This window comes from Bacillus sp. UNC437CL72CviS29, from assembly GCF_000482345.1.
Lineage (GTDB): Bacteria > Bacillota > Bacilli > Bacillales > Bacillaceae_G > Bacillus_A > Bacillus_A arachidis.
In genome coordinates this window covers 1-96,000 of the sequence record NZ_AXVB01000016.1, presented here as the reverse complement: position 1 = coordinate 96,000, position 96,000 = coordinate 1, and the positions used below count along the sequence as shown (strand labels likewise).

Sequence of the window (96,000 nt, the reverse complement as noted above, 5' to 3'; positions counted from 1 at the left end):
CTTGTACTTTCTACATTAGAACAGTTAGAAGGAATCAAGCGTACTACTAAAACCCTTCTACATTCTGATCAAGGATTTCAATATACATCAAAAAGTTACGCAAAACAGTTAGAACAATTAAAGATAAAAGGAAGTCATTCTAGACGAGGGAACTGTTTTGACAATGCATGTATTGAATCGTTCTTCTCTCATTTAAAAACAGAGAAGTTGTATTTAGTGCGTCCAAAAACATATGAAACAACTTATCGAGCAATCCAAGAATATATCACATTTTACAATCAAGAGCGATTCCAAAAAAAACTTCACGGCCTTTCCCCGATAGAATATCGGGAAAAGGCCGTGGCATAAAACTCTTTTTATTATTGTCTACTTGACGGGGATATGACCAAAGGCACTCTCTTTTTTCAATTAGATAGTTTCTCCATGATCTAAACAAAGTAGATTAGCTTTAGCTGATGGCTCTTCAATAGATTGATTAGCAACACCAACAGATAAAATCCCCGTAAAAATCATTACAGTTAAAATTAGTTTTTTCATTATTTTTATGCTCCCTTCTCTAAATCTTTTTTGTCAGCATCTAGGGCGATGTGAAAGAATCTACTAGCTTTTTCATAATTGTTTATGTCATAGAGTTTGTTTCCGAGAATTGAAGCATATTCTTTTACATGACCCCATAGATTTTCTTTCTTGAAATAATATATTCCCGTCATAATAACTTTCTCTAGTTCCCCAATCTCTGCCCCCTTATTGAGTTCTCTTAATATAGCGAAATGGCACTTATATTCTTTAAGTTTTGTAAGGTTATATCCTACCTCAATTAGATCTGCAGCAAGAAGATTTTCTCCTAACTTATAATATTCCCTAGCTAATAAGAACATAGTTCTAGGGTTATTTTTTAAAGAATCCTTTAAATATTTAATCGCTAACTCTGAAAGGTTTTGATCAGCATATAATAATCCTAAATTATGTTTCACTTTACCTATTAGTTGTTCTTCGCCATATTTTTCAAATATTCTAAGAGCCGAAATGAAATTTTCCTCCGCAATTTCAAACAGTCTAAGTTTCGTACAAGCAAGTCCTATGGTATTTTGACAGGAAGCAACTTTCATTTCATATCCTGTATGCTTCGAAAATACCTCTTTTGCCTTATTAGCATATTTTGCAGCCAACAACGGGTTTAAGGATTGATAATGGAATACTGCAAACATGTAATCAAATTCAGCCTTTTCTAATTCATCTGGAATCGTTGCTAAGAGTTTTTCAGCCTTCTCATATTGTTCTTTTGCTTCATTATGATTTCCAACCGAAATTGCATAAATAGCTTTGAAGAAATGATAATAATATTTCAAAAATGTTTCGGTTTGCTCTGGAAATGGAGCAATCTTTTCTAGACAATCTTTAGAACCATCTGTATCACAAACCAGTAAATTATATCTAAAGTTAAGTAGAGAATAATAGATAGAGATATTAGAGTCTTCCTCCATACTATGAATATTTCTATCAATCTCTTCCTTTAAGTGCTTAGCTTTTATTATATGTTGAGAAATAATTGCATTATACCAACCGCTTAATAATGTTATTATTTCTTCTTTTGCTATTATATGTGTATCCATAATATTCCTCATCCTATTATAGTAATATCATCATAAAAAACAAATTTTCCGACATCTAACTTTCCATAGTCGAAACAATGGCAGAACATGTCCAATCCCTTGCTTATGCAGCCATTATGTGCTGAGTCCATCAATACGGATAAGAGCTATATTTCTCGCTTACTTAATTTTTGCTGCATCAAACGCTTTTTGAACTGCTTGAACTTCAGCTGAGTTAGCCCCATATTTATTTGTTGCAACTCGAATACAACCCGCTCTCAATTCAGAGAAATCAGAAGCCATGTTTAATTCATCAGTGTTTGCATAATGGAAGATATCAAACATTTTGTCCTCACCAATACCTTTTACAATTACACCGTTATGAGTGCCACCTTTCGCAATTAAATACGCAACTTTATTGATAATACTAGAGTTGAAATGAACGCCACCATTATCCCATCCATTAAAATCGTTAAATTCACTATAATCATCTGGATAAGGTACTCCAGCTGAAGATTTAATTGAAGATGGATTTGCCATATCACGGAACACCGCTCCCGTTTGCTCTCCCATTGTCCAGTTAAATGCTCCATTATTTACGTATTTCTCAATAGCTGTTCCCATAATATCAGATAACGCCTCGTTAATCGCACCAGATTCTCCGGAATATTCCAAATCGGATTCACTAGATGTAACCGCATGTGTAAATTCATGTCCCGCTACGTCAAACGCCTTTACAATAGGATCTCCGTATACAAGCATGCTACCATTATTATAGCTTGCTGCATTCTGCCAATTTTTCGGATCATTTGTATCTGCAGAATCCCAAGCATGTATAACTGATACTACTTTTTGTCCCTTATTATCAAAACTATTACGCTTATATTTATCCTTATAAAAATCATATACTTTTGTTGCTAAGTAATGAGCGCTTACCGCCTTTGGATCATTAAATGTTGTTGAAGTGCTAGTTGCTAGAGTACCAGGATAATATCTTTCTTCTTTAGTAATATCCCTATAATTTACATCATACGTTTCAATTCCTTGCCCTCTAGTGTAATCAGCAAGCGCATATTTTCCATTACTTTGTTTAGAGATACCAAATGTACGAGAGATACCTAAATCATCTTTTCCTGTTCCAGTTAATGATGTAAGATTGCTTTTTCTACTTTCCTTTAAGGCCCCAACAAGCTTTTCACTAGCTTTTAAGTTAGATTCCTGCACCATATTTTTCAACATATCCCCATTATGTGCATTCACTAAATATGTTCCAGATACATATTTTGGTGTTGCAGCAGCAAATGTAACTTGGTATGCATTGCTGGCTTGTCCATTATTTTCATCAACAAAAATAACTTCCTTTACTTCTGGTTCAGAAATAAAATTGATATCATTCCCGTATTTCGTATAAATATATTGTTTCGCTTCTTCTTGTGATAGATTAATAGGCTTCTTTAAATCTTCTTGCTTTAAATTTTGCGCGCTATCCCCTGAAACACTTTTAAGAACACCCTTTTTATCTACGTGTGCAGTCAATTGATGGCCATATACTTCTTTTCCTTCGTATGTTTGTTGCATACGCACAAGTGTCGTCCCATCATAAGAAGCTCGCTTTTGAAGAACTTTATAATCTACTCCTGTTTCTCCATTCACTTGTTTTGGAGACAACGCTTGCTCTGTTTTCTCTTTAAGAGCATCTTTTACTACATTCTCTGGCTCCTTTTGTGATGGTTGTGTAAGTTCACCTGTACGAAACGAATCCTCTTGAATTTGAACTTGTAGTTGATCTGTTTCCTCTGCATGACCTACTCCATATGGTGCTACGGCAGTTAAAGCTAATCCTGTTGTTAACGCGACTGTAGCTAATGTTTTTTTATTCTTCATCATATTCACCTCGTATAATTTTCTGAAATATTGAACTTGTAAAAAAAGTATACTGTCTATTCTTGTCAAAAAAAAGAGAAAACGCAGAATTTATGTAACATTATGCAAAATTTCATATTTTAATGTTGATAATTAGTTATTTACATTCAATTATTCTAGAAAAAATTAATGTTTATATGGATCTAACTAATCCTTATTTAAGAACAAACATTAAAAACTTCATTTTGAAAAAATTTGATCAAAATGAAGCTATGTCTTCAAAATAAGTATGTGATTTTGATAATAAAGTTTAAATAGAAATAAAACCTCAGCATGGATTGAATTTGTTTTCAAATTCTGTTTTAGCAATTTTAATATATTTATTAACAAACTCTGTTTGTACTTCCATGTTTCTGTCTTGGTCATATTCATACGTATCTATTAAACTCCTTTTTAATTTAAAGCAAAAGTAATACAAGAAATAGATACTATTCATAGTTTATATAAACAAAAACGAAGTCTTGTGGAGGACTTCGTTTTTTACAGTGCATAATGAATTACAGGAATTATTAACACTTTTATATTATTCAACAATTCTGAATGCGGTTCTTTTCGTTTAAAAACTATGCTACAAATCCGAAATATTCTCTTTTTGATGTAGTTGGAAATTCTCTTATTTTCGTTAGTTTGATAGCACTAGGAATATACCCTATTAATGTTCAAATGGTAGATCAGACATAACCTTCTCTTCTTCCTCTTCATGACTTTCACCACATAATGCCACTGTTGGTATAATTAATCCCGTTGCCAATGCAAACGTTATTATTTCTTCTTTACTTTGCATGTTTTCACCTCACATAATTTATATAGTACCATATTAAGATTAAATATTTTATATGTCGCATCAAAATAATAGTGAAATGCATTTTCTATAAAATTTTAATGAACAGTCTATTGCTTGTTATTTACGACAGGTGATGTGTGTCATTGATGAACTAGAAGAGTTTTTCAAAAAAGAAGCAACCGTGTTTACTGACGTTTGTTTCTGTTACATTCGTGCTCAAATGGTAAATTAAAATCAGCTATACAATTTCCTTTTTGTGGTATTTTTCATATTGTTCCATAACTAATAAAACTAATTCTGCTGTTAACAAAACATTATATACAAATTTCCCCTATTTATGTTTTTCACCACACTTGATTTCTCGATTTACCAATCTTAAATACATTATAATTGTCTAATAGTGTCGAAAAAAAGAGGAATTGAAATTTATATTTTTTAATATTCAGAATTCAGACATTAACGCTAATGCTCCATCTACGATTTTTAAAGCTTCCATTACCCATTCCCATATTATGCGTAACAACACATACCTATCAAGTTAACATGATAGGTTTCCACAAAAACGATACAAATAAGAAACTGTTAACCTCAGCGCGGTGCTACCTTATTAAAGTGTTCTATTTCATGGTTATTGTGTAATTTCTATGTAACAAAGAAAAAAGCACCCTATTTGGATGCTTATCGTATGAATATCTATTGAGATCAAAGCTTATTCATAAATTACATACAAGCAAAAAGATATGTACTACGACGTACTATAACCTTTTATGTCTTCAAGTGAAATTAATGAGTGAATCTACCGCCAAGCTGTTGTTCAGCCATAGCTACTAAACGTTTTGTAATCTCACCACCAACTGAACCATTTGCACGAGATGTTGTGTCTGGACCAAGCTGTACGCCAAATTCTTGTGCAATCTCATACTTCATTTGATTAATTGCGTTCTCAGCACCTTGAATCACTACATTATTATTTCTGTTATTTTTATTTGCCATATGTATCACCTCCTACGTTTTTAACATGCTACGAATCACGGAAAAATATTTATTCCTTTTTATGGTAATTGATATTTAAAAGTTTCCGTTCATGTTCAATCAGAAAACAAAAAGAACTTGTAGCAATCACTACAAGTTCTTTTTAAGGTAAGGTGATAAAAAGGAACACAAACTATCTTAACAGGCATATTAGAAAAACATAGGGATGATGCTTGATAGGTTTATTATATAACAAATATTAACATTTGGAGACTGTATTTTTGAAAATTATGTGAATTAAGAAAACCTAACCATTTATTTCATTTTTATTCTGTTTAAAGAACCACTGTAGTTAAATGATTTTTCCATATATCCCTTGTATATTAATTGATCTTAAGATGTAAAATATCCATTAATAACTACATTGTATGTAAATTCAAACCACAGAAGGAGCTATATATCATGGATAAAAAAGATTTACGAAATCATCAAATCAACAACATGCCTTTAGATGCACTGAATACTCCGAGTAAGGATCAAGAACAAATGCAAGAATCAGATCAAAGGCTTTCTAACAGAAATGAAGATAGACTCATCAAAAGACAAAACAACAAGCTTTAGTTAAGAACGAATAGGGAATTTTGTTGCATAAAAAACTACCTTTATTACCGCTATGCAGCTACATCTATTTTATTTTTTACTTCGAGAAGGTATTATATCTATAAATCTAGAAGGTAAAACAACATACTTTTTTTCCTGGAGTGATTCCGTATGAAAATACTAGAACACGAAACGTAACAACCGTATATCTCAATTAGAGGCCCTCCTCCTCTGTTTATTCACTTTATTTTTCTTATAATAAACAGGAGGATCGAACATGAAAAATGATAAATTATTTTTAACACTTTTAGAAAATGCAAATACGAGCTTTAGTGGATGGGATTTCTCTTTTATTACAGAAACTGGTCGCATGAAAAGTGAATTACTTTCTTGGTCATATGGCAGCATGGCCTTTCAGCTTATACAAAACGCTCATGCTATGCTTGATATGGGAACAGGTGGCGGTGAATTTTTATCCCTGTTAAGACCTTTCCCTTCAACTATTTATGCGACTGAAGGTTATACACCCAATATCCCTATAGCAAAAAAGAAATTAGAACCTTTAGGTGTAAAAGTAGTAAAAGTAACGGATGACAACACCTTACCGTTTGATGACAGGCAATTCGATTTAATTTTAAATCAACATGAATCATACTCTGCTTCTGAAGTAAAAAGAATCCTTTCTCCAGATGGCATCTTCCTTACGCAGCAAGTAGGTGGCTTAGATTGTGCGGAAATCAATGAAACACTCGGCGTACCACCCAATCTAGAATTTACAAATTGGCAGTTAGAAACAGCTCTAGAGGAAATACAACAAAGTGGTTATAAAGTTTTACAATATAAAGAAGAATTTCCCGTTCAAAGATTTTATGATATCGGTGCTTTCGTCTATTATTTAAAAGCCATTCCTTGGCAAGTACCTAACTTCAAAACTGAAACATATATAAATGAGCTATACAAAATACACCAAATTATTCTACAAAAAGGGTATTTCGATGTGAAACAACATCGTTTTATGATTAAAGCTCAAAATCTTTAATCAGTGGACGTTTCTTCTTGTTAAATGAATCAGGCTGTTACTGCGGGCTAATTCGAAAAGAGACCTAAAAGGTATGCCTCATTACCTTTTAGGTCTCTTTTTTGAATACATTATTTATTCTATCCTTAAAAATCATTTTACTGCGGTTTATTCGGCTGTTCTACAGGAACTGGATTTCCACCCACTCGTTTCGCTTTCAATTCAAAATAGGCATCTAAAACTTCTCTTCCAATTTTAGAATTAATCCCTGATTTATCATCGTTTACCCATGGTACAACTACAGAAAATGCAACTTCCGGTTCCGCGTCATAAGGGGCATAGCCAGCTAAGGTTAAATTATAACATTTTTTTCTATCTCCATTTTCGTCTTTACCTGTATCGCTATCACCACCATATATCGCTTCTGCTGTTCCTGTTTTTCCAGCAGGCTTATAAGGAAGATTTTGAAAGTGGGCTACACCAGTTCCGTCAGTTTCTTGAAATACCTTTCTAAGCCCCTCTTTCACTTGATTTATATACGAAATATCCATATCTACACGATTTAAAATGACTGGTTCCATTGATTGAACAACCTTACCAATATCCTCTGCTTTATCTGGTTGCTCTCTAATCTCTTGTACAATTTGTGGTTTCATACGATAACCACCATTCGCAATCGTTGAAATATATTGCACAAGCTGAAGCGGTGTATACGTATCATATTGACCGATTGAATAATCAAGTAAGAATCCCGGTGTATTATCTTTTCTTCCCCGTTGTCCCGCAGTCTCATTGGGTAACTCAATCCCCGTTGGAACGCCTAAACCAAATTGCCCAAAATGATAGCGCATTTTATCAAATACTTCTTGTTTTATATTTAACGGACTATTCGGTACATAATCAATTCCAGCAATCTTTAAAGCGGTATGAAACATATATACGTTAGAAGATACTTGTAAAGCTCTTACATCATCAACATCACCAAAATCTTTCCATGATCTCTTTTCTTTTGTTGTTCCTTTAAATGTCATCGGCGCATCGACAAAATGAGTAAATGGCTTAATAGCACCCGTTTGATAACCCGTTAGTAAAGTTGCTCCCTTTACTGTTGAACCTAATTCATAAGAGCTCGTCATTGTACCAAGTGCAAAATCTTCTACTTGCATATTTCCATCTTTATTTACTAGTTTTTTTCCTGAGATTGATAACAGCTGTCCATTTTTAGGGTTCATCATTACCACAAAGGCCCGATCAAGCAACGGTTCTATGCCTTTGAATGCCATTAAATTTCTTTCAATGCTTTCCTCAACTTGCTTTTGTAATTCCATATCAATCGTTAACATTAAATTATTTCCACTTTTTCCTTTTTTAATTTGTTCGGTTCGAAGTATCTTTCCCTCCTTATCTGTAATGTTTTTTGATTGCGCTTTCGTACCATGTAACGCATCTTCATATTGCTTTTCAATATAACTCTTTCCAACACGATCATTACGGTTATACTCTCGAACTAAATAATAGTCTAGTTGTTCCTTTGGAAGTCCTTCATCAGCGCTTGAAACGTTACCAAGTATAGAACGAAGTATCTTATCATATGGATATATACGTTCCCAATCTACAGTTGTATCTACACCTGGAAGATCCGCTAACTTTTCACTAACCACGGCATATTCGTCTTGTTTTACATCCTTCTTAATAATTTGAGGAATCATTTTATAACCAGCGCTCATTTTACTTTTAATTGCTAATACTTCTATATCTTGGACAGTCAGTTCCTTTAATTCCTCCGCTGTAATCCGCTCACGTCTCAATTCTTCCATCTTTTTATCTAATTCTTTTCCCTCTATTTTTTTTGCTCTTAGTTTCTTTTCATCCTCCTTTGTCACCTTTTCTGCTGCACGCTTCTTATGTAATTGCATCCAAAAATCTTTCTTATCTACCTCTGTTAATTTATCCATAGCTTCCTGCGGCATTTCAATGATTTTCGCAAGTAGTTTTGCCGTATTTAACATTTCTTCTGAATTAACGCCTGTCATTTTTGTATATGTAATAGTCCGTAATGGTTTATTATCAACAATCGAATGGCCTTCTCGGTCAAAAATTTTACCACGCGGAACAGGAGTACTAACCGTTAGATCCTCCTTCTTTTCCACCTTATTTGTATACGTCTTGCCATCTATAATTTGGACCTTACCTAATTGAATAATAACAGTTGAAAACATAAGAAATACAAAGAAAAACAGCACATTTAACCGAAAAGGAATGTGGTTTTTCTTTTTCCGTTTCGTTTTCTCTTTCTTCTTTTCCATTATGCTCTCCTCTCTCTATAGTTTAAAGTCCCTTTCCCTCACACAATTCGCAAAATAAGTAACCAAAAACAAAACCATACATACTCATCCTGATATAAAAATTTTCTCTATTAATAATATTAAAGCACATAGATAATATAATTTATAGTATTCTATGGAAAATTAAGAAAATTTAAACTCGAGAAAACCGAGATAAATACCTCTTATCTCGGTTCTCCTACACCATTTAAAATTGATCTACAAACTGCCCAATCTTCTGCTGAAATACATAATCAAAATGATTCTCTTGCCCCGTTAATTCTTCATTTACTAAAATTGTTGTTGCCCCTACTTCTCTTTTTGCAATTTGCGGGAATGATGCAACCGGCTGCACTTTTAACGACGTTCCCATCACGAGTAATACATCCGTTTCATATAAACGCTGCATTGCATTTTGATATTGCGGCAATGTATCACCGTATAAAACGACATCTGGATTTAAGATGAAATTACATATTTCACATCGTGGCAGTTCATGATCTATCATATATTGCAAATCATATTTCGTTTTACATTTTGGACAGTGAGCTGTTTGGAGTGTGCCATGTAAATCAATAACGTGCTTACTACCACCTAATTGATGTAAACCATCGATATTTTGTGTTAATACTGTGATATCTTTTCCTTTTCTTTCTAAATCAGCTAAAAATTCATGCCCTCGGTTCGGTTTATATTGATGAAACGTATTAATTTGAAATATTTCTTTATAATGTTTCCAAAAGTCTTTTGGGTTACGGTTATAATACCCTCTCGATAAGTACATTTCTACTTTTGCATCTGCATATAAACCATTCGCTGATCGAAAATCCGGAATACCACTTTCAGTACTCGCACCAGCACCCGTTAATACCGTAATCTTATTTGCTTTTTCTATAATAGAACATACTTCTTCATATTGCTGCATGACTCTCACCTCTATGTATACTTCTTCCTATTATTATAACATTTGTCCATAGTAGGCGTTGCATTTTTGCTTAGTGTGTTGCCCCGCCGCATTCTACAATATCTGTTTCTACCTCTAATGCGACCTGTATTAACAATTCAATTCCTTTTGTAATAACAGGCAGTGACATACTTGATTGCCCAGGATGATTACTTGCTTGCTTTGGCAAAAACGGAATATGTATAAAACCACCTCGGATCCTATTTCCATTCTTACCTAACATATGCATAAGTCCATAAAAGAGATGATTACAAACAAATGTACCTGCAGTTTGCGAAACAGAAGCTGGTATTCCTTCTTCACGAAGTTTCTTTACAATCGCTTTCATTGGAAGCGTAGACCAATATGCGACGGGTCCTTCTTCTATAATAGGTACATCAACCGGCTGATTCCCCTCATTATCAGGAATCCTTGCATCATCAACATTAATTGCAATTCGTTCCACTGTAATATCTGGGCGTCCTCCTGCTTGTCCTATACATATAACAAGCTCTGGTTCTATTTCCTCCATATAAGTCTGTAACACTTGTAGTGACTTATGAAATACAGTCGGAACTTGCTTACTAATAATCTTGTAATCTCCCATCACTTGGCCATCTAGTTCCTTTGCAACTTCCCAGGCAGGATTCATTTCTTCTCCACCAAAAGGCTCAAACCCTGTTAACAATACTGTCTTCATCATCCCCACTCCCTTCTAAAACCTGTACACAAGTCCATACATGATGAACATATTAATCACAAAAATAGTAATTGCAATTGGTGCTTGAGCCTTTATTACCGCGTTTTTATCTTTTAATTCTAATAGCATCGCTGGTACAATATTAAAGTTTGCTGCCATCGGCGTTATCAATGTACCACAGTACCCTGCAAACATTCCAAGCGCAGCCATGATCGCTGGGTTACCTCCATGCATTTGAACGATAAGCGGTAGACCAATTCCTCCTGTAATAACAGCAAATGCGGCAAAGGCATTCCCCATTACAACTGTAAACAACATCATCCCTAAACAATATGCCATAACAGCGACAAATGGATATTCTGTCGGCAATACTTGTCCTACTAAATCTGAGACAACTTGACCCACACCAGATTTTGCAAAAATACCACCAAGCGCTGCTAACATTTGTGGTAAAATAACGGCCCATCCGACAGCTTGTAATAATCTGCTTCCCTCTTGTACAGGGGCTGTTATTTTTGCCTTTGTGATTCCCATTGCCGCTACGAAAGCAAGCAATGCCCCAAGAGCTAATGCGATTAATGTGACCTTCTCAGGATCAACGAGAAATACATTTCCAAACTTTAGCTTTCCTAACGTTAACGTACCAATGATTGTAAAAATGGGAATTAAAATAGCGGGCATAAAAATTTTATTTCTCAATTTTTCTGCATGTTTCACTCGCTCTTCTGTAGGTGCTTCTTTTTCATTGGACTTCGTTACTTTATTTAATGATGCTAAAACGACCATTGCTAATACAATACAACCGATATAAAATGACGGAATCATATTCCCAAATAAAAATGTAATAGAAAATAATGCCCAAAATAAACTAGAACCAAGGCGATTTGGATGCTGACGATCAAAAGCAATACGGATCGCGACAAAGGCAACAATAATACCTAATAAATAATAGATTGTATCAAGTGTAATAATATTCATCTTATATCGCCTCCTTTTGTTTGCTTTCTTCTTTTTTCATCGTTTTTTCAATATACTTATCGAATCGTTTAAAACGAATCCAACTGACAATAAAAGATGAGATTGCCGTAGGAATTCCCCAAAGCGCCATATCCCACACACCAACATGCATTCCTACCGAATCAAAAAATCCCTTCATTAATAGAATTGCTCCTGTTGCGATAAAAATATCTTCCCCAAAAAACCATGCTGTATTTTCAGCTGCCGCTGCATTCGCTTTAATCTTTTCTTTCAGTTTTTCTGGAAGTTTTCCGTAACGCCCTTGTGCTGCCCCTTCTGCCATTGGTGCAACTAATGGTCTTACTGTTTGAGCATGCCCACCAATATTAAGTCCTACTGCAGCTGATCCTTCGCGAATCGCAAAATATGACATGAGTACTCTTCCTGTTGTAGCTCCTTTAGATTTCGTTATTAATGCTTCTGCTCTTTCTTTTAGTCCATATCTTTCTAGTATCCCAATGACAGGGAGTGTTAATAAAATTGGCATCGACATATATCTGTTTTCTATGAAAAACTTTCCAAACATACTAATCACATCATAAAAACTCATCCCTGAAATCATACCCGTTGCAATTCCTGCAACCATTACAACTAATAACGTATTAAGACGAAATAAAAATCCAACAGCTACAAGCAATATTCCAATTAATTTCAGCATTTATGTATCTCCCCCTTATTCTACTTTGGTGCACAAATAGAAATATCGTTTAATCGAAATGTTCTGTATATTTTTTCTACAAATTGAACTGCGTGCTCACCATCACCATGTATGCAAATTGTTTGCGCATCAATATTGATTATCTTTCCACCGACTGTTTTTACATTTCCTTCCTTAACCATCTGCACTACTTGTTCAATTGCTATATCTTCATTTTTTATAATTGCATTTTCTTCTGTTCGGCTTGTTAATGTTCCATCTAATTGATACGTACGATCGGCAAACGCCTCTTGCACAAGCCTCAGTTCATATTTTTCGGCTGCTTGTATAAATTTACTATTTGCTAATCCATACAGGAATAACTCTGGATTTATTTGATAGATTGCTTTTGCAATCGCATCCCCAATTTCTTGATCAGTAGCTGCCATATTATAAAGTGCACCGTGTGGTTTTACATGATGCATCCTCCCTCCTGCCGCTCTTATAAATCCATCTAATGCTCCGATTTGATATAAAACATAATCATATACTTCATCTGGAGAAACGCGCATCATCCTTCTCCCAAACCCAATTAAATCTGGAAAACCTGGATGCGCACCTATTTCCACATTATTTCTTAGCGATTTTTCAACAGTCTGACGCATAACAGTTGGATCACCAGCATGAAAACCACATGCAATATTTACTGACGAAACAAACGGAAGAATTTTATCGTCGTTTCCTATTTGATATGCACCAAATCCTTCTCCTAAATCACAATTCAAATCAATCGTAACCATATTCTATTCCCCCCCTACTTTAAGCTTGTAAAGCGATAAATTTCTTTAATAAATTCATATTTTGTTCTTGCTCTATGTAAAGTTCTGTCGCTTCTGTTATAGAAGTCTTTGCAAACGTAACATAATCACCTGGTTTCAATTGTGCAAGGATAGGTAAATCAACTGATATGACATTACCAATTCGCGGATATCCACCTGTCGTTTGTCTATCTGCCATTAAGATAATTGGATTGCCACCAGGCGGCACCTGAATTGTTCCAAAGGTAACTGCACTTGATAAAATCTCAGATTGTTCTATTCTTTTTAGTTCTTCACCTTCAAACCGATATCCCATACGATCAGCATAATTAGATACTTTATATTCTTTTGTAAAAAACGCATCTAAACTTTCATTCTTAAATTGATCCCATTCAAAATCTGGAATGACACGAATAATTGGGCTACGACTATATTTAGGTAAAACATGACTACATATCCCCCAACTTGTTGCCATTCTTTCTTCATCCATCAAGTTCTTTATCAAGCAAGTAGCAAATTTTGACGGTGTACCAATTTGAAAAAGATCTCCCTTTTTCAATGCCCGTCCTTCCATTCCACCTATACTCGCTCTTACATATGTACTTTTACTTCCCATACTACTTGCAACATCAATTCCACCTGCAAAGGTCACATATGTTCTACACCCAAATTGCACCTTCCCGAAACAAAGCATGCTCCCTTCTTTCGCCAGAACTGGTCGCCATAATGGAATTGGCTCCCCGTTTAACAGAGGCTCCGTATTCGCACCACCAATTGCCAGCAATGTTGTTTTCTTTATAAGTAGTTTCGGTCCCATCATTGTAATTTCTAATCCAGCTTCATTCTCTTCATTTCCTACTAACATATTTATCATTCTTAATGCTGCCTGGTCCATAGCACCGCCAACAGGTACACCATATTGTTGATAATGATATCTTCCTAAATCTTGAACCGTTGTAAACATCCCCGCATGTAAAATCTCAACATTCATTTCTTAGCTCCCTCCATAACCAGAAACTCTTCCTCTGTTATTGGGATAAAACGTAAATACATTCCGCTTTGGACATATGTAGGCTTTTCTTCATCTGGCTGAAACAATGCAATAGGTGTCCGGCCAATAATATTCCAGCCACCTGGTGTTTCTAATGGATATATTCCTGTTTGACTTCCGCCAATTCCAACTGAACCAGGTGCTATTTGTAAACGCGGTGTTTGTTTTCTAGGTGTTTCGAGCTCTTTGGGCATCCCACCTAAATACGGGAAACCTGGTGTAAACCCTAACATGTAAACAAAATACGTCGCTTCACTATGAAGACGAATTACATCACTTGCACATAACTCATGGTATGCTGCAACTTCTTCTAAATCAGGTCCATATTTACCGCCGTAGCAAACTGGAATTGAAATACAATCATATTGTTTTTGCGTTTTATTTTGAGTATGACTAAGCAATCGATTTACGTATTCACATACAAAATCATAAGGCACTATCTTTCCTTCATTTTTCTCCCATAATTTATATACATCATAGTATACTGTTAAAGAAGCAAATGAAGGTACACACTCAATCATTCCATGAAAAGGATTTTGCTTTAATAGACTGCATAAATTTTGCACATTTTCATATATACCCAAATCAATTTTTTCTCCAAATGTAACAACAACTGCTTGATCCCCTAGTGCTGAAAATTTCATCATATCCCTTCCTTTTCACCCATCCAGCCAAGTTCTTTCGAAATTTGATGCGCCGTTTCTTTCACTTTTTTAATAAAGGTTGGAATTGTCGATTCATTATACTCAATTTCTAATCCTGAAATACTAATACCAGCTATTACATGACCATCGCTTGCAAAAATAGGTGCTGCAATGGCAGCTGTATGGTTCTCAAGTTCCGAATAACTTATCGTATACCCTTCTCTTTTTGCCTTACGTAACTGGTTTTGTAACTCTTCTTTATCCACTATCGTTCCATCCGCAAATCGTTGTAATTGTACTTTCTCTACATACCGCATTTGATCGGCTTCTCCAAAATACGAAAGCAAAATACGCGGACATGCTCCTGCATATAAAGGTGCTCGTCTTCCAATCTCTGTGTATACTCTTACTGGTTGATCTCCATCCATTTTTTCAATATAAATTGCCTCATTATCATCTTGAATAATTAAATTGACAGCTTGACCAAGAGAATCTCTAAGCTTTTTCATATATGGTTTTGCAATATTTCGTACCGATAATCGCTTCGAAACAAGCTGACCAAATCCTAAAAATATTAATCCCAGTCTATAGGCTCCCTTTGTTGTCTTTTGTAAAAAACCCATTTCTTCAAGTGAACCAATTAAACGGTATACAGATGTTTTAGGCATCCCCGTGTGATGAACCATTTCCGTTAACGTTAACTCTTCATGTTCATAAAATAGTTCTAAAATATCCATCGTCTTTACAGCTGTTTTATTTATACTCATCCTAGCTCCCCTAAGTTCCGTAATTCGGAACAACAATTCCGTTTTTCGAAACAAATATATAATTTAAAATTATAAAATATTCTTTCTCTTTAGACAATATTTTTCTAAAATAAAAAAAGCATTGAAATGAACATTCAATGCTTTTTAACACATATATCAAAATCTTATCTTTAATGCAACGCTCTTACTTGTTGCAACGGCCAAAATACTACTTCACCTTTTCCGACAATTTGATCTTCAGAAACAAATCCAAACATGCGGCTATCTTTTGAAACTTGACGATTATCTCCCAGTACAAATACTTGTCCTTCTGGAACTTTTTCTTTTCCAGTTTTTTGCTCTAACGTGAAATCAGGAGTTAGCTTCCCTTTACCTACCTGTTCCTTATACTCTGCTAGATATGGTTCATCTACCGCTTTTCCATTCACATATAATACGTCGTTTTTATACTCAATCGTATCCCCTGGTAAGCCAATTACTCGCTTCACTAAATCATATCCTTCTTTCCCATGAAACACGATAATATCAAAGCGATTTAAACCTTGTATATTATAACCAATTTTATTGACAAGGACACGCTCATTATTTTCTAAAGTAGGCATCATAGACTCACCTTGTACGAGAGAAGGAGTAAATAAAATACCACGTACAATTAAAGCGATTCCTATTGTAATTCCTATTGTTTTAATCCATGAAATAATTTCTTTTTTCTTGCTTTTCTCCATCTTTTCCCCTCTTCTCTAGCATTATAATGATTTTGTCAATCCCACTAGATCTTGTACAGATTTTTGATTTATTTCAGCAAAACAAGATTTACCTTCTCGGACTGCAGTACCAATATGCGCTTCTGAAATTCCTGTTTCATTCAATACTCGTTGTATATTTTCCTTTGTCACACCACTTCCAGCAATGAGCTGTACATCACCTTGACTTACTCTTTGCATTTCATGGAGTACAGGAATATTTTCCACTATGCCTCCTTGTCCACCAGAAGTTAAAATATGAGTGATCTTTTCAAAATTACGCAATGTTTGAACTGCACCAACAAGATCAACCATTTCATCTATTGCACGATGAAATGTGACATTCATTCCATCTACAACAGATAATAAATCAGCTAATTTTTCTTCATCAATTTGATTTTGTTCATTCAATACACCTAATACAACACCGGCTGCACCAAGTTCTTGCGCGACTCGAATATCTTCTTTCATCATTTCGATTTCTTCTGCTGTATATATAAATGACTTAGCATGAGGACGAATCATAACATGAATAGGTATGTTTACAGCTTTCACCGCTTTTTTTATAAAAGCATAACTTGGTGTTAATCCACCTTCTGTGTATGCTGAAATGAGTTCAATTCGATTTCCACCAGCTTTTTCAATTTGCTTCACATCTTCTAAACAAGTTGCAATAACCTCTAGCATGAAACTTACCTCTTTTCGTACTTTTTCCACATTATTATACCGTAGTATAAATCCGAAACATAGGTTTCTCATATAAAACTTGAAAAAAGCAAAGAAAATGAAAGATTTTTCAAACTCCTGTAAAGTTTAGAAAAACAAGTTCATTAACCTAAAGTTGCGTACTTGAGAAACAACTGAATTCTCTTTCTTTATTTCCATAATTACTATATTTCTGTTATTCTTTTAATATATTTCTAAATTTTGTCACAAACAATACAAGGAGGCTCATTATACGATGAATATGAAAGCTACAACATTGACAGCAACAACTATTGCAATCGCTTCTCTTTTACCATCCACTACTGAAGCAGATACGCAAACAACAGCTGTACAACCAAAGAGCAACGCAGGAATCGGATACGTAAAACTTGATAACGTTCAACTCTATCAAGAAAGCACAACAAATAGTGATTCCCTCGGAAGTATTTCATATAACACACCTGTGATTATTCTCGAAACTACACGTAACTGGTATAAAGTAAACTCCCAAAACAAAATTGGCTACATCCAAAAGTCCAATTTATCTTTGAAAAAGCTACATCCACAACAAACCCAACACATCGTAACTGCAGACGCCTTAAATGTTCGTTCAAAACCAAGTATACAATCATCCATTATTGACGTATTACCAAACGGAGCATTTATCTCTGTCCAAGAAACACATCACGACTGGTATCTCATCTCTCACAATGGACAAAAAGGATACGTAAAAAAAGAATTTGTATCCAATCGTTCACACTCATTCGTTAACGGGATTACAATACAAAACAATGCTTACTACGTTGCAACACCTAACTTAAAAGTACGCAGCGGTGCAGGGACAAACACTGCTGTTATTGGCTCTTTACAAAACGGAACGCAACTTCAAGTCGTTGATACTGTAGGTACATGGTATAAAATTCGTTTTGGCTCTGGATATGGGTATGTTGCAAAACATTATGTATTACAAAATAAACCGCAAGAGAAATCTACATCACCTTCCATACCTGCTGTTTTTAAATTTCCAACACAAGGACAAGTTAGCTCACCATTTGAAGTGAGATGGGGACAAATGCATTATGGTGTTGACTTTGTGGCAACTGGAGATATTTCTATCCATGCTGCAGCTGCTGGGAAAGTTATCAAATCCTACTATTCTAGTAGCTATGGTAATGTTGTATTTGTCACTCATTACATAAAAGGAAAATTATATACGACTGTTTATGCACATATGAAAAACAGATTTGTACAAGCCGGAGATCGCGTTCAAGTTGGTCAAGAGTTAGGGCAGATGGGGAGCACTGGACATTCAACAGGACAACATCTTCACTTTGAATTACATAATGGGGAATGGAATTTCGAGAAAACAAATGCCGTTGATCCACTTCCTTACTTAGTACGGTAACATCTTATGCTACGTAATATTCCGTTACTTATTGAGTATCTAGCTTTCTTCGGTCTAATCTGTTGTTTTGTTATTTATGATACAAATATATATTTTTTAAGCATACTCATCTTATTTGTATGCTGTGAAATATTGCGAGAATTATATAAAATACGATTAAAAAAACACATTTCTCATCTATTTACATCACTCATTATTATCGTTTGTTTAATCACTAATTTTATGATGGATGGTCTATTTCTATCGAGTATGTTCCCTGTATTTTTTATAAGCGTTCTTCTTATTGTATCACAATATATCTACGTGCCTGAACATCACAAAAAAGAAGATAGAGAAGAAAAGATTGTATAGTCTTTTCTGACATATACGTCCATACAAAAAAACCACTCTTGAAATAACAATTCAAAAGTGGTTTTTTCTGCACAAAACACTTTGTTTTTATAACTCCATACGGTTTAAAATATCTTTTAATGTTTTTAACTCTTCGATTGTCAATGTGATACCTTTTCCCATTTTATCATGTTCCGGTGCCCAATCACGCAAATCATACTTTGGCTCTTTGCCGTTCCAGCTAATTAGATTGAGTTCTTTGTTCCAGCCTTTAGGTGACTGTGATATAACTCCAAAAGTTTCTTTAATATCAAATTTGATTTCTGCCACTGTTTTTCCCCCTTTCACATATATATTCCCTTATCTTCTCTCCTACATTCTCTCATATGTTATATCGATAGTGCTAATTTTCCGCACGTCGATCATTGAACACCTTTCATTGTTCATCCCCTACAATAAAAAGAACTTTGGTGCATACCAAAGTTCTTTTTATCATTATCTTTTATCAAGTTTCGCCGCAATTCTATTTCCAATAAATTGTACAGATTGAACGAGAATCACAAGCATAAGTACCGTAACAACCATAACATCTGTTTGGAAACGATAATAACCGAAACGAATGGCTAAGTCACCGACACCACCACCGCCGACAACACCTGCCATAGCTGAGTAGGAAATAAAGCTTACTGTTAAAACTGTTAAGCTTAATACAAGACCTGAACGCGCCTCAACAAGCAGTACTTTCCAAACAATTTGCAGTGGCGACGCTCCCATTGCCTCAGCAGCTTCAATTACCCCTTTTGGAACTTCGCGCAGCGCTTGCTCTACAAGTCTTGCAAAATAAGGAATGGCTGCTACTGATAAAGGAATCGTTGCAGCGATTGGACCAATTGTAGTTCCTAATAAGGTTCTTGTAAATGGTACAAGAGCTACTAACAAAATGATAAATGGAAATGAGCGAATAATATTTACGATGCCGTTTAATGTACGATGGACAATATTTTGTTCCAAAATTTGTCCTTTGCTAGTAAAATATAAAATTACACCTAAAGGAATTCCTAAAATAATTGCCGCTCCAACTGAAAGTCCAACCATTAAAAATGTTTGCAAAAGCGATGTCCAAATTTCTGGAAGCAGTGGAATAACATTATTGAACATGTGCAATGCCCCTCTCTCCTTCAACACCTAATAGAAGTTTTGCGATTTCTGTTGTTGGTTTTAGATGTTGGTCACGTAAATGGAAGGATTCAACAACTTCTCCTTCTTCCATCACTGCTACTTTATTACAAATTTGTTTAATGACATTCATTTCATGCGTTACAATTACGATTGTAACCCCTAGCTCTTTATTTATCTTTTGTAAAAATTGTAAAATAGATCGTGTCGTTTTCGGATCGAGTGCCGATGTCGGCTCGTCACAAAGTAATACTTTGGGATCATTTGCTAATGCACGTGCAATCGCAACACGTTGTTTTTGCCCACCGCTTAGTTGTGAAGGAAAATGATATGCTTTATCGCTTAAGCCAACAATTTCTAAGCATTCTCGCACTCGTTTTTCTTTTTCTTCTTTTGAAACTGACTTCAATTCTAACGGCAAAGCAATATTATCCGATACATTTTTATTATGAAGAAGATGAAAGTGTTGAAAAATCATACCAATCGACTGTCTTGCCGTTCGTAAATCTTTCTTCGATAACATTGTTAAATCTTCTCCATTTACAATCACCACACCTGAATCCGGCTTTTCTAGTAAATTCATTGTACGTAATAACGTAGACTTTCCTGCACCGCTCAATCCAGCAATTCCGAATATATCATGTTCTTCAATTTGTAAAGAGACTGATTTTACACCATGAAATAAACCTTCTTTCGTCTGGAATGTTTTATTGATATCGCGTAACGTTATCATTTTCATTCACTCCTTTTCATTTGATTTAAAAACATCGTCTGCTATTAGCGAGAGTGTTACATCATCCATTGGCGGATTGTGTAAACCAGCTCGAATATTTAAATAATAACGGTGTAGTGGATTTTTTTCAGATAAGCTTTTCGCTCCAACAATTCGCATTGCTTTATCTACAACCGATATGGCTACATTCGTCGCAATATATTTTGCAGCTGCTAATTCGGCTTGCAAAGATTGTTTATCTTCTGCCTCATCATATTTTTTTGCAACTTGATATAAAAACGTGCGTGCCTGCATAAGTTCTAGCTCTAATTCACCTACTAATCTTCTAATATTCGGCAGTAAACTGATTGGATGATTTAAACTATTCGGTTGATATGACTTGGCAAAATCAATCGCATAATTTCTTGCAGCCTGCGCAATCCCTAAATAACATGCTGGTATATGCAGTAACCATCCAATTCCTTTTGGTTTCACCTGTGCACCTTTTACATCTGTAAAAAATTTATTTTGGATTTCAACATTCTGTAATACAAGATCATGGCTAGCCGTTCCACGCATCGCAACACTATCCCATGTCTCCTCTATATAGACACCTTTTTCGTGCCTTGGAATCACAAATTCTCCTATCTCTTCTCGTCCTTCAATACTCGCTGAGATGATGAAATAATCAAGTACAGGTGCCATCGTTGTAAAAGTCTTTCTGCCGTTTATAACCCATTTATCACCTTTTTTCACAGCTAATGTTTCTGGTTTCCCGCCCCTTGTTGGACTCCCTGTCTTCGGTTCTGTTGCTGCTCGGTTAAAAAGAGCACCTTTTTTTACTTCTTCACAAAACCAAGAAAACATATCAGGTTTCCATGAGCGATTTTCAGCAAGTTCTTTCACAATTCCAAGGTGCCAACCAATTGATAAAGCGGTTGCTCCATCTCCCTCTGCAATTTTTTCTTGAAATAAAACAAAATCATACAATGAAATGGCCTTTCCACCGACATCTTTTGGTAATGTTAGCTTCGTATAACCAATATTTTGTAAATCTTTAATATTTTCAAAAGGAAAAGATCCGAGTTCACTCAGTTGATGTTCCCTTTCTGCAAATCGCGGAATGAATTCTTTTATTTTCTCCAATACGAGAACTTGTTCTTCTGTTTCTATAAATGATAATGTCATATCAAGATCTCCTTTACTTTAAGTAATCAGGGAGCACAAACCCCTCAAATTGTTCTTCAGATTGAATCATCTTTTTAAACTCTGGTGAATGATATGCTTCAATTAAATCTTTCACAAATGGTTTTTCTTTATCTTCATCGCGAACAGTAACAATAATTCTATGTTGTGATGGTGTTTTTTCTAATTCCAGCGCTTCTTTTAACTTATGTCCAGATGAAATAACAAGGTTTCCGTTAATAATACCGTAATCTAAATCTTTCATAGCTCTTGGAATTTGTGGTGATTCAAGCGGTACCAATTTGAAATCTTTCTTTTTAAACGTTATATCTTTTTCAGAGATTGTTAAAATATTTACATTGTCTTTTAATTTCACCCAGCCAATCTCTTCTAAAATACGTAATGCACGTTCTAAATTAACTGGATCATTTGGTACCCCAATCTTCATTCCATCCTTCAAATCATCTAATGACTTATGTTTTTCAGAGTATACACCTTGAGGTGCTGATGGAACCTGAATAATGCTCAAAATTTTCGCATTATTTTCTTTTGCGTACGATTCCATAAAAGCAGTACTTTGAAATATATTTGCATCAATATCCTTATTTGTTAGGGCTGGATTTGTTTCGTTTGGTGAATTAAACTCAACAATTTTAATTTTATAGCCCTTTTTCTCTAAATATGGTTGAACTGCCTTTTTCACTTGATCACTGTATGGTCCTGGGGTAAACCCTAAACGAATTTCTTTTTGGTCACCTGCAGATGATTTTGCGCAACCAGAAATTACAAATAAACTGCATACGATGCTTACTAGTGTAAAAAATAAACGCTTCATCTTTTCTCTCCTCCTACTAAAAAAACAACCTTACATATAAGAAGGTTGTCATTTCTTTTCCTTCTTATCTACTCGGAATTAGCACCTTTTTATCACATGATAGGTTGCTGAAGTTTCATTGGGCCGTTCCCTCCACTTCTCTCGATAAGATTATATTTGATTATGCATTTTATTGTGTCACTATTCCGATAAAAATACAAGGTTTTTATCGGAATTTTTTTCTATAATTTGTAAAGTTATAGAAAAAAAGACAGACTCAGCAGAACTATTCTACCTTTGTCTATCCTTTTTCTTACTTTCTTAATCACCTTTCAAAGTACGTATAGGTAACGATGCAACATACCCAATATAAGAGCACAATTCTTTAAAAAAGAACGGAATTTCTGTATCTAATGTTTTATATGCTGATGTGGGAGTCGGCGATGCGTATGCATCCATCCCAATATGCTTCGCTATTCTCATCGCTCGCTTCATATGAAGAGGATCGCTTACGATTGTATAAGTATGTAAGCCATTGTCAATTCCAACTTGCTTAGCATTCTTCAAATTATCTTCTGTAAAACGTGACTGTGTTTCAATTAATATATCTTCATCCTTTACGTCATGCTTTAATGCATACGCTTTCGCAGTCCGTGCTTCTTCCAGCTCTGATTCAAATTTAGTACCACCTGTAAAAATAATCTTCTTAATACTTCCATTTTTATACAAGGAGATTGCATGATTGATTCGTTCGCGGAATACAGGAGACGGTTTTCCATTCCAAGAAGCCGCTCCTAGTACAACAGCAGCATCTGTAGGTACCTCATCTGTTTTAAAGCGATTACTCCAAATATCGTAAGCTGCATAACTAATAAATAGAATTATAGAACTAATCATAAGCAAGAACACTTGCAAAACTCGTCTTTTCTTACTTTTCTTATTTTGTTTCATTTGTACTAGCCTCCGCGCATCATCCATACTTCTATTAATTTAAAATGACCTTTTTCGAATCATTAAATTTGAGTTTATTTAAAAGAAGGAACTTTTCTAAACAATCAATTCGTATTATAAAGGATTTTCATTCAAATAGAGGATTTTTAATTTACTATTTCATACTATATGAGTTTGATTTATGTACGAATTTCCTCATACAACTCCATTGTAACGAATTTTTTCACGGAAGGGAATGATGAAACAAAAGTATATAAAAGAAGTAATCATTTTGTAAGAAAAAAAGGTATATTTTCCTCTCTTAAGAGCATATACCTCTTCCGTTTCACTTTACAATCCAATATTTCATATGTTGTTCCTCAAGTACACATGTAAAGCCTATCTTTTCTAACACTCTACTCGACGCGGCATTACTCGTTAAACAATCTGCCTTAATCGTTTGCACTTCTTCATTCTGCTCCAGCCACTTAACGAAGGACTTTGCCATTTCAGTCGCATAGCCTTTCCCTTGATATTCTGGTACAATGCTATATCCAATCTCTACTGTACCAGTTGAATCAGGAGCACCTTTACAACCCATATCACCAATAATAACATTATCTTCCTTATGAATAATAAGTCCGCTCCATTTACTTTGTTTCGGGCTTTTTCGTAAACTTTCAGCAATCCACGGCAAAATATCTTTATAATCTGGCATTGGCCATTCTAAAGATATTTTATACGATGTGATTTCCTGTAGCTCTTCTCTCCCTTTTATCATTGCCTCGACAAGTTCTAATGTAAAGGGGATCATCTTGAGTCTCTTTGTTTCTAAATTTGTCATATTTGCCTCCTATTTATACATGTCCATTTTGTGTAGTAATCGATCTTTCACGATTGGCCACTCGCTTGCAATGATGCTATATACTACCGCATCTCTTACATAACCGCTTGGTAACCTTCTCTCATTTCGTAATATCCCTTCTTTTACTGCGCCTAGTCGTTCAATCGCTCGTTGTGCTTTTTCATTTCGCAAGTCTGTTTTTATTTGTACACGCAGCATGTGTAATTCTTCAAACGCATATTGCAATAACATGTACTTACATTCCGTATTCACACTTGTTCGTTGTACACTCGGATGATACCATGTTTGGCCAAGTTCAACCGTTTTGTTATCATTTGAAATACTATACAAACGTGTACTGCCTACAACTTCATTCGTTTTTTGATCTATAACAACAAATGGTAAATCCGTTCCCTTCTCATATCGTTTTACTGCCGTTTCAACATATCGCTCCATATCTTGATAACTTTCCATTTTAGCTATTAAATACGTCCAAACTTCTTTATTCCCTTCCACAATTGCAAATAATTTTTCTACATCATTTGCATCCATTAATCGCAACATCGCTCTTTTGTTTACTATTTCCATAAACACATCCCCTTTTCTATGTATCTAGCTATATTATAGTTTGCCACATAACACATATCAAAATATTCGAAATTTCATTTTCTATCGATTAAAATCTAATAATACGAAAAAAAGACTCACTTTAATAACATAAGTGTGTCTTTTCATCTCTTACAGTAAAGCATATGCAATTGGCCCACTAATCACCAATGTTAAAATCGTTCTTTCAATATACAAAATTAATAAGTTATGAAACTTTTCATGGTATATCCATAGATAAAATACATGGGATAGACGTCGAAAAAAGCAAAACAAATGATACGGATACAACCGCAATCACAAACTTAGTTACAAGCGGCGCACTAATGACAAGTAATGAAAACTATTTCTTTATCCTTTTTCAATATTTATTATGACCATCTGCCACGCCAAAATACTCAAAGCCATTGTTTTTATAGAATTTGTTTAGTTTAGTATTATTTGCAACACAATCTAACTTTAAGAACTTTTTGTCAGTTTGCATATTATCTTGAATCCACATCAAAATCCTTTCACCTATTCTCCTTTTCATATACTTAGGGATAATCGCCAGTCTATGTAAATATAGTGAATCAAAAAAAACATCTTCACCAAAAATATGGCGATCCCATTTACTTTGTATGGAAGACACTGTAAAAGTGCCTATCATTTCATTCTCTTTTAAAATGATGTAAGTGTTGTTGTTCGTTACAGCTTGTGTTATCTCTTCGTCATCTCTACCTTCTAAGAGGTACTGCCACTGATTGATTTCTTTATCTTTTAACCATTGAGCGATTTCTTTTAGCATATTAATAATAAGAGTACTTTCATTATTATGTGCAGTTCTAATTTGATAGCCTTTAAGAGTATTCCGATTCACTTTTCCTCCTCCTTTTTAATACTTCAGCTATTTATCTTGCTATTTGTGGGTAGTAATCTCTCTTTTTATTACCTTTTATAACCCAAAAAGGCTTAGAGATTTCTCCAAACCTTTTTCATCCAAATAAAATTTTAGAAAACCACTTCTCGAGTACTTATCACATTATTGATTTCGCTGCGCCCCTCTAAACTCCTCCTTAATTTGATTAAGCGTTCCTTCTTCTGTAATTAATCGGTATGCTGCATACGCTAATGCTTTTGCGGATGTAACTAAGGCTTTATCGCCAAGTTCCGAACAAGCTGCTTCTCTAAATTCATTCGTATGCGCAATTAAATGCTCTGGACCAATTTTGATATAAGGATGAATCGTTGGTACAACTTGACTCACATTTCCCGCATCTGTTGAACCGATTCCAAGTCTCTCTTTACGATTTACTTCTTCACCAAGGTTTTCTAATTCCTCAGCAATCACTTCATTAAATGTTTTTGTCACTAATAATTCATCAATTTCATTCTGAAACTGATTGATTTTTACTGTTGTTCCTGTTGCCAGTGCTGCACCTTGCGCAATGTTTCGTACTTTTTCTGTTACTTCCGCACATCTCTTACGTGTTGCTGCGCGAATAAAGAAACGGGCTGATGCGTAATCTGGAATAATATTCGGCGCCTTTCCACCTTCAGTAATGACACCATGAATTTTCACATCTGACGGTAGCTGTTGACGCAGTGCATTAATCCCATTGTAAAGTTGAATAACCGCATCTAATGCATTAATTCCTTCTTCTGGTGACGCTGCTGCATGAGCTGATTTTCCATAGAAATGAAAATCAAGTGGATCAACTGCCAGTGACGGACTTGTTGTTGCTGTTTTTCCACTAGGGTGAATCATAAGTGCTGCATCTATCTTGTTAAACAATCCTGCTTTCACATAACTTGCTTTTGCACTTCCATTTGGACCACCTTCTTCTGCTGGTGTTCCAAATACAACGATTTCACCGCCGATTTCTTCAATTGTTTCCGATAATGCAATCGCTGCTGCAACGCTAATTGTACCAATTAAATTATGACCACACGCATGACCTAATCCAGGCAAAGCATCATACTCTGCTAAAAAAGCAATTGTAGGTCCTTGTTTTCCTGAGCTTTTCCGTGCGATAAAACCTGTTTCATGTCCTGCTATATTATGCTGCAATTGAAATCCTGCACTCCCTAAAAGTAAACTTAATGTTCTGGATGCAAAGAATTCTTGATTACCGATTTCAGGATTCGCATGTATATCATGACTTGTTTTTATGTATTTTTCTTTATTTCCTTCTATACTTTCCGTAATAATATTTCGGTGTGACGTTACTTGTTTTATTGTCATTTTCTCCATTCCTCCTTTAAATTTACACATAAAAAAGCCTCTTTCTAAAAGATAGAAAGAGGCTTGAAAATACAAATTCAAAATAGCCTTCTTTCTTATCTTTCAAGTCTTTCACTTGCTGGAATTGGCACAGTATTCATATTGAATCCGCTGCCGAGGTTTCATAGGGCCAGTCCCTCCACCTCTCGTGATAAGAAAATTGTTTTTATTTTCATAAAATTATATTAAATTATTTTCATTCTAGTGTTATTCCGAGTAAATGTCAAGGAATTCCGATCTAATTTTAACGAATATCTAAAAACCCTTTTAAAACGCCAATCGTTTCAGGTGCATGTAATCTTGCACATATATAAGGGAATTCTGGACTTCCTTCAAACGTCATGTGAGATGTTAAAGGCGCTCCTGCCCAAAAGATTTCATCATCAATTAATAAAAATGGGAGTGACTTATTTTGTCTTTGTATTCTCACGTTTTTTAATGGAATTGGTCCATCACTATATATCGTGACCTGCGCTGCTGTACGCATTAATGCCTGCCATACTCTTTTGTCTACCTGTCTTGTACTTGGAAGCGAAATAATAATTTTTTGTTTTGCCGATAGAATATCTTTTAATAATCCTTTCGGTTCTTCCAAATTCATTTGCATAAACCATCTCAAACGTTTTGTAATTTTTCGTTCTAGCAATGGGCGCGAAGTAGTACGATCATATACATTTCCGTGTCTTTCTATGTGAGAAGTTAAGTGAGATAACGCTTGTTTTCGAGAAAGGTTTTTCCGCATATACTTACAGTCCGATAACTGAATAAACTTCCCTCTTGCTCTCGTTATCGCAACGTTTACTAAACGATGATTTTTATGATCAAAAAATAATACGCCGGGTCTCTCCTGCGGATAACTATCTACTGTATCAAATATCATCATATCTCGTTCAGACCCTTGAAATTTATGAACTGTTGCCGCTAATATAGGCGTATTTCGATACTTTGTTTTTTGCAAAATCTCCCTTATACCCGTTGATAAGAAACGGGACTGCGCGCGATATGGCGTGACAACTCCAATTGATTGAACACCATCTAATAATCCAATTAAAATCAGCTGCATCGCAACGAAACCGGACATAATATTAAAACGTGAACCAGAGGCTGCATCTTTTAAAGAATAAGCGCCCATCAAACTTGTATCAAACAGAGCTAGCGCTTCATTTGCAAATGGCTGTAATTTCGCTAATTCTTGTCTTGCCGAAACAGAAGGATGATCGAACACTCTATTCTTATAAATAAATGAGTTTGTAAACTTAGATATATCCGCATGCATTCGTCTTTGTTCCTCTAGCATAAATAAATTTGGATGCGTTTCATAACTATTTACAGATTGGACAATGCCAGCATGATAAAACATATCTTCCCCTAGCCACTTTCTAACGAGCTCATGATTTGCCATCGCAATTGGTGGTAACTGTAAAAAATCACCACAAACGACAATTCTTTTTCCAAGAGAAGCTGCTAAAGCAATTTGTGGTACATAAGCCATACTTACTTCGTCCACGACAATTAAGTCAAATGTTCGTTCGTAAATAAGAGAATCAATTGCACACTTAGATAGCGTTGCACCAATTACTTTTGCATTTTCAATATATTCTCTTTCTACTTCTTTAATTTTCGCTCTTTGTTTTCTAAGATCTCCTTCAATTTCTTGCATCCGCTTCTTATCAGAAGCAGTTGCTTTATACGATAAGATTTTTTGGCGAAGATCTTGGCGCATTTCCTCTAAATAAAGCTTTTCTTCTCCCCATGATCCATTCGTTGTTTCGACTAATCTAGAAGCAAGCAACGTTTCATGATTACGTATATGTTCATGTTGACTAAATCCATATCGGACGATTTCTCCTGGTGTCCATTTTTCTTTCTTCTCTATTTGCTTTGTGACTTCACTCATTAATACATCCACTGCTGCATTACTATGAGCAAGTACAAGTACTGACTTTCCTTTTTGATAATGCGCCGAAATAATGCGTGATAAGTTATAAGACTTTCCTGTTCCAGGTGGTCCCCACACATATGTCGCCCTATTATAAAAAGAACGATATGCAAGTTCATTCTTCGGATTTTTCATCTTTTCTATATGCTTTGGCGTACTCTTTCCATCTAAAAGACGCTTTACCCGCTGACGCTTTTGTTTATCTTTTCGTATTTCTTTCAACCGCTCTTGCAGTTGTTCTAACAACTGCCATGGTTCACTGTATAAACTAGCTTCTCTTATTTCACCTTGTATATAATCATTCAATTTCAGCTCGATTTCTAATCCATGTACGGATAATACTTCTCCTGTTGTTTCCTCACCATCAAATTCAATTCGAATGGGTGTACCCTCTGGTAAGCTTACTTCCGAGATAAGCTGAAATACATAAACTGTACTTTCATAATCTGTATATAAAAAACGACCATTTATAATCGATAGCTTACTACCGCCTATCGTTTTCCAATGTTTAATTTCATATGCTAATGCTTGATGCCACTCTTTCATCGTTTCCGTTAATGAAGGAGTTTGTAAAGTTGTGTTCATTGCGTTGTCTCCTTCCTTCTTTCCAAACATACTTTCTCACTATATCATAGAACATCATAAAATTTGTAAGGTTTTTATCTTGCATATTTTCTCAATTTTCAATATTATGATACATATTAAAATTACGGAAAGAAGGAATCGATATGCCGGTACGAAGAATCGAACATGTTGGAATCATGGTTGCAAACTTAGAAACATCGATCTCATTTTATGAAGAAGTGGTTGGGTTAAAACTTATCAAACGTATGGGACATCCAGATCCAAACTTAAAACTCGCTTTTTTAGGTGTAGATGGCGCCCAAGAAACCATTGTTGAATTCATTGAAGGTTATAATTCTTCTCTGCCAACAGAAGGTAAAATACATCATATTTGCTTCAAAGTAGATTCATTAGAAGATGAAATGGAAAGGCTGAAAAAATTAGGGATCACTTTTTTATTAAGTGAAGAAATTGAAACGCTACCAGATGGAACACGTTATTTTTTCTTCTCTGGTCCTGATGGAGAGTGGATCGAGTTTTTTGAGACAGAGAGATAAAGTGAAACTTTCATGTGCAGGTGATTCATCAGCTCCTTATAAAGCTAGACGGTGAATCACTTTTTACGTTACATTCAATGCTTTTCGAGTCGATTTTAATACACCCTACTTCTCACTAACACTTTAGAAATTTAATAGACTAAAAGAAGAAATAAACAAATTTGTATTATGTTATATACCCTAAGTTTAAAAGATATAAATTACAGTACCATAGACTGTTCACATTCTCTGCAAAAGGAGGTATATGTTCGCGCAACCAAAAATCTACACTTGGGAAAGTTATGCATTTATAACTTTTAGTGTATTAAGTACTGCAGAAATATTTTTGATTTATCCCATGGTACATTGGTTTGGCCCCAACACAGTTACTCCTATGTCCTATTCTATATCCATCGCAACTATTTTATCCATTTCCCCCTTTCCTTATTTTAATTTGTGGTTAATTGTTGTGTGTAAGTAAAGAAGATACAGTGTCTGTAGTCGATGATAGTTGCACCGGTTATAACTTAATAAAAAAAGATGGTGTAGTCAGCTTGGTAGTAAAAGATATTTTTCGTTAAAATAATAATGGACTTTTTAAAAGCTCGTTCAAAAAAAGAAGATAGCCATCTCATATATAGGTGGCTACCTTCTTTTTTTCGTATATTAGCTGGTCTTCCGTCAGTGGGGATGAAAAAATCACTAATAGAAGTTTCACTTTATAAGAAAGGAATATTCTTACTCTTAAATGGATAGTCGTATGTGCGATTTCTATTTCAATTTCTGTTCAATCTTATCATGTATTAATTCGATTTTTTCAGGCAGTACAAATAAATATTCGATCAGGACTTCCAATAATTCTGTTAATAAAACAATGGTTTCATCGTCAATTTCTTGCTTTAGTTCAAGCATTTCATAAAAAAGACTGTCCGGATGAACAAGGTGGCCAATATTTTGAATCGGTTTCGTTAAATCAACATGTTTTGGAAATTGCTCGAATTGCTGGGAAAGAGACTGCCCATTCGTTTTCTCCCCAAGGAAATGTTTGAGGACACCTTCAAGAACTCGTTTTGACATTACTGCCGTAGCAGAATGATCTTTTGACTGACTGATATTTAAAGTAGAGCGATATGATCTGAGAAGGTCTATAGGAATTTTTTTGTTGTGTTCGAGTTGATGTAAAGGATCTTTTGAAGCTGAAGGATTATACATATAGATGTCTACTCCATTGATTTGATCTGAACAATTATGAAACATAATGACAAACTCTGATGGTTTTTTACATTCAGAACAAAGCCCTTCTACGAATAATCCGCCTTTTTTCACTTGATAAAAATTTGCTTTCAATGTAAATTCACTTGATTTACCGCAATTCGGACATTGGCTTTTAATATTTTTTGGTACTTTTAAATATCCATACTGGGTATAAGATAAAATGGCTCCCGGCAATATTCTTTTCATTTAAACCTCCTATGAAACGCAATCCTAATTTGTAGCTTATATAAATATTCCTGATAACTACTCAGTCACCCTATGAAAATATAAGATAATTGGAGAATTTTAATAAAAAAATATGTTTATCTGTTTTATCACAAGATGTAGTAGTATTGCACATGTCTTTGTTGCAGCAAAAAAAAACAGACCGAATTTTAGCCTGTCAAACTCCTAAGTCAAGGGTATAGCCGAATTTTATGATTGGTGATACAAATTTCTTCGTTGATATAAAAAGTATAACTTTTAAAAAAATGTTTGCAAGTTGTAATATATGGAACAGAAGTTATTGGTAATTCGCGTATGTAAGGTAAACAAATGGGTACGTTTGTTGAATAGGTTTTATTGAAATGATCAATCTTTATTCAAAATGTTTTTGGGGATTAGCCCGTTTTGAGCAAATATCTCAACAGTTTGCAATGCCTGTCGTTGGCTAGTCTCAACAAGTAGATGGCTATCGGGTGCCAGCCAGAGTGATGCCTCAGCAGCTATCCGTCGCTGGACATCTAGTCCTTCCGCTCCACCGTCGACTGCCGCCCTTGCCTCATATTTCCGGGCACAGCTTAATTGCCTCTGTAGGTACGTAGGGTGCGTTTGCGACCAAAATATGGACGCACCCACGCAGTTTAGTTGGAAGTGGATGGTAGAGATCACCTTCGTACACATTACCGTTTACCCAATTAATATTGTTACAAGCACATCTCACTGAGGCTGAATCTATGTCGACTGCATACAACTCAACCTCACCTAAAACTGTAGCCAGTGCAGCGCCCACCGCACCCGTGCCGAAGCATAAATCAACTATGATAACTCCTGGCATAGCAAGGTAAGCTGCCTGTTGGACAAGAAACTCGGTACGGCGACGAGGTACGAAAACGCCTGGTTCCACAGCTATCCGAGTACCACAGAAATCTACCCAACCAATGATGTGTTCCAGGGGAAAACCAGCTACTCGTCGTTCTACCATGTCGACGAGTATTTCCTGTGTTTGTGCCTCTGAGATAAGCAATTGTGCCTCATCTTCTGCAAAAACACAACCGACAGTCCGAAACCCGGTTATTATACATTTTTCTGTTTCCGCGTTTATATAAAAATCGAATTTCTTTCCCATTCATTCACCACTCTTGATACCTTTTTAAGTTTATTATTAATAATTCTTTAAAAATTGGAGAACCCCTGTTTCAAATGCCTTGTATTTAATAAAGAGGACGTATACCGTATACATATGAAGTTTACATAACATACCTTATAGTTAGCAAGGATTCTTGTAAATCTTTGCTAACTATAAGTGGAATTAAGGAGAAATGTTTAATGGGAGTTTTTACAGCATTGTTAGTAACTAGCTCTATTTTATTATTAGCTTGGGTTATAGGTGAAAGGAATGCTGTTTTTCTACCCAAAACACAAAAACAGCCTCCCTTTATTTGGAAAGACTGTATGAAACGTTATAATATAATGTTTATAACTTATAAAATTTTTGTAATAGTATTGTTAGCAGTCTGTGATTTTCTGTAGTATATATTTAACAAGGAATATTATTTTCAATTTCCTCAGCTGTAAAAACCGCGTCCAAAACCATTTCATTATTATTGTTACCCAGAGTTGTAGTAAGGACTCTTCCTTCTAAAACATAAGTGAAAAATCCCACACCTGGTCTATCTATCGCGGTGAATGTAGTTGTTACAATATCAATATTCGTATCTTGAACATTAATAATCACCGCTTCTGGTGCAATTCGTCTAATTCGGTATGTGATTAACTGTGCGCGTTGAGTTGCGACACTGGAACCCAGATTATTTGCTTCAATTGTTGCCAAAAATCTTACTGTGTCTAGAGGATCATCAATAGCGATGGTTAATGTTGAAATGGTAGAAAATGCTGATGTTGGGGATAATGGTAATTCAGGAAGTGGATTCGCATTAGTACCTACTACAAACTGGTGTAATAATCCAGACTGACATGGTCCCGTTGGCCCTGTTGGTCCTTTCTTATGATCACAACAATTTACATTTATTTTAATAGAATGATCGTCGCATTCATTTTTGCAATGCTTGTTGTAGTACTTATCATTGTAGTAATCATCGTACTTACCTCTGCAGTGACCGTCGTATCTATTTTGGTTATGCTTGCAGTATTTATCATAGTGGTCTCCCATATTCTATCTCCTTTTCAATATTATAATAAATACTATTAAGATTTTAATAGTTGTGCTTGTATGCTTGTCCAGCATTTCCTACAAAACTTCAAAATATATTATCAGTTTCTGTTTTATAGGTTATCAATATTTATCTGATAATTCAAAATTAAATATTTTTTACAATTAAATCAGTAATAAGGGTACAGCCATATGCCCATCAACTTAAGAAATTTGTAGTTCCCCAAAACGAAGAAAATTTTCGTTTTGAGGACACTTCAAAATATTAGCTTGAGGGGCAATGGGCTGAACCCCTAACAGCAAATTTGAGCAATATAACTTGATTATGAAATGTGCTATAATAACTGTGGTTATATTGAGCTAATCTCTTCTTGGGATTAGTTCTTTTTTGATATTCAGCCAAGATAGATTGACCAAGAATGGGTCACCTTATATCTCTTTTTCTTGAAGTGTTACAAAGAAAATTTTACATATTTCTGTATTATGTTTTTCTTAGCTTGATGGCGATGGGGTAACTTGTTTTCTTAAGTTGATGGACATGGGGTATTAACTTATTTTAGCTTGATAGCTATGGGGTGGTATCCCTACCATAAAAAATAAGCATTGGATCATACAATGCTTATTTTTATACACTTATGCAAAAAGAGATGTATTCGCATATAACGCCGGTGAACCACCTGAATGTACAAATAGAATGTTATCTTCTTTCTTAAATGCACCTTTTCGAATTAGATCGATCAGTCCAGCTACTGCTTTCCCTGTATATACTGGATCCAATAAAATCCCTTCTGTTTTTGCTAAAAGCTGAACAGCTTCGACCATCTCAGGTGTGGGTAAAGCGTATCCTGGCCCAACGTACTCATCGAAACATGTCACTGCCTCATGCGGAATAAAATTTGAAATCCCAACGTGTGCTGAAGTTTCTTGCACCAGCTTAAATACTTTTTCTTCTTGTTCAGCTTTTCCGCGACTAACATTAATTCCAATTACCGGTACCCCTGTTTGATTTCCATAAAATCCAGTAATCAAACCCGAATGCATGCCCCCGCTACCACTTACACAAACAACTGCATTGAAATCAATTCCTTGTTCAAATGATTGGGTCATAATTTCCTGTGCACAAGCAATGTATCCCATCGCACCGGTAGGGTTAGACCCTCCAACTGGAATGATGTAAGGGGTATGTCCTTTTTCCGTTACCTCTTTCGCTACTTTTTGCATCTCATCCATAAGATCCGTCCCGTTCGGCACAACAATTACGTTCTCAGCACCTAGTAAGTGGTATAAAAAGTAGTTACCATTGAAATCCGGTTTAGAATCTTCTTCAAGCCCCTCTTCTAACACAAGGATACACTTCATTTTCTCTTTTACCGCAGCTGCTAATGTTAAACGACAATGATTAGATTGAATACCTCCGCATGTAATTAACGTATCCGCACCTTTCGCTTGTGCAGCCGCTACAAGGAACTCTAATTTTCTCGTTTTATTTCCGCCAGCTGTTAAACCAAGTAAATCATCTCGTTTAAAATAAATAGAAGACCCACCAAGCACTTCAGAAAAATGATCTAATTTTTCAATTGGCGTATATGATTCTGTGTATTTCCTTCTAGGGAATTTTGCTAAATTCATGCTCATTCATTCTCCTTCTGTATCCCCATTCAAGCTTTATACATGTAATTAACGTAGCCTAACATGCTTTGCTTACTGAATATAACCCTTACACTTTCAATTAAAGAAACTATATGTAGTAAAAACAACTTCAATGTTTTTTCGAAATAGATTATTTTCAGGAAACATTTTTCAGTATACTTGATTCATCGCAGTAAAGCGACTTTAAGGATTTAAAAACATGATTTCTCCTAACATTTCAGTCATTTTTTAAAGTTCATACATCCCCTACTTCCTTTTATAACTTTTGGATATGAGTATCTTTAAAATCCGTTTGATATTTAAGACCATATCCGAACAGACGATCCATCCCGATATGAGCTGTCCAAATTAAACCAATCATAAGGAGAACATCTAATTTTAGAAATATCCCTATCAAAATAAGTAATATGGATATTATGTAAGTATGAAATAGGTTATAAATCTGCGCACCAATACGATTATTGATAAGATATGCTAGCATTGAAACATCAGGCGCTAAAAGCAGTAAGAAAAATATAAACCAACTAAAATCACATAATGAATACATATATATGCTTGCGACTAAAACAATAAGCCCTTCCATATGTATGATTTTCTTCTCCACAGTTCACCCTCCCTCCTCTAAAATTAACAGAGTAATGATACTATTGTAACATTTAAACCTGAAACTAAACGCAACGAATTATCATACACAAAAAAAGCACAAGAATTCCTCCTGCGCTTTTTCTTATCATACCTATACTAACTTTCCATCACGTAATGTTAAAACACGATCACATACATCAAGTATTCTCTCATCATGCGTAATCATAACCGCTGCTTTTTGACTTTCTTTCACTTCCCGCTTCATCATTTCGACAACTTCACGTCCACGTTTTGAATCGAGGCTTGCAGTTGGTTCATCAGCTAAGATTAAATCCGGATTATTCATAAAAGCACGAGCAATCGCAACCCTTTGTTTTTCTCCACCAGATAATTGATTTGGGTAATGTTTTTTTCTTTGAGATAGTCCAAATGCAGCTAGCAAATGATCCACACGCTTTTCAGAATCTTTCTGGTCTTCTTTCTTCAATTTTGCAATATAGAGTAATTGTTCTTTTACATTTAAATATGGAACAAGATTTGCGAATTGAAAAATGAACCCGATCTTTCTTAAACGAATATCTGTCATTTCCTTTTCTGATAAACGAGTAATATTTTGTTCACGAATGTAAATATTCCCCTTTGATGGTGATAATAACGCACCGGCGATCGATAATAAAGTACTTTTCCCTGATCCAGAGGGACCAACAATACCGATAAATTCTCCAGCTTTTACATCAAGTGAAATCGGATGAAGGGCGGTTACTTCTGTATTTCCCTCACCATATACTTTACTTACTTCTTCTAATTTTAATAAGGAAGTCATTACATACCACCTCCAATTGCTTCTAATGCATCAACCTTTAATACTTGATATAAGGAAATAAGCGTTCCAAGAATACTAATTACAATAAAGATTCCCGCATATTGACCAATCATTGCCGTCGTTAATAAGAACGGCATACTTTCTGGCAAAATCTTTTGCAATCCTTCTACCAATACAATACTTATCCCCATTGCCACAACAGATAAGAATAACGCTTGCACAACTAAACTATTTGCTAAATACGAATTTTTTGTTCCGATTGCTTTTAATACACCTAATTGCTGCGTTTTTTGTAGTGTAATGACATAGAAGAACACACCGATTAATAAAGCTGCGATCACAAGCAAGAAGGCAATAATCATTGTTAATGTTCCTTGTTCTTCTTTATATCCTGGAATACTTTGAAGAACTTCTTTTTTCTCAATTACATGTGCATTTTTCACTTCTTTATCCGTACGAAGTGCAATTGCACTATAGTCCTTTTGGTTTGGCTGAGCAATTTTTCCCCATACATCTTGATTCACATACACAACAGGTGTGTGACTAAACATCTGATCTTTCGTAAAGCCAACGATTTTGAATTCTTTTTTAGAAACCGGATCGATAATTGTATCACCAATCTCTACACCTTTTTCTTTAATTGATTCGTCAGCAACCATTTCATCTTGTGCTGTTCCTAATGCATTCCCTTGCACAATCTTTGGTTCCAAGAACGTGTCACGTTCGCTTGCAAAAATCGCAATATCAACCTTTTTTGAACTATCCTTTTTTTCATACGTAGAAATTTTCACATGAAATGGTACAGCATCGTTTGCATCTACTTGCCCTACTACATCATCCACATCTTCTTTTTTAATTTGTGAACGGAGCAATTTATTTTCCGCATCATCTGCTAATACAAATTTTGTTGCATCCATATTTTGAATCGATGATGCATTATCATAGGATAAACCATTTGCTAATCCAGAAATCACAAGGACTAAAAATGATAATAAAATCATTATAAGCCCAATTAATCCATATCTTAATTTTGATTGTTTTAATTCACGTAGAGCTAAAAACATTTCACTCGCTCCTTCCTCTTTCTTTCCATGTATTCATCTTAAAAAAGAAATATGAACGGAATATGAACAAAAGATTACAGAAAAATGTGCCAAATAAACAAAAGCTTTACCTTTTCTATAACATTTCAATTGTATTTTAAAGAGGGATACAAAAAGGAGAAACAGCTCTATAACAATTGTCCATGAACAATTTAATAAAAAGAAGGCCCCTTTGTTTTATTACAGGTACGAAATAAATTATAATGTGTAACATTATATAGAGGAAAAAGAAAAGGGTAGACGATACAGAGTAAGTCTGTATTCTATCCTTTTTGTACTATAAATGGCCTCATTTACTATTACAACATAGCTAATTGAAAAAAAGGGGGTGCTTGATACATAATTTCAAATCCCATATGTTCAAAAAAACGTTCATCGCTTAAGAGTTACCAGTTCTATTTCTAGCAACTTTAGGAGTGCTTTGTGAGTTGTTTACTTCCATGAATATTTTTAAGTTATATGCAAAAACCATGCTTTGACATCGTCTAAAGCATGGTAATTATTTAAACGAATATAAAACTGCTCAGTTGATTTTTTTAACTCATCTATTTATTGAATTCATTAACTGGAAGAAGTATTCAGGTTTATGAGTCTTATTTAGGTTATACCATGCATGTAATGTAGCTGGTGCAAATACATCTAATTTTTTCAGTACTTCCATTGTAAATTCCAGAGGAGCTACTCCTGATGCAGTAACCAAATTCTCACCAGATACCGCGGGTCTCATCTCATAAAATTTTTCTCCTTTATAATTAGGACAGACCATTTTAATATACTCTAAGTCATTGCTTGTATGTTTTCTAGAATCTAAGTATCCCATATTCGCGAGGGCCTCAGTTGCACCACAAATTGCAGCAACAATAGTGCCAAACTTTAAAGCTTCACCAATTTTTTTCAAGATAGGTTGATGAATATCTGCTCTCCAAGTATTCCCTCCAGGTAAAATTAAAAGATCTTTACTCCTAAGAGTACATTCATCAAGGGAAATATCTGGTTTTATGCTCAGTCCTCCCATCGTAGTAATAATTTCTTTATTTGCTCCTACTGAAACTACTTTTAAAGGTGCTACATCTTTTTTGAAATATCTTCCTGAGTTTAGTTCAGCAATTAAATATCCATATTCCCAATCTGACATTGTATTAAATACATAAAGATAAACATTTTTTGTTTGCATCTATTAACACTCCAATCACAATTGATATAGCCTATTATAATAAAATTCCCCTGACAGCGAGCGTCAGAAAAAAGGTCTTAACGTTATAAATCCGTATTTTCCTGCCCCCACCCCATGCCCATCAACTTAAAATTTTGAAGTGCCCCATCGCCATCAAACTAAGAAAAGTAAACACCCCAAAAACGAAAAAAAGAGCTAACTTTTCCAAAAAACTAACTACAGAGCAAGAAAATTTTCATTTTGGAGGTACTACAAAATCTTAGCTTAATGGGCATGTGCGGTACCCCTTAAACAACATTTAAAATAGATGTTTTTAAAAACAACCCATTATCTTCCTTAAAATATTCGATACTATAAAATAAAGAGCATTCAATTTATGTAGGAGGGTTTAAAATGGGAATTAAAATGTCTAGTGCTTATCATCCCTTTTTAAATAGAATTGTCGGGATTGATGAAATTCAAGAAAATGAAGCCTTACAAACAGATTTATACTGCATTGATGAAAATTGTCGTAAACAGCTTAGCTTTGTGGATGGGTTCAAACGTAAATATACTGACAAAAGCGTGAAAAGGAAAATGAAAATCTTACTGATTACTTCATGAAGTTATAAAATTAGGACTGTACATATTAGACATATCTAAAATGTACAGTCCTTTTGTTTACTAGTGGTTCATTTATCTAACTTAAAGATAAGTATGTGGTCCTTTTACAATTTGAATTTCTTTTTAAGCTTCTTATATTTTCTATATGAACGTCTAACAATGTTTAACATGAAATACGGTATTTTAACAGGGAAAGGCAATTTATAAATGAAAGGCAAGTAAAATGTAAAATATGCCTTTTCTAGGTCTCTCCACTTACTATCTTCTTTCGTTTTTAAGAAATCAGATACATCGACTACATATCCCCTTCCGTTTTCCATCATCACATTTTTCCCGTGAACATCACAAGGAGTTAATCCTTGTTCCCTTGCATACTCTAAAGCTTCATTGATATCGAGGATTACCTGCTTAGGAATTTTAATCCCCTTATGAATAGCATCGTATAAGGTAATTTCTTTTAAACGTTTCAATACTATGAAATTTTCTCCTTTATATATAAGCTTCGAATAAGAAGGATGATTTCCGATTCTTCGGTATACTTCTGACTCTTTTTCAATTCCTTCTCCTTCTCGCGCGTAAACTTTCACTACCCAATCTTTGTATTCTTTGTGCATAAATACTGCGGCATAATTACCTGTCCCTAAACACTTCCAAAGTCTAGGAATATCTTTAACTACTACAGGCTCGAATTCATCCTCACTTCTTATGCTTACCTCTTTTAATAATTCGTCCTTTATCAATCTCACAAAACTATTTATACTCATCATTTCCACTCCGGTTTTGCTAAAAGGGGTCCCACCCACATTTTAACGAATGTTGGTGCTACCTCAATTACTATCTTAACAAATTAAAATTTTGTCTCTCTATTCTTTCATTCTTTCCTCATACTGTTTAGCAAGCTTATAAAAATAAGAACGTTTGATGCCATACTTTTTCATGGCTCCTACTGCTGTAATTGAACCAAATTTCCATTCCTTGTAAGCATCCGTAAATTCTTCTGTTATTTCGACAGGCGGACGTCCTAAACGTCTACCTTGTTTTCTGGCAAGAGCAATTCCTTCAACTTGACGTTGTTTAATATCAATGCGCTCTTTTTCTGCAAAGGCAGATAATATTGTCAGTGTTGCTTTTTGAATTGCGCTCTGAATAACATCATTTGTACTTTCTCCAGTGTAATTGACGTTAATGTATGGTTCCTTTATAAATTGTAAATTTACTTTATTTTTTCGTAATATCTAAATTTTTCTAATATATCATTCATATTTCTTTCAAGTCTTGTCAAGGAATCAAACACAATGGTATCTCCTGTACGAACAAGACGTTTTAGCATTTGATAATTCTCTCTCTCCATATTTTTCTAGATTCTTCATCTATGAAAATATCCCGTTCTTCTATCCCTAAATTCTTCATATTCTGAATTTGAAGTTCTTCGTTTTGATCTTTACTCGAAACCCGCACATATCCAAATTTTTTATGTTTCATATGCCACACCTCATTGATAATTATAACAATTATGTCTGTAAAGGTGTATAGAATAAACAGATGTCTGTAAAATGAGAAACGGATATTTATAGACGTGGTTTTTTATAGTTTCCTATGTATCTGTAAAGGTATACATTTATAAACGATAATTTACTTTCCCTATTTGCAAAGGGGTTACGACAGCTAAATTTCTAATAAATATCCACTTTCCAGCACCAAATAGTCCGTATTTAACAGTAAAAATCGTCTTAACGTACAGCAAATACCTTGCTGCCTATAATTCATCAAAAATACATCCATCAATCTTCTCTAGCTATGTTCACCTTTTTTTCTGCGCATTTTATAACAATGTGGGCAACTACTTCCTCTAGATCTGGAATTAATAGTTGCTTCCCATTCGTGACCTTTTTAACATACCCACCAAACTTTTTTTGTTGAACCTGCTAGAACATTATTAGGTGTTAATGGCGAATTTTTTATAGGATGCCATTCTTTTGAAAGCAATGATTTAGTTGTTGTAAGGCAATTATCTGAACAAACTTTTCGATTAGAACAGTATGGGGGTCACCTTACATGCCCATCAACTTAAGAAATTTTAGTACCCCTAAATACAAAAAAACGTTATGCATCGTTGACATAAAATGCTTATTTGAATTTTTCACGATGACTTCTTTTAAACAGTGCTAGTTACCTTAAATATAATTAAGAAAATCATTCCTCTAGCTATAGATGATTTATATATATCAAACTTAATTAATTGGTATATACTTCTTGAAACCCTTACTTATAGTTCCATTATAACCATTTTCAGCAAAGAATTTATGTGCTTCTATTCTAGTTGCACTACTTAATAAGATAATTCTTGTGGATCCCCTTGCAATCGATATTTGTTCAACATGTCTTAGTAACTTTTCACCTATTCCATTACCCCAAAAATCCTCATTTACAATCACATACTCTAGAACGGTATATGGTCTAAATTGGTATCCAGGATCAAGACAAAAGGTCATAACTATACTTCCTTTAACCTTACAATCTTCCTCATAGACAAATAAGAAATTATTAGAATCATTGCTTATCTGCTCAATTCGTTCTGGTAAAACTTTAATGTTTTTACTATGCGGTGCTAATTTTTTATATGAACTTTCGATTGCATTACTATCTTTTGGTTCAGCTTCACGAATCATAAAATTACCTACCTTTATTAGAATATAAATGAAGCCTTCTTTCAGTAAAAAAGGCTGTCCATACGATAATGCTTGTATCGAGTCATTTCACGCCATTTTAAAGAAAGAAGAAGTATATCGTACAAAATATGTCTCATTTAAAGAAGCAAATCTAGTGCTATTTCAATACATTGAGGGATTTTATAATCGTAAGCGAATCCATAGTAGCATCGGTTATAAAACTCCTCAAGCATCCGCCAGATTGCTTTGTTTCATATCTATTTTAGCTCGAAACTCCTTAATTCGTGTTTTAAACGCATTCGTTTAAATTTCCTCCTCTATATTTTTATCATAATAATATAAAGACAATTGGAACTTTAACATACAACTATAGCAATTTTTCCTCTTTTTTAAAATAATCCGGAAATATTGTTACATCAACAAAAAAACATATCAATTCATATGTGAATCGATATGTTTTTTGTATGATATTTAAAATGTTTCTCCCTGAAAACGGAACTACTTATTTCAAATAGCCCTTCTCATCATTTAGGAATTTCAATTCGAAACGTCGTACCTTCTCCTTTTACACTCTCCACCGATATTTTCCCATTATGTAATTCAACAATCTTCTTCACAATGGATAATCCTAAGCCACTTCCCTCTACATTACGAGCCCTCGCTGTATCCACCTTATAAAATCGATCAAAAATTCCCCATTGAATTCAAGCCTTAGCTTTAGCTTCATTAACAATTTCTATAATGAGGTTGAATATACCCTAATTGTATTCCTTTTGTTACAGCTTCTAATGAGGATGAAACATCTAATTTATCAAATATATGTTGAATGTGGTTTGATATTGTGCGTTCACTAGCATACAACATGGTAGCAATTTCTTTACGCTTATATCCTTCACATAGTAACTGTAAAATTTGTTTTTCACTATCAGTTAATTCTTCAACATAGTCCGTGGATATTGGAAAATAACAACTACCTTCGTTAATCTTAATTAAAATTTCTAGCAACTTATCTGGCATAATATTTTTATTAATAAAACCACTTACACCAATTTTTTGAGCTTCATATCGATAAACAGGCAAATCATAACCTGTTAATATAACTATTTTCGTATCATATTTACTATCTAAAATACTTTTTGCTATTTCTAAACCATCCTCGCTACAGATATTGTTTAAATTTATATCTATTAAAATAATGTCTGGCTTAAACTCTTTAATGATTGTGATAACATTTTCAACATTTTGTAATGAATAGAATTCATCTATCTCAGGGTAATCTTCCAAAGCTATCTCCAAACTTTTTGAAAACAAAGCATGGTCATCTATTAATAAAATATTGATAGGAATCATCTCCTTTCATAGGAATAAAAATAATAATACATAAACCAGAAGGCTTGCATTCTGAGATAGTCATGTTACCGTTTAACAAAAACAGTTGTTCTTTAATAGAATTCAACCCTCTATGTTCATTAGGAATTTGCTTCTCATTTCCCATACCTATCCCATTATCTTTTACTATAAGCTCTATTTTGTTATTTTCTTGTACCAAACTCAAAACTAACTTAGAACATTTAGAATGTTTGAATGCATTTGTTACTAATTCTTTTAAAATTCGGTATATAACAAGATTATAAGGTTCAACTAAGAATAAATTGTCATTACAATTAAAAGATATATCAATATTTTTCATTCCGTATTTTTGCTGTATCACCTCAAGCAAATTGCTATAATTCTTTTTTAATGTGAGTGTCTTTAACAATGTTGGTTGGTACTCTTGCATTTGTACACGTATTGACTGGTTTAAGTTGTCCAACGTTTTTACTATCATTTTATGAATTTCTTCTTTATTAGATTTATTCATCATATTTTTAACTGCTAATATATCTTGCAATATTTCATCATGCAAATAATTAGAAAATTCACTTTTCAACTTCTCCTCTTTAGCTATTTGCAAGAGATTGTGAACGTAAGAACTTTCTGGCAAAGCTTTTGGTTCTTCTGTATCCACCTTTAAGATCGTATTTTTTATGTCTTGAAATAATAGGATAAAATAAAGAAGAACAAACCAAAGAATCGTATGTATAATGATAAAATAGGTAATCATATTAAATCTAAACAACAGCCCAAGCGAACTAATAAAAACAATACAACATAAAAACATGAATACCATTTTACCTTCCTTTAAAAGAAAATATTGCTTCAGAAATATATGGCTTTTAAAGGCAATGGCATGAATACTGAATAAGGGCAACAGGATCACGATATACCACCCTAAATTACTTAAATATTCAGGGCTTCCTGCAAACAACACAGCATACACAATAAAGAGAGCGATAAGAATAGTAACAGATTTAAGTAAATGTTTTTTTTCGCTTGTGAAGATAAATTTAATTCGTTTTCGATGTTTCAAAAATAAAAAAATGATGCAAATAAAACTAAAAATCCATTGACATGAAAATAGAACAGCAAATATTTTATCGTTTATCAATTTCGCAACAAATGTTAATACGCATGTAATCTTTAAAATCCAGTCTGTTTCTTTTTTATAAGCATAAATAGAATCTTGGAAAAAGAACAAAAGCAAAAATTGTACGGTCTTATATAGAATTACTACACTAAATAGTATACTTACTGTATAAGAAATTTGACTTCCATTAAGTGTCAGTAAAAATTGCCATGCAGCAAAAAGTAGCAATTTGGAGAATTTTGATAACGTGTTATTTTCTTTTATGTTTACAAAATTAATATATGCCCCATATATTACCATTATTGTTATAAACGTTAGTGGAAGTAACTTTGCTGTTCCTGCAATCTTACCTTGCAAAAATTCATAGCACAAAAAAATAATCATGCAAAGTTGATTCATTAAAATAAATATTTGTTTTTGCTCATAGTACTTTTTCATAGACTCACTTACCTTTACTAGATTACATACAGATAAAGCTGATGTTTGTTTATTATCATCAGCTTTATCTGTAAATTTTTACTTTTTATCGCTAAATATAATTTTATAGCATGCTCTTTTTGTTAACAAATAATAAATGATATAAACAGCTGTAAAAATAATTACCGCAAAAAGAATTGGCAATATAAAGGCGCTGCTTTTTCCTAATAAATCGTCCATTAAAGCAGTTTTGTATGCCACTAATGCAAAAATACTATGCGATAACCCTAATATGTAAGGGATGCTAAATAACGTAAAGATTTCTTTTTTAATTATCCTTTTTATCTTTTTCTTGTTATATCCCATTCTTTGTAAAATTGTAAATTCATTTTTGTTTGACATCATACTCGAAAGATTATGAAAATAGAGTATGCTACCTGTTGCAATAAAAAAGATGATAGTAACAAAACTAATGAGCAGAAATGTTGAGCCATTCTGCTGGATAATGTAATCATTTTTTTGATAACTACTTGTAAAATAAATGTTATCTTTAAATAGTGGCGCTAAGTTTTCATAGACTTGTTTGTTATCTCTCATATCTGTTCCGTTAATGCTTATCATAGTCTTTTCTGGAGGCCCTAATGCTTTTATTTCTTTATAAAGTTTGTCAGAAATAATAAGAGTCCCTACACTATTGGCAAATCCGATTGGGTTAAGTAATGTAGTCTCTTTCACTTTTACATCCACGCTATTTGTAGATGTTAAGTTCAAAGTATATATATTCTCTTTATCTAACTTTTCTTTTTCAGGCCTATATTTTACTAAGATGCTTTCATTTTTACCTAAATTCTCAAACTCTATATTTTTCCCCTGAAAATTTATTAACTCCCTGTAATCTGACTCAGAGATCAGATCAAATCCATGTTCTTTCTTCATACTATATTCTTTAGGCAAATTTTCAGAAGCGGATGTTCCTTGAATAATAGTCGTTTCTTTGTATTTCATGTTTTCTTTTCCGACAGTATCTTGCACAGCTTTAATTGCTTTATTAGCCAGTTCTTTATCTTCCAACGGGAACTCAATAGCTGACGGTACGATACGTTCTGTAGCAGCAACCGGATAGTAAAGCGTCAGTATAGTGGAACCAAATATAGCCAAAGTTCCTGCAGCTAATAAAGTTAACAAAATTAAAGTCTTTGCCTTCGAACGGATTTTAAATATAAAGTTTGGAATGATAATAATATTCGATTCCTTATAAAACCATTTTTTCTTTTTCTTCAATTTTCCAATAGCAAAAGGTAAAAAGGAGTGAATAAAGAAGATTGTCCCTAATACCACACTTAACATTGTTACAAGCGCAATTGGTGAAAATCCTATCGTTTTCCACAACGATTCGCTTCCTCTTACAATATCAATAGCTAAGACATAGCCTGCCAAAATCAAGAATAGTCCTAATAGCGATACGGCTGTATTAACTTTCACCTGCTTTTCTTCCTTTTTCTCCAAGCGTACCAAAGTAAGTAAGGAACTTTTCCGAAGGATTATCCAGTTTGATAAAAATAAGACTATCAAAACAGCAAATATAAAAATAGAAGTGAATAGTACCGAATTGAGATTAATTAGCGGCACTTCAGAAGTATTAATTTGTAAATTGAGTACTCTGACTATCATCTCGATAATTCCCTTATGAGCAATAGCACCCAGCACTACGCCTACAATTAGAGCAGTAAAACAAATGATAATATTTTCAAAGGTTAATAATTTTACCATAGTTGACTTTCGATACCCCAAGAGCGAATAAATTCCCAGCTCTTTCATTCTTTTTTTCATAAAGAAAGTATTGGAGTATGACATATAGAATAGTACAAATGCCATAACGAAGATTGCCACCGTTCTCGACATTGTTTCTACTCTACCATCAGACGAAATCTTTTCCATGATAATATCGTTCATGGAAAAAGAAATAAAGGCGAAAAACACCATCAAAACAAAAGCCACTGAAACGAAATAGAACGCATAGAAGGAAAAGTTATTCTTCAGATTCTTTTTTGCTATTGTTAATAATCCCACAGTCATGCCTTCCTTTCACACTCTTAGTTATATCGATTTTCATCAATTTTTGAGATTTCCTTTAATATCTCTTCAAAAAATTCTTTTCTACCCTTTTCGTTTCTTTTTAATTCTTTCAAAATATTCCCATCCTTGAATATTAAGATTCTACTTGAAAAACTTGCTGCATAAGCGTCATGGGTTACCATCAAAATTGTTGTATGAAGATCCTCATTAACCTCTCTTAACTTTTGAAGTAGCTCTGTTGCAGAATTTGAATCTAACGCGCCGGTTGGTTCATCTGCAAATAATATACTTGGCTGCTTCGCAATCGCTCTTGCTGCCGCAACCCTCTGCTTTTGTCCTCCAGAAAGTTGACTAGGGTACTTTGATAATTGTTCGAATATGCCAAAGCGCTTCGCTAAACTTTCTATAGTCAATTCAATTTCATTTGGAGATTTGTTTAACAATGTAAGTGGCACAGCAATATTTTCTTGTACCGTTAAACTATCAAGTAAAAAATACTCTTGAAAAATAAAGCCTAAATGATCCTTCCTAAAATCTGCAGATTTGTTATTATTAAGTGTTTTAATATTGACGCCATTTATCAAAACATCTCCATCTGTTGGTGTATCAATAGTTGATAGTATATTTAATAAAGTTGTCTTTCCAGATCCTGAAGCACCCATAATGCCAATAAATTCACCTGATTCAATATCAAAAGATACTTTATTTAATCCAGGCAATTCAGTCTTATTGTAAATTTTTGTAACATCCTTTGCAGATAATAATGTATTCACCTCATTTGCTCCTTTCAATTCATTGATATGTTAATTTTATTCTTCAATATATAAAGAAGCATGAGTAAAAAACGCAATCTTCTACTTACATTACAAATTTACTCTATTTGTAAACACCCCCTCCGTTTAGCTGTCAGCTACATAATGAGCACTTTTAAAAAGTTGCCCTTCAATTTTTTCTATACTATTTGTGTTGCATTCCCAGTGTAATCCAACTATAAATTACCCATTTTCAAATGGCTAACTCCAATAATCTACCTCGTTCGATTTACATATTTTCTTTTAACATTTTTATCACTTAATCCTATATAGGATCCTATAAAAAAGGGCTGATTTAAAGATTCCCTCTTTAAATCAGCCCTTCTCATTATTTCGGTAATTCAATCTGAAACGTCGTACCTTCTCCTTTTACACTCTCCACCGATATTTTCCCATTATGTAATTCAACAATTTTCTTCACAATGGATAATCCTAAGCCACTTCCCTCTACATTACGAGCCCTCGCTGTATCCACCTTATAAAATCGATCAAAAATCCGATCCACTTCTTCTTTCCCCATACCAATCCCGCTATCTGAGATTGAAATTACTACACTCGTTTCTAATTCTCGGGCAGCAAATGCGATGGTTCCACCACTATCTGTAAACTTAATACTATTTGTAAATATATTTGTCCACACTTGATGAAGTAAATTCTCATCGCCCTTTATATTCACGTTAGGAACATCAAATTCAACCGCGATATCTTTTTCACGCCATTTCCATTCCAACATAAAAATGACGTCTTTCATTTGTTTTTGCAAATCAAACTCTTTTATTTGAAGAACCTTTTCCTCTTTATCTAAAGAAGCAAGCGTGAGTAACTGTTTACATAAACTAGACATTCGTTTACTTTCAGTCTCAATAATTTGCAAATAATGTTTCCGTTCCTCTTCTGTCATCTTTTCTGACTGTAATGTCTTCGAAAAACCTTGAATGGAAGATAGCGGAGATTGAAATTCATGAGACACGTTGGAAACAAACTCTTGTCTCATTTGATCTAACTCTTTTATACTTTTTGTCATCTTTTTAAAACTTGTAGATAATGTCCCAATTTCATCTTTTCGTCCTTCTTCTAATTCAATATCATATTCACCACTCGCAATTTTCTGCGTCGCTTTAGTAAATGTTTGAATTGGACGAACGATATAACGAGCTGCAATTGCAATAAAAATGATACTTAATACAACAATAAATCCTAGCAACACTGCTAAGAAAATCCTCATTTCACCAAACTGCTGCTGAATATCAGGACGAATAAATAAAGCATACTGCTTATCACCATGTTTCAGTGGAACCCCAACGCTATTAATTAATTCATTATCAAAAAAGCCTGTTATAAATAGTCGAGTTGGATAAGTAGAAACACCATTGTATGTTTTCCCTTGTAAGACTTCATTAATTGTTTCATCGCTAATTTTTGTCTTTCGAAAAGCATTTCCAATACGTTTCCCCTGTTTTTGATCATCTACTACATAAATCTCATACCCTAATTTTGCAATTGAATGCAAATACTCATCCTTATTTTCTTCCGTTTGTTTTTCATACAAGCGCTTTATTTCTTCAGCATAACGTAAAATCTTTTCGCTATTATACGGTTTTAATTTCACTTGATAATACACATTGGTTAATAAAAAACCAATTATGCTACTAAGAAGCATAATCCCAATCGTAATCAATGCAAATCTAGAATAAAGTGACTTCATCTTATTTCAGCTCCAACTTATAACCAAGTCCACGTACTGTTTTAATTTGAAAATCATCTGTTCGTTTTGAAAAACGATCTCGAAGACGTTTAATATGAACATCAACTGTCCGTTCATCCCCTTCAAAATCCATTCCCCAAACAAGTTCAATCAACTCTTCTCTTGAAAATGTTCTACCAGGATACCCAGCAAGTTGTGACAATAATTCAAATTCCTTTAATGGCAATAAGATGGTTTGATTATTACATTTCACCTCAAAACTTTTTCTATCAATCGTTGTCCCATGAAGCGTGATAACGTCCGCACTCAACATTTGATAACGACGAAGCAAAGCTTTCATACGAAAAATTACTTCTGCTGGTTCAAATGGTTTTACAATATAATCATCTGTTCCAGAAACAAATCCTTTCTCTTTATCCACTAGTTGGTCTTTTGCAGTTAATAAAATAACAGGTATATCATGATACTTTCTAATTTCTTCGCATAAAGTATAACCATCCACAAACGGCATCATAATATCGACAAGAGCAAGGTGAATATTTTCCCTTTCTAATATAGATTGCGCTACTTTTCCATCCTCAGCTTCAAAAACTTTAAACCCTTCCTTTTGTAAGTGGTAATGTAATAATTCTCTAATGTGCTTATCATCATCTGCTAATAAAATATGTATCATATTCGTTAAACCCTTCCTTGTTTATCTCTCTACAACATTACATTAAGAAACAATTGTGTTTTTTGCAAGAAAAAGACAGAATAAAAATGAAAACCTGTATCTTTTACCAAGCAATTAAAGATACAGGTTCTTTTTTATTTTACTTTCACTCTCGATTAGTTGAGCTGTACTTCCCTGAAATTGCACTCGTTTGAGGAAGTTAAAATGACCGTGCAAGACGGAACCCAAGGTCGTCAATATAAAATGTCGGATGGCTACGACGACGACATGAAGCTCCGCACCCCCTGGCCTCTTCAGCCCAGCTACCTCCTCGAAAAATTCGATAGGAGCCGTACACTTGTTCATCATATAAATCAAAGCACCACTCCCAAACATTCCCTAACATATCATACAGACCCCATGCATTCGGTTCCTTTCTTCCTACTTCATGGATTTTGCCACCTGAATTTCCATCATACCAAGCAATCTTATCAATCTCTCCATATCTATAACCAGTAGTCCCCGCTTTACATGCATATTGCCACTCTGCTTCTGTAGGAAGTCGATAGCCATCAGATTCCCCATTACAAATAATATTTTCACCATTATCACTTATAGAATAACACTCTTTCAGTCCAGCTTTCTGTGAAAGTTGATTGCAAAAAGAGATGGCATCATTCCAAGAAATATTTACAACCGGTTTTAGATCTTTATCAAAAGAATTAGGTGACTGATTTGTAATCCCATAGTACAGATCCGCAGTTACAGGATACTGTGCAAGAAGAAATGGCCTTATTGCCACTTTCCATTTACTTTTTATTCTATCGTCCCTTAGCTCCACTTCTCCTTCTGGAATTTTTACCATCTGGTTGTCAATGTAACTCATTATTTTATTTGACACTTTACTTCCTCCTAACGATCTTAATGCCGTGAATTTCATTACATTTAGAACCATTAGATTGATACAAAAGTTACGTTGTTTTTTGGTGATATCCTTTAACTCCAAAGGATGATGTATTTTTATTATCTTGTATAGCTTCAATTTTTCCGTTCCATCCAATGATACCTGTAACAAAAATACCTATACTAATGTAGGCTATAACAATATAAGATTTGCATTTAAACAGAAAAACCAATCCTTCACATACTTTCTGTTCTCGGCAGTTATAGTAGATTATTTTTTAATACATTTGAATTAATCAAGGTCTGTGTTAGGAGGATTGTATCCGAGGTGACGTGCCATTGATACGATTTGTCCTTTATGATGAAACTCATGTGTCTCAGTATGAGTTAAAAGCCATAGCGGAGTCGTACTCCACGGTTCTTTTTGCCATTTCACTTCATTTTCTATATTTTCGAACCAGCGCGTATTGAATTCATCAAAAAAACGTTGTACAATCTCATCTACTAACTCAAACCTTTTACGAACCAACTCGACATCTGAATGCTCAATTTCATAATCAGTAGCAAACGAAAAGTCAGATCTTTTTTTGTTACATGCGAATGATCCAAGCCAGTATCGATAGCAATCGGCTACATGAATATGGGTCTTTATAATGCTACCGCTTCCGAAATTCGGAACTGTGTTGTGCAACTTTTGCGGCGGGATTTCTTCCAAAAATGCAAATAAATTTTCTCTGGTAGAGCTAATAAAGTTGTATTGTTGCTTTAAAACATCTAACATTCAATATCACTCCTCTTTTATTTACCGTAATCCCCGTTATACACAATAAACACAGAGACTAATTCTATATTCATCAGAATGAGACCTTTTTCTCTTTTAAAAGCTTTATACAAGAATTAATACATTTTCTTTTTTTACGTATATTTTCTTACAATCGTTCTTATTTCTTGTCTAAGAATTGCATAGCATACTTTATTTTATATGATAAGGTGGGGATAGTAAGAAGAATATAATTGTATCAATACATTTCAGTCTCATACATTTTTTATGGAACTATTTGCTCTCCATTTTGAATCAACCTAACTCTTTCAATCGTTTCATTGCCGAATGTATCGTTAGTCGATGATATGTAATTAATTCATTTTTAAAGATTACCCCGTATATGCCGTATGGTGTTGGTGACAGTTTTAATAACTCTTCTCTGCTTTGAATATCAATAATTATAGTTTTTATCCCCAACTTATTTGCTGCTTCTAAAACGTTATCAGAAGCAACCTCGATAAATGGACATTGTTGTGTTCTTACAATCGTTAATTCATGAAAAGTTTGAAGTCTTTCATTCCAGTCGCTCGGAAAATATGGATTAGGAGAATCATCAAATTTATAAACTAGCAATTCAAACCCATAAGGTGCTTGTGCGATTTCAATAAATTCATTTTTAATAAAAATATCTTTACTTGGTGTCCAAGAAGTATTCGAATTCGTTACAACGATAACACCATTCTTATTTTGTTTTTTTGCTTCTTTCATACACTGCTGAATCAACTTCGACGCATAACCCTTACCTGTTATATGTACCCAAAGACAATGAATAACGATATAATTTTCGCCATAAACCACTCTTGAAGAGTATTCAATCGGTGCATATTCAATAAATCCTGCTAGTTTGCTATCTTCCATTATTTTTATATACTTTAAACCTTCTTTAAATCTTTCCATTAACCATCTATTTTTATTTATATATCCTGTTGAATTTGGTTTGCTACGAAGACAGTAGCATCCTTCTCTTTCCAAGTTTGTTTCGTCTACACTAACTATGTCAAAAATCTCCACAGTATAACATCTCCAATCATGAATCGCCCTTTTCTTAACGGAATTAATATCGGAATATTCTTTCTCTTCATTGTACAAAGAAATTAGAAAAGATGGTATAAAAATTGAGTTTCACACCACCTTTTTAAAGAAATTCATTATCTTTTAAACGACTTTACTATTTTTAACAACTCTATTATGTAGGGACAAAAGGAAGACCTTATTTCTATAGTCTAAAACATGTTTTAATAAAGCAACGAAAGTATGTCGTGATAAAAGGAGTGGTATTCCCCACTCCTCTTCTTCTTTCTCATATTCGTTAAATAACACGTCTTTATTTGGAAATCAATCCGCATTTCCCATGTCTTTCAGTAAAAGCTATTCATACTATCTTTACTCTTACTATTTATATGTCTTGAATTTGATATACTGTCTGTTCTCTATTCTAAAGAATGTATGCAAAGTCCACTACGAAGCTTCGGTTCAAACCAAGTGGACTTTGGCGGCATAACTTCTCCCGCATCTGCAATTGCTAATAAATCCTCCATTGATGTCGGATATAAAGCAAACGCTACTTTATAATCACCACGATTTACTAGGCGCTCTAGCTCCTCTAAACCTCGAATACCACCAACAAAATCAATGCGGCTATCTGCACGTGGGTCGTGAATTTGTAATACTTGACTCAATAAATGATCTTGTAAAATAGAAACATCTAAACGTTTTACAACATCATGGGAATCAAATGTTTCTACTTTTACAGTGAGTTTATACCACCACTGATCTAAATACATACCAAATGATTTTGGTTCAGTTGGTTTATATGGGGATACACTTGCTTTTTCCACATAAAAGTATTGTGAAATTTGCTGTAAAAATTGTTCCTCAGATAAACCATTTAAATCTTTCACGACACGATTGTAATCCCAAATCGATAGTTCATCATGAGGGAATAACACAGATAAAAAGAAATTAAATTCTTCTTCACCTGTATAGTTCGGATATTGTTCCCTACGCATAAGCCCTACTTTCACAGCAGATGCTGAGCGATGATGCCCATCTGCAATATATAGGGATGGAATCTCTTCAAATAATTCTACCAATGCCGAAATCGCATCATTTTCTGCGATTTTCCATATTACATGCTCCACACCATCATCGGCAGTAAATTGATAAATTGGCGTATGATTTTCTTGCCAATTTGCAATTAACTTTGTTACAGCTTCTTTTGTGCGGTATGTTAAAAAAATAGGACCAGTATTCGCATTACATACATCTACATGACGAATACGATCTTGTTCTTTTTCGTGACGAGTCCGCTCATGTTTTTTTATTGTATTATCGGTATACTCATCAATTGATGTACAAACGACAAGTCCAGACTGCGTTCGCCCTTGCATTGTTAATTGATAAATATAAAGACATGGCTCTTCATCTTGAATCAATACTTCTTCTTGGATTAAACGTTGTAGATTTTCACTTGCCTTTTCATATACGCTGTTTTCATATGGTGAAACGGCTGGGTCTAAATCTATTTCAGCTTTATCGATATGTAAAAAGGAATATGGATTTCCCTTTACAATTTCTCTTGCTTCTTTACTATTTAACACATCATACGGCAGTGCTGCAACTTGTGCAGCCTTATCAGATACTGGACGAATTGCCCTGAACGGTCGAATTGTCGCCAAATCTCTCTCTCCTTTATACAATCATTCGAACAGCTACTACACCTGTAATCCCCTTTATATTTCCAACTACATTTTCTTTAATTATATCATCAATTCCATTATCAATATCAATCATTGTATATGCAAAAGAGCCTTTACTACGGTTTATCATATCAGCTATATTAATATGATGTTCCGCTAAACACCCTGTAATTTGCCCCACCATGTTTGGAACGTTTTGATGCATAATTGTAATTCGTTTCTTTCCAACATAAGGCAGTTCCACATTTGGATAGTTTACTGAGTTATGGATGTTTCCTGTTTCCAAATAATCACGTAACTGGCGAGCTGCCATAATCGCACAATTCTCTTCAGACTCATATGTGGAGGCTCCAAGATGTGGAGTTGCCGTTACATTTTTCATTTTTATTACATTTTCATTTGGAAAATCAGTTACGTAATGATTAATGATCCCTTCTTCTAAAGCTTTTGCTAACGTAACTTCATCCACAAGTTCTCCTCTTGAGAAGTTAAAGAGACGGACACCCTTTTTTATTGTTTGCACAGCATGTTCTCCAATTATCCCTCTCGTTTGATCTGTCAGTGGAATATGCAATGTAATGTAGTCACATGTCGAAAAGATTTCATCTAAACTAAATGCACGTTGTACTTGTGTTGATAAGCGCCATGCTGTTTCAACAGATATATATGGATCATACCCTACAACATCCATACCAAGAGATAATGCATCATTTGCGACAAGAGCTCCAATCGCACCAAGTCCGATAACACCAAGTCGTTTTCCTGCAATCTCTGATCCCACAAATTGTTTTTTCCCTGCTTCTACAAGCTGCGGAACTTCTTGACCTTCTAACCCAGCTGCCCAACTAACCCCACTTATAATATTACGTGATGACATAATAAGACCTGCAAGAATAAGCTCTTTTACTGCATTCGCATTTGCCCCTGGTGTATTGAAAACAACAATCCCTCTTTCTGTACAACGTTCTACAGGAATGTTATTTACACCAGCCCCCGCTCTTGCAATCGCCTTTAAATCCTTTGAAAAACCTTCTTGATGTAAGGAAAAACTCCGTAGTAATATACCATCGGGATGTTCTAATCCTTCTCCAACTTCATATCGCTCTCCGTCAAAAATTTGCAAACCTTTTTCAGCAATCTGATTTAATGTTTGAACGCGAAACATTTCCCCATCTCCCTATCTATTCTCTAGCTCAAAACCCTTCATGTAATCTACTAATTGTTGAACGCCTTCTACTGGCATCGCATTATAAATACTAGCCCGCATGCCACCAACCGAGCGATGACCTTTCAATGTAACAAGCCCTAACGTATTAGCTTTTTGTAAAAATTGCTTATTTAAATCATTGGATGGTGTTGTAAATGGAATATTCATAAGCGAACGATATACAGGATCAACCGGTGAAGTAAATAATTTCGATTCATCTAGGAAATCGTATAGAATCGCTGCTTTTTTTCTATTTTGTTCTTCAATCGCAGATACCCCTCCCTGCTCCTTTAACCATTCTAATACTAGCTTCGTCACATAAATACTAAAGGATGGTGGTGTATTATATAAGGAATTATTTTTACTGTAAGTTTCATAGTTTAACATTGTCGGACAAGAGGTATCCGCTTTACCAATTAAGTCTTTTCTAATAATTGCAATTGTTAGTCCTGCTGGTCCTAAATTCTTTTGTGCTCCTGCATAGATGAAACCGAATTTCTCTACATCGTATTCTTCAGATAAAATATTTGAAGACATATCAGCAATAAGTGGAATATTCTCTAATTTTGGTAATTCAACATATTTGGTTCCTTCAATCGTATTATTCGTTGTTATATGAACAAAATCTAGTTCTTTCGTAATCATTGAAACATCAACATGTGGAATCGTTGAAAATTGATTTTCTTCCGATGAAGCAATAACTTCTACTTCTCCAGTTTTCTGAGCCTCCTGTAAGGCTTTCTTAGACCATGACCCTGTAAGGACATATCCAGCTCTTTTATGTTCATTCATTAAATTTAATGGAACCATTGAAAACTGCAGGGATGCCCCTCCTTGTAAAAATAGAACGTCGTAATTCTCGGGAATGTACATCAATTCACGAAGCAAGCTACTTGCTTCATCTATAATATTTTGAAACTCTGAAGATCGGTGACTCATTTCCATAATAGACATGCCTGTCCGGTTATAATTCAAAAGCTCCTTTTGCACTTTTTCTAAAACTGGCAAAGGGAGTATAGATGGTCCTGCTGAAAAATTGTAAACTCTCTCCATCAACTGTATAACCTCCCTGTTTCTATATTTATTATTTTTTAAACTTTCTGAATTATAACCCATATAAAATATACGGTCAATTTGTTTTGCCTTATTAAGGTGCAAGACGCAATGGAACCGTTTGCAGATACATTTGTATTCATAAAAATACAAAAAAGTGTTAAGCCTTTCGCTTAACACTCCATTCATAAATTTATAAGAGCTAATTATCCGTAAAGAACCGATCATAAATTTGATAAAGAGCAGCAAGACCAAAAATCCAATAAATGGTATCAACAAGAACTGGTGTAGAACCAAACCATTTCTCAACTACATTATAATCCAATGCAACAAACAACCAATTCAAACCGCCAAGAATCACCAGAATTACTGTAAGGTACGACAAAAATTTCATTATGATTGCCCCCTAGGTGATAAAATGGTGAAAGGCCTTTCACTAAAATATATGTAACAAATCAAAAAACTTTCATATTTTTTAATTAAATTTTTCACGCATTCACAAGTAAGAATATCCTATCTAAATGTTCAACAAAAACAAAGTAATACTACCTCAAAATGATAAAACTGCGCAACTCAGGCAAAAACCTTGCTTTGGGATAATAGGTCCAGATCGTAAAAGGCTATTCCATCACCTCTTCAAAGCGTAACTACAACAAGGACAAGCCAGTTTTGGCTTGTCCTTGTTCCATGCCGCCCAGCGAATTCAAACGGCAATCACACAAAGCCGCTATTCGCCCTAGACCTATCACCCCTGCCACAACGCAGGCTTTGTCACCATGAACCATAACATCGCCATTAAAAGAACAATGTAAATCCAAACGGAACGCCGCAACAATTGAATCAAGGCGTCCTTGTCTTGGCCCGTTTCGCTGAATTTCCGAATGGTCGGCGAAAAGGCGCGGGCCAGGAAAAATAATGAACTCGCCATGAGAATAAGGGTCATCACTATCCAAGGGGTCCTCCAAGTCCAAGGGCCCGCCAGTACAAGCAGAACCCCGGATGTAACCAGCACATGCCCGGCATGCTTGGCCAGCCTGACCGAAAATCGGAATACATCCAGATAAGCCTGCTGTGCTTGGTCCTCTGAAGCCCGCAGTTTTTTGATGAGCGGAAGCAATACAAAAAATGGGCCGATGGATAAGATTGCACTGAAAATATGTATATACAGAAGCAGTCGATACAACATGTCCATCCTTATATCACATTAACCTTCGATGGGACGGAACTCATGAACCCAAACTCTCATATTTGGCAGCCACGGCATGCCGGGGTGAAGAGACAGAATAGATTGCTTATATTCCTCCACATTCGCATAGCCTTCTTGACGGGCATGCTCATCAGTCAATTCGCCAAGTGACTGCGAATAGACCTTCTCCACAACATACCGGTGACCTTGAAGTTCCATCACTTCCCCGACATCCGCATATCTCCCGTTGCGGCGAGTAGCCGTTTTCTGTCCTGCAAGCACTTTTTCAATGTCCTCCTGAATCGTGATGAGACGTTCAATCGTACATGTTTTTGGTGGTAAAGCGTTCGTTTCATTTTGGTTTGTCATCTGGGTCACTCTCCTTTTTTCATTTAAGCATAAGCCCACTTTATCATATAAAAAAATTATTCTATAAAGCAAGTTTCTATTTAATAAGGGTAACAAACTTTCATACAATGTTTATACTGTAGATTTAAAATAAAGTTTGATAATTTATAATAAAGATTGATAAAGATAAATGGACTGATTTATAACCCAAATAGTGACAAACTATAACCGAAGCATTTACTCCAGCTGAAGCAGTAACAAAAAATATTATTGCACTAATTGAGTGCTTATCTTGAATAAGATTTAAATGAGGATTTTCAACAATCTGGCGTTGCATTTCCAGTTCCCCTCTGATACAGGTTGTACAACTTCTCAGCACGATAAATAAGGGGAACAGAAAAAATGATTACTAAGAAGATACCCCATTCATAAAGATTTTCATTTTTATTTATTATTTCACCACTGAAATGAAAAAGGCACCTTAAAGGTGCCTTTTTCTGACTTGATAACCACTTTAATTTTAATAATATAAGTGCTGGACTCCCATCCAATTACCATTTTACCATATTTATCTATATTATGTGTTAAAAAAATGAATTAAACATATTAAACAAGAGATTAATACCCGTAAATATCTACTCCTGCTACAGCAACATATTCATTCTTTCCTGTAATTTCTCTTCAAACGTACGTAATGTTTCTTTTTAACTCGAGAAACTTCCATGTAATTTTTATTTTATTCAAAGTTGTAAATAATAAAAGGCAAACAAAAAAATCTATTTTTAATAAAAAGCCTAGCAAAACCTCATTATATTAAATTAAAATATTTATATATTGTAAGCAACAAGATAAGGAGCTTTTAGATGAACAAGAAAAAGCTAGGTTTATTAATTTTAGTAATCATTATTCTTGGGTTTGTATTTCCTCTTTCACCTTATTTAACAGATTTAAATCATACAGAAAAAAAGTTATATAATGAATTACAAAAATCCCAAGATATTTATACACTAAAAGAGCAAGAACCTAAAACAGTAGTAAGATTATATTTACATTCGATACAAGAAAAAAATTATGAAACAACTTATCTTTTCTATAAAAATGACAAAAAAATGACCGGAGAAAAGAAACAATTTTTAAAGAGGCACCTAAATTTCATGAAACAATTCTATCATCTTTTAAATTTGCAAGATCATCCGTAATAATAGACAAAGATTATAAGGATTCCGCCGTTATTAATATGCCCCCATGGATAGGTACAGACATTCAATTCCATATGTATCAAAAAAATGGAACATGGTTTATATACGACGTTCCTTTTCAATAATTGAATAATATATATTATTGATCTATAAAAAAGAATCTCGGGATTTCTTTATTTTTGAATGTAAACGTTTATTTATTAGTTTATATTCATTTCACCTTAATCATTGACTTCACAACAAACCCATTGATGTCCAATCCATCCGAACAAAAGGTAAGAGAACGTTCTGATACCTTCACGAGATTTTTATTCTTCTCTAGCTGTTTCATTTGAATTTCATTAAAAATAATTTTACCCATTTCCCGTACCTTACTTTTATCATTGTTTTCATTATAACAAGGAATAGGTGCAAAAACACAAAGACCCCCGAATCATGGACTTTTTTAAGTATCCACGATTCGGGGTACAGTTCATCCTGTGAAGAGATTCTTCTTTCATACAATACATACCTATTTAAAGTAAAAACTAATATATGTAAAAATCAATAATAGTGAAAAAATCATATTTTTTTATAGTATTAGCCCCACCTACGCTAAATACCTTGACAGCCACGCGTGCCATCCAACCCATTATTATTATAAAAGAAAACGCTTACATTGTAAAGGATTTCCTAATCACTAATAATAAAACGCATAGATACTATAATTGACAATTAAGTTTCTAACATACTTCATCATCTAAGCATATGCCAATTGGGATATACCCCTAAACTGAAAAAAGAGGTTCTTTTATTTTAAAGGACCTCTTTGAAATAAATGTATCAATTTTCGATGAGCAATTATTACTTTCCTAATAATTCTAATGATAATTTCCTAACTGTTGTAGCCACGCACTTGCTTATTTTTTTCTCCCGTTGTTACTGTTATTGTTTCATTTTTTCTGCACCTGCAAATAATTTATTCACATAATTATTAATATCTTCCCATTTATCACTAGCTGTATTCAAATCCTCTTCCATAAATGTAAAATCATCACGGTTCATTTTTTCAACTCTAGTCAACAATTTACTATATTTACTTCCTATTGTATGCCACTGATTCGATATATTCTGAAGAGCAGTAATTGCTGTATCAATTGTATCAGACATATGTGCAGTTTTATTTTTGGCATCTGTTAAAATAGCCACTTCTTGCTGTGCTCCAGAAATCCTAGACTGTAATTTTTGTATTTCTTGCTCTGCAGATGAAATATTGCTTTTAGCGGTAGCAATCATTGCTATACTAGCTCCAAAAGTGAATAATACCAAGACTCCTCCAGCAATAATCATATCATTACTTTTCTTAATGAGATCGTTATAACTATTGATTTGATGCTGTAAATACGGAATGCCAGCATTTGTACTTTCTAAAATAGATGTCAATTGGTTTGAGTCATCTTTGAAACTTCTTGTATCTTCTAACATTTTATTTCGAAATGCCTTCAGTTTTTTTAGTAATTCATCCACTTCATTGGTGTTATTCAAAATACTATGATGCAATGTTTCTAATTCATTTTTAAAGCTTACTGTGTCCTGTTGATTTATAGCAGCTAGTAAATTCTTATAATGTATTTGAAATGCTTTATTATAATCCACAATATGTTGAGCGTTTTTCATAATATGTGGGTTTAAGTCTTCTAACCAATATGTTGCATTCGTTTGTGCATCTTTTTGATGTTTGATCATGTTTGCTCGCAAATCACCATTTATAGAGCTGATTCCACTCAGGTCCGTTTGTTGTTGCTTAAGAAGTGTTTGGGCATATGAATCCATAACAAATGTATTAGCTGCCATTTGGCCTATTGCTTCTTTAAATCCCTCAGGAACAAGAGAAGTTTCACTATTGCTTTCTTGCTGTTGTGATTGTCCGGTTTGTTCTGCTGCTAAAGTATGAAGTGGCATTACACTACTTGTTGCCATTCCGGTAATAGCCATAGATAAAGCAATTTTCTTATATAATTTTTTATTCATCATTCCTCACCTTCTCTTTCATATGTATCACGGATTTTATGGAATTCATAAGGTTTTATCACTTACTACAAACACGTTATAATTCTTGTAAAAAAAGTACCTTTTGAATCTATATAGATTTAAATAAAGTTTATAAGGGCTCTTCTATAATTCGTATCTAGTTAAATCTCTATATAGGAAATCTCCTGCTCAAGATTGAACAGGAGACTCGCATCACTTATCTTTTACGCTGATAAATTCTTTTATTTCGAATAATTTTATTTTCTAACCTTTTTTGAGTAAATATTACTAGTTATTCTCTGCTACTTTAATTTCACTATTTTGAATATCTTCAGCATACTTTTGAATTTTTTCCCAGCTATCGTTTGCTGTCTGGAGATTTTCTTTTATAAATCCAAGCTGGTTTGGTTTAACTTTGTTAACGTTTTTAAGTAAAGAATTATATTTTGATCCCATTGTTTGCCACTGGTTTGAAATATTTTGAAGTGAATCAATAGCAATATCAATAGTCTCTGATAAACTTTCAGTTTGCTTTTTAAGATTTGTTAATCCAACTACCTGTAATTTTATGTTTGAAATATCCCCAGTGAGTTTTTGAATATCTCCCTGCGCTCTATCAATTTCTTGTTTTGCTAACACAACTCCTGTTACACCCAGTGCCGTAGCGCCTACACCGACTGTAATAAGTACAGCGCCCGCTTTAGCTCCTACACCAGTAGCAATTAATGCTACACCACCTATAATAGCCATTGGGCCTAGAGCTGTTGATACAGATGCTGAAATAAGAATTGCATTATTTTTATTAATGCTCTCCATATTTGCCGAGATTTGTTTTTCTAGAAGAGGTATTCCAGCATCTTGACTAGCTAAAACAGACGTGATTTGGTTGGCATCGTCTTTAAAGCTTTGTGTATCAGATGCCATTTTGCTACGGAAACTTTTCAGCTGTTTCACTAGATCGTCTACTTCTTTTTTATTAGCTGAAATACTTTCAGTTAATTGTGTAAGTCCAGCCGTTAGTTTTTCTGTGTCCCCTTTTTCTACAGCTATATCTACAGCATTTTGTAAAGTCTTATAATAATTTTTAAATTGGTCACTGTAATTGATGATATTCTCGTTTGTAGAAATTAGTTGTGGTTTTAGAGTATCTAACCATTCATTCGCATTTCCTCTAGCAAGTTTTTGATGTTCAATGATTTTTGCTTTTAAAGCATCGTCAATTGTAGTTATATCATTAAAATTAGCATTAGCTTGCTTAAGAATTGTTAAAGCATACAAATCCATTGTCAAAACATTTGACCCTGTTTTTTCTAATGCTTCTCTAAGACCATCTGGTCCTAATGAATACTCAGCATGCGTGCCTGTTGCATCAGTTGCCTTAGCATGAACAGCAGCTGGTTTTGCTGTATTTTCCGCTGCAGAAGCATATGTCGGCATGATATTAGCTGCTGCCATTGTTGCTATTAATGTGGATAAAGCCATTACTTTATAAGGTTTTTTTGCCATGTTTTTCTCTCCTTATATGATTCAAGTTAGTCTTCATTCTAAAATGAAGCTTAGTTTACTTTTACTTTTGTAACGAATTCTTCATATTGAGTTGTTTGCTTATTCAATTCATCATTCAATTTTTTAAGCTGTGTTAATTGTGTTTGTAATGCCATTGAATCAATCTTTGCATTTGCATCCGAATTAATCTTCATTTGAGTCATTGTTTCATTTAACGCTTTCCAATCTTTCACTAAAACGTCAAAAGTCTTAAGTTGTCTCTTAATTAAACTTGTAAAGCTACCTACTTGATCTTCAATAAGAGTAATTTGAGTTGCTTGAATTTCATTTTGTGATAACTTTTGTATTAATGGGATTAATTGTTGTCTTTTTTGTTTAATATTATTACTAGCTTCTCGTATATGAGCATCTGATGAATTTTCAATTGTGTCACCAAGGCTTTCAATAGAACTAAATTCTATTGTTTTAGTTTCAAGTGCTGTTTTACTAATCTCAACAGCCTGCTTTCCAACGCTCAAAGAAGTTCCTCTAATTTCTTTTGCTCGATTTAAAATTTTTGTAAGTTCATTTTGAATCTCTTCTTGAATTTGTTTAATTTGTGCTCTTAGTTGTGCAATCTCTCCATTTGAACCATTTAAAGATTCAATAGCTGTGTTAGCTCTTTTAGTAAGACTTTCGCTATCTTGAACCAATTCATCTTTATACCAGTTTAAGTCTACTGAAGTTTGCCCCATATCATCTTGAATCGTTTGCACTTCTTCTTGAAGTGCATTGAAAGCACTTACAAATTCTTCTTTTGCTTTCTGATCTTCATTCACTTTTCCAGCTAATTCATTTAATTTACTATAATAGTTATTAAACATTGTACTAAATGACATCATTTCTTGATTTAAGTTGAAGATTTTAGGATTATATTCATCCATCCAGTCTTGAACATGTTTTCTTGCAATTTTTTGATCAGTGTTTAAACTACTCATAGCATTTACTTTAAAGTCTGGTTGTTTTAAGATAACTAATCCATATCCTTGTATTAAAGGAGTGTTTGAGCCCAGTGATCTGATTGAATTTGATAGTGTATTCACAGCAAGAAAGTTCTGAACACTTGTTTGTTTAAATTGAGGTTGCTTACTTTCTGCAGCATAAGCATTTACAGGTGTGAAACAGCTTGTGGATACTGCTGTAGCCAATAAACCTGCGACTAACGTTTTTTTCATGTTAATTCCTCCTATTGGTTAATATCTCTTGATAAAACATTTAGATTAAACTCTAAGTGTTTTATTCTATTTTTAGAAAAACGACTTTATAACTAATTATCTGTATAAATGGTTATTTTGATGTTAATTACGAGAATGTAATTGTAGATTATAACTATCTGTACATATTACTTCTCTATAAAACTATCCCTCTTGGAAGCTTCATCAAAGATAAATAAAAATTTTGATCTCTTTTTTGCATCTTATGAGTTGTAAGGACCTTACACCCTTATTAAAACACTAAGTTTTTTATAAGTAAATCATAGAATTACATAATAATACTTAATCACCTTAAAATTTATTTATTTAAACAAAAAAGAATTGTTATACTAAAAAAACTATTGTTAAACATCATTTAAGTAATCAAAACAATTATAACTTGATATTTCTATATCGAAATGAATTTTTAAAATTTAACTAGATTAAGTTTATTATAAAGAAAATATTTATAGTATAATTTAACACCATACCTCACACTATGATCCCTTATTTAGATATGCAGAATTACATGAAAATAGGCACTTTTAGTTAATACCTTTATAACAGATTTAAAACGATTTTAAATAAAACACTGCTCACAAAAAACACATTACACAATTATCCGTTAGAAAAATGTCGATTTTATCAGAATTTTGTATTTTTTTGTTGTTTTATTTTATTATTAATGTTAAACTTATACTCACAAAGAGAGAGTAAATAGGCACCCTTAGTGATTTAATTTTCTGATTTTTCAGTTTTTGTTTTTTGTCAGTTTGTTCCATTCCTTTTGATTGGCATGTTTATGTATTGCTTTCCTACTCTTTCTTTGTTGTACCCTCCAGAAGAAAACAATTTGTTCCTATCCAAATTGTTTTCTTCTATGATTATCTAATCGAGTATTTTTAAAACGATGAAGATAATTTATGGAAAAGTTATTCTACAAATTTCATTCAAAAGATTTAGCTATATTTAAATGAAATATGAAATGTATCAAGTACTTAGTTTTTTAATCTACTTAAGAGGTATGTCCTATAATTTTTTTAGGAGTCATACTCAATGCAATTTATACAAATGATTCATGTATTGGAAGTATGTTCGGTATATGAGTCATTTATATGGATTGCATAAAAAAAAGAGATCTTATAGAAATAAAAGATTTCTTTTTTCATCTTTAGGGTATAAAGCTAATATGCTGAAGTATGTTAAAAACCTCGATATGAATCATACTAGATTATATACATGTATCGATATATAATTTTTACATATTTATACTAACTTAAATAACTAGAAAATTATTTGTCTTATTTTTTTTTACAAGCATAATTAAATGCACATTGCTTCTGTAACAACTTCCTCCTTTGTTGAAGTACTATGAAACTTACCAAGCAATAGAAGATCTAGCTAAAAATGTAACTTAGATTTAACTTCTTTGTGTCCACAATATTGATTCAAATCCAAACAGAACTAGACAAAATTAAAAGGCATAAATCCGGTTCAATACCGGACTTATGCCCAAGAAGCTACCTTTTTAATATTTACTAAGAGAATCGTACCAACGATAGTTGAAACAAAATAAATTATTTACACTCGCAATTACACTTATGCTGTTTAAAATCGATTACCATACGACCTTGAATCTTACCTTGTTCCATTTCTTCGAATACATCTTGTACATCCTCTAATGGGCAAGTTTGAACAACCGGCACTACTTTTCCTTCTGCACCGAACATAAATGCCTCTTCTAAGTCCTTACGAGTACCAACTAGAGAACCAACTACTTCAATTCCGTCTAGTACAAGTCGTGGAATGTTTAAGTCCATAGTTTCTACTGGTAAACCTACCGCAACTACTTTTCCGCAAGCACGTACCGCATCAACTGCTGAGTTGAAGGCTACTTTAGAAACCGCTGTTACTACAGCAGCATAAGCGCCACCAATCGTCTCTTGAATAATCTTATCAGCAGGACCTTGAGTAATTGGATTGATAGTCATATCGGCACCAACCTCTTTAGCTAATGCTAATTTGTCATCATTGATATCTACTGCAATTACTTTTGCACCAAATACATTCTTAGCATATTGAATAGCGAGGTTACCTAATCCACCACAACCGTAGATTACGATAGGTTGACCAGGTTTAATGTTTGATACTTTAATAGCTTTGTATGTAGTTACGCCCGCACATGTGATTGATGATGCCTCGGCAGGATCTAATCCTTCTGGTACTTTTACCGCATAATCAGCAGTAACGATACATTGTTCAGCCATGCCGCCATCTACTGTATAACCAGCATTCTTAACTTCACGACAGAATGTTTCTCTACCAGTTACGCAATATTCACAACGTCCGCAAGATTGGAACATCCATGCGATACTTACACGATCCCCAATTTTAAGTGAAGTAACATCATCAGCAATTTTAGTTACAATACCTACACCCTCGTGACCAAGGATGCGGCCATCTGTGTTACCAAAATCATGATTCGCAACGTGCAAGTCAGTATGACAAACTCCACAATACTCTACATCTACTAATGCTTCGCCTGAGCGTAACGGACGCAATTCTTTGTCAATAACATCAATGTTTGCTTTGCTGTTTTTATTAACCACTACTGCTTTCATATGTGATCTCCCCTTTAGTATTTTAATGCGTTCATCTCACAACTTTTGTTCTCACTGTTATGGCCAATTATTGTACCAAATTCAAGTGTTTAATCATCATTACTGGTTAATCATAACATAAAATTTGGAAGAAATTTTGTGGAATAGTGAACAATATTTGAAGTTTTATATAAAGTGTTTTCGATGCTGATTTGTTTAATCAAGAAACAATATCACAGTACCAGTTAAGTTATCTTGAAAACATGACAAATAATTAAAGCACGGACAATTTTTCCGCGCTTTTCCAAACACATATTTTATTTCGGAAGATTTAGTTGCCACGAGACACCGAACCGATGGTGTACTTATCCTAACTGGCGTTTAAATGCTTTATTGGCAAAGAAGTAAGCGAGGACCATAATGCCTACACACCAAGCAAGCGCGATCCAAATATCGTTGCCAACAGGCCCTTCATACAAGAGGGCACGAATCGCATTCACGATTGAAGTCACGGGTTGGTTCTCAGCGAACGCACGGACAATTTTAGGCATGGTTTCGGTGGGGACAAAGGCCGAACTGATAAACGGCAGGAAAATCAGCGGGTACGAGTAGGCTGTCGCCCCCTCCATAGATCTCGCGGTCAATCCGGGAATGACTGCCAGCCATGTCAGCGCCAGCGTAAACAGCCCGAGTATCCCAGCTACCGCGAGCCAATCCAGGATATCCGCGCTGGAACGGAAGCCCATCAAGAGCGCGACGAGGATAACCACCACGATAGTAAGCAGATTGGAAACAAGCGAGGTCAATACGTGAGCCCACAATACCGACGAGCGCTTGATGGGCATGGTAATGAAACGCGCCATCAGCCCGCTCTTTACATCCGTAAACAGCCGGACGGAAGTGTAAGCAACGCCGGATGCGATAGCCATCAGCAAGATTCCCGGCAATAAATAATTGACGTAGTTGTCCGTCCCTGTCTCTATGGCCCCGCCAAATACGTAGACAAACAGCAGCATCATCATAATCGGCGTAATCGCCACCGTGATAATCGTATCCGGACTGCGCATGATGTTGCGCATTAAACGCCCTAGTAATACCCCTGTTTTACTTTTCATTTACATCTCCTCCTTTTTGCTGATAATCGCGAGGAAAATTTCCTCCAATGTCGGCTGCTTCTCGATGTACTCCACTTTCGCTGGCGGGAACCTCTCTTTGAGTTCGGTAAGGGTACCGGTCGTGATGATTTTCCCACCATGTAGGATGGCGATACGGTCCGCCAGTTGTTCAGCTTCCTCCAGGTACTGGGTTGTAAGCAAGATGGTTGTGCCGCCGTCGGCCAGCTTCTTGACAGTATCCCACACTTCAATTCGCGCTTCGGGATCAAGCCCTGTCGTCGGTTCGTCGAGAAAAATGACTGCTGGCGTCCCGATCAGGCTCATGGCAATGTCAAGCCGGCGCTTCATCCCGCCGGAATACGTATCTGCCCGGCGATTTGCCGCATCGGTTAGGCTGAATCTTGCAAGCAGATTATCGGCGACTTGAGCGGGATTGGAGACTCCACGCAACTTGGCGATCATCATTAGGTTTTCCCGCCCGGTGAGCATGCCGTCTAAAGCTGCAAACTGCCCTGTTAGGCTGATGCTTTGGCGAACATGATCTGGTTGGCGCTGGACGTTAAAGCCACAAATACCTACTTCACCGTCATCGGGCTTCATCAGTGTCGAGAGGATGTTGACCGTCGTCGTCTTGCCTGCTCCATTTGAGCCCAGCAGTGCGAAAATGGAGCCACGCTGCACCTCAAAATCCACCCCCTTTAAGACTTCCTTGTCTTTAAAGGATTTTTTTAACCCTTTTACAGAAATCGCTGCATTGCTCATACTTTTTTCCTCCTTATAAAAAGCGCTTTGCGGAGCAGATTGCCTATACTCTCCTATCTAGTCTGACTGATAATCTGTATTACTTAGTACCGTGTTAAAAGTATAACTGAATAGCAATGGCAGTAATTCACATTTGTAACCAGCTAATCAGTCGGTACTATTTATTAAATTTATTTTTTTCTCAACCGCTTCATGATACTTTGATTCAAATCTTCACGATACTTGGAGACATATGTTTTAGCATTTGCCACTAATTCGTCAGCAAAGGACGCCACGTCGTCCCCAGTGATTTCTAGCACTTGTCTCCCTTCCGCCGCACCGGCTTCGAACAAATCGATTAATTCATACTGTATGTGTAGCATATCCATCCCGTTTCCCGCTGAGAAATTCCACATGTAGTTTTGAATTTTCTTAAATACAAACTGGTAGTCCTCTGGCAGGGCTCCAACCCGTGCCATCATCATTTTGTACTCTTTTTTATCACCAATCATTTTTTTGAACATTTCCATCATGTTATTTTCCTCCTTTTTTATAAAGCTTCATAAGACCCTCCAAAAATATCGGATGGAATATCTTATGAAGCTAGATTGACTTCAAGACGTTTATTTTTGATGATACAAAATCCCATTTTTTCCAAAACAATTCAAGTTCCTGGCGACCAGCCTCATTAAGTGAGTAAAACTTGCGGGGCGGCCCCATATCTGACGGTTTCTTTTCTATATTCACAAGTTTTTTCTTTTCTAATCGCACAAGGATAGTATAGACCGTCCCTTCCACAACTTCGGTAAACCCAAGCTCGTTCAGGTGGCGGGTAATCTCGTAGCCATAGGTTTCATGGCGGCTGATGATTTCCAGCACACAACCTTCCAGTGAACCTTTCAGCATTTCAGTTAAATTTTCCATGTTAAGTTCCTCCTCTACCTCCTCTATTCTGTCTGACTTATATTCAGTATTACAGAGTACCAAGGCGAATTTTTTACTGAATAGCTTTTGAGAAAATACACTATTCAGCATCACTTATTACAAGTACATTGTATCACCGAGTAGCATGGGTGTCAACTGGATTTTCTAAATATTTTTAAAAACAACTATCCCCATTGTTGTCTCCTACCTTTTTTGTAACTCCTTTTATTTCTTCCCAATTATTCACTAAAAATCCGTAGATCTTTTTAACTACCATAGGATCACCTTACATTCTTATATTCGGAAATTTATCATATGACGAATCAGAAACCACAATCGTAGCACTATTCTTAATAGGAAAAGTTAAGTGTAGTATAGCTTTGTTTACTTTTAAAAATACAACTTCTTTTTTAACATACGAATTTCATACACACTCAACTGTGAAAATAAAAAGTGTGTCCCTATAACTACACAAGCTACCCCTGCAACTAAATAGGTCATAACAAAGTTTCTTTTAGTGGTGAATTTTATTCAACTAAAGTATTCACTCTATCAAGAAGAAAATAAGCCAGATCCCGATATCGGAAGTACAAATAAAGACCCAAGAATTTATAGATTCTTGGGCCTTTATTTGTGGTAATGTCTAGCTATCCGTATTCACTCTAAAGAGATGGTCGAGTTCCGATTACAACAGTAGCATCCAGTTCGTCACAATTTTTCACCTGTGGGATTAGCCCGTTTTGAGCAAATATCTCAACAGTTTGCGATGCCTGTCGTTGGCTAGTCTCAACAAGTAGATGGCTATCAGGGGCCAGCCAGAGTGATGCCTCAGCAGCTACCCGTCGCTGGACATCTAGTCCTTCCGCTCCACCGTCGAGTGCCACCCTTGCCTCATATTTTCGGGCTTCTCGAGGTAACAGCTTAATTGCCTCTGTAGGTACGTAGGGTGCGTTTGCGACCAAAATATGGACGCACCCACGCAGTTTAGTTGGAAGTGGATGGTAGAGATCACCTTCGTACACATTACCTTTGACCCAATTAATATTGTTACAAGCACATCTCACTGAGGCTGAATCTATGTCGACTGCATACAACTCGACCTCACCTAGAACTCTAGCCAGTGCAGCGCCCACCGCACCTGTACCACAGCATAAATCAACTATGATAGCTCCTGGCATAGCAAGGTAAGCTGCCTGTTGGACAAGAAACTCAGTACGGCGGCGAGGAACGAAAACTCCTGGTTCCACAGCTATCCGAGTACCACAGAAATCTGCCCAACCAATGATGTGTTCCAATGGAAAACCAGCTACTCGTCGTTCCACCATGTCGGTGAGTATTTCCTGTGTTTGTGCCTCTGAGATAAGCAATTGCGCCTCATCTTCTGCAAAAACACAGCCGGCAGTCCGAAGCCTGGTTGTTATACATTTTTCTGTTTCCGCGTCTATATAAAAATCGAATTTCTTTCCCATTCATTCACCACTCTTGATACCTTTTTAAGTTTATTATTAATAATTCTCTAAAGGTTGGAGAACCCCTGTTTCAACTGCCTTATATTTAAATAAAAAGATCGTATACAATATACATATGAAGTTTACATAACGCACATTATTGATAGTATCCAAGAAAGCTAGCTTTGTCGTTTTGGGGCAATTCTGAATTCTTAAGTTGATGGCGATGGGGTACTGACGGAAAAACGCGGATTTTATAAGATAAGACATTTCCTAACAATGAAATTTCAGCTTTGCTACTGTAAAAAAACAACTAGCTCCCCCGTAAGAGGTGCTAGTTGACGTAAAATTCGTTCTCGGAAGTTCTACACTTTATGCTTGGGATCGAAATCTAGCTACTTCAAAATGTGTTAGTTCAGATTACGAAGGTCAGGCGCAGTGTTTTAATATAGAGTTGGAGTCGGAGGAGAACAATGGAAGGAAACAATATCGCTTAAAGCAACCGAATAATGATTCCATCTTCCGCCGAAAAACCTATAGCCGTAAATTCTTGATTCCCCGACAGTCGTTAAAAAAAACCAGAAATTGTCTCCGTTTCTAAGCCGCAAATACGTGAACCGATACAAACAATTTTGAAGCCCCCAAGGATTCAGGGTATAAGGTGGCATTTGTCGTATATATATCATGATTCGAAGTTCACTCCTTATTTTTAAAATTAGACTTATAACTAGTTTATGCTCAGGGGCAAAGCTTAGATTGGATGTATGCCTAGTAGCCTACCTAAATTCAATTTTGAATGTATATAGTATATAACATAACGCATCATTATCAGTAGCAAGGACAACGGAGAATCCCTTGATGTCATTAGGTTTTTTCGTTTTCTCTCTTTATCATCCTAGACATGATTTTATACAATACTGATTTAATGCAGTTTATTGTGTTTGATTTTGGCTGTTTTGGTACAGAAACTTGTATAAAATGTTGCATATTTTTTAAGGGGAATTTACGTTAAACAATATTATATATCCCAAATAAAGACACTCCTTTGAGAAAAGAAGTGTCTTTATTTGGGATATATTAAGAAGATCGAGATTTAGTAAGATGGAGATAATCATTTTAGGGGTACTGCCATATCGTTATCAACCTAAGATTTTAAAGTACCCCCTAAATGGAAAATCTGTGTTTTTCATTTCACAAACTCAAAGTAAAATAGCCCATAGAACCACATATTCGCTCACATTCTCTATAGAATCTCATCTATTATGAAATAAACAAAGCCTCTTCCTGCATCCCTTCTACACTGATATTTCCAAAACAACTTTTGCACCGCACAGCTTTTCTGAATTACTTAAGTAAATATTTCCACCATGCTGCTTTGCAAAGTTTTTCGCAATATATAGTCCGATTCCATGATGATGTTTTGAGTTTCTACTTTTATCGCCTCTAAAAAATTGCTCTGTAGCTGAACTCATTTCTTCCTTTGTAAATCCCCTTCCTGCATCCTCGATAATGAACTGGACCTTACTATTACTAGTTTCAACTGTGAACAGCAAATCACCATTTACCGGGGAATATTCAATGGCATTCATCATCACATTCATAATGGCCCTTTTTAAAACAACCTCATCAGCATAAATAAAATTCGGTATATCCTTAACCTCTTTCATTACATGTAACTGTTTGTCCAAAGTACAAATTGCACTTTCTTCTATAATATGATCAATAAAGTTTTGGAGTTCTATTTGCTTAAATTGAAGTGAATTAACTTCCTCACATTTCGTAATATCGAGCAAAGATTGCATATACATCTCCATTTCAGCAACACTTTTCAAAATATGCTCATTACATTTCCCCTGATCCGAATCCAGCATAAATTCATTTAACAGCTCGGCATTCCCTCTCAATATCGTTAATGGAGTTTTGACATCATGTGCTAAAGCAGCAATCTGTTCCCTTCGATTCATTTCCATCTCCCACTGTTTACGTAAGGAATCGTTCAGTTCATCTTTCATTTTTACTAAGGAATCTAATATTTCATTCACTTCTATTATTCTAGATTGCTCTACTTGAAAATCTAAATCTTCCTTTTGAATTTTATCGGTTACCTTTTTCAAAATCAGCATTTCCTTTGACAATGATTTACCAAAAGAACGAGATAGAAATAACACTTCTAACGCAAATAATAGGATAAAAGAGAGAATCAAAGAAATGTCCGGGATTGGTAAATACTTCTGCAACACAGGATTTTTATAACTCGTATGCAAAGTATATAAAACGACACAAATATCTTTATTTCGTTTTATAACTGCATAGTAGTATCCATCGCCACCTATTTCGTTGTTCTGTACGTTATCCCATATTTTCCTCGCATCATTTTTATGAATATTCCCTTGAATGATGTTTCCTGAAAAGTCATACACAGCATATTTATATTGTTTTAAAATCTGATCATCGCCCTGCTTCGCTTTTACTATGGCGTCTCTTTGCGATTCAATCTGTTTCTCATAATAATTTGCCGGAAGAATCATCCCCCTGTTAACTCCAATACTGAACAAACTAAGATGAAAAATGACTAAAGCAATTGTCCCTATTGAAAATGCGAAAATATACCGTATAAAAATTTTGCGGAGATTTATTTGTCTTTTCACTTTTTCCATTTATATCCGATTCCCCACACTGTTTCTATTGGATTCATGCCATACTTAGATAATTTATAGCGGATATTTTTAATATGTTCCACAATGACTTGATTGTCACTGTCGCCATCATATCCAAAAACATTTTCATAAATCTTTTCTCTTGAAAATACTTGACCGTGATTCAGAGCTAAATATTCACTAATTCCATACTCGCTTTTTGTAAACGGGATAACTGTATCGTCATACCTTACTTCTTTACACGATAGATTAAATGTAAGACCTGACAGAAAAAAGGCATTTTGCTTTTCCCTATGTTCACGTCTTACATGCGCTGACACTCTTGCACGCAGTTCACCAATTCCAAAAGGTTTTGTAATATAATCATCTCCGCCAAGACTAAACCCTGTGATCAGATCCTTTTCCATTGTTTTAGCAGTTAGAAAGACAATAGGACTATCTACCAAGTTTCGGATCTCCTGACAGAGTGTAAATCCATCTATTTCTGGCATCATGACATCTAATAGAATTAAATCATAATGACAAAATTTGTTCTTGGAAATTGTAAGAGGATTACGAACGGCAGTTACCTCATATCCTTCTTTCTCTAAAGCGCTTTTTATAATATAAAGAATGCCTTCTTCATCATCAATTGCTAATATTTTTGCCATACAGATCCCCTCCTCCTTTCATTATAATGATGTTTTTACAAAATGTGTTTACATTTCTTTACGCCCTTCATAAAAAGAAAACCATATAAGTGACATAACAAACGCAATAATCGTTGAGCAAATACATATAACTACTCCCATTTGAGTATCTCCTTGTAAGGCATGAAACGAATCAGGTCTCAATCTGTATTCAAAAAAACTACTACACAATCTCATCCCCCACGCACACGGAATGTATTTCCAAATAACCTCTCCCAGCCCGGTAAGCATTAAAGCTGCCAGTAAACTTTCTATAATGCCGACTCCAATGGAAGCACCTTTACTAAAGCGAAAGTTCAAGAACAGATGAAATAGATACATAAAGATTTGACATCCAAAAAGTATTAAGGAAATCTCAAAATACAAAGAAAGGGGAAATTCATTCTGCCCTAACAAAAAATGAAAACCTGCTGCAAACCCAAAGACTGCCAATATAGTCGAACAAAACCCGCATATTAACAGTAAACAGAATTTACTAATAAATGCTTTCCGCTTTCCGTGTTCTGTTGCTAAAAGTTCTGTAAAGTTCCCTGCTAACGCTTCCTGTTCCACAACAAAAGAACATACAACACTAATTAAGAGCGGAAAAGCTATTGATAATACTTGTATATAGCCTGGAACCTTACTCATAGAATCAAGTTTTGAAAAGGAGTAATAACTTAAAAACAGAACAATCCCGATGATTGGCATCAATATGTGTATCCAGAAAAAAATCGTACTCTTCATCTTGAGAAAATCAGCTCTTAATCCCCTTGGTAAGACTCCCATTTTAGTTTGCCTCCTGCTTTTCAAACCATTTTGTTGTCATATAAGTGAACAAAATGAACAACACTACCGAAATGATCACGCCTGGCAGTATGACAGAATAGGAAAGAAGTTCTGGCGTAAACGTTACACTCTCTGGTTTTGCATACAAACCATTCGGTAGTATTTTTACAATCGGAATCATGAGTCTGCTTGGATATGTGAATGGATTCATCCACCACATACTTTTTGTTGCAAATAGAATTCCTAAAAATACATTTGCCCCCATATTTAATAGAATTGTGGGAAATAGACCTATCTTGTTACCTAAAAACAAACATATAGGAATTTGCCACATAAAAGTCACGATCAAAACAATGCTTCCTAATAATACATTCATTACAGGAATGATTTGGAAATTCTCTTTATTTACTAGTAAACTAGATAACTGTATGCCACAGAAAAAAATCATGCCGGAACAGATCAAAATTCCTAAAACCAATAATATTTTAGAAATCCATACTTGTTTTAATGAAATGGGTAAAGATAAAATAGCCCGATTATTCATTTTTTTATCCTTCTCGGCAAGAAGTACACAACTTAAAGAAAGCATTCCTGGAAGAATAGTAATGTACCACCAGTTGTAACTAGATAGTTGAAAATAATCCCCTGATAATAAAAAAGCAAACAGCATCGGAACTAATGGAGCTAGCCAGATAAGTTTATTTAAAAAAGTATGTCTGATTTTGATTTTTTCAGATACAAGATATGGAATCACTTCTTATGCCTCCCTTCTATATTTTCCCGCCACTTGTATAAATAAGCTTTCCAAATCAGTATTCTTATTCAATTCTCCTTGATACCCCAATACACCGTTCGATATAATCCCAACATGATCTGCAACCTGACTTACTTCGCTTAAAATATGACTGGATAAAATGACGGTAATTCCTTTGCTAGGGAAAGAAAGAATCAATTCTCTTAATTCCTGTATGCCAAAAGGATCCAGTCCATTCATTGGTTCGTCTAATATTAAAAGCTTCGGATGATTCAGTAATGCAATGGCAATTCCCAATCGCTGCTTCATTCCCATCGAAAATTTCCCTGCCTTTTTTTTACCTGTATTCTCTAGCTCTACAACACGCAATACCTCATCAATTCTTGACTTTGGCAATCCTAAAGCAGTCGTACGAACGAGCAAATTTTCTCTTGCTGTTAAATTTTCATAAAGCGGAGGTGACTCAATTAAAGCACCAATAGAATGTAAATCGTGCCGCGTCCATCTATGACCATCAAAATGAATCTCACCAGAAGTAGGCGTAAGCATGCCCGTTATCATTTTTAAAGTGGTCGATTTTCCTGCCCCATTAGGACCTAACAATCCATAGATTGAATGTTTCGGTACAGAAAGCGAAATATTTTGTACCACACTTTGCTTTCGAAATGTTTTGCAAAGATTTTTTGTTTCTAACATAATCTCATTCATTCTAATCTTCCTCCTCGTATATTGTGAGTATAGAATAAACGACAATTATAAGAATTCTATAAGGAAAATGAAAAAACATAGGGACAAAGAAAAAGCGCTTTTTGTATAAAGTTAAAAAAGTTGTTTCTGTAGATTCATAGGAAAGGATGGCGTTTTTGTATGTCTATTTCTGTATCTAATGAATTACAACTATTTGCTCAAGAAATTCAAAGTTTCTTATTTCCAAATACCTTACAGGATCTTGCTAGTGATGTTGGTTTTGTTCAGCGAACTAGCAAGTACCAAGCAAAAGATTTAGTCGGTGTTTGGTAGAATATGGCCAAAATGTTAAACTTATTAAGTAAGAGAGGAGAACTAATTAAATGATTAAGCCTTTATATACAGAAAATATTATAGTAGGTGTAAAATATAAAAATAAGTTCAATTGGTATATAACTGAACCGGATTTATGGTATTTAGATTATAATCAAGCTGGGTACTCTCCTAGTGAATATCCAGAAGAAAGAAAAGGCATTAGTATTTTAAATGAGGCTACAATAGCTCATTTTTTAGAAAGAATAGAAAAATATGAAAGATTTACAGAAGATATTAGGTTAGAATTTTTAAGGGAACTAAGAACTAATAGAGAAGAAGCCTATTATGATTATAATCCATGTTTCTTGATAGATTTTGAGCGTTTAATTTTTTATTCTAATTATCCGGAATCAATATCTTTTGAAGAATATATTCCGAATAACTGGAGAGGTTATTTACAGCGATTTGATGAACAAGTACTCTATGAGTATAGATACTGGGAAGATAAGAATAAAAGCTATTTAGTTAGAGAGGATTAAGTCATGCAAGAAAACAAATTAACTATGAGGGGTATCACCACATCACTATCAGCCTAAGAAAACAGGTTACCCCCAAAATGATAAATAAGCTTTTTTCACAAGAAAGCCCAAAAATTGCGTTCTGGGGGTGTAATAAAACTTTAGCTTGATGGAGATGGGATGAATTTAAACCTCTAAAAAACCTGAAGATGTCCCCATAGCAATTACGATGTCTTCTTTCTTTAAGAGGTTTTGATTCTTTAATTGATTTATCGTATGGATTACTGTGGCAGAAGAATTTTCAAGAAAAAGACCCTTTGTTAACAGGAATTGTTGATCTTGTTTTGCCTGTTCTTCATTAACTACTACTGCTAACCCATTAGATTCTTGTAATGCACTTAAAGCTTGGAAAGTCACCGTTGTTCCGTCTAATGATTTCAGCTCAGTTTCTCCAATAAACTCTTCTATATAGTGAACTCCATTTAATACATTTGTTAAACGAGGAAAGGGCTCAACTGCTATCATTTTGGGAAGTTTTATTGTATTTTTATTTAGGGTAATTTCTTTAAAACCTTGCCAAATTCCCCACAATAGGTCTCCCCTTGAAACTGGAACAATGATTTTATTAGGCACTCTTCCTTGCAATTGTTGCAAAATTTCATAGGCAATAGTTTTATAACCTTGAACTCCAATAAAATTACTTCCAACGGGAGGTGTTAAATAGTTGCTGGCAGGGTAAAATCCCTTGTCGGAATATTCCTTCAATTTAATCCATCTTTCTTCAGATGTATCAGTTAATATTAAGTTTGCTCCATAACCTTTAAGTATTGATTGAATACGATTATTTAAGTTTTTCGAAGCAATTACAACACATTTTATACCTCCGAAAGCCGCATAGGCTGCCAATGAAATCCCTGCGTTTCCACTAGATGCTACAACTACACCTTCGGATCCTGTTTCAATAGCTCTTGTTACAATTAAAGAACTCATTCTATCTTTATGTGAGCCTGTTGGGTTTTGACCTTCGTATTTTATGTAAATTTCCCCAAGTTCTTCTTTACCAATTGATATAGGAATCAATGGGGTATTTCCTTCCCCCATAGAAAAGTAAGATTTATAAGGTAATGCACAAGTAGTATCATCCTGTTTATATATTACTTTTAAACTTGACGGCATATTTTCAACCAAACATCTTGGGCAACCTTCAAAAAAATCAGCAAAATCATAGTTGTTATAACAACGTAAGCATTGCAAATAATTTATTTTAGGATTTTTTTTAATAGTTAATTTCAATGTAAACCATCTCCTAATTTCAAATAATATAATTAATATTTTATTTTGTTTTGCTGCGTTTATATTTCCTTATTCGTTAATTAGTGTAAAATGATTATTGATTATTGTCTAATTGAATTATTCTATGCTGATAATTGATTTTTCAAATAAAGAGGTGATATTCTTGGACTATGAACAAATTAAATCATTCCTTTCTGTAGCAAATCATCGACATTTTACAAAAGCTGCTGACGAACTACATGTAACTCAATCAACAATTACTACTAGAATTAAAAATTTAGAGAGCTATTATGAACAACCTTTGTTTTATCGTTCAAACAAAAAAGTTGAACTTTCTGATTTTGGCAAAGAAATATTACCGTTGCTAGAGAGACAGTTAGAAATAATGGAGAAAACAAAAGACATTGCTAAAGAGTACAAAACGAAAGAAAAGATAATTTGTCTAGGATTAACATATTCTTTATGGAATCCTGTATTAGTGAAGTGGGTTGAACATATACATACTGCTTTTAAAAATATACATTTTAAATTTGTAACAGACCACTCTCCACAAATAATGGAGGGCGTTAAAGATGGTTCTATAGATATTGGAATTGTTTATCATGCTCCATTAAATGATAATATTAAAATTGAAGTAGTGGGGTATGATTATTTTTCCTTATATGGTGCCTCTTCTTTTCATATTAATGAAAGACTTACTTGGAATAACATTATAAACTATCCAATCGTATATCTAGATTGGGGAAGAACTTTTGATGATTGGTTTTTTAGAGAATTCGGTGAATCGTTTACACCCTTTGTGCAAGTCGGCCACAGTAAAACTTTACTGGATTTTGTAAAATCCGGACAAGGTATTGCATTTATTCCGGATCGAATCGTTGAATCATCAGATGGTTTGGAGAAAGTTCATAAACTTGCATATGAGTCTTTAAATCTGTTATATCCTCAAAAAGTGTATCTCATTGCGAAGTCAACCGCACTTAATAACGAGGCTATTCATTATTGCATAGATTCTTTAAAAAAATACTTATTTTAAATACACTTTTTATCAAGATAGAGTAAATTTATATTCATAAAATGAAAAAAACGCTATTCTTTTTGTAGAAATATACAGTTGTTCAACACTTTTAAAAAAGTCTCAAAAACCTTCGTTTTTGAGACTTCTTTATGCTTTCTACTTAATATTGAAATAATGCTATGTTATCCGTCTCAAAACCTGTCTTAAAATCAAAATCTCATTATTCCTTAATTTTAGGCGTGCCGCCCACATTTTAACGAAAATATACGCTAAACGAATTTCAGCATAAAGCGAGTCATCTTTTTATTTTAAGAAAAAAGATGGCTCGCTTTATGCTGAATATTTACTCCACTATTCATAGCCAAGAAACTGTACAAAATGAAAATAGCACAATAAAAAGGAGCTTGTATAATCAAGCTCCTTTTCTTATGGATTTAAATTACATCTTCTTCATAAAGAACCCGTTAGTTTAACAACTCTTGGGACCTCATCTTTTTTATTCAATCATACTACATACATATCAGTTAAAGATTTATTCCTAATAAATCCAAGGTTTTCATAAAGCTTAATCGCTGGATTTTCTTTGATTACAGCTAAACGAGTAGCTGGGTACTCTTTACTTGATATGTTTATAGAATGGGTTAACAAAAATCGTCCAAGACCTTTATGTTGATGTTTAGGGTCTACGGCTAAACTCATGATTAGAGGATAGCCTTCAAATTCCATGTGCAGACATACACCAACAATATTGTTCGTGCTCTGTTCTATAATAACTCTTGAACACTCATCCATGATTTTATTATTTTGATATTTTCCTATGAACGCCTTTACGTGATTAGTATAATCTTCTTTGGTTCCGATTTGTTTAAAAGCTGGATTTTCTTTATAGGATTTCATAATTAAACATGCTATATCATCTATATCTTCACCTAAAACAGATTTAGAGATATACCCTTCAGGAAGCATTGCCTTTAATGATTGTGTTGGACGAATCATCCAATAATTAATTTCATGAACCTGGCATCCTTTTTGTTCATAAGTTGGTACGTGTTCTTCTACAATGTCTCTCAGAATGATTTTCTCTTCAGTCTTCGATACCTTTTTCAAATGGTTTAAAAGCTTGTGGACTAATCCTTCATAATCCCCATAAGGAGGGACAACAAATAAATCTGACATAAAATTTGGCTTTAGGAAAACACCACCAATGATGTTTTCGTCATTCATGATTAAATATCCACAGTCAAAAATAGATGCAATTTCTAATAATGCCTCCGAGGACCTTCTAAAAAAGTAGTCTGCATATTTTTGTCCATAATAAATGGAATAATATCGAATGTATTCTTTGGGTTCTTGATAAACTAATCTCAACCCATCTTCTAAATCAATAAGTTCATCCAAAGATTGAACTTGCTCATTCATATTTTTCTCCCCTTTTTCTTCAATTAAACTGCCCGTTAGTTTAAGAACATTATTTCACAACCCCTCTATTTTTTAACATAAATTTCTATTTATCTTCAAAAAAATAGTCCATCTTTCATCAAGTGAACTCTCTTAAATATGTTGAAGTTTTTCAACATTACGTAAGGTAGATTCCTTATAGGAATTGTTTCGAAAGAGTGTTCTCAGAAACGAAAAATAGTATAATGAGTCTAATTACGATTATTAAATAAATGATTTCACCCATACTAAAATCCATACAAACGCCCATTCCTTTTAATTCCATTTTATCATGTTCCGACATTCATCTCCCACCTAAAATTGGTGTTGCGCACCTTCACATTTTTGAGGAAGGAGTCTTCTGTCGGAACATGATAAATTATTAAAACAACATTATAGGTAAATAGAAAAGAAATGGTGCATTCTTGCAGGTAGTTTTATATTCACTTTCAATTGACTATAATCAAATGAATTTCATGTTATAGCGGTTCTCATACAAAGCTTACATACACTTGCACAGGAACTGAAAAAAGCACCTAATTTTAATTAGGTGCGAAGTAATTATAGTAGTAACTTTTGTATTTCTTCTGTACTTAGATCAGTAAATTTTACAATATCTTCTAACGGCATTCCATTTTTATGCATACCACGGATTAATTGTGCACGCTCAGCTAATTTACCTTCCTCATGTGCATGAGCTAATTTAGCTTGTTCATCTAGAAGTATTTTTTCACGTGCTTCATAAGCTGTGCGGAAAGAAGAATCATGGCTCATATTTTCCCATTTATTCATTGCTTTTTGTAAAATTGGATCATGATTCATCGCAATCTCCTCCAATGTCTGAGTTAAGTGTTCATCTTCATGGGCTGGCAACAATAACATCCAATGGACAAATGTATTTTCCCATGGATTTACCTTTTCTTCACGCCATTGCTTCACTAATTTTGGAATCTCTACAAAATGGATTTCAATATCGTCACTTAATACCTGTTGTATTTTGACATTCCATAATTGTCCGATGGTGTGAAATGATTCGTCATAAGAAAATAATATGAAATCTAACAAGTTAATAGTGATTGTTCTTCGAAGAGAACGATACGGCATCCCTTCCTGCATTTGGGATGTATAGAGTTTACTCCAATAATATAAAGAGCGTTTTACCATGTCATGTGTATTTCGAAGCTGAATTTCTATATTCACTTGTGTTCCGTTGCCTAGTGTGGCTAATAAATCTAAAATCGATAACTTATCATCTTCATAAGACTTATGGGTATGTGGTGCTACCACATACCCATCAAGCTAAAATTTTATAGTACCCCCAAAACAAAATTTTGTCCTAACTTGTAATAAAAAAGTTTATTTTTCATTTTGGGGTGAATTTGTTTTCTTAAGTTGATGAATGTGGGGTAGCATCGCTTGCCTACCAACTTAAGAACTTAGTTTCTCTGTACTTTATAATTATGAGTATCATTATAAATTTTATAAACCTCAGATAATTCCTGTTGCGAACGTATTTATACCGAAAATATGAGTAAGGCAAAGGATAAATGCCCAGAACTGGTATGATAGATGTTTTTATAGATTTTAGGCTTGATATTATTTGTTGAAATTTTTTTCGTAAAGATAATGAATAGATACAAACAAAACCAGCAATACACCTTTTCTGTATCATACTGGTTTTGTTGAAGTTCATCTTGAATTGCAGTTAATTTACCGAAATTACAAATTCCGAGTTCGGTGCCCCAGCAAATACAACTGTTCCGTTCTTCGGCAGTTTTACTTTGTTGTTGCCACTCACAACGGTAAAATTAACGCATACTCCCTTTTCATCATATACCACGAACGAACCTTTCGATGGCAATGTCACATTCATCATTTTCCCGGCTGCCGCTTTTGGGATCGTAAACCATTTCGCATGCCCATTTGCTTGTAGCGTAACTTTAGATGATCTCCCTACATCAAGTGGTTTTACATTACTTCCACTTACGTATAACAATCCGGCCATCTCCATATATTCATTGCCACCTTCTGTATAGAAGTGCGTTTCCGTCGTATCACGGCCATTCATCACTGGAATCTGGAGCTGATGCGTTGCTGTGTTTGGACCTATAATTTTTTTGCCATCCCAATAGCCCGCCAAGCCTTCGTCGCGATTAATTTGTGTAATAATAAGTTTCGGTTGTACGAGATATTCAATAGAACTAAATTTCTCATTTACGAGATAGAATTTGACACCTTCCCGCTTCGCCCATGCGGCAGCGGTTTTCTTCGATAACACGTTGTCTTCTAGTTTCTCAGCTAAATAGTGAGTCATCACACCTTGCCCTAAGCCTGGATGCGATTTATATGTGCTCTCCTTCAAATAAGTTCTCCCATTCTTCTCGATCACGAAGTTGAGCTTGGAAGTGCCCTTCTCATTAATAAAGCTTCCATCCGCAGTATATACATATTTTTCTTCTCGATTAGATGTTAAGAACAATTCTCCTTTCTTCGTAATTTCAATTTTGAAATGAGTTTCACTATTGCCATAAAAGCCTGCATTCTTTGCTACGTCTTGAGGCATTTTTACCTTGACTGGCTTGCCAAAGGATTTGTTCGGCTTGACATCCTTAATAGTACCGTTCTCTTTAAGCGCAGCGAGCAGCAATTCAGTTGCCATCAATTGATTTGTAGAGCTTCGTCCACCGGATGACAACACAGCTGCTGCCATTCTCTGTTCCGGAAGCACGACTAGTATAGCATGTTGTAGCGCCGTATCGCCGCCCTTAGCCAAAGCTCTTATCCCATATTCACTAAATGGGTATAGTTTCACACTATCCCAGCCAAGACCATAGTTAAAAATATTATCTCCATCCCCTGGCCACATACCTTTTTTATATTCCTCTTGCTCCATCGCTTTGACTACTTTATCAGAGAGGATTCCTTTTCCCTGTCCCATAAATAATTGTGAAAATCGTACCATATCTTCTGCCGTAGAAGATATCCCTCCCGTACCAATCACATTCACTGATTCAATTGGAAGTTGCCCTTGGTACGGAGGAAAATAAAGTCCAGCCCGCTTTTCGTCTCTCCATTTGTCCTGCGGCGTTTTTGTATGATGCATCTTTAAAGGTTCTGTAAACCGTTGATGTAGAAATTCTGTAAAGCTCATACCGCTGACTCTTTCCACTAAAATTTCGGCCAACGTAAAGCCATCGTTGCAGTATACCGAGAAAGCGCCTGGGTCTGCTTTCAAGTTTTGTTTGGACAATTGCTGCAATAAGACATCATGGGCATAGGTATCATTATCGTTAAATAAAAATGCACTACCTAACGTAGAACCTTGCAAGCCAGAGGAGTGATTCAACAACATACGTGGTGTAATACGTTTGTATCGACCGTCTTTCATCTCAAAATCAGGAACATAGCGGACAACAGGAGCATCCAAATCGACTTTTCCTTCATCGACCAATTTCATTACAGCCGCTGTTGCATACATTTTACTGACTGAACCAATCCCGTATAGAGTATCTTTTGTTAGCGGCTGTTTCCCTTCCATATCGTTCTTGCCAGCCTGACCCGACAAAATAAGTTCTCCATTATCAATTAGCGCATACTGCACGCTAGTCGCCCCATGGGACTTCGTAAGTAGCGCCGCCTTCTCTGCTGCAATCTTCTTTAGTTCTTGGCTAGCTACTTCTTCACCAGTTACAACTGTAGTCTTACTGTCAGAAAATACTTTCGCCCCTGTTGGTAGAATCATAGTTAGCGCTAATGCAACGGCTAACACACCAGTTAGCTCATTTTTCATGAGGGAATTACCTCCTTAGATAAGTGATCAATTTTATCATCTATTTATTCAGCTATAAAAATATGATAAAATTGATCCATTTTTCCTCTTAGCCTACTTGCTAAATTCAGCAAGTAAAATATTTTTAAAAGGATCAGGACTATCAGCTTTAAGGCTGTTCAAATTGACGGCCAATGTGTGCTTGCCTCCAAGTGTGCCTCCAGCAAAAGTTACAAATCCAGGAATGGTGCCTCCATGTCCCCATATCGATACACCGTTGGAAAGCTTAATTTTAAAAATCCCAAGACCGTAATCACCAAGTTCATCTGTTCCTGTAGGGACTGTAGTAAGCATTTGCTTTAGTTGCTGTTCTTTCAATAAATTACCTCCAAGTAAGTAGGAGAAGAATTTGTTTAAATCATCAGCAGTAGAAATCATATCTCCGGCTGAGCTCCCCATACTTGGATTATAATAAGTAACATCCTTTGGCTCACTTGCCCCGTCTAGTTGGATATATCCACGAGCATGCTTGGTTCCTGGTATCACGCTTGAATTTCCAGGTAAGAATGTATTCGATAATTCAAGCGGTTCAATAATCCGATTTTCAATCTCTTCCGCATAGCTATTCCCAGTTACTTTTTCAATAAGAATCCCTAGTAATACATATCCTGTATTTGAATACGACCAGCTCTTTCCTGGAGCAAAATCTGGGGGCATGGAAATTCCCATCTTTATTAATCCTTCAGCAGTATAAGATTTTTTTGTATCCATCATATTAAAATCCTTTGATCTTGTGTACTCAGCGATACCACTTGTGTGGTTCAATAATTGCCGGATAGTAATCTGTTTATCATCATATCCATTTCCTTGAATGACACCAGGCAACCATTTTTCAATAGAATCGTCTAAATTCAAGCGGTTCTCTCCGGCCAATTGCAGTACAACTGTTGCAGTGAACGTCTTTGTCACGCTGCCAATTCGAAAACGAAAATCTGTTTTCATTGGTTTCTTGGTACTCAGATCCGCTATCCCAGCTGCATAACTCCATGTTTTTCCACCCTCAGAAGTTTTAGCAAGTATCCCTGGATATCCAAGTTGCAATGTATCCCGCATTGCCTCTTTGACGAAATTACGGTCTCTTTGAGTGCTTGTTTGTAACGAACTAGATACATTTTGAATGGACTCCGCTTTTACAATTGAGGTTGGAGTTGTATATAACAGTGAACCTCCAGTTATTAAAATTGCTAAACCTGTAAATGTAATTTGACGATGCTTTTTCATCAAAATATTCCTCTCCCCTATTCATATTTTATAGATGATTATTTGCTGTTTTTAAACTAATCCGTCTTAACCAAAGACAAAAGGGCGATATTAAATTTGTAACCATTCTTATACCCATTATTTCACAAACGACTTTCTGACCTAAAAAATGGTCTATCCCTTTTTTTCAGATGTATGTTAACTTTTGTAATGTCTCTTTACCTTCATACAAGTCTTATTAATTGATTTGTTTTTTTATATAAATATATAGTATTTGTTCCTCCTCTCACTCTTCTTTACATTTTAATCATACACACTGAAAATCTCTTTTTTCTTACCTATTCCTTACAGATTTCTTACGTTCAAAATCACTTATATAATTGATTATTTTTTATTTTAATGACATTTAGTTGTATTAATTTGATAGGAATTTGACGGAATACAAAAGTTTATTTATTCCGAAAAATAAATTTAAATACATATATACTATTAAATATTTCACCTATACATTTCCTTACGTTATTCCTTATCATATATAGGGGGTCACGTCACATAGCTATCAAGCTAAGGTTTTATACTATCCATTAAGTAAAAAAGACGTTATTCTTTTTGTAGAAATATACAGAAAGGATGGCGTTTTTGTATGAGTCTATCGATTCAGGATGAGTTTCATTTGTTCGCTGAAGAACTACAGCGATATCTATCTCCACATATTCTTCAACAACTCGCACAAGAGACAGGTTTTGTAAAACGTAAAAGTAAGTATGGTGCACGAGATTTGGTTGCTTTATGTATTTGGATTAGTCAACACGTAGCAAGCGATTCTCTCACCCGATTATGTAGTCAACTTTATGCAAATACAGCTACACTGATGAGTCCAGAGGAACTTAATCAACGTTTTAATCGATGCGCTGTTTTATTTCTACAGCGTGTATTTTCTCTTTTAGTCAAAAGCCAACTAAACGATTCATCTCAAATTTCAAATCAATACACTTCTTATTTTCAACGTATACGTATTTTAGATGCTACTATTTTTCAGGTCCCAATCATTTGGCCCCTATTTATCCTGGTTCAGGAGGATGTGCACAAACAGCTGGTATTAAGATTCAGCTAGAGTATGATTTACATAGTGGAAAATTCCTCAATTTTCAGGTGGAACAAGGTAAAAATAATGATAAAACCTTTGGTACAGAGTGTTTAGATACCTTATGCCCAGGAGATTTATGTAATCGAGATTTAGGATACTTTTCTCTAAAGGATTTAGACCAGATGGATCAACGAGGTGTATTCTATGTTTCACGGTTAAAGTTAAATAATAGAGTATATGTGAAGAATGAATCTCCAGAATTCTTTCGGGATGAAACAGTAAAAAAGCAATCTTTATATGTTTTACTTAACCTTGAAGATATTATGCATCAAATAAAACCAGGAGATACTTATGAAATTCGAAATGCCTATATTGGACAACAAAAACTACCGTCGCGGGTTGTAATATACAGACTCACATCAACTCAAATTCATAAACGTAGGAAACGGCAAAATTAGATCCACGGTTAGAATTCAAAGCCCTATTGCCTTGGCAACCAAAAGAGGAATTTTTGTCAAGTTTTCCAGCTTTATGGGCATGGGATTAATATTGTTTACAAGGAATAATTCATGAATTAACTGGCACACACAGTTTAGTATAGGCTATATGCCATGTTAAATAATTCTTAAAACTTAATATCATTAGTAAAACAAGGGAATGTTTGTAGACCAATCTACACTTCAGTCCCTTGTTTTACATATATTACACTCCTATCAATCCTGGAAATATTTCGGTTAGTTGACATTAACTAAATGTTAACCAATAATTAGGAGGACTTCTTTTTTAAAATTATTCTTGATTTTATTGCTATGATTAATAAAATAATACCTAATAAACTTGTAAATATAGGGTAGATTATTGGGGAAAATATACTTGGATACGCACCATTTATATCAGAATGGTACCCCATTAATTTTAGACCTGTATCAGAAAAATTAACAAGGGCTACCCCTAAGTAATTCTGATTTCTTGTAGCATAGCTAAAACTTTCTTCTTTGTAGCTACCATCTTTATTAATGCTAATAATTTTCCATTTTCTTTCTTCTAAAGGATAACCATTACTTGTTATCCTCTGTAGAAAATATATTTGTTCTTCACCACTTATTTTATTTTTTACAGTTAACACATCTAGCCACGAAAAATATCTCCCATCTCTTGGATCATTAGAAATTAATATCTCATCAGGAGTAGAAACTTCTACCCCATTTATAAAAAGATGGGCCTTAACTACTCCACTGGAAGGAGTTCTTTCTTCCAATATCTTGATATGTACATCATCTATTTTTATTCCCTCAGCATCTAGTACATTCTCAAAACCTTCACTGTCTTTATAAGCATGATGTATTTCATATGTATCTGCAATTTTTTTACTTATCCAGTCCTCCCTAATAATATTGAACATGGGAATACAGGAAGGAACCAACAACACGAATGAAAAAATAAAATAAAAATAAGCTTTATTCATTTGTTTTCTCCCGGATAATAGTTTTAATATTTAGAATTTTATCATAAATAGATAGTATCTTGAATACCTGGCATAATGAACTCTTTTCTTCAAATGAAAAACACCTCCACTTAATTCACATTTAGTATGCGAATTAAGGAGGTGTTTTTTTCATGTCCCATTAATGGGGTTCACTTTATTCTCCATGGTTCTTTATTTTGGTATAACAGCGTTTATTAGATGTTCTATGCGTTTATGCCGCGAAAGTCACTTGACCATGAGGGTGTAGAGGCTCGTGATCAAGTGACTCGTGGAATAAAAAGCATAGGACGGAATCCCCAAAAAGGGTGAAAAACAGGAAATTTGTATATAACTTTATAAATTGTACGTGAGTAGTAACTATTAAATGAAATGTCATTGATAGAATACAAGTGTTATGTTATATTCAAAACTTTTGCTTTAAGAGCTCGAGCTCGAAAATTACTTTCATTATCATTTATACCAAAACGCTCACTAATTATCTCAAGTCTATACTGATAAGTGCCTGGTGGAGGAAAATCTATCCACGTAACAGAGGGGTTAAAATCAAGCTGGCTAGAAGTTGTTATTGGTATTGAAAAAACACGTTCAGCTGCCTGTGTAAGAAGATTTCTATCCCTAAATAGCTGGATTACAACGCCTGCACCATACATAGTTAAACCCTCAAATGGGACATAATGGGCTGTAGCAAAGGCATCCAAATCAACTGCTTGACCTGGTAATACTGTTATAGGTGGAAGTGTTAAAGTTAGCGTGAGCGCAGGTCTTATTTCATTACTACCTGTGAAAGAAACACTAGCTATACCTGATGGTTCTGTTGGTCCTGTTGGTCCTGTTGGTCCTGTTGGTCCTGTTGGCCCTGTTGGTCCTGTTGGTCCTGTTGGTCCTTTCTTATGATCACAACAATTTACATTTATTTCAATAGAATGATCGTCGCATTCATTTTTGCAATGCTTGTAGTACTTATCATCGTAGTAATCATTGTACTTATCTCTGCAGTGATCGTCGTACCTATTTTTGTAATGCTTACAGTATTTATTATAGTGGTCTCCCATATTCTATCTCCTTTTCAACATTATAATAAATACTATTAAGATTTTAATAGTTGTGCCTGTATGCTTGTCCAGCATTTCCTACAAAATTTCAAAATGTATACTGTATTCAAGGGAGGTTTACATAACCCCACTTATATTTATTTTCTGTTAACAACTTGCCAATCATGGAACGATTCAATCTGGAACAAAAGCAACACTTGGATACAAATAATGGAAAACAAGAAACGATAAACGAATTTAAACCTGCACTTGTATAATAAATAAGATGTGAGTAGACTGCTTAATAGCAATCTACTCACATCTTATCTTTTCACTAAAAACAATTTAAAAAGCTGTCAAATATAGCTTTATAAAAGACTCTCAAAGGAAATACGCACTATTACCACTAAAAGGCATTTATCATTTCATGCATTATAATAACAATATGCGGATTTCTTCTATGTTATAGCTTACGAGTTTGTACGAGTTCATTAGTTTAGTATACATTCCATGTGATTATATTCATCGCCCAATAAAATGTCATCTCGCCTAAGCTCGTACTTCGTTTTCTGTTCTATCATTGCACGTAATACTTTATGATGGTACAACCCATCATGGGGTATGTACTTTTTAACAGCCTATTCTTTTTCATCCATCTTCTGCTTTAAATATTCAGCAATTTCTGTTTGTCCTCTTTCTATAGCAAATTCATAAGCTCCCATATCTCTCATTTTATCCCCTGTGTACTTAACGGTAATATCTATACCATTCTGAAAAAGATACTTTACAATATCAAGGTGCCCGCCATAAATCGCTGAGAATAGTGGATTTCTATTTGGATCACTAGCATCTAATATTGCACCATTATCAAATAAGTACTCTACAATACTAATTTCACCTTCACTAGCTGCATGTGCAATAGGCGCTGACTTTGACACACCTTCGTTTATGTTAATATCTATACCAGATTCAACTAGAAATTTTATCATATCCAGTTTACCAGCTCTAGTCGCAACATGTAGCCACGTTCCAAAAGGTGTTACAAAATCAAGCAAACTTTTATCAGTAATAATTATCTCTTTCGCTTGTTCTATATCACCATTCTTAATTAAATCATAGATTCTTATTGCTTTTTCCTTATTATCCATAGAATCCTCCTAAAATATCTTTATTTCATTGATGCTGCTTCTTTAAAAACATTTCCTCCTAGTTTATAAGAAACTGTTTGAAGTCATTAGACATATTTACATCTTATCCAAACTCCAGCGTTATTATAAAGATTCGCCTCCTAACAAATTCCGTTCCTATCCGTAGTTATCGATATTACACCATAAAGAATTAGTAAATCCAGAAAAAACAAGAAGCGTTACTTGTTGGTTTGAAATAAAGTTTAATTGTTTATAAAAAAATACACACCGTTTTAAAAAAATTTAAACCGTTTGTAAAAGAAAACTCTTTTCGCTAACCTAAAACCAAGCACAAAACATATAAAAATTCCCTTCAGAAGAAATGAAGGGAATTTTCATTCATATAACCCCTGTTATCGGAATTAAAGAGGTTGGGTGATATAACTAATGATTATCGGTAGGTTCAAGTAATTCTATTCCCATTGAACAAAACCAAAATCTGATTCGGTCCTGTACGTTTCATCACACGATACCCCTTATTGGAATATGTCGCAACACCTTCATTATTCGGGATACAATATTTACCCGGCTTACATGTTCCATCATCACGGACTAACAATTGTCCTAATAGACCCACAGCCACCCATTCCGGCCTTTTTAGCCTTGGAATGTATTCTTCGGCAGGATTCCATTCAGGATTTAATATGGGCTGAGATTCAGTATGTTTGGGACTAATTACATTTCCTTGTTCATCCATTTCTGCCGAAATAACAACATCTTGGTATTGTACTCTGCCCCATTCATCCATAACATATTTATTTTTCCACCTTAATTCTCCACTGTTACCCAATACAGCAGGAGTAGAGCTTGTAATCCCTAATATATAGTCATCTTTTTTAAGTGCTTTTAGGATTTTATCGCTTTTACTGCAAAGGTAACAAAATAACAAACATCAATCGGCTGACCGTCAACTATTTCGAACATTTCCGCATAATCAGCATTACCTATAACCCATCCGTTATCAGCAATCCCCGTTCCATTATTCAAAATTTTAGCTGCTAGTGATTGATTATTATTATCAGTTCCATTTGCTAAATGCCATGAATAATCATCCGTTGCAATACCGAATCTACCCATAATGTGGGCTCCTGCATGCAGGGCTGTCCCTGTTCTTCTCCCTTCTGCATGGGAAAAGTCTCCACTCGCGATGGTACCGCTTCCTTCCGCATGAGATGATTCACCACTCGCTTGTGAACCTCCTCCTTCAGCGTGTGAAAAATCACCAATGGCTCTTGTAGCCCTCCCCCTCGGTGTGAGAAGATTGTCCCCTAGCTTCCATACTAGTTCCTTCCGCATGGGCAGCAAATACACTGGCGGTTGTATTGATTCCTTCTGCATGGGAATTGCTTTTACTGGCGATGGTTAGTTCTCCTTCTACATGGGATGATCTTCCGCTTGCGGTATTACGGATTCCTTCTGCATTGGCAGTGGTATTATTTCCTTCAGTATGGGAAGTGAATCCCCTGGAGTTTGTAAAGGACCCTTCCGCATGGGAAGCGAATCCGCTAGCTGTGGTATTGCTTCCTTCTGCATGGGAAGCAAATCTACTAGCAGTGCTGGTTCCTTCTTCTACGGCACATCCTATTTCAGGATCAACTCGAATGCAACCATTACAACAAGGCGTTATAGCGGAAACCCTATTTCTTTATTCTGATTTTCTTCACCTTGGTTTTCATAAGGATTCATTTCGTTTTGCTCTGACATAAAATCCCCTTCTTTTTGATATATTTTCTACATAAATCATAGAGTTGATGTATATAAATATGTGTTCAGAAATCTATTTGAAAGGGACAAAAGTGTTTTTTCAAAAAATCATCCTCTAACTAGTAGATTAATTTTTTATGTATTGGTTAAAGGAAGTGAGTTGTTTTAAAAGGGATATCGATGTCAAAAGCTCGATGTTTCTACCAGTAATTAAAGATGCATACATTATACTTTTCTAATTTACATAACGTCCTACTACCGGCTCCTATTTTTAAAGAAATTGAAATACAAGCTAGCGTAGTAACTACTATTTCTTATAATATTTTATTCGATCGAGAATCTATTGATAATAATTTCAAACAATATATAAATATGATTTTAGGAGAATATATGGAGAATTGGCTTAATCACAAAAATGGCCTATGGAAAGAAACGATAGAAATTACGAAAAGAAGTGGGCTTACTTTAAAAATTAAAGAGCTAAAAGCTAGGTAGTATGAAGAATTGTTGTGTCTACTTGTATCTAGGCTCCTGCACATTATGTAGGGATATTTTCTTAAAGAACAGGCCCTGCTTTTAACTAGTAAACTATACACCGGTTGCTAAATATACTGGAAACCGGTGTATTTATGTCTAAACATACAATTTTCTTTTTTTGATAAAGTGACCCTTATGAGAGTTCAGCTCACTTTTTTCGTTTTGGGAAAAAATTAATTTTTCAACTTGATAGCAATGTATAGTGTCCCCTAGTAGACCTATCGGTTTGCCATTTACAGATGATGTCTTGAAACTCCCTGCATAGTCGCAGCCATACTCATTAGTGCAATCGCAAATATAAATAACGAGTATTATAGGTCTCTTTTTATATTATCCAAAATGAATAAATTATTTTTTATAATAAATAATTATTTGCCACGTCGTTTCTTTGCTTTTTTACGCTGATTTGTATGATGATATTTTTTTATATGAGTACTTCTGTTCTTCTTATAATCAGGTAACTTTAATATAAATAAGGTAAATAAACAAAAAATCAAGAATATCAGGTTTGCAATTATCCAAAGGTTAATATCATATTCATACAGCTTACTAAAATACTTTTTTTCATGAGTAATATGGCTTACGTCGCTGTCAATTGCTTCGAGTGTATAAGGAATGACCCAAAAGGAACCAATTAATATAACAAAAGTTCCAAGGATGAAACTGAGTATATGTTTTATCAAGTTCTATTCCCCTTTAATTATATTTATTGTATGTCGTTTATATAGTATATATGGTTTTAGTTCGAAGATTGTATTTATCAAAGAATATATCATACAAATTGTTATCAGAATATAGGAGAAAAATGCAAAAAACACTTCGATGCGAGTGTTTTTTTAATATTTAGGGCACGTCATCATAAATTGGTTTGATAAGGCTTCCATCGCCATTCTATACTTTTCTAAATCAACTTCTATATTTCTAAAAGCGTCAATTCTATAAACAAGTTGGCTTTCCAACTCAGTAAGCCTTCTTTCAACTTCTTTTGAAGTATTTCCATCCCAGCTGTGAGCTAAAACCGCTTTATAGATCTTAATTTTTTTCTATATGTCAAGTAAAACAACTTCTGATTATGTTTATCATGTAAAATAGCTTAATAATCTATCAAAAGAATTGATCTCGGCATATGGTTTTATTTCGGTATCGCTCTTGACCATATGAGGATTGAACCATATGCCCTTTATATTTACATTTTGACAACCCCCAATATCCTTTTCTATGTCATCTCCAACGAATAATGCGGCTTCCGGTTGCACATTAAGCTTATTTAATGCTAATTCAAATATGCGTTTGTCAGGTTTACTAATTCCCACTTCTTCAGAAATAATTATTATATCAAAACAACTATTTAAATTAGTGTTAATTATTTTAGCTTTTTGTCTCTGAGTTGAGTCGTTTGTTATAATTGCAACTTTAACTTGCATCTTTATAGTATCCACGAAATTTATAGTATTTTGGTTTATAGAAAAACAATGAGGAAAATTATTATTCCAAAAATCTTGAATGTAATTGTGTGGCAATCTATATTTTGGTGGAAATTCATCAAAAAATGATTCCAAAACTTCTGTTTTATCACTATAGCCATAGGCTCCATTATCAAACTCTTTAAATTTTTGTAACATTTTGTTTTTAACCGAGTGTTTAACACCCTCATAACACTTTTCTAAAATAATTAAAAACAGTTTTTTCTACTGCCTTACCCCTATTAAGTAAGGTATCATCTAAATCGAATAGCTGGTATGTCAACACGAAACTAGACAATTTTTTTAAGGTGTTCTTGCCTGTACTGAACAGGACTCAAATAGCCCAGTGTTCCATGGATTCTAACATTGTTAAACCAGTTTACGTAGTCGTCCAATTCTAAGATCAACTCTTCTAAATTTGT

91 protein-coding genes, 10 pseudogenes and 2 riboswitches are annotated in these 96,000 nt (G+C 34.5%); of the genes and pseudogenes, 15 read left to right on the top strand and 86 right to left on the bottom strand.

Annotation, left to right across the window (positions count from 1 at the left end):
* Nucleotides 1–348, top strand: a 348-nt coding sequence (locus M014_RS0114970; protein WP_026592465.1) for an IS3 family transposase, incomplete at its 5' end; no start/stop codon positions are given.
* Between the two features lie 60 nt (nt 349–408).
* On the opposite strand, the gene M014_RS30360 is transcribed toward M014_RS0114970, so the two are convergent.
* The 5 genes from M014_RS30360 to M014_RS0114940 all read right to left on the bottom strand — a co-directional run bounded on the left by M014_RS30360 (nt 409) and on the right by M014_RS0114940 (nt 5,292).
* Nucleotides 409–537, bottom strand: coding sequence for a hypothetical protein (locus M014_RS30360; protein ID WP_255259976.1), 129 nt, complete (start codon nt 535–537; stop codon nt 409–411).
* 5 nt (nt 538–542) lie between these two features.
* Complete coding sequence (locus M014_RS0114960; protein WP_026592464.1) at nt 543–1,613, bottom strand: response regulator aspartate phosphatase; 1,071 nt, start codon at nt 1,611–1,613, stop codon at nt 543–545.
* A 159-nt stretch (nt 1,614–1,772) separates the two neighbouring features.
* Nucleotides 1,773–3,476: a M4 family metallopeptidase gene (locus M014_RS0114955; protein ID WP_026592463.1), complete on the bottom strand. Its 1,704-nt coding sequence runs from the start codon at nt 3,474–3,476 to the stop codon at nt 1,773–1,775.
* A 691-nt stretch (nt 3,477–4,167) separates the two neighbouring features.
* On the bottom strand, nt 4,168–4,299 hold the full coding sequence (locus tag M014_RS30355; RefSeq protein ID WP_255259975.1) for a hypothetical protein: 132 nt from the start codon (nt 4,297–4,299) through the stop codon (nt 4,168–4,170).
* Nucleotides 4,300–5,082: 783 nt separating this feature from the next.
* Nucleotides 5,083–5,292, bottom strand: coding sequence for an alpha/beta-type small acid-soluble spore protein (locus tag M014_RS0114940; RefSeq protein WP_026592462.1), 210 nt, complete (start codon nt 5,290–5,292; stop codon nt 5,083–5,085).
* Nucleotides 5,293–5,733: 441 nt separating this feature from the next.
* On the opposite strand from M014_RS0114940, the gene M014_RS29675 reads away from it, so the two are divergent.
* Entirely contained in the window at nt 5,734–5,892 is a 159-nt protein-coding gene (locus tag M014_RS29675) for a hypothetical protein (protein WP_170833646.1), read from the top strand.
* Between the two features lie 256 nt (nt 5,893–6,148).
* Complete coding sequence (locus M014_RS0114930) at nt 6,149–6,910, top strand: class I SAM-dependent methyltransferase (protein ID WP_026592461.1); 762 nt, start codon at nt 6,149–6,151, stop codon at nt 6,908–6,910.
* Nucleotides 6,911–7,047: 137 nt separating this feature from the next.
* On the opposite strand, the gene M014_RS0114925 is transcribed toward M014_RS0114930, so the two are convergent.
* The 11 genes from M014_RS0114925 to M014_RS0114875 all read right to left on the bottom strand — a co-directional run bounded on the left by M014_RS0114925 (nt 7,048) and on the right by M014_RS0114875 (nt 17,220).
* Nucleotides 7,048–9,195 carry a peptidoglycan D,D-transpeptidase FtsI family protein gene (locus M014_RS0114925; RefSeq protein ID WP_026592460.1) on the bottom strand — a complete coding sequence of 716 codons (2,148 nt, stop codon included), beginning with the start codon at nt 9,193–9,195 and terminating at the stop codon, nt 7,048–7,050.
* A 226-nt stretch (nt 9,196–9,421) separates the two neighbouring features.
* A complete protein-coding gene (locus M014_RS0114920; RefSeq protein ID WP_026592459.1) occupies nt 9,422–10,138 on the bottom strand; it encodes an NAD-dependent protein deacylase in 717 nt (238 codons plus the stop codon).
* A gap of 70 nt (nt 10,139–10,208) precedes the next feature.
* Complete coding sequence (pcp, locus tag M014_RS0114915) at nt 10,209–10,856, bottom strand: pyroglutamyl-peptidase I (RefSeq protein ID WP_026592458.1); 648 nt, start codon at nt 10,854–10,856, stop codon at nt 10,209–10,211.
* Between the two features lie 15 nt (nt 10,857–10,871).
* On the bottom strand, nt 10,872–11,834 hold the full coding sequence (locus M014_RS0114910) for a DUF979 domain-containing protein (protein WP_026592457.1): 963 nt from the start codon (nt 11,832–11,834) through the stop codon (nt 10,872–10,874).
* A 1-nt stretch (nt 11,835) separates the two neighbouring features.
* A complete protein-coding gene (locus M014_RS0114905) occupies nt 11,836–12,531 on the bottom strand; it encodes a DUF969 domain-containing protein (RefSeq protein WP_026592456.1) in 696 nt (231 codons plus the stop codon).
* Nucleotides 12,532–12,551: 20 nt separating this feature from the next.
* Complete coding sequence (pxpA, locus tag M014_RS0114900) at nt 12,552–13,310, bottom strand: 5-oxoprolinase subunit PxpA (RefSeq protein ID WP_026592455.1); 759 nt, start codon at nt 13,308–13,310, stop codon at nt 12,552–12,554.
* Nucleotides 13,311–13,329: 19 nt separating this feature from the next.
* Entirely contained in the window at nt 13,330–14,319 is a 990-nt protein-coding gene (locus tag M014_RS0114895) for a biotin-dependent carboxyltransferase family protein (protein ID WP_026592454.1), read from the bottom strand.
* Nucleotides 14,316–15,023, bottom strand: a complete 708-nt coding sequence (pxpB, locus tag M014_RS0114890; protein WP_026592453.1) for a 5-oxoprolinase subunit PxpB — start codon at nt 15,021–15,023, stop codon at nt 14,316–14,318. Before pxpB ends, M014_RS0114895 begins: the two co-directional genes overlap by 4 nt.
* Entirely contained in the window at nt 15,023–15,790 is a 768-nt protein-coding gene (locus M014_RS0114885; RefSeq protein ID WP_026592452.1) for an IclR family transcriptional regulator, read from the bottom strand. The genes pxpB and M014_RS0114885 overlap by 1 nt, the downstream gene beginning before the upstream one ends.
* 170 nt (nt 15,791–15,960) lie before the next feature.
* A complete protein-coding gene (gene lepB, locus M014_RS0114880; RefSeq protein ID WP_026592451.1) occupies nt 15,961–16,515 on the bottom strand; it encodes a signal peptidase I in 555 nt (184 codons plus the stop codon).
* A 21-nt stretch (nt 16,516–16,536) separates the two neighbouring features.
* Complete coding sequence (locus M014_RS0114875) at nt 16,537–17,220, bottom strand: copper homeostasis protein CutC (protein ID WP_026592450.1); 684 nt, start codon at nt 17,218–17,220, stop codon at nt 16,537–16,539.
* 274 nt (nt 17,221–17,494) lie between these two features.
* Between M014_RS0114875 and M014_RS0114870 the strand changes: the two genes are divergently transcribed.
* Together M014_RS0114870 and M014_RS30140 are read left to right on the top strand one after the other, a co-directional pair.
* Nucleotides 17,495–18,643, top strand: a complete 1,149-nt coding sequence (locus M014_RS0114870; RefSeq protein ID WP_026592449.1) for an SH3 domain-containing protein — start codon at nt 17,495–17,497, stop codon at nt 18,641–18,643.
* A 6-nt stretch (nt 18,644–18,649) separates the two neighbouring features.
* The gene (locus M014_RS30140; RefSeq protein WP_081811049.1) at nt 18,650–18,994 is read left to right on the top strand and encodes a hypothetical protein; all 345 of its coding nucleotides are present in this window, start codon (nt 18,650–18,652) and stop codon (nt 18,992–18,994) included.
* 87 nt (nt 18,995–19,081) lie between these two features.
* Here M014_RS30140 and M014_RS0114865 read toward each other — a convergent pair whose 3' ends face one another.
* From M014_RS0114865 to M014_RS0114815, 12 genes and pseudogenes are all read right to left on the bottom strand, one after another.
* Nucleotides 19,082–19,303, bottom strand: a complete 222-nt coding sequence (locus tag M014_RS0114865) for a YdbC family protein (protein WP_026592448.1) — start codon at nt 19,301–19,303, stop codon at nt 19,082–19,084.
* A gap of 165 nt (nt 19,304–19,468) precedes the next feature.
* The gene (locus tag M014_RS0114860; protein ID WP_026592447.1) at nt 19,469–20,131 is read right to left on the bottom strand and encodes a methionine ABC transporter permease; all 663 of its coding nucleotides are present in this window, start codon (nt 20,129–20,131) and stop codon (nt 19,469–19,471) included.
* Complete coding sequence (locus tag M014_RS27035; RefSeq protein WP_051588583.1) at nt 20,121–20,882, bottom strand: methionine ABC transporter ATP-binding protein; 762 nt, start codon at nt 20,880–20,882, stop codon at nt 20,121–20,123. The genes M014_RS0114860 and M014_RS27035 overlap by 11 nt, the downstream gene beginning before the upstream one ends.
* A 6-nt stretch (nt 20,883–20,888) precedes the next feature.
* Nucleotides 20,889–22,049: an acyl-CoA dehydrogenase family protein gene (locus M014_RS0114850; protein WP_026592446.1), complete on the bottom strand. Its 1,161-nt coding sequence runs from the start codon at nt 22,047–22,049 to the stop codon at nt 20,889–20,891.
* A gap of 13 nt (nt 22,050–22,062) precedes the next feature.
* The gene (locus M014_RS0114845) at nt 22,063–22,881 is read right to left on the bottom strand and encodes a MetQ/NlpA family ABC transporter substrate-binding protein (RefSeq protein WP_026592445.1); all 819 of its coding nucleotides are present in this window, start codon (nt 22,879–22,881) and stop codon (nt 22,063–22,065) included.
* Nucleotides 22,882–22,942: 61 nt separating this feature from the next.
* A riboswitch (SAM riboswitch) is annotated at nt 22,943–23,032 on the bottom strand.
* Between the two features lie 149 nt (nt 23,033–23,181).
* The gene (locus tag M014_RS0114840) at nt 23,182–23,811 is read right to left on the bottom strand and encodes a YdcF family protein (protein ID WP_026592444.1); all 630 of its coding nucleotides are present in this window, start codon (nt 23,809–23,811) and stop codon (nt 23,182–23,184) included.
* A 325-nt stretch (nt 23,812–24,136) separates the two neighbouring features.
* On the bottom strand, nt 24,137–24,634 hold the full coding sequence (locus M014_RS0114835) for a GNAT family N-acetyltransferase (RefSeq protein WP_026592443.1): 498 nt from the start codon (nt 24,632–24,634) through the stop codon (nt 24,137–24,139).
* Between the two features lie 9 nt (nt 24,635–24,643).
* On the bottom strand, nt 24,644–25,222 hold the full coding sequence (locus M014_RS0114830; RefSeq protein ID WP_026592442.1) for a GNAT family N-acetyltransferase: 579 nt from the start codon (nt 25,220–25,222) through the stop codon (nt 24,644–24,646).
* A gap of 150 nt (nt 25,223–25,372) precedes the next feature.
* Nucleotides 25,373–25,580: pseudogene (locus tag M014_RS28435) on the bottom strand (YjiH family protein); the annotation flags it as partial.
* A gap of 21 nt (nt 25,581–25,601) precedes the next feature.
* Nucleotides 25,602–26,099: a GNAT family N-acetyltransferase gene (locus tag M014_RS0114825; protein ID WP_026592441.1), complete on the bottom strand. Its 498-nt coding sequence runs from the start codon at nt 26,097–26,099 to the stop codon at nt 25,602–25,604.
* A 162-nt stretch (nt 26,100–26,261) separates the two neighbouring features.
* Nucleotides 26,262–27,464: a M20 family metallopeptidase gene (locus M014_RS0114820; RefSeq protein ID WP_026592440.1), complete on the bottom strand. Its 1,203-nt coding sequence runs from the start codon at nt 27,462–27,464 to the stop codon at nt 26,262–26,264.
* A gap of 92 nt (nt 27,465–27,556) precedes the next feature.
* Nucleotides 27,557–27,661, bottom strand: a riboswitch (SAM riboswitch).
* Between the two features lie 86 nt (nt 27,662–27,747).
* Nucleotides 27,748–30,057, bottom strand: a complete 2,310-nt coding sequence (locus tag M014_RS0114815) for an AAA domain-containing protein (protein ID WP_026592439.1) — start codon at nt 30,055–30,057, stop codon at nt 27,748–27,750.
* Nucleotides 30,058–30,170: 113 nt separating this feature from the next.
* Between M014_RS0114815 and M014_RS0114810 the strand changes: the two genes are divergently transcribed.
* Nucleotides 30,171–30,563: a VOC family protein gene (locus tag M014_RS0114810; RefSeq protein ID WP_026592438.1), complete on the top strand. Its 393-nt coding sequence runs from the start codon at nt 30,171–30,173 to the stop codon at nt 30,561–30,563.
* A gap of 750 nt (nt 30,564–31,313) precedes the next feature.
* Here the strand turns inward: M014_RS0114810 and M014_RS0114805 are convergent.
* Both M014_RS0114805 and M014_RS27030 read right to left on the bottom strand, forming a co-directional pair.
* Nucleotides 31,314–32,003, bottom strand: coding sequence for a hypothetical protein (locus tag M014_RS0114805; protein WP_026592437.1), 690 nt, complete (start codon nt 32,001–32,003; stop codon nt 31,314–31,316).
* A gap of 384 nt (nt 32,004–32,387) precedes the next feature.
* Nucleotides 32,388–33,144: pseudogene (locus M014_RS27030) on the bottom strand (putative protein N(5)-glutamine methyltransferase).
* A gap of 200 nt (nt 33,145–33,344) precedes the next feature.
* On the opposite strand from M014_RS27030, the gene M014_RS27025 reads away from it, so the two are divergent.
* The gene (locus M014_RS27025; RefSeq protein WP_035415132.1) at nt 33,345–33,548 is read left to right on the top strand and encodes a hypothetical protein; all 204 of its coding nucleotides are present in this window, start codon (nt 33,345–33,347) and stop codon (nt 33,546–33,548) included.
* A gap of 7 nt (nt 33,549–33,555) precedes the next feature.
* Here M014_RS27025 and M014_RS27020 read toward each other — a convergent pair whose 3' ends face one another.
* The 6 genes from M014_RS27020 to M014_RS0114765 form a co-directional block, all read right to left on the bottom strand.
* Nucleotides 33,556–34,188: a hypothetical protein gene (locus tag M014_RS27020; RefSeq protein ID WP_051588582.1), complete on the bottom strand. Its 633-nt coding sequence runs from the start codon at nt 34,186–34,188 to the stop codon at nt 33,556–33,558.
* A 633-nt stretch (nt 34,189–34,821) separates the two neighbouring features.
* The gene (locus tag M014_RS0114785) at nt 34,822–35,817 is read right to left on the bottom strand and encodes a D-cysteine desulfhydrase (RefSeq protein WP_026592436.1); all 996 of its coding nucleotides are present in this window, start codon (nt 35,815–35,817) and stop codon (nt 34,822–34,824) included.
* A 277-nt stretch (nt 35,818–36,094) separates the two neighbouring features.
* On the bottom strand, nt 36,095–36,442 hold the full coding sequence (locus M014_RS0114780) for a DUF4260 domain-containing protein (RefSeq protein WP_026592435.1): 348 nt from the start codon (nt 36,440–36,442) through the stop codon (nt 36,095–36,097).
* 132 nt (nt 36,443–36,574) lie between these two features.
* Complete coding sequence (locus M014_RS0114775) at nt 36,575–37,246, bottom strand: ABC transporter ATP-binding protein (protein WP_026592434.1); 672 nt, start codon at nt 37,244–37,246, stop codon at nt 36,575–36,577.
* Nucleotides 37,246–38,310, bottom strand: a complete 1,065-nt coding sequence (locus M014_RS0114770) for an ABC transporter permease (RefSeq protein WP_026592433.1) — start codon at nt 38,308–38,310, stop codon at nt 37,246–37,248. Before M014_RS0114770 ends, M014_RS0114775 begins: the two co-directional genes overlap by 1 nt.
* A 580-nt stretch (nt 38,311–38,890) precedes the next feature.
* Nucleotides 38,891–39,523 (bottom strand): type 1 glutamine amidotransferase family protein, encoded by a 633-nt coding sequence (locus tag M014_RS0114765; RefSeq protein ID WP_026592432.1) that lies wholly within the window; start codon nt 39,521–39,523, stop codon nt 38,891–38,893.
* A 393-nt stretch (nt 39,524–39,916) separates the two neighbouring features.
* Between M014_RS0114765 and M014_RS0114760 the strand changes: the two genes are divergently transcribed.
* Nucleotides 39,917–40,126 carry a hypothetical protein gene (locus tag M014_RS0114760; protein WP_026592431.1) on the top strand — a complete coding sequence of 70 codons (210 nt, stop codon included), beginning with the start codon at nt 39,917–39,919 and terminating at the stop codon, nt 40,124–40,126.
* 104 nt (nt 40,127–40,230) lie between these two features.
* Here M014_RS0114760 and M014_RS0114755 read toward each other — a convergent pair whose 3' ends face one another.
* From M014_RS0114755 to M014_RS0114740, 4 genes and pseudogenes are all read right to left on the bottom strand, one after another.
* On the bottom strand, nt 40,231–40,899 hold the full coding sequence (locus M014_RS0114755; protein ID WP_081811051.1) for a serine/threonine protein kinase: 669 nt from the start codon (nt 40,897–40,899) through the stop codon (nt 40,231–40,233).
* Between the two features lie 90 nt (nt 40,900–40,989).
* A pseudogene (locus tag M014_RS27015) lies at nt 40,990–41,608 on the bottom strand (recombinase family protein).
* A 309-nt stretch (nt 41,609–41,917) separates the two neighbouring features.
* A pseudogene (locus tag M014_RS30650) lies at nt 41,918–42,112 on the bottom strand (zinc-ribbon domain-containing protein).
* A 245-nt stretch (nt 42,113–42,357) separates the two neighbouring features.
* The gene (locus tag M014_RS0114740; RefSeq protein WP_026592429.1) at nt 42,358–42,795 is read right to left on the bottom strand and encodes a GNAT family N-acetyltransferase; all 438 of its coding nucleotides are present in this window, start codon (nt 42,793–42,795) and stop codon (nt 42,358–42,360) included.
* 28 nt (nt 42,796–42,823) lie between these two features.
* Between M014_RS0114740 and M014_RS28420 the strand changes: the two are divergent.
* A pseudogene (locus M014_RS28420) lies at nt 42,824–43,102 on the top strand (integrase core domain-containing protein); the annotation flags it as partial.
* 217 nt (nt 43,103–43,319) lie between these two features.
* Here M014_RS28420 and M014_RS28415 read toward each other — a convergent pair.
* From M014_RS28415 to M014_RS29230, 17 genes and pseudogenes are all read right to left on the bottom strand, one after another.
* Nucleotides 43,320–43,487, bottom strand: a pseudogene (locus tag M014_RS28415) (ATP-binding protein); the annotation flags it as partial.
* 34 nt (nt 43,488–43,521) lie between these two features.
* A complete protein-coding gene (locus tag M014_RS0114730; RefSeq protein ID WP_051588581.1) occupies nt 43,522–44,145 on the bottom strand; it encodes a response regulator transcription factor in 624 nt (207 codons plus the stop codon).
* The gene (locus M014_RS0114725; RefSeq protein WP_026592427.1) at nt 44,114–45,700 is read right to left on the bottom strand and encodes an ATP-binding protein; all 1,587 of its coding nucleotides are present in this window, start codon (nt 45,698–45,700) and stop codon (nt 44,114–44,116) included. The genes M014_RS0114730 and M014_RS0114725 overlap by 32 nt, the downstream gene beginning before the upstream one ends.
* A gap of 78 nt (nt 45,701–45,778) precedes the next feature.
* Nucleotides 45,779–47,749, bottom strand: coding sequence for an FtsX-like permease family protein (locus M014_RS0114720; RefSeq protein ID WP_026592426.1), 1,971 nt, complete (start codon nt 47,747–47,749; stop codon nt 45,779–45,781).
* Nucleotides 47,750–47,772: 23 nt separating this feature from the next.
* On the bottom strand, nt 47,773–48,528 hold the full coding sequence (locus M014_RS0114715) for an ABC transporter ATP-binding protein (RefSeq protein ID WP_026592425.1): 756 nt from the start codon (nt 48,526–48,528) through the stop codon (nt 47,773–47,775).
* A gap of 367 nt (nt 48,529–48,895) precedes the next feature.
* Complete coding sequence (locus M014_RS0114710; protein ID WP_026592424.1) at nt 48,896–50,272, bottom strand: sensor histidine kinase; 1,377 nt, start codon at nt 50,270–50,272, stop codon at nt 48,896–48,898.
* 1 nt (nt 50,273) lies between these two features.
* Nucleotides 50,274–50,945 carry a response regulator transcription factor gene (locus M014_RS0114705; protein WP_026592423.1) on the bottom strand — a complete coding sequence of 224 codons (672 nt, stop codon included), beginning with the start codon at nt 50,943–50,945 and terminating at the stop codon, nt 50,274–50,276.
* 199 nt (nt 50,946–51,144) lie between these two features.
* Nucleotides 51,145–51,810 carry a formylglycine-generating enzyme family protein gene (locus tag M014_RS0114700; protein WP_442852737.1) on the bottom strand — a complete coding sequence of 222 codons (666 nt, stop codon included), beginning with the start codon at nt 51,808–51,810 and terminating at the stop codon, nt 51,145–51,147.
* A gap of 309 nt (nt 51,811–52,119) precedes the next feature.
* On the bottom strand, nt 52,120–52,608 hold the full coding sequence (locus M014_RS0114695) for a DinB family protein (RefSeq protein WP_026592421.1): 489 nt from the start codon (nt 52,606–52,608) through the stop codon (nt 52,120–52,122).
* Between the two features lie 294 nt (nt 52,609–52,902).
* The gene (locus tag M014_RS0114690; protein WP_026592420.1) at nt 52,903–53,661 is read right to left on the bottom strand and encodes a GNAT family N-acetyltransferase; all 759 of its coding nucleotides are present in this window, start codon (nt 53,659–53,661) and stop codon (nt 52,903–52,905) included.
* A gap of 419 nt (nt 53,662–54,080) precedes the next feature.
* Complete coding sequence (locus M014_RS0114685; RefSeq protein WP_026592419.1) at nt 54,081–55,328, bottom strand: DUF1015 domain-containing protein; 1,248 nt, start codon at nt 55,326–55,328, stop codon at nt 54,081–54,083.
* A gap of 13 nt (nt 55,329–55,341) precedes the next feature.
* The gene (locus M014_RS0114680) at nt 55,342–56,514 is read right to left on the bottom strand and encodes a 3-phosphoglycerate dehydrogenase family protein (RefSeq protein WP_026592418.1); all 1,173 of its coding nucleotides are present in this window, start codon (nt 56,512–56,514) and stop codon (nt 55,342–55,344) included.
* Between the two features lie 12 nt (nt 56,515–56,526).
* Nucleotides 56,527–57,609, bottom strand: coding sequence for a 3-phosphoserine/phosphohydroxythreonine transaminase (gene serC, locus M014_RS0114675; protein ID WP_026592417.1), 1,083 nt, complete (start codon nt 57,607–57,609; stop codon nt 56,527–56,529).
* 202 nt (nt 57,610–57,811) lie between these two features.
* Nucleotides 57,812–58,003: a DUF378 domain-containing protein gene (locus tag M014_RS0114670; RefSeq protein WP_026592416.1), complete on the bottom strand. Its 192-nt coding sequence runs from the start codon at nt 58,001–58,003 to the stop codon at nt 57,812–57,814.
* A gap of 351 nt (nt 58,004–58,354) precedes the next feature.
* Nucleotides 58,355–58,795 (bottom strand): DUF2269 family protein, encoded by a 441-nt coding sequence (locus tag M014_RS0114665; protein WP_026592415.1) that lies wholly within the window; start codon nt 58,793–58,795, stop codon nt 58,355–58,357.
* Between the two features lie 18 nt (nt 58,796–58,813).
* Nucleotides 58,814–59,164, bottom strand: a complete 351-nt coding sequence (locus M014_RS0114660; RefSeq protein ID WP_016115601.1) for an ASCH domain-containing protein — start codon at nt 59,162–59,164, stop codon at nt 58,814–58,816.
* Between the two features lie 124 nt (nt 59,165–59,288).
* The gene (locus tag M014_RS29230; RefSeq protein WP_035415129.1) at nt 59,289–59,480 is read right to left on the bottom strand and encodes a hypothetical protein; all 192 of its coding nucleotides are present in this window, start codon (nt 59,478–59,480) and stop codon (nt 59,289–59,291) included.
* A 526-nt stretch (nt 59,481–60,006) separates the two neighbouring features.
* On the opposite strand from M014_RS29230, the gene M014_RS27010 reads away from it, so the two are divergent.
* Complete coding sequence (locus M014_RS27010; RefSeq protein WP_231503948.1) at nt 60,007–60,342, top strand: hypothetical protein; 336 nt, start codon at nt 60,007–60,009, stop codon at nt 60,340–60,342.
* A gap of 211 nt (nt 60,343–60,553) precedes the next feature.
* Here the strand turns inward: M014_RS27010 and M014_RS29225 are convergent, their stop codons facing one another.
* The 15 genes from M014_RS29225 to M014_RS0114570 all read right to left on the bottom strand — a co-directional run bounded on the left by M014_RS29225 (nt 60,554) and on the right by M014_RS0114570 (nt 77,494).
* Nucleotides 60,554–60,703, bottom strand: a complete 150-nt coding sequence (locus M014_RS29225) for a hypothetical protein (protein WP_155924336.1) — start codon at nt 60,701–60,703, stop codon at nt 60,554–60,556.
* Between the two features lie 563 nt (nt 60,704–61,266).
* Nucleotides 61,267–62,352, bottom strand: a complete 1,086-nt coding sequence (gene nheC, locus M014_RS0114640; RefSeq protein ID WP_026592413.1) for a non-hemolytic enterotoxin subunit C — start codon at nt 62,350–62,352, stop codon at nt 61,267–61,269.
* A gap of 288 nt (nt 62,353–62,640) precedes the next feature.
* A complete protein-coding gene (gene nheB / locus M014_RS0114635) occupies nt 62,641–63,858 on the bottom strand; it encodes a non-hemolytic enterotoxin subunit B (RefSeq protein WP_026592412.1) in 1,218 nt (405 codons plus the stop codon).
* Nucleotides 63,859–63,908: 50 nt separating this feature from the next.
* On the bottom strand, nt 63,909–65,072 hold the full coding sequence (gene nheA / locus M014_RS0114630; RefSeq protein ID WP_026592411.1) for a non-hemolytic enterotoxin subunit A: 1,164 nt from the start codon (nt 65,070–65,072) through the stop codon (nt 63,909–63,911).
* A 1,595-nt stretch (nt 65,073–66,667) separates the two neighbouring features.
* Complete coding sequence (adhP, locus tag M014_RS0114625) at nt 66,668–67,711, bottom strand: alcohol dehydrogenase AdhP (protein ID WP_026592410.1); 1,044 nt, start codon at nt 67,709–67,711, stop codon at nt 66,668–66,670.
* 344 nt (nt 67,712–68,055) lie between these two features.
* Nucleotides 68,056–68,805: an ABC transporter permease gene (locus M014_RS0114620; RefSeq protein ID WP_026592409.1), complete on the bottom strand. Its 750-nt coding sequence runs from the start codon at nt 68,803–68,805 to the stop codon at nt 68,056–68,058.
* On the bottom strand, nt 68,806–69,567 hold the full coding sequence (locus tag M014_RS0114615; RefSeq protein WP_026592408.1) for an ABC transporter ATP-binding protein: 762 nt from the start codon (nt 69,565–69,567) through the stop codon (nt 68,806–68,808).
* A gap of 170 nt (nt 69,568–69,737) precedes the next feature.
* The gene (locus M014_RS0114610) at nt 69,738–70,079 is read right to left on the bottom strand and encodes a DUF1048 domain-containing protein (RefSeq protein WP_026592407.1); all 342 of its coding nucleotides are present in this window, start codon (nt 70,077–70,079) and stop codon (nt 69,738–69,740) included.
* Between the two features lie 70 nt (nt 70,080–70,149).
* The gene (locus M014_RS0114605; RefSeq protein WP_017151750.1) at nt 70,150–70,470 is read right to left on the bottom strand and encodes a PadR family transcriptional regulator; all 321 of its coding nucleotides are present in this window, start codon (nt 70,468–70,470) and stop codon (nt 70,150–70,152) included.
* A gap of 662 nt (nt 70,471–71,132) precedes the next feature.
* Nucleotides 71,133–71,915 carry a putative protein N(5)-glutamine methyltransferase gene (locus tag M014_RS0114595; protein WP_026592406.1) on the bottom strand — a complete coding sequence of 261 codons (783 nt, stop codon included), beginning with the start codon at nt 71,913–71,915 and terminating at the stop codon, nt 71,133–71,135.
* Between the two features lie 1,298 nt (nt 71,916–73,213).
* A complete protein-coding gene (locus tag M014_RS0114590; protein WP_026592405.1) occupies nt 73,214–74,575 on the bottom strand; it encodes a sensor histidine kinase in 1,362 nt (453 codons plus the stop codon).
* Complete coding sequence (locus tag M014_RS0114585; protein ID WP_026592404.1) at nt 74,563–75,225, bottom strand: response regulator transcription factor; 663 nt, start codon at nt 75,223–75,225, stop codon at nt 74,563–74,565. The genes M014_RS0114590 and M014_RS0114585 overlap by 13 nt, the downstream gene beginning before the upstream one ends.
* 48 nt (nt 75,226–75,273) lie before the next feature.
* Nucleotides 75,274–76,032, bottom strand: coding sequence for a lantibiotic immunity ABC transporter MutG family permease subunit (locus M014_RS0114580; protein ID WP_026592403.1), 759 nt, complete (start codon nt 76,030–76,032; stop codon nt 75,274–75,276).
* Between the two features lies 1 nt (nt 76,033).
* Complete coding sequence (locus tag M014_RS0114575; protein WP_026592402.1) at nt 76,034–76,786, bottom strand: lantibiotic immunity ABC transporter MutE/EpiE family permease subunit; 753 nt, start codon at nt 76,784–76,786, stop codon at nt 76,034–76,036.
* A 3-nt stretch (nt 76,787–76,789) separates the two neighbouring features.
* Nucleotides 76,790–77,494: a lantibiotic protection ABC transporter ATP-binding protein gene (locus tag M014_RS0114570; protein WP_026592401.1), complete on the bottom strand. Its 705-nt coding sequence runs from the start codon at nt 77,492–77,494 to the stop codon at nt 76,790–76,792.
* Nucleotides 77,495–77,653: 159 nt separating this feature from the next.
* Between M014_RS0114570 and M014_RS29220 the strand changes: the two are divergent.
* Nucleotides 77,654–77,803, top strand: a pseudogene (locus tag M014_RS29220) (IS4 family transposase); the annotation flags it as partial.
* 53 nt (nt 77,804–77,856) lie between these two features.
* Nucleotides 77,857–78,327 carry a hypothetical protein gene (locus M014_RS0114560; protein ID WP_026592400.1) on the top strand — a complete coding sequence of 157 codons (471 nt, stop codon included), beginning with the start codon at nt 77,857–77,859 and terminating at the stop codon, nt 78,325–78,327.
* 165 nt (nt 78,328–78,492) lie between these two features.
* Here the strand turns inward: M014_RS0114560 and M014_RS0114555 are convergent, their stop codons facing one another.
* The gene (locus tag M014_RS0114555; RefSeq protein WP_051588579.1) at nt 78,493–79,599 is read right to left on the bottom strand and encodes a pyridoxal-phosphate dependent enzyme; all 1,107 of its coding nucleotides are present in this window, start codon (nt 79,597–79,599) and stop codon (nt 78,493–78,495) included.
* Nucleotides 79,600–79,762: 163 nt separating this feature from the next.
* Here M014_RS0114555 and M014_RS0114550 point away from each other — a divergent pair, with 163 nt between their 5' ends.
* A complete protein-coding gene (locus M014_RS0114550; RefSeq protein ID WP_026592398.1) occupies nt 79,763–80,635 on the top strand; it encodes a LysR family transcriptional regulator in 873 nt (290 codons plus the stop codon).
* Nucleotides 80,636–81,121: 486 nt separating this feature from the next.
* Here the strand turns inward: M014_RS0114550 and M014_RS0114545 are convergent, their stop codons facing one another.
* The 5 genes and pseudogenes from M014_RS0114545 to M014_RS0114525 form a co-directional block, all read right to left on the bottom strand.
* Entirely contained in the window at nt 81,122–82,036 is a 915-nt protein-coding gene (locus tag M014_RS0114545) for a GNAT family N-acetyltransferase (RefSeq protein WP_026592397.1), read from the bottom strand.
* A gap of 175 nt (nt 82,037–82,211) precedes the next feature.
* Nucleotides 82,212–82,358, bottom strand: a complete 147-nt coding sequence (locus M014_RS29215) for a hypothetical protein (protein WP_155924334.1) — start codon at nt 82,356–82,358, stop codon at nt 82,212–82,214.
* A 257-nt stretch (nt 82,359–82,615) separates the two neighbouring features.
* Nucleotides 82,616–83,332, bottom strand: a pseudogene (locus tag M014_RS26995) (Rpn family recombination-promoting nuclease/putative transposase); the annotation flags it as partial.
* 427 nt (nt 83,333–83,759) lie between these two features.
* A complete protein-coding gene (locus tag M014_RS0114530; protein WP_026592396.1) occupies nt 83,760–85,844 on the bottom strand; it encodes a serine hydrolase domain-containing protein in 2,085 nt (694 codons plus the stop codon).
* Between the two features lie 93 nt (nt 85,845–85,937).
* On the bottom strand, nt 85,938–87,104 hold the full coding sequence (locus tag M014_RS0114525) for a serine hydrolase domain-containing protein (RefSeq protein WP_026592395.1): 1,167 nt from the start codon (nt 87,102–87,104) through the stop codon (nt 85,938–85,940).
* Between the two features lie 622 nt (nt 87,105–87,726).
* Here M014_RS0114525 and M014_RS26990 point away from each other — a divergent pair.
* Nucleotides 87,727–88,622: pseudogene (locus M014_RS26990) on the top strand (IS4 family transposase); the annotation flags it as partial.
* A gap of 314 nt (nt 88,623–88,936) precedes the next feature.
* On the opposite strand, the gene M014_RS0114510 reads toward M014_RS26990, so the two are convergent.
* From M014_RS0114510 to M014_RS26980, 5 genes are all read right to left on the bottom strand, one after another.
* Nucleotides 88,937–89,635: a hypothetical protein gene (locus tag M014_RS0114510; protein WP_026592392.1), complete on the bottom strand. Its 699-nt coding sequence runs from the start codon at nt 89,633–89,635 to the stop codon at nt 88,937–88,939.
* Nucleotides 89,636–90,048: 413 nt separating this feature from the next.
* Complete coding sequence (locus tag M014_RS29210; RefSeq protein ID WP_051588578.1) at nt 90,049–90,708, bottom strand: hypothetical protein; 660 nt, start codon at nt 90,706–90,708, stop codon at nt 90,049–90,051.
* A 617-nt stretch (nt 90,709–91,325) separates the two neighbouring features.
* Nucleotides 91,326–91,835 (bottom strand): ankyrin repeat domain-containing protein, encoded by a 510-nt coding sequence (locus tag M014_RS0114500; RefSeq protein ID WP_026592391.1) that lies wholly within the window; start codon nt 91,833–91,835, stop codon nt 91,326–91,328.
* Between the two features lie 442 nt (nt 91,836–92,277).
* The gene (locus M014_RS28400; RefSeq protein WP_081811040.1) at nt 92,278–92,763 is read right to left on the bottom strand and encodes a peptidase G2 autoproteolytic cleavage domain-containing protein; all 486 of its coding nucleotides are present in this window, start codon (nt 92,761–92,763) and stop codon (nt 92,278–92,280) included.
* Nucleotides 92,721–93,170 (bottom strand): hypothetical protein, encoded by a 450-nt coding sequence (locus tag M014_RS26980; RefSeq protein WP_081811050.1) that lies wholly within the window; start codon nt 93,168–93,170, stop codon nt 92,721–92,723. Before M014_RS26980 ends, M014_RS28400 begins: the two co-directional genes overlap by 43 nt.
* Nucleotides 93,171–93,196: 26 nt before the next feature.
* Here M014_RS26980 and M014_RS0114485 point away from each other — a divergent pair, with 26 nt between their 5' ends.
* Nucleotides 93,197–93,580 carry a hypothetical protein gene (locus M014_RS0114485; protein WP_026592389.1) on the top strand — a complete coding sequence of 128 codons (384 nt, stop codon included), beginning with the start codon at nt 93,197–93,199 and terminating at the stop codon, nt 93,578–93,580.
* Nucleotides 93,581–94,483: 903 nt separating this feature from the next.
* Here the strand turns inward: M014_RS0114485 and M014_RS30135 are convergent.
* The 3 genes and pseudogenes from M014_RS30135 to M014_RS0114465 all read right to left on the bottom strand — a co-directional run.
* A complete protein-coding gene (locus tag M014_RS30135) occupies nt 94,484–94,798 on the bottom strand; it encodes a hypothetical protein (protein ID WP_026592388.1) in 315 nt (104 codons plus the stop codon).
* A gap of 396 nt (nt 94,799–95,194) precedes the next feature.
* A pseudogene (locus M014_RS26970) lies at nt 95,195–95,861 on the bottom strand (HAD family hydrolase).
* A gap of 7 nt (nt 95,862–95,868) precedes the next feature.
* A partial coding sequence (locus M014_RS0114465; protein ID WP_026592387.1) for an IS3 family transposase occupies nt 95,869–96,000 on the bottom strand: 132 nt, incomplete at its 5' end.

What these genes read in the sequence shown, in the direction of transcription:
- M014_RS0114860 (WP_026592447.1), bottom strand. Translation starts at nt 20,131, where the DNA reads ATGTTCAATAATGTTATTCCACTGCTTCCAGAAATTTGGACATCGCTT.
- M014_RS0114805 (WP_026592437.1), bottom strand. Translation starts at nt 32,003, where the DNA reads ATGAAAAGAATATTGCCGGGAGCCATTTTATCTTATACCCAGTATGGA.
- M014_RS0114725 (WP_026592427.1), bottom strand. Translation starts at nt 45,700, where the DNA reads ATGAAAAAGTACTATGAGCAAAAACAAATATTTATTTTAATGAATCAA.
- M014_RS0114920 (WP_026592459.1), bottom strand. Translation starts at nt 10,138, where the DNA reads ATGCAGCAATATGAAGAAGTATGTTCTATTATAGAAAAAGCAAATAAG.
- M014_RS0114760 (WP_026592431.1), top strand. Translation starts at nt 39,917, where the DNA reads ATGGGAATTAAAATGTCTAGTGCTTATCATCCCTTTTTAAATAGAATT.
- nheB (WP_026592412.1), bottom strand. Translation starts at nt 63,858, where the DNA reads ATGGCAAAAAAACCTTATAAAGTAATGGCTTTATCCACATTAATAGCA.
- M014_RS0114570 (WP_026592401.1), bottom strand. Translation starts at nt 77,494, where the DNA reads ATGAATGAGATTATGTTAGAAACAAAAAATCTTTGCAAAACATTTCGA.
- M014_RS0114870 (WP_026592449.1), top strand. Translation starts at nt 17,495, where the DNA reads ATGAATATGAAAGCTACAACATTGACAGCAACAACTATTGCAATCGCT.
- M014_RS0114710 (WP_026592424.1), bottom strand. Translation starts at nt 50,272, where the DNA reads ATGAAGTCACTTTATTCTAGATTTGCATTGATTACGATTGGGATTATG.
- M014_RS29215 (WP_155924334.1), bottom strand. Translation starts at nt 82,358, where the DNA reads ATGTCGGAACATGATAAAATGGAATTAAAAGGAATGGGCGTTTGTATG.
- M014_RS0114670 (WP_026592416.1), bottom strand. Translation starts at nt 58,003, where the DNA reads ATGAAATTTTTGTCGTACCTTACAGTAATTCTGGTGATTCTTGGCGGT.
- M014_RS0114615 (WP_026592408.1), bottom strand. Translation starts at nt 69,567, where the DNA reads ATGAGCAATGCAGCGATTTCTGTAAAAGGGTTAAAAAAATCCTTTAAA.
- serC (WP_026592417.1), bottom strand. Translation starts at nt 57,609, where the DNA reads ATGGAGAGAGTTTACAATTTTTCAGCAGGACCATCTATACTCCCTTTG.
- M014_RS27020 (WP_051588582.1), bottom strand. Translation starts at nt 34,188, where the DNA reads ATGGGAGACCACTATGATAAATACTGCAAGCATAACCAAAATAGATAC.
- M014_RS29230 (WP_035415129.1), bottom strand. Translation starts at nt 59,480, where the DNA reads ATGCAACGCCAGATTGTTGAAAATCCTCATTTAAATCTTATTCAAGAT.
- M014_RS0114930 (WP_026592461.1), top strand. Translation starts at nt 6,149, where the DNA reads ATGAAAAATGATAAATTATTTTTAACACTTTTAGAAAATGCAAATACG.
- nheC (WP_026592413.1), bottom strand. Translation starts at nt 62,352, where the DNA reads ATGAATAAAAAATTATATAAGAAAATTGCTTTATCTATGGCTATTACC.
- M014_RS0114830 (WP_026592442.1), bottom strand. Translation starts at nt 25,222, where the DNA reads ATGGAAATAGTAAACAAAAGAGCGATGTTGCGATTAATGGATGCAAAT.
- M014_RS27025 (WP_035415132.1), top strand. Translation starts at nt 33,345, where the DNA reads ATGGGAGTTTTTACAGCATTGTTAGTAACTAGCTCTATTTTATTATTA.
- lepB (WP_026592451.1), bottom strand. Translation starts at nt 16,515, where the DNA reads ATGGAGAAAAGCAAGAAAAAAGAAATTATTTCATGGATTAAAACAATA.
- M014_RS0114665 (WP_026592415.1), bottom strand. Translation starts at nt 58,795, where the DNA reads ATGTTGTATCGACTGCTTCTGTATATACATATTTTCAGTGCAATCTTA.
- M014_RS0114530 (WP_026592396.1), bottom strand. Translation starts at nt 85,844, where the DNA reads ATGAAAAATGAGCTAACTGGTGTGTTAGCCGTTGCATTAGCGCTAACT.
- M014_RS0114905 (WP_026592456.1), bottom strand. Translation starts at nt 12,531, where the DNA reads ATGCTGAAATTAATTGGAATATTGCTTGTAGCTGTTGGATTTTTATTT.
- M014_RS0114925 (WP_026592460.1), bottom strand. Translation starts at nt 9,195, where the DNA reads ATGGAAAAGAAGAAAGAGAAAACGAAACGGAAAAAGAAAAACCACATT.
- M014_RS0114740 (WP_026592429.1), bottom strand. Translation starts at nt 42,795, where the DNA reads ATGATTCGTGAAGCTGAACCAAAAGATAGTAATGCAATCGAAAGTTCA.
- M014_RS29210 (WP_051588578.1), bottom strand. Translation starts at nt 90,708, where the DNA reads ATGGGAGACCACTATAATAAATACTGTAAGCATTACAAAAATAGGTAC.
- M014_RS0114875 (WP_026592450.1), bottom strand. Translation starts at nt 17,220, where the DNA reads ATGCTAGAGGTTATTGCAACTTGTTTAGAAGATGTGAAGCAAATTGAA.
- pcp (WP_026592458.1), bottom strand. Translation starts at nt 10,856, where the DNA reads ATGAAGACAGTATTGTTAACAGGGTTTGAGCCTTTTGGTGGAGAAGAA.
- M014_RS0114545 (WP_026592397.1), bottom strand. Translation starts at nt 82,036, where the DNA reads ATGAATGAGCAAGTTCAATCTTTGGATGAACTTATTGATTTAGAAGAT.
- pxpA (WP_026592455.1), bottom strand. Translation starts at nt 13,310, where the DNA reads ATGGTTACGATTGATTTGAATTGTGATTTAGGAGAAGGATTTGGTGCA.
- M014_RS0114845 (WP_026592445.1), bottom strand. Translation starts at nt 22,881, where the DNA reads ATGAAGCGTTTATTTTTTACACTAGTAAGCATCGTATGCAGTTTATTT.
- M014_RS29225 (WP_155924336.1), bottom strand. Translation starts at nt 60,703, where the DNA reads ATGGGTAAAATTATTTTTAATGAAATTCAAATGAAACAGCTAGAGAAG.
- M014_RS0114590 (WP_026592405.1), bottom strand. Translation starts at nt 74,575, where the DNA reads ATGGAAAAAGTGAAAAGACAAATAAATCTCCGCAAAATTTTTATACGG.
- M014_RS0114700 (WP_442852737.1), bottom strand. Translation starts at nt 51,810, where the DNA reads ATGAGTTACATTGACAACCAGATGGTAAAAATTCCAGAAGGAGAAGTG.
- M014_RS0114815 (WP_026592439.1), bottom strand. Translation starts at nt 30,057, where the DNA reads ATGTTTGGAAAGAAGGAAGGAGACAACGCAATGAACACAACTTTACAA.
- M014_RS0114525 (WP_026592395.1), bottom strand. Translation starts at nt 87,104, where the DNA reads ATGAAAAAGCATCGTCAAATTACATTTACAGGTTTAGCAATTTTAATA.
- M014_RS0114770 (WP_026592433.1), bottom strand. Translation starts at nt 38,310, where the DNA reads ATGTTTTTAGCTCTACGTGAATTAAAACAATCAAAATTAAGATATGGA.
- M014_RS0114960 (WP_026592464.1), bottom strand. Translation starts at nt 1,613, where the DNA reads ATGGATACACATATAATAGCAAAAGAAGAAATAATAACATTATTAAGC.
- M014_RS0114835 (WP_026592443.1), bottom strand. Translation starts at nt 24,634, where the DNA reads ATGACAAATTTAGAAACAAAGAGACTCAAGATGATCCCCTTTACATTA.
- M014_RS0114785 (WP_026592436.1), bottom strand. Translation starts at nt 35,817, where the DNA reads ATGAATTTAGCAAAATTCCCTAGAAGGAAATACACAGAATCATATACG.
- M014_RS27010 (WP_231503948.1), top strand. Translation starts at nt 60,007, where the DNA reads ATGAACAAGAAAAAGCTAGGTTTATTAATTTTAGTAATCATTATTCTT.
- M014_RS0114510 (WP_026592392.1), bottom strand. Translation starts at nt 89,635, where the DNA reads ATGAATAAAGCTTATTTTTATTTTATTTTTTCATTCGTGTTGTTGGTT.
- M014_RS0114940 (WP_026592462.1), bottom strand. Translation starts at nt 5,292, where the DNA reads ATGGCAAATAAAAATAACAGAAATAATAATGTAGTGATTCAAGGTGCT.
- M014_RS0114605 (WP_017151750.1), bottom strand. Translation starts at nt 70,470, where the DNA reads ATGGAAAATTTAACTGAAATGCTGAAAGGTTCACTGGAAGGTTGTGTG.
- nheA (WP_026592411.1), bottom strand. Translation starts at nt 65,072, where the DNA reads ATGAAAAAAACGTTAGTCGCAGGTTTATTGGCTACAGCAGTATCCACA.
- M014_RS0114885 (WP_026592452.1), bottom strand. Translation starts at nt 15,790, where the DNA reads ATGAGTATAAATAAAACAGCTGTAAAGACGATGGATATTTTAGAACTA.
- M014_RS0114840 (WP_026592444.1), bottom strand. Translation starts at nt 23,811, where the DNA reads ATGAAACAAAATAAGAAAAGTAAGAAAAGACGAGTTTTGCAAGTGTTC.
- M014_RS0114660 (WP_016115601.1), bottom strand. Translation starts at nt 59,164, where the DNA reads ATGACAAACCAAAATGAAACGAACGCTTTACCACCAAAAACATGTACG.
- M014_RS0114895 (WP_026592454.1), bottom strand. Translation starts at nt 14,319, where the DNA reads ATGAATGTTGAGATTTTACATGCGGGGATGTTTACAACGGTTCAAGAT.
- M014_RS30360 (WP_255259976.1), bottom strand. Translation starts at nt 537, where the DNA reads ATGAAAAAACTAATTTTAACTGTAATGATTTTTACGGGGATTTTATCT.
- M014_RS0114580 (WP_026592403.1), bottom strand. Translation starts at nt 76,032, where the DNA reads ATGGGAGTCTTACCAAGGGGATTAAGAGCTGATTTTCTCAAGATGAAG.
- M014_RS0114610 (WP_026592407.1), bottom strand. Translation starts at nt 70,079, where the DNA reads ATGATGGAAATGTTCAAAAAAATGATTGGTGATAAAAAAGAGTACAAA.
- M014_RS0114620 (WP_026592409.1), bottom strand. Translation starts at nt 68,805, where the DNA reads ATGAAAAGTAAAACAGGGGTATTACTAGGGCGTTTAATGCGCAACATC.
- M014_RS29675 (WP_170833646.1), top strand. Translation starts at nt 5,734, where the DNA reads ATGGATAAAAAAGATTTACGAAATCATCAAATCAACAACATGCCTTTA.
- M014_RS0114775 (WP_026592434.1), bottom strand. Translation starts at nt 37,246, where the DNA reads ATGACTTCCTTATTAAAATTAGAAGAAGTAAGTAAAGTATATGGTGAG.
- M014_RS0114955 (WP_026592463.1), bottom strand. Translation starts at nt 3,476, where the DNA reads ATGAAGAATAAAAAAACATTAGCTACAGTCGCGTTAACAACAGGATTA.
- M014_RS0114765 (WP_026592432.1), bottom strand. Translation starts at nt 39,523, where the DNA reads ATGCAAACAAAAAATGTTTATCTTTATGTATTTAATACAATGTCAGAT.
- M014_RS30355 (WP_255259975.1), bottom strand. Translation starts at nt 4,299, where the DNA reads ATGCAAAGTAAAGAAGAAATAATAACGTTTGCATTGGCAACGGGATTA.
- M014_RS0114560 (WP_026592400.1), top strand. Translation starts at nt 77,857, where the DNA reads ATGATTAAGCCTTTATATACAGAAAATATTATAGTAGGTGTAAAATAT.
- M014_RS0114585 (WP_026592404.1), bottom strand. Translation starts at nt 75,225, where the DNA reads ATGGCAAAAATATTAGCAATTGATGATGAAGAAGGCATTCTTTATATT.
- adhP (WP_026592410.1), bottom strand. Translation starts at nt 67,711, where the DNA reads ATGAAAGCAGTAGTGGTTAATAAAAACAGCAAAGCAAACATTGATGTT.
- M014_RS26980 (WP_081811050.1), bottom strand. Translation starts at nt 93,170, where the DNA reads ATGCGGAAGGAACTAGTATGGAAGCTAGGGGACAATCTTCTCACACCG.
- M014_RS0114680 (WP_026592418.1), bottom strand. Translation starts at nt 56,514, where the DNA reads ATGTTTCGCGTTCAAACATTAAATCAGATTGCTGAAAAAGGTTTGCAA.
- M014_RS0114820 (WP_026592440.1), bottom strand. Translation starts at nt 27,464, where the DNA reads ATGACAATAAAACAAGTAACGTCACACCGAAATATTATTACGGAAAGT.
- M014_RS0114500 (WP_026592391.1), bottom strand. Translation starts at nt 91,835, where the DNA reads ATGGATAATAAGGAAAAAGCAATAAGAATCTATGATTTAATTAAGAAT.
- M014_RS30140 (WP_081811049.1), top strand. Translation starts at nt 18,650, where the DNA reads ATGCTACGTAATATTCCGTTACTTATTGAGTATCTAGCTTTCTTCGGT.
- M014_RS0114730 (WP_051588581.1), bottom strand. Translation starts at nt 44,145, where the DNA reads ATGATTCCTATCAATATTTTATTAATAGATGACCATGCTTTGTTTTCA.
- M014_RS0114910 (WP_026592457.1), bottom strand. Translation starts at nt 11,834, where the DNA reads ATGAATATTATTACACTTGATACAATCTATTATTTATTAGGTATTATT.
- M014_RS0114850 (WP_026592446.1), bottom strand. Translation starts at nt 22,049, where the DNA reads ATGACATTATCATTTATAGAAACAGAAGAACAAGTTCTCGTATTGGAG.
- pxpB (WP_026592453.1), bottom strand. Translation starts at nt 15,023, where the DNA reads ATGAAATTTTCAGCACTAGGGGATCAAGCAGTTGTTGTTACATTTGGA.
- M014_RS0114695 (WP_026592421.1), bottom strand. Translation starts at nt 52,608, where the DNA reads ATGTTAGATGTTTTAAAGCAACAATACAACTTTATTAGCTCTACCAGA.
- M014_RS27035 (WP_051588583.1), bottom strand. Translation starts at nt 20,882, where the DNA reads ATGATAACGTTACGCGATATCAATAAAACATTCCAGACGAAAGAAGGT.
- M014_RS0114705 (WP_026592423.1), bottom strand. Translation starts at nt 50,945, where the DNA reads ATGATACATATTTTATTAGCAGATGATGATAAGCACATTAGAGAATTA.
- M014_RS0114810 (WP_026592438.1), top strand. Translation starts at nt 30,171, where the DNA reads ATGCCGGTACGAAGAATCGAACATGTTGGAATCATGGTTGCAAACTTA.